This is a genomic window from Sagittula marina, from assembly GCF_014196795.1.
In the GTDB taxonomy this organism is placed as follows: domain Bacteria; phylum Pseudomonadota; class Alphaproteobacteria; order Rhodobacterales; family Rhodobacteraceae; genus Sagittula; species Sagittula marina.
This window is the reverse complement of the sequence record NZ_JACIEJ010000008.1, coordinates 1-113,981: the sequence shown is the minus strand read 5'-3', so window position 1 is coordinate 113,981 and position 113,981 is coordinate 1. Positions and strand designations below refer to the sequence as shown.

Here is a 113,981-nt window from a genome sequence, read left to right as displayed (position 1 = left end):
GAAGTGACGGAGAAAAGTTTCGTCGCCGCGCGCAAACGCATCTGGACCCGTGCGGCGCTGACCATGATCGTGATCTTCCTCGTCTTTACCGGCATTGTCGGCGTGCTTTGGATTGGGGCATGGGACGTGCGCGCGGGTGACATGACCGCCGGGGCGCTGATCCAGTTCGTGATCTACTCCGTGATGGTCGCCGGGGCCGTCGGCGCGCTGTCCGAGACATTCTCGGAACTGCAACGGGCCGCCGGCGCGACGGAGCGTCTGGTAGAGCTGTTGCAGGCCGAAGACATCGTTCAGGACCCGGCGCAGCCCAAGGTCCTGACCGCCCCGGTGCGCGGTGACATATCGTTCGACGACGTACACTTCTCCTATCCTTCGCGCCCCGGCGTGTCGGCCTTGGACGGCGTGACGCTGGACATTCGCGCCGGAGAGACCGTGGCGCTGGTCGGTCCCTCGGGGGCAGGCAAGACCACCATCATACAACTGCTGCAACGGTTCTACGATCCGCGGTCGGGACGCATCACGCTGGACGGCGTGGCGCTGACGGATATGGCGCGGGAAGGCTTCCGCCAGCACTTGGCATTGGTGTCGCAAGACCCGGTGATCTTTGCCGCCTCGGCCCGCGACAATATCCGTTTTGGCCGCCCCGATGCGACGGATGACGAGGTCGAAGCGGCGGCACATGCAGCGGCTGCGCATGAGTTTTTGACCACCCTGCCAGAGGGCTACGATACCTGGCTGGGCGAGCGCGGCGTGATGCTGTCCGGGGGCCAAAAGCAGCGTGTGGCGATAGCGCGTGCGATCCTTCGGGATGCGCCGGTGCTGCTGCTGGACGAAGCGACCAGCGCATTGGATGCCGAAAGCGAACGGCTTGTGCAGCACGCGGTGGACCGTCTGGCGGAGGGGCGCACAACCATTATCGTGGCGCATCGATTGGCAACGGTGAAGAAGGCCGACCGGATCGTGGTCATGGAAGGCGGGCGCATCGTGGCGCAGGGCACCCATGACGCGCTGGTGGCTGAGGGCGGCCTCTATGCGCGCTTGGCGCGGTTGCAGTTCACCGATGGCGCCAACGCCGCCTGACTGTCCAACCGGGCTGCCCCATACAAGACTTGAATCAACGCGCGGTGGGATGATCCCATCGCGCGTTGCAGTTTCTGGACCAGCTTTTTCTTGCATCCGCTGTTTGGCGGCGCTTTCTGTGCCCGGTTTACCCGTCGGTCACGCACGAACAGGCCAGCTTGCAGCGTGCTTCCGATCGGTAGTTCACGCGTCGCGGTGACAAAAGGTCACAAACGGTTTACGCGCGCGGTGGTCCGGACGTCAGAAGCGGCCTTTGCCCCGCCCCAGCGGCAGTATTGTTGAAGCGAAGAAGCCGCAAAATGCCGGGATCATTTGCTTTTTCCCCTTGGCAGGACTGAAAAGGCCCTCCCCCGGATGGGGAAGGGCCCGTAATCATGATCGCCTTATGCGGCGCGGCTTATTCGGTGCCCATGACCTTGATGCGGCCATCGGTGTAGGGCGTGTAGGGACCCACCTCTGCCAGAAATTCCGCCGTCACATCGGCGAGATCGGGGCCGAAGTCATAGGCGTTTTCGGCGTCACGGAACATCGCGTAGCCATCCCCGCCGTTGCGCACGTAGTTGTTGGATACAACGCCGTAGACTTTGCCTTCGTCCAGCGGGGCGTCACCGACCATGACCTCGGACACGCGGCTGCCCACCTCTGCCGAGGGATCGACGGTGAAGGACATGCCGGAGACCTGCGGGAAGCGACCGCCGCCGTCTTCCATCTGGCTGACACCGTTTTCGAGCGCTTCCTTGATGGTGGCGCCGGTCACCTGGAAGGTGGACAGCGTGTTCTGAAACGGCAGCACGGTGAGCACTTCGCCCATGGTGACCTCGCCCCCGTCGATGGAGGCGCGCAAACCACCGCCATTATTGATCGCAAGGTCGATGCCCTGATCCTTGACCCGTGCCAGCATGGCGTCGGTCACGAGATTGCCCATCTGGCATTCGCCGGCGCGGCAGACATCGCGAGAGCCGTCGATCGCCTCGGATGTTTCTGCGATGACCTTGTTGCGGATCTCATCGAGAGGCACGGCGGCCTCGGCGATGCGGGATTTGGTGGCCTCGTCCTCGGTCACGGCCGCGTCCATGATGATCGGCGCGCCGGAGGCCTCGGTGACGTTGCCCTCGTCGTCGAAGGTCACGTTCAGCTCACCCAAGAACTTGCCGTAGGCATAGGCCGACACGATGGCCGTGTCGCCAACCATGGTCGGGTATGCGCCTTCTGCCCCCTCCATGTCGCCCAGAAGCGTGTTCGTGTGGCCGCCCACGATGACGTCGACGCCGGTGGTGTTTTCAGCGACCTTCTGGTCCACGCCGTAGCCCGAGTGGGACAGGACGATGATCTTGTTGACGCCTTCCTCGGTCAGCTTGTCGACTTCGGCCTGAACGGCCTCTGACGGATCGGTGAAGATGATGTTGGCGCCGGGGCTGGACAGCTCATCCGTGTCCTGTGGCGTCAGGCCGATCAGGCCAAGCTTTTCACCGCCACGTTCGATCACGGTGGATTTCATCAGGGTGTCAGCCAAAAGCGGCTCTCCCGAGACATCCGCGTTGGACATCAGGATCGGGAAGTCGAGCGCATCGACGAATCCGCGCAGCACCTCTGGGCCATCGTCGAATTCGTGGTTGCCCACGGTCATCGCGTCGTAGCCCATCTGGTTCATCATTTCAGCGGCGAGCTTGCCCTTGTAATAGGTGTAAAACAGCGTCCCCTGAAACTGGTCGCCGCCATCCACAAGGATGTGGTTGTCGCTGCGCGCCTTGGCGTCGGTGATCGCGGTTTGCAGGCGGGCCGAGCCACCAAAGCATTCGCCGGCGGTGTTGTCCTCTGCCGAGCAACCGGAATCGTATTTCGAGATAGGCTCGAACCGGGCGTGGAAATCGTTGGTGTGCAGGATGGTCAGGGAATAGTCGGCGCTGGCTGACCCTGCGATCAGGGCAAGCGCTGCGGCGCTGGTCATTGTGCGGAACATGAAAAACCTCTCCGTCGATGTTCTTATGCGGGTAGGAGACCCCCGTTTTCTCAAAGAGTCAAAGGCCGATCAGGGGTATCGCTACGGCAAGTGACTGCCGCATGACGGGCTGCCCGAAATCACCGCGACGCCCAGTGGCCCCATGGACCCCGCGACGGCTCCTGCCTTGACCCACGCTGCGCTTCGCGGCATCCCCTCCCCTATGCAGATTTACAAGATTCTCCGGACCGACGAATGGGTCGCCCTGCGCGAGGCGGGCGAAACCCAAGGCGCCCCCATCGACGTGGCTGATGGCTACATCCATTTCTCCACCACCGAACAAGCGCGCGAAACCGCCGCCAAGCATTTCGCCGGTGAGGACGGTCTCTTCCTTGCCGCGCTGGAGGTGAAGCGGATGGAAGACGCCCTGAAGTGGGAGGAATCGCGTGGCGGCGCGCTGTTTCCGCATTACTACGGCCCGCTGAAGCTGGAGCACATCGAATGGTGCCAGCCCTTGCCGCTGGTAGACGGCGCGCATCGCTTCCCGGATGGCTTCGCGTGAACATCGACCCGACGCGCGCGCAGTTCGACCTGTTCAAAGGTCTGGATCGCGATGAGCCTTGCGAGATGCTGAACCTCGTGCGGCTGCGTGAGGTGGCCAGCTACCCGGACGGGCACGCGCTGTTCGGGCAGACCATGAGCGGGGCAGAGGCCTATGCGCGCTACGGCGCAGAGAGCGGCCCGGTTCTGGCGCGCGTCGGCGGGTCGATCCTGTGGCGGGGCACTTTTCGCGGCACGCTGATCGGGCCTTCGGACGAGGTCTGGGACCATATGTTCATCGCACGCTATCCGTCGGCGCATGCGTTCCTGGCGATGGTCAAGGACGCGGAGTATGCAAAGGCCGTGGTGCATCGGCAGGCGGCTGTGGCCGATTCGAGACTGATCCGCACCGCCCCCTCTGAGGCAGGAGAGATCTTCGGATGAAGGCGATCGAGAAACTGGGGCTGGCGGCCCTGCACCGGATGGACCCGGAAGCGGCGCATGGGATGGCGCTGAAGGCGCTGACCTCTGGCCTCGCGCCTTTGGCCGGGGAGGTCACATCGGACAGGCTGCGCTGCACTGTGGCAGGGATGGCGCTGGCGAACCCGGTGGGTCTGGCGGCGGGATTTGACAAGAACGCCGAAGCGCTCTCGCCCTTGGCGCGCGCCGGGTTTGGCTTTGTCGAGGTGGGCGCAATCACGCCGCGCCCGCAACCCGGCAACCCCAAGCCGCGGCTGTTTCGCCTGACGGAAGACCGCGCCGTGATCAACCGTTTTGGCTTTAACAACGAAGGGATGGAAGCCGCCGCCGCCCGTCTCGCCACGCGGCCGGCTGGCATGGTGCTGGGGTTGAACCTTGGCGCAAACAAGGACAGCGAGGACCGCGCCGCAGATTTCGCCAAGGTGCTCACACGCTGCGGTGCGCATCTGGATTTCGCCACGGTGAACGTGTCGTCGCCCAACACCGAAAAGCTGCGAGACCTGCAGGGCAAGGAGGCGCTGTCGGCGCTGCTCGCAGGCGTGATGGAGGCGCGGGATGGGCTGGCCAAACCGATCCCGGTGTTTCTGAAAATCGCGCCGGATCTGGATGCCGACGGCCTGCGGGACGTGGCCGAGGTGGCGCTGTCTTCTGGTGTGGCCGGGGTGATCGCGACGAATACGACGCTCGACCGCGCCGGGCTGCACTCCGCGCATAAGGGCGAAATGGGCGGCCTGTCGGGCGCGCCCTTGTTCGAGAAGTCGACGCGCACGCTGGCCCGCTTGTCAGAGTTGACCGGGGGCAAGCTGCCCTTGGTCGGCGTGGGCGGCGTCGGCTCTGCCGAACAAGCGTATGAGAAGATCCGCGCCGGGGCCTCTGCCGTGCAGCTTTACACGGCGCTGATCTACGGCGGGCTGTCACTGGGGGCGGAGATCGCGCGCGGATTGGACAGCTTGCTGGCGCGGGACGGGTTTGCCAACGTGGCCGACGCAGTCGGCACCGGACGGGAGAAATGGCTATGATCTTGTGGCACAATCCCCGCTGTTCCAAATCGCGCGAAGCCCTGGCGCTGCTCGAAGCGCGCGGAGCGCAGGTCGTGGTGCGCCGCTATCTGGAGGACGCCCCCGGTGCGGATGAACTGCGGGGCCTGCGCGCGCTGCTCGGTGTCCCGGTGATCGAAATGATGCGACCCAAGGAGGCCGCGTTCAAGGAGATGGGGCTGAGCAAAGACGCCGATGACGAGACCCTTCTCGCCGCCATGGCGCAGGAGCCAAAGCTGATAGAGCGCCCGGTTTTGATCGCAGGCCGGAAGGCCGTGATCGGGCGTCCACCGGAACGCGTGTTGGAGTTGCTCTAAGCCGTCGGTCAGAAGCGTGGCACGGGGTCCGCTTGTGCCGCGGTGATGAAGGCCGCGATTTTGGCGGGATCCTTGACCCCCGGTGCGCTTTCGACGGCAGAGGCCAGATCCACCTGCACAGCGCCGGTCATGGCGATGGCCTCGGCCACGTTGTCGGCGGTCAGACCACCGGCCAGCAGCCACGGCTTGGGCCAACGTCGGCCCGCAATCAACCGCCAGTCAAAGGGCAGCCCGTTGCCGCCGGGCAACTTGGCCCCTTTGGGCGCTTTGGCGTCGATCAGAAGCTGATCGGCCACCGCCATAAAGGCGTCGATCTTGGGCAGGTCATCCTCGGACGACAGGCCAACGGCCTTTATGACGGGCAGACCATAGCGGGCGCGCACTTCGGCCACGCGCTCCGGCGTTTCCTGACCGTGCAACTGGATGAAATCAAGCGGCACAATGGCGGTGATCTCATCGAGCAGAGCGTCGTCGGGGTTTACCACGAGCGCGACCTTGGCCAGTCCCGGCGGGCAATCCAGCGCCAGTTCGCGCGCCTGTACAGGCGTCACATACCGTGGGCTTTTGGGAAAGAAATTGAACCCGGCATAGGCCGCACCGGCCTGCACCAAGGCGTCGACGTCCTGCGGCCGGGTCAGACCGCAGATCTTTACACGAATGTCAGCCAAGGGTGGCTCCTTCAAAAGGGAAAAGGGCGTCTCAAAGAGCCGCCCTTGCCGTGTCGGTCTGCTGCCTGTCAGGCGCGGGATTGGTCAAGGATCGCGAGGACCTCGTCCTTGTCCTTGTCACGCTCGCCCTGGGTTTTCTTCAGCTCACGCTCCAGCTTGCGAACTTCGCCCTTCTTGCTGCGGGCCTCGACGCGATACTTGTGCTCACGCAGGAATTCGAACAGCTCACCCAGCACAAAGCCCGCCAGCATCGCGCCCAGAACCACAATGAACAAAGGCAGTTGGACTGATACCGCCAGCCACCCCATACCGGGCACCGCTGCCAGACCGTCCGGCAAAGTGCTGAGTTCCACCGGGCTGAGATTGGCCAGAGAAATCACGATCAGCACGATGGCGACCACCGCGTAGACAGCAAAGCGAATGTAGCGCATGAGTTAATTCCCGTTCAGGCGGTCCCGCAAGAGCTTCCCGGTCTTGAAGAACGGCACATGTTTCTCTTCGACCTCAACCGATTCACCCGTGCGAGGGTTCCGGCCGGTGCGTGCATCCCGTTTCTTGACCGAAAACGCTCCGAAGCCCCGCAGCTCGACCCGGTCGCCCCGGGCCATGGCAGTGGTGATTTCTTCGAAGATCGTATTCACGATCCGCTCTACGTCACGCTGATACAGATGCGGGTTCTCGTCCGCAATCTTCTGGATCAGTTCCGATCTGATCATTCTTCATATCCCCCTGTCGCGTCTTCGCAATATGAGCCGCGTTAATTCCAAAACTATACGCATCCTGCCCCGATACGGGAACAGGATAAAACAGGGGAAATGACTGATTTTGAAAGATATTGCATAGGTTTGCCACTAAAGTGTGTAGAACGCGCAACGTTTGGCACCTGATGACGCGCCTGCGCGGGGGCTGCTCCGGCAGATAGGCGCGACGATTCGCGTAACCCACGGGTTTTGGCGCAGCCGCATGAGGCGCGCCGGGCTATTGGCACACGGCGGCGAATTCCTTGCGCCCCTTGGTGTCGGGGGCGTCGGGTTTGAAATAGACCAGGCGCATTCCGGCTTCGGCGCAGGTGACGGCGGCGCGTTGTTTGACTTCGCCATCTGTCCAGGCGGCACCGTATCGTCCGCGCAGCTGGTTCTGGTCCTTCACGGTGACAGGTTTCATGACAAATTCCGTCCCGCCAGCGAGCGGCGGCTGCCCCCCCTGCCCCGGCGCATCCATGCCGTCGTCGGGCAGAACGATCTGGTCCTGCGCCCAAACGGCCCCCGACACGCCGAGCGTGACCGCCAAAACCGCCATCAACAATCGCATCGAAAACCTCCCACCGCGTCTCGATTCGCCCGAAGATAGGAAATCGCAGCGGCAGTGGCGAGAGGATTTTCGCCGGCAGAAGAGACCCACGCCGCTCTTGTCGCGGCCCTCAGATCCCGGGGTTACTTGTCTTGCAGGTTCGACAGGCCTTCGACCACAGCGTTGGGCTGCAGGATGCGCACCTCGCCCTTGGACACATCAATGATACCTTCCGTCCGCAGTCGACCCAGCGCCTTGTTCACGCTCTGACGCGAACAGCCGAGAATCTCGGCCAGATGAGCCTGGTTTGCGCGCACGCGGTCTCTGCCGTCGCACAGGGTCCGCAACCGCAAAAACAGCCGTTGATCCAACGTGCCATGCAGATCCAACGCCTTGACCGCGTTGTCTTGTTGCATGCGACTGCGAAACACCGCAGCGACGTTGCGAATGAAGATCGGCATGCGCAGATATTCGAACAACACATCGGTCGGCAAAAACAACATTGTGGTCATGGGCTGCGAACGGCACGAGGCGATACAGGTCCCGCCAGAGATGCATTCGATCTCACCCACGGTCTCGCAGGGGCCGAGGTGGGCCAACAGGGTCTGCTCGCCCCCCGGACTGGTCAGCAAGACATCCATACGCCCGTGCGCCACGATAAACAGGCCCGGAGAGTGCTCTCCCTGATGCAGGAAGATCTCCGGGGTTTGATACATCCGGGCGGTGCACCGGTTCAAGAAGTCTGCTTTGTCGTCAGGCGACAGGTCAGTAAGGAGCTTGGCTTTCAGCAAATGCGGAAAGGCCACTGAATTCTTCATGGACTGGATTGATCCTCCACGTATGAACGAATCTCGCGCACGTTGCACCATGCCTGCGACGGGTCCGCACAGCAAGAATGAACCTGCGCCACGAAGTCACCATACCGCACGGCCCATTCCTGCTCCGTCATACCGATATTCGGCGGCATGGCGTGGCTGAGCGGGTAGCTGCGCGCCAGTTCATCCGCGCCGGGAAAGGGCGCGCCCGTCATCCATGACGCGAGTTGTCCGCAGGTGCCGGGCTTTTCGTGGTTCTGATCGTCCGTGGGCGCACCGTCGCCAGTCCACTGTCCGGTGCCAATGCGGTGGCAGCTCAGGCAGGTGTTGTCGCGCGGCGCCATCTCCCACCGGGGCCAGGCATCAAAGCCGAGGTCCTGACCCACATGGGTATAGGGCCCAAACGGATTGGTCGGCACGTGGTCCCAGACCTGGCTTACAAAGGGAGAGTACATGAACGGGTCATTGTCGTGACAGCTGCCGCAATCATCTGCGACGACCGCCTCCGGAGACACCCAAAAGCTTGTGTCCGTGGCCGAGGTCGGCGCAGGCACCGCCACGCCACTGACCGTGCCCCCATCGTCGGCCTTTGCCTGAAACCAGCATGTGGCGCCGGTGTCCGGATTGTGGGCAATCACGTCGATCTCGTCGTACTCCGTGGCGTCATGGCTGCGAAACTTCTTTTGCCGACACATGACAGAGACCTGAGCCGCCTCCGTCGACAGGTTCAGAATGCGCGAGAACGGGACACATTGCCCATCCGATCCATGGCCGTTGTCCAAGAGGCCGGGACGATCGCAGGTCGCCGGGGCACGGTCGGTGACCTCCACCCCGTCAATCGTGATGGGAACTGTCACGCCATCAGCGCACTCAAAGCTGGGGATCGCTTCGATCTCGGCGGCGCAGGCCTGGCTGTAGATGGCGGAGGAAGACTGCGCCGGCACACGATCCGGCAAAGCGGTCAGGACTGCGCAGACAGCCAACAAGGCGATAAAAGGACGCGTCATAGCTCGATGGCCTCCCCCGCGTTGATGGACGTGGCGAGACTGCGCAGCGCATCGAAGTAGCGCACGTAGCCGGTGCAGCGGCAAATATGCGTGCCCATCGCGTCCATCATCGCGCTTTCCAACTGGTCCTCCGGCACGGGCTGCGCTCTCAGCCCCATCAGGAACATGCGCGCCGCCATGACAAACCCCGGCGCGCAGTAGCCACATTGAAAGGCAAACGCATCGAGGAACGCCTGCTGCACCGGATCGGGCTGGCCGTCGCGCGCCACGGATTCGATGGTCGACACCTCGGTTCCGTTCAATGTCGCCAGCGCGGTAGAGCAACTGATGGTTGGCGTCGGCACAGGATTGAGCGGCTCGGACACTTGCACGGTGCAGGCGCGGCACACCCCGATGCCGCAGCAGAACTTTGTCCCCGTCAGGTTCAGATCGTCATGCAGAAAATCCAGCAGGGTGTCAGTGCCGCGGCTGTCGGGGATCTCATGCGCGGTGCCATTGACGGTCAAACGAATGGTCATGTCTTGAGCCCTTCCAGAACTTTCTCCGGCGTGATCGGCAGTGAGCCAAAGCGCACCCCGGTTGCATCGCGCAAGGCGTTGGAAATGGCCGGCGGGACGGAGCACATGACCGCCTCCGCGATACCCCGCCCCACGCGCCCGGTGCCCGGCGGCGGGTCGAGCGTGATCAATTCCTGCGCCCGCGCGCCGGGGGCGTAGACACCCCCCAGCGGCACATCCGTCGCGCGCGCCACATGATACCGGTTGAGGTTCCATGTCCCATCGGCAGGGCCGGCCATACCGGGTGGCATATCCTCCAGCAGGGCATAGCTGATGGCCATGGCGACGCCGCCCTGGCTTTGCCCCGACACCATCTGTGGCACATGGATATATCCGGCGTTCAACACGCTCAGCACGTTTTCCACTCGCACATCGCCGGTGGTCGTGTCGACGCTGGCCCCCACCACGTTGATGCAGGGCGCCCAGACATAGCGCGAATAGCGCGCGGTGCCTGGCGCCGGGTAGCTGCCGTTTTGCCGCGCGATAGGCGTCGGCGTGTCACCGTCCTCTGTGTAATACGCCAACCCGTCCAGTTGCAGCCGCAGCGCACCGCCGCGCGTGTCAAACTCCGCTTCGACCCATGTGTTCTGGAAATAGGCGTGGCCCAGCGCGCCGGTGGGAAGGCCCAAGTCGTAGACCATCTCTGCCAGCAGCCTCAGCGGCAGCGGCTCCCCTCCCCCGAGCGGGACAAGCATCCCATCCACCCAGACCGCATCCTCGGGTTCGAGACCGTCCAGCCCCCATACCTCGGCTGCGGCCACCAGCAGGGACCCACGCAGCAGCGCCATCGCCGTTTGCTGCACCGTGTGGACCTGATGCAGCCCCGTCAGACAGGCCGAGGACGACCCGGTGCCCTTCTTCGTCCACATCGGATCAACCGTCCAGAGATCAACGTCACTGCGCACATCGCTCATCTGTGTCTGCGGAAACAGCGTGTAGCCGCCCATATCCACCGTCGTCGCATTGGCCCCAAGGATCGGACCGATGGTCACACCCAGCGTCGTGGCCGACCCGTTGCCCATATCCACCGCATCGGACTGCACCGTCAGCGTGCCGTCCCGGGCCAGCTTCACCGCCGCAACCATGCCGTCGCCAGAGGTGCCGTAGGCCTGCAAGGACATGGCGATCCCGGTGCCGTAGCGGCGGTTTTCATGCCCCGCCGCGTTCTCGTAGGCCGCCTTGATCCCCGCCCGATCCGCCCAAAGCGGATGCCCTTCGGCAATGTCCATCATGTCGGAAAGGCGCAAGGATTGCTCGATCGGGCCGCCGACCACCGTCTGCCCGCCCTCTTCGATCAGGTTCGCCCGCCGAAAGGCCACCGGGTCCCAGCCCTGCGCGACGGCGAGGTCGTCCATGGCGGTCTCGATGGCGAAATACGCCTGCGGGCCGCCGAACCCACGCTGCGATCCGCCGGAGATATTCTCCGTATGCTCGGCCTCCGCACGGATGTTCGCCATGGGAAAGCTGTAGCTGCCACCTGCACAAAGCGCCCCAAGCGAGGCCACGTAAGGCGACAGGTTGCGTCGCCCGCCACCATCAAAGACCATCGACAGATCAATCGCCTCCAGCGTCATGTCCGGGTTGGCGTAAAGCGTCCCCTCGGCCTTGGTGGCGTGTCGTTTCAACCCGACGCGGAACTGCTCGAACCGATCATAGGCCAGACGGACGGGATTGCCGTCGGCAAAGGCCCCCGCCAGCGCAAGCATCAACGAGAACGGCGAGCTGTCACGCCCGCCAAAGCCGCCGCCCGGGTAGCAACTGGTCAGTGTCACCCCCTGTAGATCCCGGATCGGGGAGCCGTCGCTTTTGAACATACTGGCAATGTTCTGCACGTCGCCGTCGGGCGACTGCGTGCCCAGAACTACGTTCATCTCCTTGGCTTGCATGTCGACCCAGACGAGGCCGGCCTCCGGCTCCATGAACATCGGGTCCATGGCGCGCATATCGATGGAGATCGGCTGTTGCAGAAGACCGGGCTCCGCCAGCGCCGCGGCAATCTCGGCCTCGGCGTCTGCCAGCCCAGCGTCGTAGACCTCCGACGTCTTTGCGGCGGCATAGCTGAAGTCGCCGCTTTTTACATAATGGGTCGGGTAATTGAACGGCGTGTTCGGCGCAGGTGTGCCCTCGGGCCCCTTGCCCGCGCCGTAGCGCTGCACCCGGCCATCGTCGAACGCCAGAAAGCGATGCGCGGCGCGATACGCGGACAGGCTGTCAAACAACAGAAGCGCCACGGCTTGTCCGAGGTAATTCGCGGTATACCCAGGCATCACAAGCAGATCGAATTGCAGACCGTCCGGCTGGTTGAAGCTGGATTTGTCCGCCCCCGTCTCGGCCGCTTCGCGTTCAATCAGACGCGCATCCACATGCAGGTCACGGTTGAACGCCAACGGCACATCGAACAGCCGCGGGTCCAGGTCATCGGCCAGGATCTGCTTGGTGGGCTGCGCCTCTGGCGGCATGACTGTCAGGTCGATGCCGAGAAAAGCCTCCTGCGTGGTGCGGGCGCGCAAATACATGGCATGCCATTGTTTGTCCGGCCAGCCCTCCATGTCGCGGGCATTGTGATCGCGGGCAAAGATCTTTTGCCCCGTGACCTTCGCCAGCCCTTCCACGCGCTGCGCCGCAACCCCCGGAACAGGCCCCAGCGGAGAGGACCCCGCCCCGGCAGCCATCGCACGCTGCCCACCGCCGCCCGGCAGACCGAGAATGGTGACTGCAACGGTGCCTGCGGCGGTCTTTAGAAAACTTCGGCGCGACAGGCGTTGGTGTTCAAAATCAGACCGGACAGGCATGTCCTCCCCTTTCTGCGACCCCGCAATCTACTGAAGGCTGCATATGAACTGTACTGAAATACTCGGTCGCAAGCTTGACGCGCAGAATGGGCATGGTCAAGCTTGACGCTTGAAATTACCGCCCAAGCGGTCGTATCGACTGAGGAATTGGGGGGGTTAGGTGGATCTGGATGTCAACGGGTGGCCAACATCCAGATCCGGTGGGCCACGACGGCCCGTCACACAACAGCACTAACCACAAAACCGCTTTTGGAGAAAAGCGATACGAAACGAAGCAATGCCTCGGGACAGGCATTGATACTTGATACACGAAACGCCCACAGGGCACCCCGCTTCACCACTAGGACAATAGTTTCCGAAGGCCCGACAAGGTGCGGGCGTGTTTCGATCTGCAACGCGGCTACAGACCTCGGCACGCCCCGAAATACACTTTACAAGAACAACAAAAGTTTGCTCGGGCCTTCAGAGGAACGACTGTGTAACGACAGCTTTACACGCCGGAAATAGCTTTTGAACTTATTATTCAGATGGCAAGTCGCCTCTTTGACACATGCGATTCTCCATATGTTAACGATTGTCAAGAGGTAAAATGCAACTTCTGCGTGCGAACGCTGCGTCAAGTTCGCCACGTCGACGCAGCACGCCCTAACGCCGCGTGGCGGTGAAAACCAAACCATCACCCTACGGACGGCGCGCCTCCAAGTCCTGCCGCCTATTATTGATTGATCCGTCAGTCAACAATTGCTAAGCTTCCCGCAAAACGGAGGCACGCCATGGCAACAGAAGCGCAGCGCAGAAGTCAGCTGATCGAAGCGACGGTTCACGAGATCGGTGAAGCGGGCACATTGAATGTCACGGTCAGCCGCATCGCGAAACGTGCGGGCGTCTCCTCGGGCCTGGCCTTCCACTACTTCGGCGACAAGGAGCACCTCTTCCTCGCCGCCATGCGCCACATCCTGACGATTTATGGCGCCGAGGTGCGGGGCGCGCTCCTCACCGCCCAAACCCCACGTCACCGGGTCGAGGCGATGATCCGCGCCAGTTTCTCCACCACCAACTTTCGGCAGGAGGTGATCTCGGCCTGGCTGAACTTCTACGTGCTGGCGCAATCCTCCGACGCGGCCAAGCGGCTGCTGGCGGTCTACCACCGCCGCCTGCACTCCAACCTCGTGCATGACCTGCGCCCTCTGGTGGGCGACCAGGCCGAAGGCGTGGCCGAACGCATCGCCGGCCTGATCGACGGCCTCTACCTGCGCAGCGCCATCATCCCCCAAGCGCTCCACGGACATGACGCGGCAGAACATGTGCTCGCCGCGCTGAACAAGGAAATCGGACAGCCCCAATGAGCAAGCCCAACATCCTCATCCTGATGGTCGACCAGCTGAACGGCACATTGTTTCCCGATGGTCCCGCGGACTGGCTGCACGCGCCGAACCTGAAACGGCTGGCGTCCAGATCTGTCCGGTTCGAAAACTGCTACACGGCCTCGCCGCTGTGCGCGCCGGGGCGGGCCTCGTTCATGTCGGGGCAACTGCCGTCGATCTCCGGTGTCTATGACAATGCCGCCGAATTTCCAGCCGACCTGCCAACCTACGCCCACCATCTGCGCCGCGCGGGCTACCACACCTGCCTGTCGGGCAAGATGCACTTCGTCGGCCCCGATCAGCTCCACGGCTTCGAGGAACGCCTGACCACGGACATCTACCCCGCCGACTTCGGCTGGACCCCCGACTATCGCAAACCGGGCGAGCGCATTGACTGGTGGTATCACAACATGGGCAGCGTCACCGGCTCCGGCGTGGCCGAGATTTCCAACCAGATGGAATACGATGACGAAGTCGCGTTTGAGGCCACGCAAAAGATCTACGACCTGTCGCGCGGCCACGATGACCGCCCCTGGTGCCTGACCGTCAGCTTCACCCATCCGCATGACCCCTACGTCGCGCGCAAGAAATACTGGGATCTCTACGAGGAGTGCGAGCATCTGCTGCCGCGCGTTCCGGCGATGGACTATGCGGACCACGACCCGCATTCCAAGCGTATTTTCGACGCCAACAACTGGCGCGACTTCGACATCACCGATGACGACATCAAACGCTCGCGCCGGGCCTACTTCGCCAACATCTCCTATCTCGATGACAAGGTGGGCGAGATCCTCGACACGCTGGAACGCACCCGCCAAGAGGCCGTGATCCTCTTCGTCTCCGACCACGGCGACATGCTGGGCGAGCGGGGCCTGTGGTTCAAGATGAGCTTCCTCGAAGGGTCGGCCCGCGTGCCGATGATGCTCTGCGCGCCGGGGCTGGAGCCGCACCACGAGGCGACCCCGGTCTCCAACATCGACGTCTGCCCGACGATTTGTGACATCGCCGGTATTTCCATGGATGAGGTCGCGCCGTGGACCCAAGGGGAATCGCTCCTGCCGCTCGCAAGCGGGACGGAGCGTACCACGCCCGTCGCCATGGAATATGCCGCCGAGGCCTCTTACGCGCCGCTGATTTCGCTGCGCCAGGGCAAGTACAAGTTCAACCGCTGCGCGCTGGACCCCGATCAGCTCTTCGATCTGGAAAACGACCCGCATGAGCTGACCAACCTCACCGACGACCCTGCCCACGCCGAGGTGCTCGCCGACTTCCGCGCGCAAGCCGAGGCCCGCTGGGATCTGGATCGCTTCGACGAGGAAGTCCGCCGCTCCCAGGCCCGCCGCTGGATCGTCTACGAGGCGCTGCGCAATGGCAAATACTACCCCTGGGACCACCAGCCGCTGAAGAAGGCCTCGGAACGGTTCATGCGCAATCACATGGACCTCAACGTCGTCGAAGAAAACGCCCGCTTCCCACGTGGAGAATAACATGACTGTCCAACCCAAAGGGTCTCACTTCATCAACGGCGCCTATGTCGAGGACACGGCAGGCGACGCGATTCCCGTCGTCTTTGCCGCCACGGGCGAGACGCTGGCCACACTCCATGCCGGGACGCCCGCCATCATCGACCAGGCGCTCACCGCCGCCGCCGCGGCGCAAAGGGAATGGGCCACGTGGTCCCCGCGGGAGCGGGGTCGCGTGCTGACCCGCGCCGCCCAGATCATGCGCGAGCGCAACGAGGATCTCAGCCAGCTCGAAACCCTCGACACCGGCAAGCCGATCCAGGAAACCCGCGTCGCTGATGCCACCTCCGGCGCCGATGCGCTGGAATACTTCGGCGGCCTGGCAGGCTCGCTCACCGGCGAGCACATCCCGCTGGGCGAAGACTGGGTCTATACCGTGCGCGAACCCTTGGGCGTCTGCGTCGGCATCGGCGCCTGGAACTACCCGACCCAGATCGCCTGCTGGAAGGCCGCGCCCGCGCTGGCCTGCGGCAACGCAATGGTGTTCAAGCCGTCGGAAACCACGCCGCTCTGCGCGCTGAAGGTCGCCGAAATCCTGATCGAGGCCGGCCTGCCCAAGGGCGTCTTCAACGTCGTGCAAGGCATGGGTCAGACCGGCGCGCAGCTGGTCACCGACCCGCGCGTTGACAAGGTCTCGCTCACCGGCTCCCCCGCCACCGGCAAGAAGGTCTACGCGGCGGCCGCAGCCGAGATGAAGCACGTCACCATGGAACTTGGCGGCAAATCCCCCATGATAGTCTTTGACGACGCCGACATCGAAAATGCAGTGGGCGGCGCGATCCTTGGCAACTTCTACTCCAGCGGTCAGATCTGCTCCAACGGCACCCGCGTCTTCGTGCACAAATCCATCAAGGAAAAGTTCCTCGCCCGTCTGGCCGAACGCACATCGCAAGCGGTGATCGGCGACCCGCGCGAGGATGAGACCTCCATCGGTCCGATGGTCTCCGAGGCGCAGATGAACATCGTTCTCGGCTACCTCGACAAAGGCAAGGCAGAGGGCGCGCGCCTGATCTGCGGTGGCACCCGCCTCGACCGCGACGGCTTCTACATTGCGCCCACGGTCTTCGCCGACGTCACCGACGACATGACCATCGCAAGGGAAGAAATCTTTGGCCCGGTCATGGCCGTGCTCGACTTCGACGACGAGGCCGAAGTGATCGCCCGCGCCAACGACACACCCTACGGTCTGGCGGCCGGTGTCTTCACCAAAGACATCTCCCGCGCGCATCGGGTCATCGGGCAGCTTCAGGCGGGCAGCTGCTTCATCAACAGCTACAACGACGCCCCGGTCGAAGCACCCTTTGGCGGCGTCAAAGCCTCCGGCGTGGGCCGAGAGAACAGCAAGCAAGCCATCGAGCACTACAGCCAGATGAAATCCGTCTACGTGCGCATGGGCGACGTCGAAGCCCCCTTCTGATCCCGAACGCAGGGGCCGGACAACCGCGCCCCTGTGTCCTTGCTTCAAAAATACCTCCCGCCGGAGGCATCTCCCCCCTCCCCCGGCGACACGACCCGAAAGGACGCGGAATGCCCGCCACCACCGCAGGCCAGCTTACGGCAGATTACGTTATCGTCGGCGCAGGCTCGGCCGGCTGTGCCATGGCCTACCGCCTGTCGGAGGCGGGCAAATCCGTGCTGGTGATCGAACACGGCGGCACCGATGCCGGGCCCTTCATCCAGATGCCCGGCGCGCTGTCCTACCCGATGAACATGAAGATGTACGACTGGGGCTATCAGACCGAACCGGAACCGCATCTGGGCGGTCGCCGTCTCGCCTGTCCGCGCGGCAAGGTGATCGGCGGCTCGTCGTCGATCAACGGCATGATCTACGTGCGCGGCCACGCCCGCGACTTCGATCACTGGCGCGATCAGGGCGCGGCAGGTTGGGGCTATGCCGACGTGCTGCCCTACTACAAACGGCTGGAGAACTGGCATTCGGGCGGTCACGGCGGCGACCCGGCATGGCGTGGCACCGATGGTCCGCTGCACATCACACGCGGCAAGCGGGAGAACCCTCTGACACGGGCCTTTGTGGAGGCAGGCGGACAGGCAGGCTATCCGATCACCGGCGATTACAACGGCCACCAACAAGAGGGCTTTGGCCCCTTTGACATGACCGTCTGGAAAGGTCAGCGCTGGTCCGCCGCCAATGCCTATCTCAAACCGGCGCTCAAGCGTGATAACTGCGACTTGATCCGCGCCCTCGCCCGCAAGGTGGTGATCGAGGACGGCCGCGCCATCGGCGTGGAGATCGAGCGCGGCGGAAAGATCGAGGTGGTCAAGGCCCGTGCCGAAGTCATCCTCGCCGCCTCCTCCCTGAACTCGCCCAAGCTGCTGATGCTGTCGGGCATCGGCCCGGCACACCATCTGGCGGAGCATGGCATCGAGGTGATCGCAGATCGCCAGGGCGTCGGTCAAAACCTGCAAGACCACCTTGAGCTGTACATCCAGGCCGCCGCCAGCCAGCCGGTCAGCCTGTTCAAGTACTGGAACCTGCCGGGCAAGGCCTATGTCGGTGCGCGCTGGCTGTTGAACAAATCCGGCCCCGGTGCGTCGAACCAATTTGAAAGCGCGGGGTTCATCCGCTCTCAGCCGGGTGTGGATTATCCCGATATCCAGTACCACTTCCTGCCCATCGCCATCCGCTACGACGGCAAGGCCAGCGCGGAAGGCCACGGCTTTCAGGCGCACACCGGCCCGATGCGCTCCCCGTCACGCGGAGAGGTGACACTGCGCAGTGCCGATCCAAAGGACGCGCCGCGCATCCTGTTCAACTACATGGCACACGCGCAGGACTGGGAAGACTTCCGGCGCTGCATCCGCCTGACGCGCGAGATCTTTGCGCAAGACGCCTTCAAGCCGTATTACAAGCACGAGATCCAACCCGGCGCGGATTGCCAGACCGATGACGAGCTGGACGACTTCATCCGTCAGCATGTGGAAAGCGCCTACCACCCCTGCGGCACGGCCCGCATCGGGGCCAAGGACGATCCCATGGCGGTGGTCGATCCCGAATGCCGCGTGATCGGGGTGGACGGCCTGCGGCTGGCGGACAGTTCGATCTTTCCGCGCATCACAAACGGCAATCTCAACGCGCCCTCCATCATGACCGGCGAAAAGGCAGCCGACCACATCCTTGGCCGACCACAATTGTCAGCTGACAATTCCGAGCCGTGGATCGCCCCAGACTGGGAAACACAACAGCGCAGCGGAAAAACCGCTTGCTCCACCAAGGCGGGCGTTTGATGTCATCTCATCGCCCATCGCGACAGAACACTATCCGTTTTAGCGACATTTCATGTCGTTTTTGCACGTTCCGGCCTTTCATTCCCGGTGGACCCTCCCGTAGGATTGCACCAGGCATGATTGACTGGTCGCTCAATCCCCTTTTGGGGCAAAAAAGCGCGGACAATCGCGTACTGTATCGTAGACAAACAGGGATAATAAAAATGCGCAATATTCTGCTTTCTACCGCTCTCATCGGGGCCTTTGCTGCCCCGGCTTTCGCTCAAAGCGACTGCGGCGAAGTTTCCATCACCGAAATGAACTGGGCGTCCTCCGCCGTCGTCACCGCCGTGGGCGAGTTCCTGATGGAACAGGGCTACGGCTGTGACGTGCAGAGCGTGCCGTCCTCCACCAACCCGGCGCTCACCTCCGTGGCGGAAACCAACGAGCCGGACATCCTGACCGAACTCTGGGTCAACGCCGCGCCGGTCTATGACCGCCTGGCTGCCGAAGGCAAAGTGAAGCCGCTGACCGACGTGCTGTCCGATGGGGGCGTCGAAGGCTTCTGGATTCCGAACTACCTGGCCGAAGAGCACCCCGAGCTGACAACCATGCAGGGCATCCTCGACAACCCCGAGCTGGTCGGCAACCGTTTCCACCAGTGCCCGGATGGCTGGGCCTGCAAGACCGTGTCCGGCAACCTGCTGCGCGCTGCTGGCGTCGAAGATGCCGGCATCGAAATCTTCCAGCACGGCTCCGGTGAGACCATGGCGACCTCCATCGCCGCGGCCTATCAGGACAAAGCGCCGTGGTTCGGCTACTACTGGGCGCCGACTTCCGTTCTGGGCCAGTATCCGATGACGATGGTCGACATCGGCCCCTATGACGCCGAAGCCCATGCCTGCAACGGCAAGGAAGACTGCGCCGACCCTCAGATGTCGGCCTTCCCGCGCGCCAAGGTTCTGACCGTGGTCACCGACAGCTTCTCGCAGGAGCACCCGGACGTGACCGATATGCTGTCCAAGATGCAGTTCACCAACGAGCAGATGAACGGCGTGCTGGCATGGCAGGAAGAGAACAACGCCTCCGCAGACGAAGCGGCGGTCTACTTCCTGACCACCTACAAGGACATCTGGGGCGAGTGGCTGAACGACGACGCCAAGGAAAAGCTCGCAGCGCTGCTGCAGTAAACACATCGGGAGAAGGCGGGCAGCACACAGCGCCCGCCTTTTTCACCTATGGGGCCCGTGACACGGGCGACCTGCGCCCGCAGCACACCGGGTGCAACAGAACAGGGACATTCCAGAATGGCACATTACGACGGCGTGTTTAATGCGCTGGGATTGCGTGAGTGGTGCGACGCGGGCAAAGAAGACGGCCCCATGACCATGGCGCAGCTTCTGGCGCAAGCACAGGGCGCGGACGCAAACGAAACCACGGGGCCGCTGCCCTTCCCCTCATTGGACAGCCTCCACGAAGCCTGTGGCAAGATCCCCCAGACGCGCGAGATGACCGCCGGGCTGGAGCGCTTCTTCCTGGATGCCAAGGACAGCCTGAAGGTGGTTCTGGACCCGCTGACGCAACCGCTGTCCTGGATGCTGGACGGGGCGCTTTGGCTGTTCACCTCGACGCCGTGGTGGATCCTGATCCCGCTGCTGATCGCCCTGACGTGGTGGGTGTCGCGGTCCAAGCCGGTCACCATCTTCGTGGCGCTGTCCTTTGCCTTTCTCGGCGCGATCGACCACCTCGAAGTTGCGGTGGCGACGCTGTCCATCATCTTTGTCTGTACCGGGCTATGTGTCCTGATTGGCGTGCCCATCGGCATCGCCATGTCGAAATACGACGGTTTGCAGAAGACCGGCATACCCGTTCTGGATCTGCTTCAGACCTTGCCGACCTTTGTTTACCTGATCCCACTCATCTTCCTGTTTTCGGTCACGGAATCAAAGCTGTATGGCATCGCCATCATCCTGTACGCCGTTGTGCCGGTGATCCGTCTGACCGATCTGGGCATCCGACTGGTGGACAAGGACGTGATCGAGGCCGCAGATGCCTTTGGCATGACCTCCAAACAAAAGCTGTTCAAGGTGGAGATCCCGCTGGCCCTGCCCAACATCATGGCCGGTGTGAACCAGACCATCATGATGAGCCTTGCCATGGTTGTGATCGCCTCGCTGGTGTCCGCACCGGGTCTGGGTGTGCTGGTGCTGCGTGGTATCCGCAACCTCGAAATCGGCGTTGGCCTGATTGCCGGTCTGGGCATCGTGCTGCTGGCCGTCATGCTTGACCGCACCTCCAAGGCCGCGCTGGCGCGTGTCGATGTATCCCGGAGCACCCGATGACCGAGTTGGCAACTGACACAACGACCGAACCGCAGATCCGCATTCGCGGGTTGTACAAGATCTTTGGCAGCACCCCGCAAAAGGTTCTTCCAGAGGTTGAGAAAGGCATGTCCAAGCCGGACGTGCTGGCCGAGTACCAGCATGTCGTCGGCCTGCGCGAGATCGACATCGACATCCATGCGGGCAAGACCACGGTCATCATGGGTCTGTCCGGGTCGGGCAAATCCACGCTGATCCGTCACCTCAACCGGCTGATCGAACCGACCACGGGGGAAATCCTCGTGGACGGGCAGGACGTGATGAAGATGAACGCGGCGGAGCTGCGCGAATTGCGCCAGACCCGCATGTCCATGGTGTTTCAGAAGTTCGCCCTGCTGCCGCACCGCACGGTGCTGGACAACGCGGCCATGCCCTTGGAAGTGCGTGCCGTGGCCGAGGACAAGCGCCATGCGGAGGCGCAGAAATGGCTCGCCCGTGTGGGGCTGGACGGCTACGGCCCCTCCTATCCGCACCAGCTGTCGGGTGGGATGCAGCAGCGTGTGGGCATTGCGCGCGCGCTGACGTCGAACTCGGACATCATGTTGATGGACGAAGCGTTCTCGGCCCTGGACCCGCTGATCCGTACGGACATGCAAAACCTTCTGTTGGAGCTTCAGGGAGAACTGCACAAGACCATCGTGTTCATCACCCACGACCTGGACGAAGCGCTGAAACTGGCGGATCACCTGGTGATCCTGAAGGATGGCGAGATCGTGCAGCAGGGCGAGCCGCAAAGGATCCTGATGCATCCCGAAGATCCCTACATCGTGGACTTCATCGCTGACATCAACCGCGCCCGCGTTCTGCGCGCCCGCACCGTGATGCAGGAGGGCATTGCCCCTGATGAGCATACCGATGGCGAGGTGGATGCCGAGGACACGCTGGAAAGCGTCATCGCGCGCGCCGAAGGGCGCACCGACCTGACGTTCAAGGTGATGCGCAAGGGCATGGCCGTTGGCAAGCTGACCATGAAAGAGGTTGTGCTGGCGCTGGTGCCGACCGTGTCCTCCCATGAACGGATGACCGGCACAGACTGATCCGTTCCGAGGTTTTGACAAAGGCGCAGGCGGCCCAAATGCCTGCGCCTTTTGCATGCCTGGCGCCTGTCCTCGCGGACCAATTCGCAAGCTGGCCGTGCCTTGGCGCCCGCAGCAATGCCCAAGATTTCAGAAATCGCCAACGCTGCATCTAGGCTTTGTGGCCTGGCGCTGACGAACGCGCACCGGCCGGGCCGTCGTCACCGCCTGATGCCGCCCCCGTGGTGACTTTGGAGGAGACAAAACCCGGCGGTGGTGGCCCCCACCCGCCCACCGAAGCGGCTTTCCGCACAGCATCGGCGCGCATTGAGCCGGCGGTCAGGTTTCTCCGCCTGTCGGGTTGCCACGCGCGGTCCTATGACCGATGTTAACCGAAAATGACACAACAGCGGAGACTTCCCATGATGTTCAAGCAGACCCTTTGCGCCGTTGCCGCGCTGAGCGTGACCGCCACCGGCGCGCTGGCGCAATGCGATACCGTGACCCTGTCTGACGTGGGTTGGACCGACATCACCGCCACCACCGCCGCGACTTCTGTCGTGCTGGAGGCCCTGGGCTACGAGACCGACGTCAAGGTCCTGTCCGTGCCGGTCACCTACACCTCGCTTGCATCGGGCGATGTGGATGTGTTTCTCGGCAACTGGATGCCGACAATGGAGGCGGACATTGCCAAGTACCGCGACGAAGGCAGCGTCGACAGCGTTCGCGTCAACCTCGAAGGGGCGAAGTACACGCTGGCCGTGAACAAGGCCGCAGCCGATCTGGGCATTGCCAGCTTTTCCGATATCGCGACGAACGCCGATGCGCTCGAAAGCAAGATCTACGCCATCGAGCCGGGCAACGATGGCAACCGCCTGATCCAGTCGATGATCGACGAGAACGCCTTTGACCTCCAAGGGTTCGAAATGGTGGAATCCTCCGAACAGGGGATGCTGAGCCAGGTGGCCCGCGCCGATCGCCGGGACGAGCCGGTGGTCTTCCTCGGTTGGGAACCACACCCGATGAACGCCAACTTCGACATGTCCTACCTGACCGGCGGCGACGATTACTTTGGCCCGAACTTGGGTGGTGCGACGGTGCACACCAACACCTCTGCCGGGTATGTGGAAGAATGCCCGAACGTCGGCGCGCTGCTGAACAACCTTGAATTCACGCTGGCCATGGAAAACGAGATCATGGCCAAGATCCTCGACGATGGCGAAGATCCGCAGGACGCGGCGACCGAATGGCTGTCCTCCAACACCGACGTTCTGGACGGCTGGCTGGACGGCGTGACCACGAAAGACGGTGGTGACGCGGTTGAGGCGGTGAAGGCCGCGTTGGACTGATCGTGATGCGAGAGAGATGAAACGCGCCCCGGCCCCTCGCGGTCGGGGCGTTTTCGTTTGTGCATCCGGGCGAGAGAAGGATAGCGTCACGATCAGCGCAGGCAGGTGCCGCAGTCGACGGCATCCGCCGGACACTCGCGGGGGATTTCCGACGCTTTGACAGATATTTGCGACAAGTCCGGTTCACATGGCGGCGCCAACTCGCTATTGACTGGCCAGTCAATGAACACATCCGCCCCAAACGGAGACACGTATGGAATGGCTCGAAGATAACAAGCTGCCGATCGGCAAAGGGGTGCAGACCTTCGTTGATTGGCTGACGGACAACGCCGCATGGTTCTTTGACGGGCTGGCGCGGGCGCTGGAAGCTGTCATCGACGCAATGCTGTGGTGTCTGCAAACGCCGCCCGCGCTGTTGATCGTTGCGCTGATTGCCGTGTTGAGCTGGTTTGCGCGAAAATCCGTTGGATTCACAGTTTTCACGGCCTGCGGTCTGCTGCTCATCATCAACCAGGGATATTGGGAAGAAACCACAGAGACGCTCGCACTGGTCATCGCGTCCGCCGTGGTCTGCATGGGGGTGGGCGTGCCCGTGGGCATCGCCGCCGCGCGTCGCCCTTGGGTGATGAACGCCCTGTCGCCGGTGCTGGACCTGATGCAGACGATCCCGACCTTTGTGTATCTGATCCCGGCGCTGATCCTGTTTGGTCTTGGCATGGTGCCCGGCCTGATCGCCACTGTGATCTTTGCCATTCCCGCGCCGATCCGGTTGACGCACCTTGGGATCACCTCCACGCCCACGGCGCTGATCGAGGCCGGGACCGCCTTTGGCGCAACACCACGCCAGCTGCTGTGGAAGGTGGAGCTGCCCTACGCCATGCCGCAGATCATGGCCGGGCTGACACAGACCATCATGCTGTCGCTGTCGATGGTCGTGATTGCGGCGCTGGTCGGTGCTTCGGGGCTTGGCGTGCCGACGCTGCGCGCGCTGAACACGGTGAACATTGCCAAAGGGTTCGAAGTGGGCATCGCCATCGTGCTTGTCGCCATCATCTTTGACCGCATGTTCAAGCGGAGCAAATAACATGACCCAAAAAGATCCCATGGTGCGCTTCGACGCGGTCAACATCGTCTTTGGCGACAATCCGGAGGCCGCCCTGCCCCTGATGGATGCCGGCAAGGACCGCCCCGAAATCCAGAAAGAGACCGGGCAGGTCCTGGGCGTCCATAACTGCTCTCTCGATGTGCATGACGGGGAAATCCTTGTGCTGATGGGGCTGTCCGGCTCTGGCAAGTCGACGCTTCTGCGCGCGGTGAACGGGCTGAACCCCGTGGCCCGCGGCCGTGTCGAAGTGCGCACCGAGGACGGGTTGGTCGATGTGGCCAGCGCCTCGGACAAGGTGCTGCGCGATATCCGTATTCAACGCGTCGCCATGGTGTTCCAGCAGTTCGGGCTGCTGCCATGGCGGACGGTGATCGACAACGTGGCCCTCGGACTGGAGATCGCAGGCGTGCCGGAGCAGGAACGCCATGACCGGGCGCGCGCGCAACTGGAGCTGGTGAACCTTACCGATTGGGCGGACCGGCAGGTCAGCGAACTGTCCGGCGGCATGCAACAGCGTGTGGGGCTGGCCCGCGCCATGGTGACCGAAGCGCCGATCCTGTTGATGGATGAGCCGTTCTCGGCCCTCGACCCGCTGATCCGCAACCGGTTGCAGGACGAGTTGCTGGAGCTGCAAAGCAAGCTGGGGCGCACGATCATTTTCGTCTCTCACGATCTGGATGAGGCGCTGAAGATCGGCAACCGCATCGCCATCATGGAAGGCGGGCGCATCGTGCAATGCGGAGCGCCGCAGGAGATCGTGCTGACCCCCGCCACCGACTACGTGGCGGACTTTGTGGCGCATATGAACCCGCTCAACGTGCTGCGTGCGCTGGAGATCATGGGCCCGGTGCCGGATCAGGGCGCCGATGACCTGCGGTCCATTTCACCGGAGACGACAATCCGCGAGATCCTCCCCATGATCGCCGCGGGCGACTTGCCGGTGCTGGTGGCCGACGGACAGTCCACGCTGGGCTACATCGACGTGCCCGCCGTGATGACCGCGCTGCTGAACCAGCGCGCGTAGGACCTGCCTCGGGCGGGCGCGTTACCGTCCCTCCGTTTTCAGCGAAAGAAACCTGCCCATGCCCCTCACCCGTGCGCAGATACTCGGCACCGCAAGCGCCCTCCTGCTGGCCGCAATGGCGCTGTATTACGCCGTCGATCTGACGCGCATTATCCTGGCTCGCAGCGCCGAGGGTCTGACCCATGGTGTGGTTTTGGTGATGGTGCTCTATTTCGTGGTGTGTCCGGCGATGCTGGCGGCGGCGCTGCTGAACGCCTGGCATTTTCTGCAAGTGCTGCGCGGCGCGCGCCCGACCCCTCGCCTGTTGCGCCCCGGTCTTTGGCTGATTGCGGTGATCTGGGGGATGGCCTGGGCCGGCAGTCTGTGGCGTGGCAGCCATGGCGATGCGCCCGAAAGCCTGCTGATCTTTACCCTGCTGTATGCCGGGCCAGCAGTCCTGGCGCTGATCTGCCTTTGGAGCTTGCCGAAACGCATCAGGCCGGCCTGACCCGAGGCCCACGGCGCCCCTTGAGGGAGAGCCGACCGGGACCTTCGCAAGGGATGCCGACGTCTTCTCCGCGATGACGGCCCCTGCCCCACGCGATGCGCCGAAAATCTTGGCACCGTTGATCCCAAATGGCGAAAACCGCAGGGGGCAGGTCGTCCATGAGATTGCCAAGCCGCGCGATCTGGAGAACGGTCACAGGAGCAACTCAATCCTACCAAAAGCGGAGCGACGCCATGATCAAAGTCTTGTCGGGGGTCTGGGCGCTCTTGCTTGGAATTGTACTGATCATGCTGGGCAACGGCATGCATTTCACGCTGATCGGCTTGCGTGGCGGGCTGGAGGGGTTTTCCTCCACCGCTTTGGCGATTGTGACCTCCGGCTACTTCATAGGCTTTCTGTCCGGCGCACAGGTCACGCCGCAGCTGATCCGGCGGGTGGGGCATGTCCGGGTCTTTGCCGCCCTGGGCAGTTTCATGTCAGCGGGATTGATTGCGTTCCCGCTGGTGACAGAACCCTGGGCCTGGACGCTGCTGCGCTTGATCATCGGGTTTTGCATGTCTGGCGTATATGTCACCGCGGAGAGCTGGCTCAACGACGCCGCCACGAACGAAACCCGAGGCAAGGTGCTATCGGCCTACATGATCGCGCAAACGGTGGGGATCATCGGCGCGCAGGGCCTGCTGACGCTGGGGGATGCCGGGACATCGGCCCTGTTCATCGGGGCGTCGATCCTGGTGTCGATCTCCTTTGCGCCGATCTTGCTGTCCATCACACCCGTGCCGGTCGTCGAAGTGGCCCGCCCCATGCCGTTGCGCCAGTTGTTCAGCAGCGCCCCTCTCGCGACGATCGGCATTTTCCTGTTGGGAAGCGTCTATGCCACGCAAACCGGTATGGGGCCGGTGTTCGGATCAAAGGTCGGGATGACCGCGACACAGATCTCCCTGTTTGTCGCCATGCTGTTTGCCGGGGCGTTGGTGCTGCAATATCCAATCGGCTGGCTGTCCGATCAAATGGACCGGCGCAAGTTGATCTTTGGATCTGCGAGTGTCGGGGCCTTGGCCTGCGCCATGGGCTGGTTTACCGGAGGCAGCTTTGGCGCGCTGTTGGGCGCGGCGTTTGTGGCGGGTGGCGTGACAACACCGCTGTATGCGCTGTTTCTTGCGTTCACCAACGACACGCTGGCGGTCGAGGACATGCCTGCCGCCTCCGGCGGGCTTGTCTTTACCTTTGGTCTGGGTGCGATTGTCGGCCCGCTTGCCACCGGCTGGGCCATGCAGGCGGTGGGGCCTCAGGCCTTCTGGCTGACCTTGGGGACCGGGTTCCTGGCCATCGTCGTGTACGCGCTGTACCGCATGTCGCAACGCGCGGCCCCCTCTGTCGACGAGTCCGACAGCTACCTGAACGTCTTGCCCACCAGTACCACCATCGCCGTCGAAGCCGCAGGCAGCTGGGCGGTGGAGAATGCAGAGGCGCAGCGTGAGGACGACGACCAGACCTGACAGATCAGGGTTTTGGGCCGTAGGTCAACGCGATCAGCCGCTGTGCGCGACAGGCTCCTCCCATGGCTTTGTTGCAGCTTAGCGAATGGGCGGGCTTATGCGTCCTGCGTTATGGGCTGATCTTGCTCGTCATCCGAATTCTGGCGCAAGGCGCGGGCAAGGCGACGAATGCGAATGGCGCGGTTGAGCTCTCCGCCGAAGATAAGAACCAGCGCAGCAAGGTAGAGAAAATAAAGCGCCGCGACGATACCCGCCAGCCCCGCGTAATAGGTCGCATAGCTGGCAAAATTGGCGAGGTAGAAAGAAAACACCGCCGTCAGCGAGGTCCACATGGCAATGGTAAAGAGAACGCCGGGGTATATTGAGGAGAAACGTGTTCGTCGCGCGGGCAGCACGACATGTGCCAGGAAAAGCGAGAACGCCAAGATAATCGCGGCGGCCGGATAGCGCACGAGCTTGATGGTCACCGAGGCCGGATCGAAGCCCGGAAAAAGAATATGCAGCCAAGAGCCCGCGCGGGGCGCAAGCACGAGAAGATACCCGACCAGCACAAGCACAAGACTGGCAATGACAACCATCAGGACCATCACCGGATAAAGGACGTACCACGAACGGGTTTCGCGCAGGCCATAGGCCCGGTTGAGACCGATCCGCACGCCGTCCACACCCCCGAGGGCAAACCAGATCGTCAGGAGGATACCTGTGGACAGCACCCCACCCCGCTGAACCGTCATCACCTGCTGAACCTCCGCTATGATGGGCTCGATCAGCGTTTTGGGAACGATGGCGATCAGGAAAGAGACAAGATCTTCGGCCATGCTCTGACTGCCGACAAAGGCGGTCATCGAAGAGGTGAAGATGAGAAACGGAAAGACCGCGAGAAGGACGCGGAACGCGACGTTGCCGGCCAATCCGAAAGCGTCATCGCTCCACAGGCGCAAGCCTGCCTCGCGCACGACGCCCCACACAGCTTGCCAGCCTTCTCCGCGCAACAACCCCACAGGATTGTCGGTGACGATCCCGTGGGTGATGACGGCATCGCGCCCCGGTTCGGTCGGCTGACGGTTCTCCATTCGGCATCTCGCTTCGTTGTGTGACGTTTTCATAACGCCGCGTGGGTGGAAATAGTAGCACGCGATCTTGTCAGGCAAACACCGGGCCAGACTTTCGGCATCGCCTGTCATGGAGGACGCAACGGCTGACGTCAGGTGCGAGAGTGTTGAAATGGGGCTGTTCGGGGCTGGTCACGCCATCCGCTGACCAAAACGGCAGCGCGGGAAAACCGTTCACCTAAGGGGGGCGAAAGCGTGTTGGATCCAAGATAGGCTTGGCCAGGTCGGCCGTCGCGCGCGCCCGTTTGTCATAGTCGCTGGTCCGGTGGCGGAAAAAACGCGCACGATCAGCCCCTTCGCAAGCTCCACACCACCCCTTGATTGGCGCCAGAAGGGCCTGCTGCCCGGTCGGAATTTTCGGGTTGTGCGCGTCACGAGAGGGCGGGAAAGGGCTTTGCCGCAGGGCGGCGGCGCACCTTATCGCCTTAATAATTCAGCGAGCGCAAAGGGTTGTCTGAACGTCCAACTCAATCGCCGGCGAAACGGAACACGGGCGACAGTTGCCTGCCGCCCGTGTCCTAAATCCGGATTGGATCCGCGCAGTGCGAAGCCGTTCCGTTATCTCGACGCATGTGCGTCGTGCGAACGATTACTCGTCGCCGCCCTTCAGAGCCGCGCCAAGGATGTCGCCCAGCGATGCACCGGAGTCGGAGGAGCCGAACTGTTCCACGGCCTCTTTCTCTTCGGCGATCTCGCGTGCCTTGATCGACAGGCCCAGACGACGGGTCTTGGCGTCGATGTTGGTGACGCGCACGTCGATCTTGTCGCTGACGGAGAAACGCTCGGGGCGCTGCTCTGCACGATCACGGGACAGGTCGGAGCGGCGGATGAAGGACTTCATGCCCTCATATTCCACTTCGATGCCACCGTCTTCGATTGCGGTCACTTCGACAGTGATGATCGCACCGCGCTTCACGCCGCCAACGGCTTCGGCAAACTTGTCACCGCCCAGTGCCTTGATGGAGAGCGAGATGCGCTCCTTCTCGACGTCCACTTCGGAGACAACCGCCTGAACGACGTCGCCTTTGCGGTAGTTCTGGATGGCGTCTTCGCCGCGCTCATCCCAGGACAGGTCGGAGAGGTGAACCATGCCGTCGATCTCGCCGTCGAGGCCGATGAACAGACCGAATTCGGTGATGTTCTTGACTTCGCCTTCGACCTGCGTGCCTTCCGGGTGGGTCTCGGAGAAGACTTCCCATGGGTTGCGCATGGTCTGCTTGAGACCAAGGGAAACACGACGCTTGGCCGGATCGATTTCCAGCACCATCACGTCCACTTCCTGCGAGGTGGAGACGATCTTGCCGGGGTGCACGTTCTTCTTGGTCCAGGACATCTCGGAGACGTGGACCAGACCTTCGACGCCAGCTTCGAGCTCAACGAATGCACCGTAATCGGTGATGTTGGTCACGCGGCCTTTGTGCACGGAGCCCAGCGGGTACTTGACGCCCACCAGATCCCACGGATCTTCCTGCAGCTGCTTCATGCCGAGGGAGATACGGTGCGTTTCCTTGTTGATCTTGATGACCTGCACTTTGACAGTTTCACCGATCGACAGGATCTCGGAGGGGTGGTTCACACGGCGCCATGCCATGTCGGTGACGTGCAGCAGGCCGTCAACGCCGCCAAGGTCGACGAATGCGCCGTACTCGGTGATGTTCTTGACCACGCCGTCGATGGAGTCACCTTCCTGCAGCTTGCCGATGACTTCGGCACGCTGTTCGGCGCGGGACTCTTCGAGGATCGCACGACGGGAGACAACGATGTTGCCACGGCGACGGTCCATCTTGAGGATCTGGAACGGCTGCTTGAGACCCATGAGCGGGCCTGCGTCGCGCACGGGGCGGACGTCGACTTGCGAACCGGGCAGGAAGGCCACGGCACCGCCGAGGTCGACCGTGAAGCCACCCTTGACGCGGCCGAAGATCGCGCCTTCGACGCGTTCGTCGTCGGCGTAGGCTTTTTCGAGACGGTCCCATGCTTCTTCGCGGCGCGCCATCTCGCGGGAGATAACAGCTTCGCCACGGGCGTTTTCGGCGGAGCGGAGGTAAACCTCTACTTCGTCACCGACGGAGACGTCGGGCTGCTCGCCCGGTTCCGCGAATTCCTTGAGCTCAACGCGGCCTTCCATCTTGTAGCCGACGTCGATGATGGCCTGGCCCGCTTCGATAGCGATAACCCGGCCTTTGACAACTGTGCCCTCGTCGGGCGTGTCCATTTCGAGGCTCTCATTGAGGAGTGCTTCGAATTCTTCCATGGATGTGTTAGACATGTATGTCCGTTTTCCTTTTCATCGGTTTTCACTGGCCAAACGGTTGGCTCCGCCGGTCTTGGTTGGTCTCTGAGCTTGCCGCAAAACAAAGAGGGCCGGTGGTTCCGGCCCTGCTCGCTCTGTGTCGCGGCGTTTAATGCCTTGTCGACGGACGCGCGTATAGCTTGTGTAGGGCGCGGGGTCAAGTGTGGCGAGGCATATCACCCTAAGGTCAATCCTGCGAAACCTCGGACGCGCCGCTTGCGAAGTGCACTTTACTGGTGAAGTTGAGCAGCGCCTCGTGACTGGGCACATACTCTTTCGCAAATATGTGCATCAGCGTGCTGTCCGCAGAAGGCAACTCGTGCACTTTTTTTCATTTCGAGGACAACCGGCACGTCCCGCAAAGGATGGAAATTACCGCTGAACTCTTCGTCCAGCATTTCAGATTTATACATGTCGATATCACCATGGTCATCGTAAATGCCTGTTTCAAAGGCATGTATATACTTTTTGCTCTTCTCAGGAGTCAGACGTGACCGTGGCAAATATTGGCTCAGGTCCATTTTCGCCGCGCGTTGAAAAGCAAGGAAGACAAGCAGCGGAAAGTCTACCGGCACAAAACGCGCCATTCGCAAAGCCAACTCAACGCTTGAAAGCGCCGCTTCAATTTGACGAAAAGACAGCCCACTTGGCCTTGCCAGTGTTGCGGCCAGTGCGCAGGCGGCCGCTATACCAAACTGTGGATCATCGGAGAACGGCGGGCGCTTTTGAACCTTCTGCCTCTGCGCAGCTTTGCTTCTGGAGAGCATAGGGCGCAAAATCTCAAACTCCAACTTCAGGTGTGCCAAGCTATTGACGGCATTTTCCAGGTCCGCCTGATCAAAAGGTAGGCGCAATCTAAAATCCACGAATTTTTCGATATACCGCTCGCCCTTCTCAAATTCCCCGAACCGATGTGCGGCCAAAGTCTCCAGATAGTCGGCGTTCACCATCAGGACGAAGACGAATCCTTTCTGGGCAAAAACCAGCTTCATCGCCTCGAGCAAGCGTATCGTGTATTCCGGGTGGCAGCGGTCCAGCTCGTCGATCAGGATCACCACGCGGCCATCATCGCGCCCGGTCAGCCCTTTGCGCAGCGCCTGCATCTGGCCGGGCATCTCCTGCGTTCGGACCCGCTCGGCCGACAGCTGGGCGATGACCTGCTCGCTGAGCGCCCTTGAGACGCCCTTGCCAAATGCGCCGATGACGTCCTCCAGGTCGGTGTTGCGGTCTTCGTACCAGAGGTCTTCTGCGGCCTCCGCCAGTTCCTCGCCGGCCTTCCGGCCCACAACGGACACGCCGATCTTGACACCGCCCCACGCCAGTTTCTTGCCCGTGGCCCAGGCGGTCAGCCATGCAGACCGCTCTTTTGGCGGCAAAGCCTCCATCAACGCGCCGAGGAACGTCACAACCGGATCTCCCGAATGGTCTGACTTCTGCGCGTCGATTTCGATGACGGTTTCTCCGGCGGCCTTGAGTTGCCTGGCCCAGCGCTCGCGGAAGAATGTCTTGCCCCGACCAAAGCCCGCCTCGATGGAGATGACCTTTGCGTCGTCGATGGACTGGATCAGGTTGGTGAAGGCACGGCCGATCTCATCATATCCAAGGAGGTCGTCGGCCCAAGGGGCCGCATCAGTTTCGTCGCCTTGCATCTTCACCTCACTCAAACCACTCACGTTTAACGCTACAGACGTGGACCATCGTCCTCAATCACCGTAGGGGAACCTTCTTCGACCCGCGGCATTGGCTCACCATGACAGTATTTGTGATCGTTCTCATCGTTTCTTTTGCCCTGCTCGCCGGGGCAATCTGGGGGGCCTACGGCGCCATGAAACCGCAAACCGAAGGGTTTCTGGTGGCCATGGCCGGGGGCGCTTTGATCGTATCCGTGATGGACGAGCTGATCCGTCCCGCCACGCAGACCGCGCCGTTGTGGATCGTCGTGAGCGCCGTCGCGCTGGGGGCGATCGCGTTCACCTGGTCCGACTACAAGGTGAAGGCACGTATCACCAACGCCGGGGGCCTGGGCCTGCTGCTGGCCGTCACTTTGGACGGGGTGCCGGAAAACCTTGCCTTGGGGACGGCGTTGATCGGGTCGAAACCGCTGGAGATGGCGGCGCTGGCCGGGTCGATCTTTTTGTCCAACCTGCCAGAGGCGGCCGGCGGCGCAAAGCAGATGACCTCTGACGGAATGGCGCGCGGCAAGGCCGTTGCGATCTGGGCCGGGACGGCTGCGCTGCTGTCGGCGGCGGCGCTTGGCGGCTATTTCGGGCTCGATCAGGCGTCGAACGAGACGGTGGCCGCGATCAAGTGCTTTGCCGCCGGGGCGGTGGCGGCGTCGTTGGCGACCGAGGTCTTTCCGCCCGCGTTCCGCGATGACAGCTATTGGACCGGCATTGCAGTGACCTGCGGTTTGCTGATGGCGCTGCTGTTGGGGCAACTTGGCGGTTGAAATGGAACGGGTGTCACTCGCGCGATACAAAGGGCTGCTAGGCAGGTAGAAACACCTGTGACCGTGAGCGGTGCCATGCCTGCATACCTTCCTGATCTGTGTCTGACCGGCGCGCAGGTTCTGCGCGATGGGGTGATGACCTGCGACACCGTCGGCGTGTCCGCCGGGCGATTGGCGGAGGGCCGCTTCACGCAGGTCGATCTGCGAGGCCATCTGATCCTGCCGGGCATGGTCGATTTACACGGGTGCCGTCTGGAAGCGCCGCTCGCACGAGGTCTGCCCGCCGAGACTGCCATTTTACGCGCCGACACCGCCGCCGCCGCCGCTGGCGTGACAACTGGCTGTGTGACATTGCGCTGGGGCTGGACTGGCGAAACGGAATTCGCGGACATCTGCCGCACGGCTCTCCGCGCGCTCGACGGCCTGGCGCCATTGCTGCGATGCGATCTGCGCGGCCAATTGGTGGTGGAAACCCATAGTGTCGACCAACAGTCCTCCCTTCTTGCGCTGCTGGACGAGAGACCCGTGGCCAGCCTGCTGTTTCGCGATGGGTTGGAGGCGGCGCAGCGCAACCGGGCCGCAATGCCGGGGCCGGTGCGTATCGCGATGGACCGCGCCCTTGCCCAACGCGGAGAGGTGCCGAGGCATTTGTGTGTGCTGGCGGACGCATTGGACCGGAAAGGCATCCCCTACGGCAGTCTTGGCGATGCGGATGGCGAGACGCGCGATTACTACACCCAGATCGGCGCGAAGCTTTGCGCCCTGCCCGCCCGGCGGGCCGCTGCGGCACTGGCGCGGGCTGTGGGTGATCCAATTTTGCTGTCTGCGCCGGAGGTGCTGGGCAAAGGCGCGCGTCCCTGTCCAATGGCTGCGCGCGATATGCTGGCGGGGGGGCTGGGCGATGCGCTGGTGTCGGACGGACGGTATCCCGCGTTGATCGAGGCTGCTTTGACCCTTGCCGAAGAAGGACGGCTTGGGCTGCCTGCCGCGTGGTGGCTGGTGTCATCGCGTCCCGCGGAGATCCTCGGGCTGCGCGACCGTGGACGGATCGCCAATGGCTTGCGCGCTGATCTGGTGATCCTGAACAGTGACCGCAAAACGGTAGAGGCGACGATCTGTGACGGCCGGCTGGTGCACGCATCTCCGGCAATCGCCGCCCGATTTTACGACGTCGCACCAGACCTGCCCCTGGCTGCCGAGTGAATGTCGCAAACTGCGATAATATATCGTGAAGAATCCGTTAACGCCGGGGCGGGCTGTCGCTTTTGAACGATGTGTCATGTAGGTGTTACCACAGATCGTTAGATCACCCTCAGTGAGTGAAGAGAGTGGCGTGAGGGGTATAACCCTTGCGTTAATTTTATAAAGCCTTTGGCTCCGAGACATTTGAGCATTCCCCCCGGGCGGTCTATTCAGGCCGCCCTTTTTCTTTGCCCGCGCCGGAGGGTCGTGCCACGCCGGATACTCCAGCCATGCAAACGGCGACCTTCCGCTATGCTGCAACTGCACTGGAAAAATGCCGCATCGCGGCATAGGTTTGTGTCACCGAGGGGAGCTTTTGTTCCAACCAAAGAGATATAGATATCATGGCACACATCACGCACGACGCCGCACGCAGCGGCAACTTTTTCGCAGACTTCTTCAACGGCCTGCTGGACGGCATGGCACGGATCGCCGAATCCGGCCACCGCATGAAGGAAATCGAACGCCTTCAAGCAATGTCCGACGCAGACCTGGCCAAGCGTGGCCTGACTCGCGACCGCATCGCGCACCACGTTTTCCGCGACGTCCTCTACGTCTGAGGCGCCTCAAACGGGGTAATCGCTAGACCGCCGTGCCCGATGGGCGCGGCGGTTTTGCTTTGTCTGGCGTGCGGATGTGGGGCGCGGCGCGGCGCGATGGATAGACACTCGTGCTGCTACGCAGGCCATTGCCAAAACGACAAAAGGCCGCCCGAAGGCAGCCTTTGTAACCTCACGCCGCGAGGCAGGTCGGAGCAGAACGCCCCGACCTCCGCTCGATAAGCGATTAGTTTTGTGCGTAAAATTCGATAACCAGGTTCGGTTCCATCTGCACCGCGAAGGGCACATCGGACAGACCGGGCGTACGCACGAATGTTGCAGACATCTTGGAGTGGTCGGCGTCGATGTAATCGGGCACGTCACGCTCGGGCAGCTGGGTTGCTTCGATCAGCGCGGCCATCTGCTTGGACTTCTCGCGCACTTCGATCACGTCGCCTTCCTTCACACGGTAGGAGGGGATGTTCACGCGCTTGCCGTTCACCAGAACGTGGCCGTGGTTCACGAACTGACGCGCAGCGAACACGGTCGGGACGAACTTGGCACGGTACACAACGGCGTCGAGGCGGCGCTCGAGCAGACCGATCAGCAGCTCACCGGTGTCGCCCTTCAGGCGCTCGGCGTCGGCGAAGACACGGCGGAATTGCTTCTCGGTCATGTCGCCGTAGTGGCCTTTGAGCTTCTGCTTGGCACGCAGCTGAAGACCGAAGTCGGACAGCTTCTGCTTGCGGCGCTGGCCGTGCTGGCCGGGGCCGTATTCACGACGGTTCACCGGGGACTTCGGACGGCCCCAGATGTTTTCGCCCATACGGCGGTCAATTTTGTACTTGGCAGTCGTGCGTTTTGTCACGGCTGATCTCCTTCATTAAAGTTCGAAGGGCGTTGTCCTCTTCCCGGACCTTCGGGCCTGCGGCCTTTGGCTCCCCGGTCTGACAGGCATCCCCTTGCGGAGGCCACCAACACCAATGAAGTCGCCCTCATATACGGAGTGCATTGGGTGTCAACCCTTGCGAGGCCAGTCACGGGCGTGAATCCGGACAATTATCAACGAACACCGTCTTTAAACCTTGTTTAAGGTTTGCTCAGCCAAATGACGGAACGGATGGGGACCGCAGAACGTTTCGGAGCTGCTTTTATGGGGAAGACAACGACAGGCACGCTTAACCCGCTCGAGTATGCGGTTCATGCGCGCGACGCTGGCACGATGGATATGGTGCGACGCGCGATCAAACATCGCCAAGTGGTTCTGGCCTATCAACCGGTTGTGCAGGCGCTGCAACAGGACAGACCTGCTTTCCACGAAGGGCTGATCCGCGTTCTTGACGAAACCGGGCGTGTGATCCCAGCCAGTGCATTCATTCACGCGGTCGAAGAAACGGAATATGGCCGCATTCTTGACTGTATCGCGCTGGAAATGGGGCTGGAGGAACTGGCGCGCGTGCCGGGACTGCGACTGTCGATCAATATGTCGGCTCGCTCTATCGGGTACAAGAAATGGCTTCAGACCCTGGCCCAGGGCCTCTCTCAGGATCCGACCGTGGCGGAGCGGCTGATTCTCGAAATCACCGAACATTCCGCCATGATGGTGCCAGAGCTGGTCGTCAGCTTCATGCAGGACCTACAGGCCCAGGGGATCACCTTTGCCATCGACGACTTCGGCCAAGGGTACACGGCTCTGCGCCACTTCAAGGACTTCAGCTTCGACATCCTGAAGATCGATGGGGGATTTTGCAAGGGCATCGCCTCCGACCCCGACAATCAGGTTCTGGTGGGCGCCATGGTGCGAATCGCGGACCAATTCGATATGTTCACCGTAGCGGAAAGCGTTGAAACCGAAGCGGACGCAGACTGCCTGACTGCGCTCGGTATCGATTGTCTGCAAGGGTATTTCTTTGCCGCGCCGACCATTACGCCCGCATGGCGAGAGCCCCAAGAACGCAAGCACGCCTGAATGCGCCCTTACGCCGCGTTCCAAAGTCGCACAGAACCTCTTTTGGGAAAGCGAAAAATCGGTTAATCCCATGACCTGACGAGCGAGACAGAAGCACCCCGCGAAACGCGGGTCGCCTTTCGGGGCGTGGTGCATGAAACGCTTGGCCAGGAGGACATCATATGACCAATGTCGTTATCGCAAGCGCTGCCCGGACCGGCGTCGGCAGCTTTTGCGGATCTTTCGCAAACACCCCCGCGCACGATCTGGGCGCTGCCGTACTGGAGGCGCTTGTCGCCCGTGCCGGCATCGAAAAGGGCGAAGTCTCTGAAACAATCCTCGGTCAGGTTCTGACCGCAGCCCAAGGTCAGAACCCTGCCCGTCAGGCCCATATCAATGCAGGCTTGCCGCAGGAATCCTCTGCTTGGTCGATCAATCAGGTCTGCGGTTCCGGTCTGCGCGCCGTCGCATTGGCCGCGCAACACATTCAGCTTGGCGATGCATCAATCGTTTGCGCGGGCGGTCAGGAAAACATGTCCATGAGCCCCCATGCGCAAAACCTGCGCAACGGCTACAAAATGGGCGACGTCAGCTTCATCGACACGATGATTCGTGACGGTCTGTGGGACGCCTTCAACGGCTATCACATGGGTCAGACTGCCGAGAACGTCGCTGAAAAGTGGGGCATTTCCCGCGAGCAGCAGGACGAATTCGCGCTTGGCTCGCAAAACAAGGCCGAGGCGGCTCAGAAAGCCGGCAAGTTCGACGACGAAGTGATCCCATTCACCATCAAGACCCGCAAGGGCGACATCGTGATGGACAAGGATGAGTACATCCGCCACGGCGCGACCATCGACAACATGACCAAACTGCGCCCGGCCTTTACCAAGGACGGTTCTGTCACCGCGGGCAACGCGTCGGGTCTGAACGACGGCGCTGCCGGCGCCCTGCTGATGAGCGCGGACGACGCTGCAAAGCGCGGCATTACCCCGCTGGCGCGCATCGCGTCCTATGCAACAGCCGGGCTGGATCCGTCGATCATGGGCGTCGGCCCGATCCACGCGTCGCGCAAGGCCCTGGAGAAGGCCGGCTGGAAGGCCGAAGATCTGGACCTGGTCGAAGCCAACGAAGCGTTCGCCGCACAGGCCTGCGCCGTGAACAAGGACATGGGCTGGAACCCCGAGGTCGTGAACGTGAACGGCGGCGCCATCGCCATCGGACACCCGATCGGTGCTTCGGGCGCGCGCATCCTGAACACGCTGCTGTTCGAAATGCAGCGCCGCGACGCCAAGAAAGGCCTCGCCACCTTGTGCATCGGCGGTGGCATGGGCGTGGCAATGTGCCTCGAACGCCCATAAGACAGGGTTGACAAAGCGGGCTCCTCGGGGCCCGCTCTTCCAATGAACAAGATACCTAAAGACCCGAAACAGATCGTCTTTTCAGGCGGCGGCCTCCGCTGCTTCTGGCAGGGCGGATTCATGAAACGGCTCGAGCAAGATCGGCGATTCGCGCCGGAACGGGTGACGGGCGTTTCTGGCGGGGCCTTGGCCGGAGCCGCTTGGCTGGCCGGGATAGAAGACCGGCTGTTGGATGAAATGTGCGCGGCATTTGAATCGCGTGACAGCAACCTGGACCTGTTCAACGCGGACGAAGATGGCATCACCCCGCATCAACGCATGTATTGCGGCGTCGTGGATCGTGTGTTGGGCAGAGAGGCGACGAACACGATCGCCGAAGGCCCGACATTTCAGATTCAGATTGCGCATCCGCCGGACACAGGCTTGCCCACATTGACGGGAACAGCGCTTGCAGCCGCCTACGAGGCGGAGTTGCACGTGGTGAATTCGCCGCATTTTAATTGGGCGCAGAAGATGGGCCTGACCTCACGGTTGGTGGACGCGAATGCCGCCGCACGCGACGGCGCTTTGGTGGACCTCGTCAATGCGGCTGCGGTGATTCCACCTGTGTTCGAGCCCCCCTTGTGGGAGGATCGGCGCGTCGTAGATGGCGGCATGGCGGATCAGGCGCCGATGCCCGACCCGGACAGGGGCGTCACACTGGTGTTGCTGACCCGACCCTACAAGAATCTGCCCGAAGTCGAAGGGCGCACCTATGTTTGGCCTAGCAAAGAAACTCCGGCGGATAAAATTGACTTTACGGACCCGGATAAGTTGCGCGACACTTGGGCGCTGGGGGAGAAAGATGCAGAACGATATCTGGCCGGAAACGGACCGGACACTGCATAAAACACCCATCACGGAAATTAACTCGCGCAACAATGTTGCTAATAACAAAAGGTGCAGGTAACAAAGTTGCCAAAGCATTGAACAACAAGTGGAGGATAGTATGGGAAGAGTTGCACTCGTTACGGGCGGCACGCGCGGCATCGGTGAGGCGATCTCAAAGGCGCTGAAGGCGCAAGGCTACGAGGTCGCGGCCACTTACGCTGGCAACGATGAGAAGGCAGCGGCCTTCACCGAGGCCACCGGGATCAAAACCTACAAATGGAATGTGGCGGATTACGACTCGTCCAAAGCAGGCCTGGCACAGGTCGAAGCCGACCTCGGCCCCATTGACGTGGTCGTCGCCAACGCGGGCATCACCCGCGACGCGCCCTTTCACAAGATGACCCCGGACCAGTGGAAAGAGGTCATCGACACCAACCTGACCGGCGTGTTCAACACCGTTCACCCGATCTGGCCCGGCATGCGCGAGCGTAAGTTTGGCCGCATCATCGTGATCTCTTCGATCAACGGTCAGAAGGGTCAGTTCGCTCAGGTGAACTACGCCGCCACCAAGGCAGGCGATCTGGGCATCGTGAAGTCGCTGGCACAGGAAGGCGCACGCGCCGGCATCACTGCCAACGCCATCTGTCCCGGCTACATCGCGACCGAAATGGTCATGGCTGTGCCGGAGAAGGTGCGCGAGTCGATTATTGGCCAGATCCCCACGGGACGCCTGGGTGAGCCGGAAGAAATCGCGCGCTGCGTGACCTTCCTCGCCTCTGACGATGCGGGCTTCATCAACGGGTCGACGATCTCCGCCAACGGCGCGCAGTTCTTCGTGTAAATCCGTTTCGTTTCGCCAGTGGGTGGCTTCGGTCTGCCTGCTTCAAGTGCTTCCAAAGCCCCGGTCCTGCGCCGGGGCTTTGCCTTTGTGCGGATGCGCACCAAATCCCTTGAGAATACGGCAATTCTCAATGTCGACGCACGCTCTATATCCTTCACCAAACACGGAGGATTTTTAGATGATTAAGCAGATCAATGGCCTACACCATGTTACGTCGCTGGCGTCCAGCGCGCCGGAAAACAACGCATTTTTCACCAAGGCGCTTGGCCTGCGGCGCGTGAAGAAGACGGTAAACTTCGACGCCCCCGACGTGTACCATCTGTATTACGGAGACGAGACCGGCAGCCCCGGCACCGTCATGACCTATTTTCCCTTCCCCAATGCCGCCCGAGGGCGCGCGGGCACGGGCGAAGTCGGCACGACCGCCTTTGCCGTGCCGAAGGGCGCCCTGCCCTTTTGGGAGGAACGCCTGGCCGCGTATAACGCAGAGGATATGCGCCGTGAGAACCGCTTGGGCGATGAGCGCCTGCTGTTCAAAGGGCCGGATGGTGACGGTTTTGCACTTGTGGCGCAGGACGACCCTCGCACGCCCTGGACCGCCGACGTGTCGGAAGACGTGGCGATTCGCGGCTTTCATTCCGCCGATATGCGGTTGAGCCCACGCGGCGCGGCAGCAAGCGCGGAACTGCTGACCTTCATGGGCTATGAGAAAGAGGCGACAGACGGGGACGTGACCCGCTATCGCATGGCCGGCGGCAATGATGCGCAGGTCATCGACATCACGCAGGTCAATGGGCCGGCGGCAGATCAGGGCGCAGGTTCGGTCCACCACATCGCGTTTTCGGTCGATGATCGCGCTGCGCAGCTTGACGTGCGCAAGGCGCTTTTGGACACCGGCTATCAGGTGACACCCGTGATCGACCGAGATTATTTTTGGGCGATCTACTTTCGGTCGCCGGGCGGCGTATTGTTCGAAGTGGCCACCAACGAACCGGGTTTTGATCGTGATGAAGACGCCGCTCATCTGGGCGAGGCGCTGAAACTGCCAACCCAGCACGAACACATGCGCGATCGGCTGGAGCAGATGCTCACGCCAATCGAAGATTAAGGCTCCGTTAAAAAACGAACGCTCGGAAGCACAAAGGTTCGGGGCATTTGAGATGTAAGCGGGACTGCGCGGTCAGGTGAGCGCTGGTTACGACGAGAAGCGGTCCGTGCCGAATGCTTGATGCCTTATCAGATTGCGCATTCTTTGAACAAAGCGCACACGCACACTACCTTAGGCAGAGTGGAGCAAAGCTGTTTGGATTGGAAATGCTCGGAGTCCGCCAAACGTCTTGAGGTTGAAACGCTCTGCGCCGCACGAGGTCTGCGCGGTTGTCGATGCTTTTCGGCAGGTCGTTGGCTGTAATCTGGTCCATAAAAGACCTGTCCTGGCATACGTCAGGACAGGTCACCGACTGATGGCGGTCAGGCGGTCGTCGAAAGGCGTGTAATTTGCTCCTTGATCCGCAATTTCTGCTTTTTCATATCCGCGATGCGCAGGTCATCCTTGCCGGGTGATCGCTGGGCGCGCTCCACGGCATCCGAAAGAGACTGGTGCTTCCTCTTCAATTCCTGCAGATGCGAAGTTAAGCTCATGGGGATCCTCCTTTCGTTGGTTCAGGATTCCAGTCCAGCACAAGCTTGGCCACCTGTCACGCCGCGCGTGCATTCTTCCTTCACAAAACCATAAGAATCGGCGGAAATCAGCTTCGATTTGCTTCAAATTCTAACGGTCGGCCGCCCAGCATGACCCCGCGGAAGATCTCCGTATAGTTGTCAGGCGTATCTCCCCGAATCGTATCCGGGTGGATGACTTGCGGCACGTGAAAGGTAAACGGCCCGCGCCCGTCCTTGCGCCCACGGAGCAGGAAAAGCCGTGGCGGCCGTCCAGCACGCGGTAGAAGCGGCAGAAGCTCCAGCGATCCAAGCTGCTGATCCCGCATCGCCGACATAAGTTCCGGCATCCTTTCGATCCGGAGGATGAAAGTGGCGTAGCCGCGCGGCTTCAACCGTTTTGCCGCCGCCTGCACCCAGGCGTGCAAGGGCACCTCGCCCGCGCGCCCGGTGCCACGACCTCCATCACGGGCAATCAAGCCTTTCCCTGCCTCGAAATAGGGCGGATTGGCCATGACATGATCGAAACTCTCGGCCTTCATCTCCTTGGGCGGATCAATAAGGTCGCCCTGCCAGATGTCTCCCGTCAGGCAATTGTCTGACAGATTGCGTCGCGCGAGCGCTGCGTAGCCCGGTTGGATCTCCAACCCCGCCAAACGCATGCCGGGAACCCGTCTGCCCAGGCAGCACAGCGCCGCGCCGCCGCCGCAGCCCAACTCCAGCACCGACTGGCCCGCCACCCCTTGGATCGAGGCGGCCAGCAACACCGGGTCCGTGCCTGCGCGATACCCGATGCGCGGCTGCCAGATCTGCACCAGCCCGCCCAGCATGGCGTCGCGCGTCAGGTCCGCGTCGGCAAAAGGATCAGCGCGCAAGGTCAACTCCGGCGAGTTCAAGCACACGCCGCGCCCGATCCAGGTCGGCTGTGCGCACCATCAGACGGCGCGGCAAAATGCCAATGCTACCTTCGAGGATGCTCATGTTTACGTCTAGTTCAAAGCTGGGTATATCCTCGCCATCCAGAAGGGTTTTGGCCAAAGGGATCAATGTGATGTCGGTGGTACGCAGAAGCTCTTCCATGGGTGCGATGTAAGGACAGGACCGGGGTCTTGTCGAGCCTTCCGAGGGAGAGCGATGTTGGATAGCCAAGTGAAACCGCAAGAGCGCCTCGCTGAATTGCTGGCCCCCGAGATGGACGCCGTGAACGGGCTTATCCGTGAGCGCATGGCCTCCAAGCACGCGCCGCGCATTCCTGAGGTCACCGCCTACCTTGTCGAAGCTGGCGGAAAGCGCCTGCGTCCGATGCTGACCATCGCCGCGGCGAAGCTGTGCGGGTATGACGGCCCCTATCACCTGCATCTGGCCGCGACCGTGGAATTCATCCACACCGCGACCTTGCTGCACGACGATGTCGTCGACGAAAGCGCCATGCGGCGTGGTCGCAAGACGGCGAACTTGCTTTGGGACAACAAAAGTTCTGTTCTGGTCGGTGACTACCTCTTTGCCCGGTCGTTCCAGTTGATGACAGAAACGGGCAATCTGCGGGTTCTGGGCATCCTGTCGAATGCCTCTGCCACCATCGCCGAGGGCGAAGTGCTGCAACTGACCGCCGCTCAGGATCTGAAGACCACCGAAGAGGTCTATTTGCAGGTGGTGCGCGGCAAGACGGCAGCGCTTTTCTCGGCGGCAACGCAGGTGGGTGGCGTGATTGCCGACCGCCCCGAGGCGGAGGTACAGGCGCTATTCGATTACGGTGATGCGCTGGGAATCGCCTTTCAGATCGTGGATGACCTGCTGGACTACTGGGGGTCTGACGCGACTGGAAAAAACGTCGGTGACGATTTCCGCGAGCGTAAACTGACCTTGCCTGTAATCAAAACCGTCGCCGCAGGTGACGAAACGGAACGCGCGTTCTGGAAGCGTGTCATCGAAAAAGGTGATCAGAAGGACGGCGATCTGGAGCACGCCCTGTCGTTGATGAACAAACACGGCGCGCTGGAGGAGACCCGGCAAGAGGCCCTGCGCTGGTCGGCCCGGGCCAAAGCGGCCATGATGGAGCTGCCGCAAAGCGAGATGCGCGACCTTTTGGTCGACCTCAATGATTTCGTGGTGGCACGCCTCAGCTGAACGTGGGGAGACCCAGCGAAAACTGATTGCCCAAGGGGCCAGATGCGACCCACCAATCCGGGTGGGCGCGCCGGATGGTCTGGGCGGTTTTGGCCAGCTCTTCGTCGCTGATATCTGCGAACAAGCCAAAGCAGCTAGCACCGGAGCCCGACATGCGCGCCAGACCGCAGCCTGGCGTTCTTTCAAGCGTGGTCAGCACGTCGCCGATAGACGGCTCGATCGCCTTGGCCGCCACCTGCATGTCGTTGCGCATATCTTTCAGAAAAGCGATGAGCGCGGCGGCATCCGGCAGGGTCGGGATCTCTGGCATGGGCGGATTGTCCCGCGTTGTCATGGCGCGAAAAACCTCCGGCGTCGACACGGCCCGACGTGGATTTACGAGCAACGCATTGATTGGTGGGATGCCGCCGAGCGGGGTCATCTGTTCGCCAATCCCACGGACGTGCATCGGCATATTGAGCATGCACATGGGCACATCCGCGCCGAGCGCGTGCAGCTCAAGCGCCTGTATCTTTTGCAAAAGCTGGGCGACGATGTCGTCCAAGGTGGCCTCGGGCGGCAAAGTTCGCAGCAAAAGAGCACGCAACACCGCCGCCGCATCCGCTGATCCACCGCCCATGCCTGACGCCGGGGGCAGGTTTTTTGTCAGATGGGCCGCAAGGTGCTCCCCCAGGATATCGGCGGCGCGCAACACAAGGTTTGCCATGTCAGTCGGCACGCCATCTGCCTCTGGCCCCTCCACCGTCATGGAGAGGTCAGAGGTATCGAAATTCATGTCGAGCGTGTCATGAACCGGGGCAAAAACCACAAGAGAATCCAGCAGATGATAGCCATCGTCGCGTTGGCCAGTCACATGCAGGGTCAGATTGATTTTCGCCGGTGCGTGGACCTTAGCCCTCTTCATCGGTGAGCGGCTGTGCTGCGGCTTGTTCCAACGAGGGCGCGCCTTCTTCTGCCAGGACCTGATCGAGCCCAACGTCGAGTTTACGCTTGATGCGTTCAGGATCTGCCTCTTCTACGGCGTCTTCCCAATCGACGAAGGACAGCGCGCGCTTCCACATGAATTCGGCCTCACGCTCGCGTCCGACGGCCCAATAGACGTCGCCAAGGTGATCGTTCACCACTGGGTCGATGGGCATCAGTTCTGCGGCACGTTCCATATGCGGCACGGCTTCCTCGTAGCGGCCAAGGCGGTAAAGCACCCACCCAAGGCTATCGACGATGTAGCCGGAGTTCGGGCGCGCGGCGACGGCACGCTCGATCATGTTCAGCGCCTCATCCAGTTTGCGCTCCTGTTCCACCAGCGAATAGCCGAGGTAGTTCAAGACCTGAGGCTGCTCCGGGTTCAGCTCCAGCGCATGACGGAAATCGGCTTCTGCCTCCTCCCACTTATCCTGACGCTCAAAGGCGATGGCGCGGGCGTAATACAGGAACCACTGACGGGAGGTTTCCTCCGGCATGAGCTCAATCGCACGGCTGTAGGCAGCGGTCGCCTCCTCGTAGCGCTGTTCCTGCCGGTAAAGATCCCCCAGCGTGGTTTGCGCGACGGCGAGATCGGGCTGCGCTTCGGCCAGGTCTTCGAGCGTGGAGATGGCACCGGCCATGTCGCCCTGATCGCGCAGCGCCTCAGCCTCCCCCATGACGGCAGCGTGGTAGGAGGGATCCTCGGGGCCGACACGTTCAAAGGTATCTTCCGCCATATCATAGCGACCCAGACCTGACAGCAGCTCGCCGGAAAGCAGGATCGCATCGGTATGGTCGGCCCTCAGATGCTCCGCCATACGCGAATAGAGCAAGGTCAGCTCATCACTACCCTCGTTCGAAAGCGCGCCGGCAAGGGTGTAGAAGACTTCCGCGATGCCGTCCTTCGGGGTTCTGACGTGGGTGAAGGGAAGCCGATCGCCAGCTTCCAGCGCGCTGCGCATCTCTTTCAGCTCCGGGTCCAGATCGGTGCCAAAGCTGGTATCAAGCAGCTCGAGTGCCTCCTCGCTGCGGCCCAACTGAGACAGGATTTCCGAGCGCGCCATGACGCCACGCCGGGTGGCCGCCATACCGCCAGCCTGATCCTCTTCAAAGATCGCACCGCTGCTTACGAAATCTCCGACAGAGGCCAGCGCCAAGGCTTTGTGGTAAGCGGCGAAGGGGGCGAGGCCCTGCATGTCAGCCACTTCGTCGAACGCCAAAAGAGCCGCGCTCATGTCGCCGGTGCCCAGCAAGGCCCATGCTTTGACGAGGCCATCGGCAAGCGGACCGATGGCGCGTTCTTCGTCAATGGCCTTGATGATGGTGGTGTAGTTCTCTTTGCCCGCTTCAGTGGCGATGGTTGCCATCCGCGCAACTTGACTGTCGAAGCCGCCCTTTTCCATTCGATCCGCCAGGGCCGACGCACGGTCGAAATCACCCAATGACATCTCTGCCAGGATTGCGCGTTCGAGAAGTTCCGGACGGTCCGGGGCAAAGGCCAGCGCGCGCCCGTAGTAATGCGCCGCAGCCTTGAAATCACCGAGGAAGCTGGCCTGGCGCGCCGCGAGGTAGTCACCCGCGATGCCATTGGCCTGCGCCGGAGCCACAGTGGCGAATGCGGCGGCCACCGCGAAGGTGCTGGCCCGTAGTGTAGCGCGAATGCCTGATGCCCAGTGCGTCAATTTCCCGGCCTCCCGTGTTGCTTGTTTGCGCAAAGCCTAGAGCGGCCCGCCCAGCATGGCAATGCACCGGACGACGCGCAAAGGCTCCACAGCGGTCACATCTGCCGGAGGTCGCGGTATTGTCGCAGGTTTTCAAGCTGAGCGGCCGTGAGCGGCTTATCGAATTGCAGCGCGGCGCCCCTGCGGGAAACGCGCACCACATGTGCCCGGACCGGTTCCCGCATGGCGGTCAGGCGCACCCGCACCCCAACCTCAAAGGGCAGAACCCCCTCGGCAAATGCCCCTGTTTTGGACACATTGACGATGGTGGCGGCAAAGTCGCCCTCCTCTGTCTGCAATTCAAAGCCCCAACAACTGGGCCAGCGGTCAGCTCGTTCTTCCATCATCGTTGAGCACCTCGCAACGCATTCGACCTTATATTGGCGCGGCCAGGTGAAAGAGAGGTTAACCCAAACGCAAAACGCGCCCCAAGGGGCGCGCTTCACTGTCAGTATAGACCAATTACATGTTGGGGTAGTTGGGCCCATCGCCGCCCTGCGGAACAGTCCAGTTGATGTTTTGCGAGGGGTCTTTGATGTCACAAGTCTTGCAATGCACACAGTTCTGGAAGTTGATGACGAACTGTTGCGCGCCGTCCTTTTCGACGAATTCATACACGCCCGCCGGACAGTATCGCGCCGAGGGGCCGGCGTATTGCGGCAGGTTCACATTCACCGGGACGCTGGGGTCCTTCAGCTTGAGGTGGGCGGGCTGGCTTTCCTCGTGGTTGGTGAAGGAAAAGGCCACGTTGGTCAGGCGGTCAAAGGACAGCTTTCCATCCGGCTTGGGATAGTTGATCTCTTTGAAATCAGAGGCTTTGCCCGTGGCCTCAGCGTCGCATTTACCATGGCTCATCGTGCCGAACAGCGACCCGCCGAACAGCGAATTGGTCCACATGTCAAAGCCACCCAACGTCAGGGAGGCCGCGAGGCCCCACTTGGACCACATGGGTTTCAGATTGCGGACGAGTTTGAGATCCTTGCCGATGGCGCCTTCGCGCACCTCGGTTTCATAGTCGGTCAATTCGTCGGACGCGCGCCCGGCCTTGATCGCGGCAAATGCCGCCTCGGCCGCGGCCTTGCCCGACAACATGGCGTTGTGGTTGCCCTTGATGCGCGGCACGTTGACCATGCCGACGGAACAGCCCAGCAGCGCAACGCCCGGCGCGACCATCTTGGGCATCGACTGATACCCGCCCTCTGAAATCGCGCGCGCACCATACGCCACGCGCTTACCACCTTCGAGCAGCTCGGCCACCATCGGGTGATGCTTGAAACGCTGGAATTCCATATATGGGTACAGGTGCGGGTTCTGGTAGTTCAGGTGCACCACGAAACCGACGTAGACCTGATTGTTTTCAAGATGATAGATGAACGATCCGCCGCCCGTCTTGGAAGAATTCAAAGGCCAGCCCATCGTGTGGGTGACGGAGCCTTCCTTGTGCTTGGCGGGGTCGATTTCCCAGATCTCTTTCATGCCGAGGCCGAATTTCTGCGGCTCCTTGCCGGCGGAAAGGTCATATTTCGCGATGACTTCCTTGGCCAGTGAGCCGCGCACGCCCTCGGACAGAAACACGTATTTGCCCAGCAGCTCCATGCCCGGCTCGGTGTTCGGACCATAAGAGCCATCTTCTTCGAGCCCGAAGACACCGGCGACGACGCCGCGCACTTCGCCGTTGTCGCCGTAGATCAGTTCAGAACAGGCCATGCCGGGGAAAATCTCGACGCCCAGCTCCTCTGCCTGCTCCGCCATCCAGCGGCAGACATTGCCCATCGAGACGATGTAATTTCCGTGGTTGTTCATCAGCTTGGGCATCGGCCAGTTGGGCACGCGAATTTCGCCGGTCTCGCCCAGCAGGTAAAAGTTGTCGTCTTTCACCGGCACGTTCAGCGGAGCGCCTTTCGCCTTCCAGTCCGGGATCAACGCATCAAGGCCGCAAGGGTCGAGCACCGCGCCAGACAGGATATGTGCGCCGATCTCGGAGCCCTTTTCCAACAGCACCACGTCCAGATCCGGGTCCATCTGTTTCAGGCGTATCGCGGCAGACAGGCCAGCGGGGCCACCACCAACGATGACAACATCATATTCCATCGACTCGCGTTCGATCTCGCTCATGTCCACTCCCTCCAGAGACGCCCCAAAAGGCATCGCCTCCGGGTAAAAAATTTCAAAAGTCCTATCTCGCCAGTGCGGCATTCGTCAATGCGCGCGCAGCGTCACAAGACCACAGGCCCGCAGCAGCAGCTAGGCAAAGCGACAGCACGCTTGCCGAAGAAAAGCGACATTGGAAGGTGTGAAAGCGCGTTTTCACACCGGGGGCCGCAGGCGAACCCACGGCCCCCGGTGTCGGTCAAAAGACCAGATCGTCCAGCCCCAGCGCGGAGGCCGCGATATCCACGAACAGCGCCACGTCGTAGCCTTCGATGTTGACCAGCGCGCCCTCGGCCGTATCGACGATGGAGATTGCGCTGCCCCACAGGTCGGTCAGGTTGATCTTGTCGATGCCGTCCTGGAAATCCTCCACGATGTCAAAGCCGCTTTCCTGAGCAAAGACAAAGACATCCGCGCCATCTCCGCCGACAAGCAGGTCATCCCCCTTGCCACCGAAAAGCGTGTCGTCACCGCCCTCGCCCTTGAGCCAATCAGCTCCGGCACCGCCCTCGATCAGGTCATTCCCGGACTCGCCGTCCATCGTGTCGTTGCCGTCTTCGCCTTTCAGCCAGTCGTCGCCTTCGCCGCCCAGCATCAGGTCATCGCCGGATTCGCCATCCATGGTGTCGTTGTCCAGACCACCTTCGAGCGTGTCATTGCCTTCGCCGCCCAGAAGCAGATCCGCGCCCTGCTCACCCTTCAGCCAGTCGTTGCCAAGCCCGCCTTCGACAGTGTCGTTCCCGGACTCGCCGTCCATCGTGTCGTGGCCGTCTTCGCCGACCATCCAGTCGTCGCCTTCGCCGCCCAGCATCAGGTCATTGCCGGATTCGCCGTCCATGGTGTCGTTGTCCAGACCACCTTCGAGCGTGTCATTGCCTTCGCCACCCAGAAGCAGATCCGCGCCCTGTTCGCCTTTCAGCCAGTCTTTGCCAAGCCCGCCTTCGACAGTGTCGTTCCCGGACTCACCGTCCATCGTGTCGTTGCCGTCTTCGCCGACCATCCAGTCGTCGCCTTCGCCGCCCAGCATCAGGTCATTGCCGGATTCGCCATCCATGGTGTCGTTGTCCAGACCACCTTCGAGCGTGTCATTGCCTTCGCCACCCAGAAGCAGATCCGCGCCCTGCTCACCCTTCAGCCAGTCGTCGTCAAGCCCGCCCCACAGTGTGTCATTGCCCGCTTCGCCGTCGATGGTGTCATTGCCCTCCGACCCGAAAACGAGGTCATCACCTTCCAGAAGCGTGATCACATCGCCAAGAATGGTGCCAAATACAGTGTCGTTGCCAGATGTCGGCATCGGCATCCTCCTTACAATTTCATGAAGTGAAAACGAGTCACGTCCTAATCCTAAAGCAGAGTATCGCTGACAAAACAAACGCACAGGACTATTTTTGGGCTATCATTAATACAAAGGCGATTTGCACAAAATAACCTCATTTTGCACGGTCCAGAGCTGCACCGCCCTGCCCCATGATCGGCGAGAAACCCCCGGCAGTCTGGCTGTCGTTGCGAAAAACCCGTTGGCAAGCCCCCCACTCACGCTTTACATCACAGCCCACACGCGACACTTTCGATACCCAGACGCGTCTCTCAGCATAAAGAAGATCCGAAATGGACAAGATCCTCCTCACACGCACAGGTCACACTGTGCTCGAAAAAGAATTGAAGCAGCTCAAGTCCGTTGAGCGGCCCGCCATCATCAAGGCCATCGCAGAAGCGCGGGAACTGGGCGACCTCAAGGAAAACGCCGAGTACCATTCTGCGCGGGAAAAGCAGGGCTTTATCGAAGGCCGCATCAAGGAAATCGAATCCGTCCTGGGTCTGGCCGAAGTGATCGACCCAACGAAGCTGTCCGGTCCGATCAAGTTCGGCGCCACCGTGACGGTCGTCGATGAGGACACGGATGAGGAAAAGACCTGGCAAATCGTGGGCGAACACGAAGCCTCCATCGAAAAAGGTCTGCTCAACGTCAAATCTCCCATTGCGCGCGCGATGATTGGCAAAGAAGAAGGCGACAGCGTCGAGGTGAAGACCCCCGGCGGCGAGAAGGCCTACGAAATCCTCTCAATCACCTATAAATAAGCAAGGCAGCCCATGGCCGAGACCAAGGACCCCCGTCCCACGCCCCCCGGCCTGTACAGTCGAGGCGATGCGGCTGGAGTGACTCCGGTGGAAATCACTGCGCTGGCGTTGTCCGTGCTGTGGTTGATTGCGGCCTCGTGGTATTTCCTCGCAGGCGGTGCCGAGAGCGCCAGTGGCGGGTTTGCCATCACACTGATGGTCATTGTGCTGCCGGTGGCGATGATCTGGGTCGCCGCCATGGCCATGCGGGCCTCCAAGACCATGCGAGAAGAAAGCGTCCGGTTGCAGGCGTCCATCGACGCCCTGCGGCAGGCTTATGTGGCGCAGTCTCAAGCAGGGAAAGGCCAGCCGCCGCACCCTCAGGTGGTCAAACGGCTTGACGATCTGAGCGGCGGCATCCGCAATCTGGAATCGACCTTGGCGATGCTGGGCGGCATCCGCCAAGCGGACCCTCAGGCCGGCGCCGCATCACAGTCCGCTGCGGACGACCAGCCGACGCTGTCGCTGGGCACCCCGGCCGAGGCCCTGCAACCGCCGCTGGCCACCGATGATCTGATCCGCGCCCTGCACTTTCCGGAAACCGCCGAGGATTCCGAGGGGTTTGCCGCGCTGCGCCGCGCGCTGAAAGATCGCAATGCCGCCAAGGTCATTCAGGCCGCGCAGGACATTCTGACACTGATGAGCCAGGACGGCATCTATATGGATGACCTGCGCCCGGACATGGCCCGCACCGAGGTCTGGCGCGCCTTCGCCAAAGGCGAACGCGGTCGCGCCATTGCACCGCTGGGGGGCGTGCACGACCGCTCCTCGCTGGCGCTGGCCGCGGGCCGGATGCGCGAAGACCCGATCTTTCGCGACGCCGCGCACCACTTCCTGCGGCGTTATGACCAGCTGTTTGCCAGTGTGGAATCGCAGCTGACGGACGAGGACATCCAGGCCTTTGCCGGAACCCGCACCTCACGCGCTTTCATGCTGCTGGGGCGTGTTGCGGGCACCTTCGACTGACGGTCCGAGGCGAGGCTGCGGCCTCCCCTCGGGATGCGTTCTTGCCCAAAGGACCAATGGTCGCCTTACAGCCCAAAACTGCCAAAGGGAATGTAACGGACAACAGTGCCGGGGGTAATGTCCTGCGCACCGTCGGGAAGTTCAACCAACCCTTCGGCCCAGCTCAACCCAGAGATCCGGCCCGACCCTTCGGATTTGAACACCTCTGCGTGCCCGTCGCGGATGCGTGCGCGGAGGTATTCGCGACGGCCCGGTTTTTTCCGTTTTGAGAAGGCGGCAGGCACGTTGAACCCCTGCGGCTCTTGCCAGCCAGCTCCGGACATCAACCCCATGGCAGGGCGGGCAAAGACCAGCGTACACACAAAAGCCGCCACCGGATTTCCCGGCAGGCCAAAGATCGGCATCCCCTGCCACATCCCCAGCGCCAGCGGGCGGCCCGGCTTCAGCGCGATGCGCCATTCCGCCAGCGCGCCGGTTTCGCGCAACAGGCCGGAGACGTGATCCTCATCCCCGGCAGAGGCACCGCCGGAGGTCAGGACCACATCGACCTGTTGCGTGGCCACGTCGAGCCGCGCGCGCAAGGCATCGCGGTCGTCGCCCACATGCCCAAGGTCCACGGCAACGTGTCCCAGCCGTTCAGCGATGGAAAGCAGCATCGGGCGGTTGGCATCATATATCTGGCCCTGTGCGGCTGTGCTGCCTGCCGGGACGACCTCGTCGCCGGTGGAGAGCACGCCAACCCGCAAGCGCGCCCGCACGGGCAGGTCCGACAGGCCCACAGCCGCCGCCAACGCCAGATCCGCCGGGGTCAGCCTGCGGCCTGCCGACAGGGCCGTTTGCCCCTCCTGCACGTCTTCGCCCGCGCGGCGAGTGTTGGACCCCGTCTTGACCGGCCCGCGAAAGGCGACCTCGCCGCCACTGGTGGCGCAGTCCTCGTCCAGCACCACCGTATCGACGCCATCGGGCAGCGCTGCTCCGGTGAGGACACGGCAGGCCTGTCCCGGCGGCACCGTGCCAGCATAAGGCACACCTGCGGCGGCGCGGCCATCAACCAGCGGCAAGACGATGTCACCCTCCCCCACCAACGCCCCGGCAAAGCCATAGCCGTCCACTGCGGTGTTGGGTTCCGGCGGGTTGGAGCGGCGCGCGGTCACGTCGTCTGCCAGCACGCGGCCAGCGGCATGGCCCAGCGCAACAGTCTCGGTCGCGCAGACGCAGGTAAGCCGCGACTGCAGCATGGCCAGCGCCTCGTCCACCGGGGTCCAGTCCACCCCCGGCGGCAGGGCAAAGCAGTCATTTTTCAGCGGCGGCGGGGTGAGTGACATGGCGGCAAGCAGCTCCTTTTCGTGGCCCAGACCGAGGATCCAACCTTCCTCCTGCGCGTCCGGGGCGTCGACGCTTAACATAGCGTTCAGACGCGCGGGCGAAAGCCGATTGAGCCCCTCTGCCAACACGCGCACCTGCACCGCGTCGCGGATGCCCGCATGGCGTGCGACCGCCGGCTCGATCAGCCCGGGCCATATTTCGGTGAACACCACGGCGGCATCGTCCCATGGCTCCAACGGCCACGCGGCCACCGGAAACTGTCGCCTGAGCCGCGCCAGAACAGGCAGCCCCATAAGCGCCTGACTGCCGACCGATCCGGCTCCGGCCAATTGCCAGACAGAGAAGGTGCCCTTGGTCCGGGTCTCACTCAAACGCTTGTCGGCAAATGGATTTTCGTAGCCTGCCTTGGTACGTGGCAACCCGTCAATGTCGCGCTTCAGGCCATTGCCCCAGAACGGCCCCTGCCCCGGAAAGCGTCGGTTGATCTCACCTGCTAGGTCGAAACGATTGTTGGCTTTTGAACTGTCCTCAATCCGGCTTTCCAACCAATCCCAAAGCGCCAGCGTGTCGCCATCACACAACGCCTGAGCCACACCCAAAGGATAGCCGAAGGGAAAGTCAAAGCCGACCATCAGCCGTTCGCCCGCGTCCAATGCGTCGCTGATGCGGGCCGTCAGATGCGCCTCGGCCACAGCGCGATTGCGGCAGTAGACCGGCGCGCGACCGGCCTCGCCAATCCAGATGGCGTCACGTTTTGGGCGCGGCCCCCGGTCGTTTCCCCCGGACCAGTCCACCATGATGAAGCGGTCGAAGCCCAAGCCTGCAGCGTCGATCAGGACAGCCCCACATGCGCCATGATGAAATCGGCAATCGCCTTGGTGTCATCTAGATCCAGCACCGGCACGGCAACGTCCACCGGACAATCGGAGGCCACGGCGAGGATCGTGTCGTCCTGCTTGGCAATCAGATCATGTCCGGCCTCGGCGCGGAAACATTCGATTTTGGGATGGCGCTGGCGCTTGTAGCCCTCGACCAGCACCAGATCGCAAGGGCCAAGGCGGGTCAGCAGCTCGTCGAGTTCCGGCTCGGCCTCGCCCCGCAGTTCCGTCATCACCGCGACCCGTTTGCGCGAGGCCAGAACCACTTCGCGGGCACCTGCTTCACGATGGCGATAGGAATCGCGGCCCGGATGGTCCACGTCAAAAGCGTGATGCGCGTGTTTGACCGTGCTGACCACCACACCGCGCGCGCTGATCTCGGACACGAGACGTTCCATCAATCCGGTCTTGCCGGAGTTCTTCCAACCCGTGATGCCGAAAACTTTCATAACATCGCCTCAGCCTGTGCCAGATCGTCCGGCGTGTTCACGTTGAAAAAGGCCGCATCGTCGGGAAAGACGCATTCGCGGCCATCGTGGCGTTCGGTCCAAAGGACGACCTTTTTCAAGCCCTCCTCCAGCGCGGCACGCAGATCATCCCGCAACGCCACCGGCCAGAGGCCAAAGGTCGGATGCCGGATCACGCGCCCCTTGGAAGACCGCGTTTCCGTGTCGCCCAGAGTAGCAGCCAGCACCAAAGGAAGCGCCTGCCCCTCGGCGGCCAGTTGCAAGCGCGGCACCAGATCACAGGGCAGAAACGGCGTGTCGGCGGCGACGCTGACCAGCGTCTCGGCCCCCTGCGCGGCCGCCCAGTCCATGCCCGCCAGCACCCCGGCGAGCGGCCCGGGAAACCCGGCCAAGCTGTCGGCGACCACGGGCAACCCCACGTCGAAACGTCCCGCGTCTCCGTTGGCATTCAGGCACAAATCGCTGACCTGCGGCGAAATACGTTCCATCACGCGGTCCAGCAGGCTCTGCCCGCCAAGCGTCAGCAACCCCTTGTCACCGCCGCCCATGCGCGTCGCCTGCCCCCCTGCAAGGATCACACCCACTGGGGCTTTCATGCGACGTCTCCCGTGGCGGCGACCTGCCAGGCCTGCACCTGCTGCCGGATCACTCCCGCGTCACCGGCCTGTTCAAGAACGCGGCTCGGCAGAATGAAGCCCGAAGCGCCGATGCTGGCGACCAACATATCCTTGGTTTCGACAACCGCCACGACGTCGGTCCATGCAATCCCGCCATCCGAGCGCCCGTTGCTTGTGGTGATGCCGCGCGCGGACAGCTCCAGTTGCTGACCGTCCATCATCGGGCTATCGACATAGGCCGCGGCGATCCGCTGGCGTGTGCCACGCGCCACTGCGACGTAGACGACCCACAGCGCCAGCGCAAAGACCCCGAACCACCCCGTGGAGAGGCCAAGGCTTTTCTCCAGGAGCACTGCAATGATCATGCCCAATGTCGCCACACCAGCCCCCATGAGAAGAGCAATGGCAATCTGCAGCGCCCGCCATCTGCCCGAGTAGATCGGCTTGCAGGCCAGGGCCATCCCGCGTGCGGCCTCTTTGCGGGTAAGCTCGTAGGGCATCGTCCACACGGGCTCCATCATACACCTCCTTTGCGACCGGAGCGTTTCGATTCCTCGGGGACAGAGCCCGGGTCCGCGTCCCACTCCAGCCGGTCGGCGCCGGACAGGCAGGTAAAGCGCCGTCCACGCATTCGGCCGATACAAGTCAGCCCGACCTGCTGCGCGATCTCCACCCCCCAGGCGGTGAAACCCGAGCGCGAAACCAGAACAGGCACCCCCATCAATGCGCATTTGATCACCATCTCAGAGGTCAGCCGCCCGGTGGTGTACATGATCTTGTCCGCGCCGGAAACGCCTTCGGACACCATCCAGCCGGCGATCTTGTCCACGGCATTATGGCGGCCCACGTCCTCCATATAAACCAGCGGTCGGTCGCCATGGCACAGCACCGAGCCATGAATGGCGCCAGCCTCCAGATACAGCGACGGCGTGGTGTTGATGCGGTGCGCCAGAGCATACAGCCACGAAGTCTTGACCGACGTCGCCGGCAAGGTCAGCCCCTCCAGCCCCTCCATCATATCGCCAAAGACCGTGCCCACGGCACAGCCGCTCGTGCGGGTCTTCTTCTTCAGCTTTTCCTCGTAGGTGGTCTGGCCGTCGGTGCGCACAACCACGACCTCCAGATCGTCATCGTAATCGACGCCTTTGATCGTCTCGCCGTCGCGCAACATGCCTTGGTTCTTCAGAAACCCAAGGGCCAGGTATTCCGGGTAATCCCCGATCGTCATGGCGGTGACGATCTCCTGTCCATTGAGATAGATGGTCAGCGGGCGTTCCTCGACCACGTTGATCTGAACCACCTGCCCTGCCTGGTCGATGCCATTGACGGCCCGCGTCAGCCGCGCGGCACCGGGGTCCGGCGCAATGATATAATCCGTGCTGTCGTCATGCGATTGCATCCGCTGCGCTCCCCCGCTAGGCATTATCCGGCAATTCCAGAGGTCCAGACCATGCCCCAGCCCAACGTGATGTCAAGCTTCTGGCGCGGAGTTCGCGACGGCCTGCCGTTTCTTTTGGTGGTCGGACCTTTTGCCCTTCTGTTTGGCGTGATCGCCACCGAAGCGGGGCTGAACGTGTTTGAAACGCTGAGCTTTTCTGTCGTGGTGATCGCAGGCGCGGCGCAGTTCACCGCGCTGCAACTGCTGTCGGAAAACACGCCGGTGGTGGTCGTTCTGGCCTCTGCGCTGGCGGTGAACCTGCGTATGGCCATGTACTCTGCCTCCATCACCCCACATCTGGGCGCGCTGCCGCTGTGGAAACGTATGATCACGGCGTATTTCCTTGTGGATCAGACTTACGCCGCCGCCGCGCTGAATTACGAGAAACACCCAAACCAGACGCTGGCGCAGAAGTTCGCGTATTTCATGGGGGTCGTGCTGCCGATCTGCCCGCCGTGGTATGTCTTTACCCTTGTGGGCGCGTGGCTGGGCAATGCGGTGCCAGAGGGGCTCGGGATCGACTTTGTTCTGCCGCTGGCTTTCATCGCGATGCTCGGCCCAAGCCTGCGCACCGGGGCACATCGCGTGGCGGCCACGGTCGGCGGTGTGGCGGCGCTGGTGTTCGCCTTCCTGCCCTATAACCTTGGCCTGATCGCCGGGGCGCTTCTGGGCATGATGGCCGGGGCGGAATTCGAGCGACGCATGTTGCCGCAGGAGGGCAAGTCATGATCGACAAAACCGCGCTTTGGACAGTGATCGTTCTGCTGGGACTGGGGTCGTTCGGCCTGCGGTTCGTGTTTCTTGGAGTGATCGGGGACCGCGAGTTGCCCGAATGGCTGCTGCGGCATCTGCGCTACACTGCCGTCGCGGTGATCCCGGCGCTGGTTGCGCCCCTGGTGATCTGGCCCGCCGCGACCGGCGGAGAGACAGACCCGCTGCGCGTGACGGCGGCGGGTCTTGCCCTGGCTGTTGGTGCCGTGACCCGGAACCTCTATGCCGCGCTTGGCGTTGGCGCGCTGGTCATGTTCGGCGGCGGCTGGCTGCTCGGGGCCTGACAGCTTACCTGTCGGGCACGCCGTTGGCGGCCCAGCCCGCTTCGATTCGCTGAATGGCCAGGTCTTTGTCATCACCATCCTCTTCGCGCAGCTCACGGGTCTCGACACCCGGCAACTCCGCAAAGGCCTCCATCAGCTTGTTTGGGAACAAGGCGTTGGGAATGCTCTCGAAACCGGGAAGCTTCTGCAACAACCTTGCGGTCTGGGACGTGCAGGCCGCAGGCCCGACCGGGCCGTTCTCCTGCACCAGTTGCAAGGCCCGCTCTGCCACCGCCGGCGGCACCTGAACGCGCTGGATCTTGACCCGATAGGCAGACCGCGCATGCGCGCTCTCATAGGCCTGCTCCACTTCGGGCGTGATGCCATACAGCACATCGTCAATCTCCGGCACGCTCTGGAACCGGGCGGAGCCAGCAGGATCGAAAATCACTTGCTGTGTCGGAGCATTCACCTTGATCGACGTATGCGCACCGTTGTTTGTCCGGTTGTTGATCATGGTGTACAGCGTGATTGAGGGCGGCTCTGACGAGCGATAGGCGACCCGCGCGGCCTCTTCGGGCGTGGCGTTGGGACCGGACATTTGTGTCCCGGCGCAGGCGGCCATGCTCAGCAGTGCGCCCAGCGCGAAAATAGCCCGAAGGCCCTGTATCAGTGTCATAAGGTTCCCACCTGTCATCTGTCTGCGCGTCTTGTCAGACAAAAGCACGAGGCCCGAATCACATTCAAGTGACCACGGGCCTTGCAAAATTTCCTGTACCTTCGGCGCTGCAAAATGCGGCGCCCCCGCGTCATATCAGGCGGCGAAGATCGCCATGAACACGACGATGACGAAAATCACCGTGCAGGCCTTGATGACGAAGTTGATGAAGCCGTCGAAGGTCTTCTCTTGAACTGTGACGTCCATGGTGCCGTGCTTGTGATCTGCGGCCATAATCGCGTCCCTCCGTTGGGTATAAGCGTTTCGACGAAGACAGATAACGCAAAAGTTTTGCCCTGTCACCGCGAGAAAAGCGCGCAAATGTCGCGGCGCGTCACGCATCGGCCAACTGAGGCACCTCGGCCACGCCTATGCACCGTGGTAGGGCTTGCTCCGTTTGACTACCGCGACCGCGCAGCAACGCATACCGGCAGCGTGAATATACCAACGGGCGCTTTGGCCGGCAGGGGTCTGCTTGTCATGAGCCCCACCAACACAAGATCAATGTGGAGGATGCCCAAACCCAATCCACCACATGCCGGGACCGAACGCGCAATCCGGCCATTGCAAAGATTTCAAGATCCGGATCACTGACCGTGCCCCTGTTCGAAAAGACGCATTCTTTCATGCCCGTACAACCCGCAGGCCGTACTTTTTGTGGCAACCTCCGCCCACGATGCTACAGTCGCATTCAAAGACATGCATGAAAGGGAGGTCTCTTGTGTCCATCATCCGCCCCACCCGTCGCGAAGTTCTTGCGATGGCAGCCGCTGCGCCAGCGCTGACCCTGCCGACACTGACCCGTGCCCAAACGCTCGGCGCACCCTCCGGCGGCAATCCGCAGCACTTCGCCTTCACGATCGGGGAGGCACGGCTGACCGTTGTCTCGGATGGCCGTCTCGAACTGTCTGCCACCGATCTTGGCGTGAATGCCGACGCCGACCAGGTCAAAGCCTTCCTCGAAAGCTATTTCCTGTCGCCCGTCACCAACTATTCCCACGCCAACCACCTCGTGATCGAGACCGGTGACCACAAGGTGCTGGTCGATGTCGGCTCGGGAAATCGGTTCCTCCCCACTGCGGGTGAGCTGATAGGCAATCTGGAAACAGCCGGCATTGATCCCGGCTCCATCACGCATGTCGTCATAACGCACGCACACCCGGATCACATCTGGGGCATCCGCGACGATTTCGACGAGGCGATCCTGCCACAGGCGCAGTACTTCGTCTCCACCGCCGAGCATGAGTTCTGGCTTCAGGACGGTCTCGCCGCCAGCATGCCAGCGGATATGCAGCAATTCGCCGTGGGGGCCGCAAACTCGCTGCGGGTCGATGGCGCCGACTGGACACTGCTGAACGATGAAGACGAGGTTGTCCCCGGCGTGCGCGTCATCAACACGCCCGGCCATACACCCGGCCATGTCTCTGTCGTGGTCGAAAGCGGCGGCCAGCAGCTGATCGCCCTCGGCGACAGCATGACCCACGCCTACATGAACTTTGCCCATCCTGAGTGGTACAACAATTTCGACATGGACGGCGACACAACGGTCAGCACGCGGAAACGTCTGCTCGACATGGCTGCAACGGACCGCATGGCGGTGCTGGGCTACCACTTCCCCTTCCCCGGTGTGGGACACGTCCGAAAAGAGGGCAGCACCTACCAATTCGTGCCCGCGCTCTGGCAATGGGGCTAACCCCCTGAAACAAAAGCGGCGCGTGTCATTTGTCACGCGCGGCCCTGCTGCTTTGCTTTCCAAATACCGCTCGCCGGAGGCAGCCCGAGCCGACCAAAGGCGCTTCGGTCAATAGGTGGGGTGGAACCGTCCCGCAGGCGACAGGGTAAAGATCTCCGCCCCATCTGCCGTCACGCCAATCGAATGCTCGAACTGCGCCGACAGCGATTTGTCGCGTGTCACAGCCGTCCAATCGTCGGCCAGGACCTTCGTTTCAGGGCGGCCCAGGTTCACCATCGGCTCGATGGTAAAGAACATGCCCTCTTCCAGCTCAGGCCCCATCCCCGGGCGCCCGTAGTGCAACACATTCGGCGGCGCGTGAAACACCGTGCCCAGCCCGTGGCCACAGAAATCGCGGACCACCGACATGCGATGGCCTTCCACATAGCTCTGGATCGCGTGTCCGATGTCGCCAAATGTGGCGCCGGGCTTTACCGCGTCGATCCCCTTCATCAGCGAATCGTGCGTCACCTGGATCAACCGCTCCGCCTTTCGCGACAGCTTGCCCGCAACATACATGCGCGAGCTGTCCCCGAACCAGCCATCAAGGATCACCGTCACGTCGATGTTCAGAATGTCACCGTCCTTGAGCTTTTTCTTGTCGTCCGGGATGCCGTGACAGACCACGTGGTTCACGCTGATGCAGGAGGCGTGCTGATACCCTTTGTACCCGATCGTCGCCGATACGGTGCCCAGCTCCGTCACCCGCCGCGTGATAAAGTCGTCCAACTCGGCGGTCGACACGCCCACATCAACCTTGTCCGCCACCTCGTCGAGGATCTGCGCCGCCACCTGTCCCGCCGCGTGCATTCCGGCAAAGTCCGCATCGTCGTGAATGCGAATGCCATCTCGGGTGATGCGGCCTGCGTGTTCCTGATTCAAGGCGGGTCTCCTGGTCTGTGCGGCGTCGGTCTTTGGGGCGTCGATGCTATGGTTTTTTCGTGATTTAGGCGCTTTCGGCCAAAGATGCCAGACCGCGCGCTTGGCAACGCGACGTTTACACCTACGAGGCCAAAATCCGGGTCAATCCGCCGCGGCAAGGCGGGAATGCTGCTTTCCCTCAGGCCGCGCCCGACGTAAGCCTGCGCCGCACACTCTGGAAAGGCCCGCGCCCATGTCTCATGTCACCCTTGTTCGCCACGGGCAGGCCAACACGGCCGCCCGCGATGAAGTGAGCTATGACAAGCTCTCTGACCTTGGCTGGCAGCAGGCGCACTGGCTGGGCGACTGGTTCCGCGACACGGGCGAACGCTTTGCCCGCGTTTACACAGGTACGCTGGTTCGACATGTGGAAACCGCTCAAGGGATCGGCAAGGTCTGCGACACGGCTCCGGTGCGGGACGCACGGTTGAACGAGATGGCATATTTCGACCTTGCTCAGGCGGTCGAGGCCCAGCACGGGCTGATGATGCCCACTGACCGGGAGGGGTTCGTCGCCCATCTGCCAAAGGTGTTTGACCTTTGGCAGCAGGATAAGGTGGACGACGCCCCCGAGCCCTTTGCCGATTTCGAGGCCCGCGTGCGCGCCGCCGTGACAGAGATCGCCGCCGGCGAGGGACGCGCGCTGATCGTCACGTCAGGTGGCTTGATCGGCATGACCATGCGCGTCGTGATGCGGCTGGACATTTCAGCGCTCGCCGCCGCCTGCCTCGCAATCGAGAACACCTCTCTGCATCGGATCCAGCCTCTCGGGGACGACCTGCTGCTGACTCAGTTCAATGCGCTGCCGCACCTGGACAACCCGGACCGTCAATTCGCCCGCAGCCACCTGTAAGGCCACAGTTGCCCCGTCCGACCGGGAATAGGGGTTGAACCTGCCCGACGGGACAGGTTGTTTGGCCGGGAAACTTGATCAAACGCACAGATGGAGCAGTGGGTGACACATCTATGGGTCCGCGCGGAAAGCCGCGCCAACGAGGAACGGGTGGGCATCACCCCTGACGGCGTGCGTAAATTGATCGCCAAGGGGGTTCAGGTCACGGTCGAGGACAGCGCCACCCGCGTTCTGCCCACCGACGATTTCGCAAACGCCGGTGCCGCAATCGCGCCGGACGGCAGCTGGCCCGAGGCGCCACGTGATGCGCTGATCTTTGGGCTCAAGGAATTGCCCGAGGGCGACGGCCCCCTGCCCCACCGCCACATCATGTTCGGCCACGCCTACAAAAATCAGACCGGCGCGCAGGACTTCCTGGACCGCTTCACGCGGGGCGGCGGGGCGCTGTATGACCTCGAGTACCTCGTCGATCCTCAGGGGCGGCGCGTGGCGGCCTTTGGCTACTGGGCGGGATACGCCGGTGCGGCGGTGTCGCTTCTGGCACTGGCTGCACAGGCCCGTAGCGACACCTGCCCGCCTGTGACAACGTGGAAGGACGCCCCCGCCATGCGCGCCGAGGTTGCCTCCGCCATCGACAGCCAGACCCTGCGCGCCATCGTCATCGGGGCAAAGGGCCGCGTCGGCTCTGGCGCGAAGACACTGTGCGAAGAGGTCGGCGTCACCGTCACCCCCTGGGACATGGCGGAAACCGCACACGGCGGCCCGTTTCCTGAGGTGTTGGCGCATGACGTCTTTTTCAACTGCATTCTGGCCACGCCCGGCGTGCCGCAATTTGTCCCCGCAGACGCAGGTCAGCGCGACCGCGCGCTGCGGGTGATCGGCGACATCGCCTGTGACCCCACCAGCCCGTTCAACCCGGTGCCGGTCTACGACGCGGCGACCACCTGGGATCGTCCCGCCACCCGCGTGCACGATACTCCGCCGCTGGATGTGATGGCCATCGACAACCTGCCTTCGCTGCTGCCGCTGGAATCCTCTCTGGATTTTGCCGAGCAGCTCCTGCCCCATCTTGCCACGCTGGATCAGATCGACTCAGGTGTCTGGGGGCGGGCATATGATATGTTCAAAAAGCACTCAAAAGGAGCCTGAGGCATGACAGTACATTGGTGCGGCACGGGCCTGTCCACAGTTCCCGGCCTGCGGCGCCTGCTGGGCCGCAACATTCCCATGACGGTCTGGAACCGGACCACCGCCAAGGCCGAGGCCGCGGTGGGCGACCTGACCGACGACATCCGGGCGTTCGACCTTCCTGCGTTGAGCGCGGCGGTGGAAAAGGGTGACGTCATCGTCTCCATGCTGCCCGGAGATTGGCACGTCCCGCTGGCCGAACTGGCGCTGGCGAAGGGGGCGGATTTCGTGTCCTCCTCCTATATCGCGCCCGAAATGCGCGCGTTGGACGCCGCCGCGAAAGAGGCCGACCTGCGCTTTGTAAACGAGGTCGGTCTGGACCCGGGCCTCGATCACCTGATGGCGCATTGGCTGGTGGCCGACTATCGCGCGTCCTCGGAATTCGACACGGACAACGCGCTGTCCTTCACCTCGTACTGCGGCGGTGTTCCCAAGGTTCCGAACGCCTTTCGCTACAAATTCAGCTGGGCCCCGGTGGGCGTGCTGAAGGCGCTGCGCTCCCCCTCGCGGTCGATCCGCCACTTCACCGAGCTGGAGGTCGCCCACCCATGGGAGGCGCTGACCCGCTACGACGCCCCGCTGCCGCGCGCCGAGAGCTTTGAGGTCTATCCCAACCGGGACAGCCTGCCGTTTATGACGGATTACGGCTTTGCCCCGGATTGGAAGGTGAAGGATTTCGTGCGCGGCACCCTGCGCCTGAACGGCTGGGCCGATGCGTGGGACGATATTTTCAAGGTTGCCCCCAAAGCCTCGGACGCGGAATTGCAAGCCATCGCCGACAAGCTTCTGCAAGAGAACGCCTACGACGACGGCGAAGCGGATCGCGTCGTGCTGTGCGTCTCATTGCGGGCGGAAAAGGACGGCGAAGCGGTCTATCACAAGACCTACGTGATGGATGCCTGGGGCGACGCGCGTGGCTCTGCCATGGCACGACTGGTGTCCACACCGGTCAGCTGGGCTGTGGAAAGCGTTCTGGCCCGAGAGATCCCGGCGGGCGTCAGTGCCGCGCCGTCCGATCTACGGCTTGTGAACCGCTGGCTGGACAGCGTGCACGGACTGGCGCAACATCTGATGGTGGTGGATCACCTGACCTGAACATGCCGGGCGGGGTGACACCCCGCCCCTACGCCTTATTCGCCCAGCTTTGGCGCGGGCGCGTCCAGCACCAGGTCCGCATCCGAGAACCGGAAGGGCGCACGCACCCCCGGCACGCCACCCGGCGCGATCTGCATCCCGCGTGCAACGACCTGCGGATCGGCAAAAACCTCGGCCATGTCATTGATCGGCCCGGCGGGGATGCCGTCGGCCTCGCAGGCAGCCAGCAACGCGTCCTTTGTGAACGTGCGCGTGCCGGCGGTCAGACGCTCCGTCATCTCGTCACGATGCGCAATCCGGTCCGAGTTGGTCAGGAACCTGGCATCCTCCGCCATGTCGCCCACCCCCAGAACCCGCGTCAGGCGCTGGTATTGCGAGTCATTGCCGGTGGCGATGATGATGTGGCCATCGGAACATTCAAACACCTGATAAGGCGTCAGATTCGGGTGATAGTTGCCCGTCCGTTCCGGCGGCGTGCCGGTGGACAGATAGTTCAGCGCCTGGTTCGCCATGGCGGAGACCGCACAATCCATCAGCGCCATGTCGATGTGTTGGCCCTTGCCCGTCTGGTGCCGCTGATGCAACGCCGCCAGAATGCCGGACACGCTATACAACCCGGTGAACAGATCGGTGATCGCCACGCCTGCGCGCTGCGGGACGCCCTCGGGATCGCCGGTGATCGACATGAAGCCGGACATGCCCTGAATGATGTAATCATAGCCGGCGCGATGCGCATACGGTCCATCCTGACCGAACCCGGTGATGGAACAGTAGATCAGCCGGGGATTGACCTCTGCCAGCGAGGCATAATCCAAGCCGTACTTCTTCAGCCCGCCGACCTTGAAATTCTCGATCAGAATATCGGCATCCCGCACCAGTTCGCACACCCGCGCCTGCCCCTCGGCACTGCGCAGGTCCACAACTTCGGACTGCTTGCCGCGATTGCAGGAATGGAAATAGGCGGCCGTGTGATCCTCGTCACGGTCGATGAACGGAGGCCCCCAGCGACGGGTGTCATCGCCTTCGGGGGCCTCGATCTTTGTCACCTCCGCGCCGAGATCAGCGAGGGTTTGCCCCGCGAACGGCCCGGCCAGAATCCGGGCCAGTTCAATGACCTTCACCCCTGCAAGGGGGCCGCGCGGCGCCGACGTCATTCGCCGAGTTTCTCGTCCAGGATCTCGGAGAAGTCCGCGTAGCTCATGTTGGAGTACTTCTCGCCGTCGATGATGAACGACGGCGTCGAGTTGATGTCATCCGCCGTGGCATTTTCCTGGAACCAGGTCAGCAGCGTGCGCAGTTGCGTGCTGTCTGTCAGGCAGGCTTCGAGCTGGTCGTTGTCGAGGCCGGCCATTCGTCCAATCTTGCGCAGCTCGTCGGCCACACCGGCCTCGTCACCTTCACGCGCAGGGGCGATGAAATCGTCCTGAGCCTTGTAGATCATGTCGGAGATGCCAAAGAACTTCTCGGGCCCACCGCAGCGCGCGATCAGCGACGCCCACATGCCGTACTTGTCGAAATACACTTCGCGGTAGGTGAATTTCACCTTGCCGGTGTCGACGTAGTTCTTTTTCAATTGCGGGATCAGCGTCTCGTTGGCACTGGCGCAATGCGGGCAGGTGTAGGAGGCGTATTCGATCACTTCGATCGGCGCATCCTCGGCCCCCATGGTCATTTCCACGACGGAGGAGGTGTCGATCTCGGTCTCACCACCCTCTTGTGTCTGGGCAACGGCTGCGCCCGGAACAGTGATTGTGCCGTTGGCGTTGGTCGTCGCACCTTGCGTCATGTAGAACGCGCCGCCCGCGATCAGGGCAAGCGCAACCGCGCCAGAGGTCAGTAGCTTGTTCATAAATCTTGCCTTTTCCTACTTCGCAGAGCGGGGCTCGCGCCGCCCTGTCTTCGATATGACATTTGCGCCCAGACGTTCAAGCGCTGCGCGCAGACCATCGTCCCCCACCCCTTCGGACAGGCTTTTGGCCTCCGCCACAGCTTCGGGCTTGGGCGCGCGTTCGTGGACCTTGGGTTTGCCGTGGTCAAAGCTCGCCTGCCCTTCGGCAAAACCCACCGGCGCGGTCTGGGTCACGATCACGTGACGGATCGCTTCGAACCCGTAGACCGCGTTGATGCGCTGGACGATCTCCGCCTTGCGCATTTCCAGGATGGGGGCAAAGGCCCCCTTGGTCAGCACCACCAGCTTTGCGCCGTATTCGTTGTGAACCTTGCCCTCCAGCCGCACGCGGCCATATTTGACCTCGACAGGGCGGCTCATGCGGGCCAGTTCCTCTCCGACGATCTCTTCCCAATGGGTCAGGACGCGGCTTTCGGCAAAGCCCCGCGATTCCGATGCCTTGCGGATCTGCCCCGTCAGAAGCTTTTCGGTACGGGCGAACCCGTAGGTGGTTGTCTTGCGCTTGGCCATGGTGGACCCCGTTGACTCCCGTTCACTGGCCCTATTCTAAGGGGCCGTTCCCCTCGGGCGCCAGCCCCCTTCTGTCACAGGACCCTCACCCTTGCGTGACCCCGCCGAAGCCTCCGACCTGCTCGACTGGTACGATCGCCATGCCCGCGACCTGCCGTGGCGCATTCGCCCACAGGCCCGCGCCGCCGGTGTGACCGCAGACCCCTACCGCATCTGGCTGTCAGAAATCATGCTGCAACAGACCACGGTGGCAGCCGTCCGCGAGTATTTTCGCGTCTTTACAGAGCGCTGGCCCACGGTCGAGGATCTCGCCGCTGCCGAGGATGCGGACGTCATGGCCGCCTGGGCCGGGCTGGGCTACTACGCCCGCGCCCGCAACCTGCTGAAATGCGCGCGGTCTGTTGTGGCGGACCATGGCGGGCAGTTCCCGGCGGATCACGCGGAATTGCTGAAATTGCCCGGAGTCGGCCCCTACACCGCAGCGGCGGTCAGCGCGATTGCCTTTGACGACGCGCAGGTGGTGGTCGATGGCAACGTCGAACGCGTCATGGCGCGGCTGCACGACGAACACACGCCTCTTCCAGAGGCAAAGCCGATCCTGACGGCCTATGCTGCCGCTCTGACACCCGCCCAGCGCCCCGGCGATTACGCCCAGGCGGTGATGGACCTGGGTGCCACGATCTGCACGCCGAAACGTCCCGCGTGCGGGTTGTGCCCCTGGCGCACGTCCTGCGCGGCCTGGGCCGAAGGCACCGCCGCCGAACTGCCCAAGAAAACTCCGAAGAAGAAAAAGCCCATCCGTCGCGGCACCGCCTACCTCGCCCGCCGCGTCGATGGTGCCTGGCTGCTGGAAACCCGGCCCGACAAGGGGCTGCTGGGCGGGATGCTGGGCTGGCCCGGCACCGATTGGCTGGATGTGACGCTGGATGCCCCCGTCGAGGATCCGCCAATCCGCGCCGAATGGAAGACCGTCCGCGGCGAAGCCCGCCACACCTTCACCCATTTCCACCTGATTCTGACGGTGAAAACCGCTCTGGTGCCGATGGAACGCAACGCTTCTCGCGGAGAATTCATCGAATTGTCTAATTTTAGCCCCAGCGATCTGCCAACCGTCATGCGCAAGGCGTTTGACCTTGCGCAAGGCGGATGAACATCGCTTGGGACAATCTGCCGGAGCGTCTATATAGACAAAAACCGGAGTAGGCCCATGAGCATTGCAGAACGGCCCGACGCACAGACCCGCATCCCGGCGGCCCGCGTGGCGCGCTTTACCGCTGCCGCGCCATTCTTCCTGTCTTTCGTGCTGATCCCGCTGGTCTGGATCGGTGCGATACAAGGCGGTCTCTGGGTGCTGCTCGTGCCGCTGGCCACATGGTATCTGTTCTCTGCCATCGACACCCTCGCCGGATTGAACACCGCCAACGCCGATCTGGACACCACCGAAGATCAGCTTTTCTGGTATCGCCTGCTCACGCAGATCTGGGTGCCGCTGCAATTCGTGACGCTGTTTGGCCTGCTGTACTACGTGACCCGCGCCGACCACCTGAACGGCTGGGAAATCTACGGCGTCATGTTCGGCACCGGCGTCATGACCGGGACCGTCGGCATCGTCTACGCCCACGAACTGCTGCACCAGCGCAACGCCAGAGAACGCTGGCTGGCCGATATTCTGCTGGCCATGGTGCTGTATTCGCATTTTCGCAGCGAACACCTGCTGGTGCATCACCGCTACGTCGGCACACCGCGCGATCCGGTGACCGCGCGTTACAACGAAGGGTTCCACCGCTTTTACCCGCGTGTCCTGCGGCAATCCCTGCACTCGTCGTTCCGGGCCGAAAAGGCGATGCTGGCCCGCAAGTCCCTGCCCTGGACCCACCGCAGCAATCCCTTCTGGCGCTATTGGGCGCTACAGGCGGCGATGTTGGTGCTGGCCTATGTGGTCGGTGGCTGGCTTGGCGTGTTGCTGTTTGCCGTGCAGGCGGGCGTGGCGATCTGGCAGCTCGAATTGGTCAACTATGTTGAACACTACGGGCTGACCCGCCGGCATCTGGGCGAGGGAAAATACGAACACGTCCAGCCGCGCCATTCCTGGAATGCATCACACACGGCCACGAACTGGCTGATGATCAACCTTCAGCGCCATTCGGATCACCACTACAAGCCCGACCGCCGCTTCCCGCTGTTGCAGACCTATACCGCTGACGAAGCGCCGCAACTGCCCTACGGCTACCCGCTGATGGCAATGGCCGCGTTGATCCCGCCGGTCTGGAAGCGCGTCATGAACCCCAAGGTCCGCGCGTGGCGCGCCCGATACTACCCCGACATCACCGATTGGACGCCATACGTGCAAGCCAGCACACCACCGCCACGCTGATACCCCGTCGGTGCGGTGCCCTGCTCCCATGGTCGCACATGGCGCGTCCCGGGGTGACAATACGCAAGCACAGCATTATAGCGCGGCAAAATGCATTTGAACCGCGAGGACACCCATGACAACGCTTGTTTTTGGCCACAAATCCCCTGACACCGATTCTACCGGCTCCCCGATCTTCTGGTCGTGGTACCTGAAGTCCAAGGGCGTCGACGCCAAGCCGGTTCTGCTGGGCGAACCCAACACCGAAGCGGCTTTCATGTTGCAACACTGGGGCCTCGACAAGCCCGAGATCATCTCGGACGTGGCCGAAGGTCAGGACGTCGTGATCGTGGACACCAACAACCCCGCCGAACTGCCCGCCTCGATCAACGCGGCCAACATCACCGCGATCATCGACCACCACAAGCTGGTCGGCGGGCTGGAAACCAAAGGCCCCATCGACATCACCGTGCGCCCGCTGGCCTGCACCGCCACGATCATGGTCGACCTGATCGGCGAAGCGGACATGGCCAAGGCTCCGAAAGAGATCAAGGGCGCGGCGCTGACCTGCATCCTGTCGGACACGCTGGAATTCCGCTCCCCCACGACGACCGACCATGACCGCGCAGTGGCCGAAAGCCTCGCCAAGGATCTGGGCGTCGATCTGGGCGACTTTGCCGCGCAGATGTTCGCCGCGAAATCCGATGTCTCGGCGTTCTCTGACGCTGAACTGATCCGCATGGATTCCAAGGAATACGAAGTGGACGGCGTGAAATTCCGTGTCTCCGTACTGGAAACCACCGCACCGGAGATCCCGCTCGACCGCAAAGAAAGCCTGATGAACACCTACAACACCGTTCAGTCCGAAGACGGCGTCGACGAAGTGCTCTTGTTCGTCGTGGACATTCTGAAGGAAGAAGCCACCCTGCTGGTCCCCAACGAACGGGTAAAAGCCGTGGCGGAAAAGTCCTTTGGCGCGACGGTTGACGGCGACACCGTGGTTCTGCCGGGCATCATGTCCCGCAAGAAGCAGATCATCCCGAACCTGAAGGTCTGAGCCTGAACACCGGTGCGGGGCGCTGCCCCGGACCCCGGACCACTGTCGGGACGCATAGAAACAAGGGCCGTGCCGCATTTTGTGGCGCGGCCTTTTCTATTTCGGCGGCTGAAAGGGCAGCGGCTGCCCGAGTGTTATGCCGGAGGGGGTGATCTGGCAGCTCAGGGAAAGCACCTCGACACCCGCGGCCGTCGCCTCCGCAAAGGCTGCGGCGTAAACCGGGTCGATGTCAGCGGCGAGCGTGACGCGTTCGGCGTCGGTGCGTTGAACCAGATAGAGCATCACCGCCCGGTGCCCTTGGGCGACCATGGCCGCCAGCTCACCCAGATGTTTCGTGCCACGCGCCGTCTTGCTGTCCGGGAACTCCGCCAGCCCCGTCTGCCGCGAGAGCGTGACAGATTTGACTTCGACGTAGCAATCCGGTCGGCCACCGCTGAGGAGGAAGTCGACGCGGCTGCTTTCTCCGTACATGACTTCGGGGCGAACAATGTCGTAGCCGTCCAGCCCGGCGATCTGACCCGCCATCAGTGCGGGCTTGACCAGCCGGTTCGCCGCGCCCGTATCGACACCGATAAAATGCCCTCCGGGCTGCTCCACCAGCCGCCAAGCCCATTTGAGCTTTTTCCTTGGGTCGTCGTTCGGTTCCAGCCAGATCCGCATGCCCTCGTCGGCCAGCCCCAGCATGGAGCCGGGGTTCGCCACATGGGCCGTCACCTCGCGACCGTCCTCCAGCAGGCAATCCGCCAGGAACCGCTTGTAACGGCGTATCAATGTCGCAGGCACCAGTTGTGTTTGAAAGCGCATGATCTGAGCCCTATACCTTACGCAACGCCCGGCGCAAGCTGCCCGACCGCTGCGAAAGGAAGTCCAGAATGTCCAACCCCACCGCCGCCATGCTGGTGATCGGCGACGAGATCCTCTCAGGCCGCACCCGCGACAGCAACATGCATTTCCTTGCCAATGAATTCACCCGCCACGGCATCGACCTGCGTGAGGTTCGCGTGGTGTCTGACGATCACGCCGCCATCGTCGCCGCTGTGCAGGCGTTGAGTGCAGCCTATGACCACGTGGTGACCTCTGGCGGCATAGGCCCAACGCATGACGACATCACCGCCCCTTGCGTGGCGGAGGCGTTCGGTGTGCCGATCACCGTGCGTGACGATGCCCGTGCGCTGCTACAGGCGCATTACGACCGCACCGGATCGGAGCTGAACGAAGCGCGCCTGCGCATGGCCCGCATTCCCGATGGCGCCACGCTGATCGAAAACCCGGTCTCCATCGCGCCGGGATTTTCCCTGCAGAACGTCCACGTCATGGCCGGCGTTCCGAGCGTCTTTCAAGCCATGGTCGCCAGCCTGCTTCCCTCCCTGACCGGTGGCGCGCCCATCCTGTCGCAAACCCTGCGTGTCATGCGCGGCGAAGGCGACGTTGCCCAGCCGCTGGGCGCATTGGCCGAGGAGTTCAACGATCTCCAATTCGGCTCCTACCCATTCCAGAAGGACGGCATCTACGGCACCAACCTCGTGGTGCGGGGATCGGACGGCGCCCGTCTGGATGCCGCCATGACCCGCCTGAACGCGTTGTTCACGGACGCGGCCGCATGAGCCAGACCAGGCCCGATCTTCCCCGGTTGTTCGACGTGCTGGACGCCACATGGCCCGCTGCGGCCAAGGTGGACACCGGGCCCTGGACCCTGCGGGAGGGGCGTGGCGGCGGCAAACGTGTGTCAGCCGCAACGGCGCGTGACGCCTGGCGGCTCGACGATGTGACAGCGGCGGACAGCGCCATGCGGATGATGGGGCAAGACCCGCTTTTCATGATCCGTCCCGACCTGACCCCCTCGGACACCACGCTGGATGTGACGCTGGCGGCCCAGGGCTATGCGCGAGCCGACCCGACACAGATCTGGCTTGCCCCGATTGACCATCTGACCGACCGATCCCTGCCCCGGGTTTCGGCCTTTGCCATCTGGGAGCCCCTCGCCATCATGCGCGAGCTCTGGGAGGACGGCGATATCGGTGCCGCTCGGCAGCGCGTCATGAACCGCGCCGCCCCGCCCAAGACGGGCCTGTTCGGACGTGTCTCGGACAAGGCTGCCGGCGTGGGCTTTTGCGCCATCCACGACGACATAGCCATGGTTCACGCACTCCATATCCTCGAACAGCACCGCGGAAAGGCGCTGGGGGGCTGGATGATGCGCTGCGCCGCGCTTTGGGCCGCGTCGAAAGGCGCCCGCTGGATCGCCTGCGCCGCGACCGAACAAAACACTGCGGCCTCCGCGCTGTATCGGTCGTTGCAGATGGAGGTCGCGGGGCGTTACCATTACCGCATCCTTGATAGCGAAAGCGATACACAGTGACCGACAAACCCACCGCATTGAACCTGCTGCCGGTCGACCCGCTGCCAGAGCAAACGCAGAAGTACTTCGACATCTGCGAAGAAAAGCTCGGCATGGTTCCGAACGTCCTGCGCGCCTATGCGTTTAACATCGACAAGCTGAACGCCTTCACCACCCTCTACAACGATCTGATGCTGGCAGACAGCGGCCTGACCAAGCTGGAGCGCGAGATGATCGCCGTGGTTGTTTCCTCGGTGAACAAGTGCTTTTACTGCCTCACCGCCCACGGTGCTGCCGTGCGTGACCTGTCCGGCGACCCCAAGCTGGGCGAGATGCTGGTGATGAACTGGCGCGTGGCCGACCTGAAACACCGTCATCGCGCCATGCTCGCTTTTGCTGAAAAGATGACGATCGAAAGCGCCAAGATCGGTGAATACGACCGCGAGGGATTGCGCGATGCGGGGTTCTCCGAGCGGGACATCTGGGACATCGTCAATGTGGCGGGCTTTTTCAACATGACCAACCGGGTGGCCTCGGCCACGGATATGCGGCCGAATGACGACTACCACGCGCAAGCACGGTAAACGGCTGGGGTTGCTGTTGGCGTTCTGCGCAGGTCCACTGGCCGCGCAGAACCTGTCGCTGCCGCAGACCGCCACCCGCACCTACTCCACGGTCCAGGAGCCGGGCACCTACGCCCTGCCCACCGGACCGGTCCGCAGCGGCACCCTGCCCACCACACGGATCGAAGGCCGGATCGAGATTGAAAGCTGGCGTATCCCGCAGAGCGGCGCATCGTCGTTCCAGCTGATCGAGCCGCTGCGCGACGCGCTGATCGCCGACGGCTACGACATCACGCTGGATTGTGCGACGCAGCGCTGTGGCGGCTTCGACTTCCGCTTTGCCACGTTGGTGCTGCCCGCGCCGGAGATGTTCGTCTCTCTCGATGACTTCCATTTTGTCGCAGCGCAAAAGCCGGGCGCCGGTGCCATCTCCCTGCTGGCCAGCAAAGGACCGCGTGACGGCTACGTCCAGATCATCCGCGCGGGCGACGCCGTGCAAGCAGAGACCATCACCGATGCCGCGCCGATCCGATCCGTTGCCACCGGCGACCTTGCGCAGAGGCTGGAGGCCGACGGCCATGTGATCCTGCCGGATGTGATTTTCGACACCGGCTCTACGACGCTTGGCGCAGGCGCCATCGCCTCGCTTGATGCGCTCGCGGACTACCTCGCGACCAACCCCTCGCGCCGGTTGCTGATCGTTGGCCATACCGACGCCACAGGTTCGCTCGACGCGAATCGTGCCATCTCCTTGCGGCGGGCCGGGTCCGCGGTGAGTTACCTGCGCGAGCGCCACGGCACCCCCACCGCGCAACTCTCTGCCGAGGGGGCGGGGTATCTTTCCCCTGTCGCCTCCAACCTCACCGAGGAGGGGCGCGAGGCCAACCGCCGTATCGAAGCCGTCTTGCTCTCGACCGAATGACCCGGCCCTTGATCTAGTCGACCCACCGAGATCCTGGCACCACAAAAAAGAAGCCCCCGACCGACCTTTCTGTCGACGGGGGCAGTTGGTGCCTAGCATCAGGCAGAGGAAAAGCAGTTCCAGAGGGCGACAGGCGCCCACCGGTGTCACCAGACGTTCGGACCCTTGTCGGCAAAGGAGTGAACGAGGAAGTCGATGAAGGCGCGGACCTTGGGCTGCGTGAAGCGGCCGGGCGGATAGACGGCGTAGACACCCTGGGTTTCCACCGGCAGATCGGGGATCGCATCCTCGACCAGCCCGGCCTCCATGGCATCATGGTACAGATATGACGGCAGATACGCGATCCCGAGCCCGCCGACGCAGGCGTTCAGCAGCGATTGGCCGTCGTTCACGGTCAGCCAGCCAGCCGTGCGCACCTGCCGCTTCTCGCCCGACGGAGCGGTCAGCTTCCACATGCTGCCGGAAGATTGGTTCGAATAGTGCAGCAGCTTGTGTTCGTTCAGATCGTCGATCCGCTGAGGCCGCCCGTATTTCTCGAAATAGGCCGGAGCTGCGATCATACGTTTGCAGGTCTCGGTCAACTTTCGCGCTTTCAATGTGCTGTCTTCCAGCTCACCGATGCGGATCGCCATGTCGAACCCTTCAGAGATCAGTTCAACATAGCGATTGTTCAGCACCATGTTGACGGTGATATCGGGAAACTCCGCGAGGAATTCGCCCAGCACCGGCGACAGGTGGTTCACCCCGAAATCCGTTGCCACCGAAATCCGCAGCAGGCCGGACGGCGCGCTTTGCATCGAGGTCACGAGCGCATCCGCTTCGCCTGCGTCGTTCAAGACACGCCGGGCTCGGTCGTAATACGCCAGCCCGATCTCCGTCGGCGAAACCCGCCGTGTCGTCCTGTTCAACAGGCGTGCACCAAGCCGGGCTTCCAGGCTGGATACATGCTTGGAAACGGCCGATTTGGAAATCCCCATCTTCTTGGCGGCATCAGTGAAGCCGCCCTGGTCTACCACGGTGGCAAAAGCCTCCATTTCGGTAAGACGATCCATTTCCGTCTCCTCGTCGTTCCTGCGTTGGATACAAGGAATGCCGGTGAATCGCGGCTGAACTTAGGCAGGGGAGAGACAATATCGCGGTTATTGCCCTCACCGTGCCGCGTCCGGAAACGGGAAAATGCAAAGCAAACCCCCGCCACAGCGGGGCTGGGCGGGGGCAAGGCAATGATCCGAATGATCAAAGGGCTGGTTTAGGCAGCCTTTTGATTGTGACGGCCTTCTTCCACTTCCTCAACGATCTTGGACACAAAGGCTTTCAGATCGTCAGGATTACGCGAGGTGACGATGCCGCTGTCTGCAACGACGGGCTCATCCATCACACGGGCACCTGCGTTTTTCAGGTCGGTTCGGATCGACGGATAGCCGGTGACTTCGCGGCCCGCGACGATGTCCGCTTCGATCAGCAACCACGGCGCGTGGCATACCGCTGCGACAACCTTGCCTTGGCGCGCAAAGCTGCGGACCAGTTCCACCGACGCCGCATCTACGCGCAGCAGGTCGGGGTTGATCTGACCGCCCGGCAAAACGATTGCATCGTACTTGGTGGCGTCGACGTCAGCGATCTTCAGGTCCGCCTCGGCCTCGCGGCCCCAGTCAGAGCCTTCCCAGCCCTTGATTGCCTTCCCGTCAAGGGTTGCAACATGCACTTCTGCACCTTTGGCCCGCAACTGGTCGCGCGGGAATTCGAGTTCGGATTGCTCAAAACCGTGGGTGGCGATGATCAGAATTTTCGCGTCTGTAATCTTGGTCATGTGTCTCTCCTATCTCGTCGTTCGGAACACAAAACCCTGTGTTCCTCTTTCATACCCACAACAGGAGAGACGCGGATTTGGTTCCATGATCGGCGGCAGCCTTACGCAAGGCAAACGATCAAAAAGATGATGCAGCCCCCGTTCCTACAGCGTCGCCGCCAACCGCACGCCCTGGTCAATCGCGCGCTTGGCATCCAGCTCTGCGGCCACATCCGCGCCCCCGATCACGTGACACGACACGCCCGCAGCCTCCAGATCATCCGCCAGAGACCGCTCACTCACCTGCCCTGCGCACAGCACCACCGTATCGCAGGCGATGACCTCGGGCCGTTCGCGCGCCTCTCCGTAAGAGATATGCAATCCGTCGTCGTCGATGTGCTCGTAATTCACGCCCGCTTTCATCTGCACGCCCTTCATCTGCAGCCCGGCACGGTGAATCCAGCCGGTTGTCTTGCCCAAGCGCTTGCCGGGCTTCTCCGCCTTGCGCTGCAACAGCGTCACATGCCGCAAAGGTGCGGCAGGCTGCGGCCCCTCCGGCGACAGTCCAGACCGTTGATCCGCCGGGTCTGTCACGCCCCATTCACGCATCCACTCCGGCAGGCTCTCTGTCGGGCTGTCCCCGGTAACGAGATATTCGGACACGTCAAACCCGATGCCCCCTGCCCCGATCACAGCCACTCGACCGCCGGCCTCGACCTTGCCGCGCAGCACGTCGATGTAGCCGGTAACCTTTGGGTGGTCCTGCCCAGCGATCTCCGGATCCCGCGGCGACACCCCTGTGGCGACGATCACCGTGTCGAACGCACTCAGCGCGTCGGCGTCAACGTGCTGGCCCAATCGCAGTTCGACGCCCGCTTCGTTCAGGGCCGCGCCAAACCACTCCACCAGCCCGTGAAATTCCTCCTTGCCCGGAACCTGCTTTGCCATGTTCAATTGACCGCCGATCTCATCGTGCGCGTCGAACAACACCACCCGATGCCCACGCTCCGCCGACGTTATGGCCGAGGCCATGCCCGCCGGACCCGCTCCCACAACCGCCACGGACTTCGCCACCTCTGCTGGTGTGACCACCAGCTCTGTCTCGAACCCTGCCTTTGGGTTCACCAGACAGGACGACACCTTGCCGGAAAACGTGTGATCCAGACAGGCCTGGTTGCAGGCGATGCAGGGCGCGATCAGGTCGGCGCGGCCTTGGGCGGCCTTGTTCACGAAATCCGGATCCGCAAGGAAAGGCCGCGCCATTGACACCATATCGGCGCAACCGTCCGCCAGTATCCCCTCCGCCACGTCCGGCGTATTGATCCGATTTGACGTGATCAGCGGCACCGACACCTTGCCCATCAGCTTTTGCGTCACCCAGGCAAAGGCCGCGCGCGGCACAGATGTGGCGATGGTGGGGACCCGCGCTTCGTGCCAGCCGATGCCGGTGTTGATGATCGTCGCCCCGGCGGCCTCCACCGCTTGGGCCAGCATCACCACCTCCTCATGGGTGGACCCGTTCGGGATCAGGTCGATCATCGACAGCCGGAAAATCACGATGAAGTCCTCGCCCACCGCAGCGCGCACACGCTTGACCACCTCCACCGGCAGGCGCATCCGGTTCTCATACGACCCGCCCCAGCGGTCCGTGCGCTTGTTGGTGTGGGACACAAGAAACTGGTTCAGGAAATATCCTTCGGAGCCCATGATCTCCACGCCGTCGTATCCCGCTTCGCGCGCGCGGGCGGCAGAGGTGGCCATGTCGGCGATCTGCTTCTCGATCCCGTCTTCGTCCAGCGCCTTCGGCGGAAATGGTGAAATCGGTGATTTGATCGCACTGGGCGCGACGCACTCAGGTCCGTAGGCATACCGACCGGCGTGCAGGATTTGCATGGCAATCTTGCCGCCTGCTGCGTGCACGCGGTCCGTCACGATCCGGTGGTTGGAGATATCCTGTTGGGAAAACAAGCCGGCAGCGCCGGGAAACACCCCACCTTCGACATTGGGAGCCATGCCGCCTGTCACCATAAGACCGACACCGCCCCGCGCCCGCGTGGCATAGAATTCCGCCACCCGGTTCCAATCGCCGCGTTCTTCAAGGTTGGTGTGCATCGACCCCATCAACACGCGATTTTTCAGCGTGGTGAACCCAAGGTCGAGCGGACGCAGCAGATGCGGATACGTGGTCATGGTGAAACCTCCCTGTCTCAGGGCACAGCACACACCATCACTTTGACCTTGTCACCCTTCTACGTCACGTCAGATCGGCACAGGTCATCCGCAAGCCCCTTCGGGACGGTGGGCGGGGCGCCTTTGCGCCTGCGCAAATAGCGTCCGACCCCGTCCTGAACCTCGGATCACCGACCGGACGGGTGCCCTCGTTGGCCGCCTCGACGCCCAACGCCGCATGCCCGCAGGGATCGTAGCGCCCCACGAGGCGCCCGTATCAACACCGTCATTCAGCGGCGGACCGCCTCGGCAACACCCACCCGGGCCTCGGATAATGGCAGGTATACCCGGTCGGAAGCCTTTGCAGGTAATCCTGGTGCTCCGGCTCAGCCGCCCAGAAATCACCCACCGGCTCCACCTCGGTCACCACCTTGCCGGGCCACAGGCCAGACGCGTCCACATCGGCAATGGTGTCCAACGCAACGTCCCTTTGCGCCTCATTCACATAATAGATGGCGGAGCGATAGCTCATGCCCACGTCATTTCCCTGCCGGTTGGGCGTTGACGGATCGTGGATCTGAAAGAAGAACTCCAGCAACTGCCGATAACTTGTCTTCTCCGGATCAAAGATGATTTCGATCCCTTCAGCATGGGTTCCATGGTTGCGATAGGTCGCGTTGGGCACATCACCGCCGGTGTACCCGACGACGGTCTTTTCGACGCCGGGCAGCTTGCGGATCAGATCCTGCATGCCCCAGAAACAACCGCCCGCCAGAACAGCACGTTCGCTCATCACACGTCCTCCACTTGATCGATATATGAGCCGTAGCCTTCGGCTTCCATGTCTTCCTTCGCGATGAACCGCAACGCCGCCGAGTTGATGCAATACCGCAATCCGCCGCGCTCCTGTGGTCCGTCCGGGAACACGTGGCCCAGATGGCTGTCTCCGTGCCGCGAGCGCACTTCGGTGCGCACCATGCCCATAGCGGTGTCGCGCAGCTCGACGATGTTGTCCGGCTCGATGGGTTTCACAAAGCTCGGCCAGCCACAGCCGGATTCGTACTTTGCAGCGCTGGCGAAAAGCGGCTCGCCGGAGACGATGTCGACGTAAATCCCGGTGGCCTTGTTTCCAAGGTATTCCCCGGTACCCGGACGCTCCGTGCCGCTTTGCTGGGTGACGCGGTACTGCTCCGGGGTCAACTGTTCGATAACCTCCGGCCGTCGTTCATAATTTGCCATTGTGTACCTCCATTCGGCTGTCTTGCGTTAAATGGGGTCTGTTGCCGTAAAGCAAAGGGGCGGCGAAACATTGCACACAGCTTCGTGGGGGAGGGTTGCGAGAAAGGTCACGGCCTGCCATGTAACAGGCGGGTGACGACAGCTTTCTCCCAAGACCGCAAGAGTCGCCTCGGGCGCGGAGATGGCAGCTCTGCGCCCGTCACACCCACCCCATGACACCGCAGTTTGCATGCACCATCAAGGGGCAACCGAAAACGGTTACCTATTACCTTAGCCATAGAGTGATTTTTGTGTTGGCAGCACGTCCCCCACTCGGCCTGACGACTTCAACATGCTTTTTTATCGCATGCAAGAGTCGGATTGACTTGGCGTCCATCGAACCGACAGTCTTCTTGAGAATGTGGCCTCTGCGCCGCGCTCAATCCACAGGTTGTGTCACGGCCCACCGCGCTGCGTCGCGCACCGTCGCGTCATCATCCTCGCACAACGGCCGCGCAGCCTCCCGCAGACGCGCCTCACCTGCATTGCCGATTGCGTAAAGCACGTTGCGCACCATGCGATCCCGGCCAATCCGCTTGATCGGAGAGCCGGAAAACCGCGCCCGGAATGCGGCGTCGTCCAGCCTCACCAAGTCCGTCAAAACAGGCGCCCCCACCTTGTGTTCATACTTCACCTCAGAGGCCGCCTGCGCAAACTTGTTCCATGGACAGACCGCCAGACAGTCGTCGCACCCGTAAATCCGGTTGCCCAGTCCGGGGCGCAGGGCTTCGTCCACCGGACCGCTGTGTTCGATCGTCAGGTAGGAAATGCACCGCCGGGCGTCCAATTGATAGGGCGCCGGAAACGCCCCCGTCGGGCAGACATCCAGACACTTGCGACACGATCCGCAGTGGTCCACCTCGGCGCCGTCCACCTCCAGATCCAAGGTGGTAAAGATGCAGCCGAGAAAGAACCAGGACCCCAAACGGCGGCTGACAAGGTTGGTGTGCTTGCCCTGCCACCCCAACCCGGCCGCCTGCCCCAGCGGCTTTTCCATCACCGGGGCCGTATCGACGAACACCTTGATTTCAGGCGAGGTTCCAGCCGCATCAATCAACCAGCGCCCCAGCCGCTTGAGCCGCTTCTTGACCACGTCGTGATAATCGCGCCCTTGGGCATAAACGCTGACCGCGCCACGGTCCCGTTCTGACAAGACGGCCAGAGGATCGCTCTCCGGGCCATAATTTTCTGCCAGCATGATCACGGACCGCGCCTCCGGCCAAAGCGCCGCGGGATCGCCACGCCAGTTCATGCGCTCCGCCATCCACCCCATCTGCCCATGCCGACCCTCGGCGACAAAGGCCTGCAAGCGCGCCATGACCTCTGGCACATCCGTCGGACGGCAGATGCGGCAGTCAGAGAACCCGACCGCGCCCGCTTCCGTTTTCAGCGCTGTGGTCAGATCGGTCACGCGGTCACCCTGCTTCTTGGCTTTTCAAATACTCCGGGGATGTCCCAATGGGACGGGGCAGCGCCCCCCCCTGCCCCGAAAGGCGGGTTCAAAAATCCAAGTCGGCGTAATGCGCGGGCGGTGGGAAACCCGGCACCTGATCCGCAAGGATCGACCGGAAAGCCGGGCGCGATTTGATCTTCGCATACCAATCCTTGACCGCCTCGCTGCGGTTCCAGTCCACATCAGAGATATAGTCCAGAGACGACAGATGCGCGGCAGCGGCAAAATCCGCCAACGTCATGGAATCACCCGCCAACCAACGGCGATGCTCCAGCAACCAAGCGAGGTAATCGAGATGATATTTGATCGCCTTCGCGCCGGACTTCACATTCCCCGAATCCGGAAAACCGGCCTTCATCACCTTCTTGTTCACCCGTTCATACAGCAGCTTGGACGTGACTTCGTTGTGAAACTTGTCGTCAAACCATCCCACCAGGCGCCGCACCTCATAGCGGGCATCCGGTGACCGCGGCATCAGCGAGGGGTCCGAGTATTTTTCCTCGATCCACTCACAAATGGCAGATGATTCGGCCATCGTCTTGCCGTCCATGCGCAGGATCGGCACCTTGGCTGCCGGATTGCGCCGCAGGAAATCGGGGTCCTTCTCCCAGTAGCGCTCCTCCACCAATTCGCATTCGATCTTTTTCTCGGCGAGGCTCAGCCGCACCTTGCGGCAGAACGGAGAAAGGGGAACGTGATACAGCTTGGCCATGATAATCCTGCGTTTCGGGAATGCCTTCTAATAGAGTCCATCGCCACCCGGTTTCAAGCGCCCGCCGCAGGTTGCGCCCCTCTGCGGACCACAAGCAGGCTGCCTCCCGCCGATTTCAGCCGGCCTGACCGCCCTCAAAGCATGCCGCCCGGCCATCCGCCGCGATGGTCGCCGCCCCATCCATGATCGCCTGAGCCCGCCGGCTCACGGCCTTCGAAGGACGGCCAGCATCCCGCGTTCTGGGGCTGGGCAAGACAGCCGCCAGCAAAGCCGCCTGTCGCGCGGTCAAAGCCTCCGGCCCGACGCCGAAATAATGCCAGGAGGCCGCTTCCACCCCGAACACGCCCTCGCCGAACTCCGCCACGTTGAGATAGACCTCGAGAATACGTCGCTTGGACCAGATGCCTTCGACCAAGGGTGTCAGCCCGGCCTCCAACCCCTTGCGCAGCCAGGACCGCTCTTGCCAGAGATAGACGTTCTTCACCACCTGCTGGCTCAGGGTGGAGCCGCCACGCTGCGCCCCTTCCGCAATGGCGGCGCGGATCGCCGTCATGTCGAATCCCCAGTGTTCGCAGAAATTGGCATCCTCGGCCGCCACGACGGAACGGCCCATCACCGGGGCGACATCCTCGAATCGGACCCAGGACCGGTCCACAGAGCCAAGGCGCTGCTTCTCGCTCCAGATCGTATGCGTGGTGGGCGGGTTCAGCACGGTAAACGCCGCCACCGCCAGAACGACAAAGGCTGCCATCCCCAAAGCTCCTATATACACAAGGCGTTTCAGCCGCCGCCGCAAAGGCAACTTCGTCTTGTCCTGCTTGCGCGCCTTGCTCTTGGGCGTCGATTTTGTCCGTTTGGTAGCCATGTCCCCTGTCTACACACCCGTGCCAAAGGGGCTAGCAGAAAAACGAGACGGCACCGCAGCGGTCGCCGCCTGACGTGACCCGGACATCAACGGCCTTCGCCGGCCGCCCCAAATCTGTACCACGCTAAACCCGAATAATATCCTTACGGACAAGGAACTGAACATCAGCCCGCGACATGTGCGGTGGACCAGAAAATATTGTCCCCGCCCAACATCAGGCAAACCACCACAAAGCCTACCCTCAGAAACCAAGAACGCCCCGAGGTTTCCCCCGGGGCGTGTGATTTCAAAGCGAGGCCAGCTTACTCCGCCGGCACCGCCACGGCGTCTTCGATGCCCAGCGGATGCGGGATCTTGTTCAGCATCTCTTTCGGGCAGACCTGAACGAAGTTGCCCTTCTCCAGATCCCAATGCTGCAGGATCTCTGCGGCCTTTTGAGAGCGCGTTTCCTCCGCATGGCGTTGGATCAGGCCCAACAGCTGATCTTCCCACGCAGACACGGTCACCTTGCAGGTCACGAGGCTTTCCATGTTCATCAACGCGTCGGCCTTGCCTTCGGGATCGTACAGATACGCCATGCCGCCGGTCATCCCCGCGCCAAAGTTCGCACCGATCTCCCCCAGGATCACCGCCACGCCCCCGGTCATGTATTCACACCCGTTGGAGCCGCAGCCCTCGACCACAACCTTCGCGCCGGAGTTGCGGACCGCGAAGCGTTCACCCGCCTTGCCTGCCGCGAACAGATAGCCGTCGGTCGCACCGTACAGGACAGTGTTGCCGATGATCGTGTTCTCCGACGCCTTGAGCGGCGACACCAGCGGCGGGCGCACAACGATCGTGCCCCCCGACAGGCCCTTGCCCACGTAGTCGTTGGCGTCGCCCGACACTTCGAGCTTCAGCCCCGGCGCGGCAAAGGCGCCCAGCGACTGCCCGGCAGAGCCGGTCAGCTTGATGTGCAGGTGATCGGGCTGCAACGCGTTGCGCATCCCGAACTTCGACTCGATGTGGCTCGACACCCGCGTGCCCACTGTCCGGTGCGTGTTCATCACGGCATAGGACAGCTGCATCTTTTCGCCATCCTGCAAGAAGCGTGCGGCGTCGCGCACGATTTCCGCATCCAGCGTATCAGGCACCGGGTTGCGCGGCTTGTCGCGGTTGTAGACGTTCTTGTCGGACCCATCGACGCGGATCAGCAGCGGGTTCAGGTCCAGATCGTCAAGATGCTCTGCACCGCGCGACACCTGCGTCAGCAGGTCCGCACGACCGATCACCTCATCCAGCGACCGCGCACCGATCTCGGCCAGGATTTCGCGCACTTCGGTCGCATAGAAGGAGATCAGGTTGACCACCTTGTCCGCGTTGCCGGTGAACTTGTCCCGCAGGGCTTCGTCCTGAGTACACACGCCCACCGGGCAGGTGTTGGACTGGCACTGGCGCACCATGATGCAGCCCATGGCGATCAGCGCCGCGGTGCCGATGCCGAACTCTTCGGCCCCCATCATGGCCGCCATGACGATGTCCCGCCCGGTGCGCAAACCACCGTCCGTGCGCAGCGTCACGCGCGAGCGCAGGTTGTTCATCGACAGCACCTGATGCGCCTCCGACAGCCCCATCTCCCACGGCAGACCGCAATGCTTGATCGAGGTCGCAGGCGATGCGCCCGTGCCGCCGTTGTGGCCCGAGATCAGGATGACGTCGGCCTTCGCCTTTGCCACGCCTGCCGCGATTGTGCCCACTCCAGACGACGCCACCAGCTTCACCGTCACCTTGCAGCGCGGGTTGATCTGCTTGAGGTCGTAGATCAGCTGCGCGAGGTCCTCGATCGAGTAGATGTCGTGGTGCGGCGGTGGCGAGATCAGGGTCACGCCCTTGGTCGAATGCCGAAGACGCGCAATCAGGTCGGTGACCTTCATGCCCGGAAGCTGACCGCCCTCGCCGGGCTTGGCCCCCTGCGCGACCTTGATTTCCAGCTCTTCGCAGTGGTTCAGGTATTCGGCGGTCACACCGAAACGGCCCGACGCCACCTGCTTGATCTTGGCGGACGGGTTGTCGCCGTTGGGCTCCGGCACGAAGTGCGCCGGATCTTCGCCGCCTTCACCGGAATCCGACTTTGCGCCGATCCGGTTCATCGCGATGTTCAACGTCTTGTGCGCCTCCGGCGACAGCGCGCCCAGCGACATCCCCGGCGTCACGAACCGCTTGCGGATCGAGGTGATCGATTCGACTTCTTCAAGCGGGACGGACGCGCCCAGCGGCTTCACCGCCAGCAGGTCACGCAAATGGATCGGCGGGTTCGCCTGCATCGCGTTGGAATACTGCTTCCACAGCTCGTAGGACGCGCGGTCACAGGCGGACTGCATCAGGTGCATGGTCTGCGCACCCCACGCATGGGTCTCGCCCGATTTGCGCGCCTTGTAGAAGCCACCAATGGGCAGCACGTCGCGCCCGTTCTTGAAGCCCAGCGCATGGACCTGCTCGGCCTTGTGCTGGATACCGTTCACACCGATCCCCGAGATACGGGAAATCATGCCGGGGAAGTATTCGGCACACATGGCGCGGGACAGGCCCACCGCCTCGAAGTTCAGACCGCCGCGATAGGACGACACGACCGAGATACCCATCTTGGACATGATCTTCAGCAGACCCTGGTCGATGGCCTCGCGGTATTTCGCCACGGCTTGGTTCAGCGTCATATCGAGCAGACCGCGCTTGATACGGTCGGCAAGGCTGTCTTCGGCCAGATAGGGGTTCACGATGGTCGCACCGGCGCCGATCAGCACCGCAAAGTAATGCGGGTCGATGCATTCCGCCGACCGCACGGTGATCGAGCAGAAGGTCCGCAACCCCTTGCGCGTCAGGTGGCTGTGCACCGCGCTGGTGGCCAGGATCATCGGCATCGCAACGCGATCCTCCGAGGTGCCTTCATCCGTCAGGATCAAATGCCCCGCGCCGGAAGACACAGCCTCTTCGGCCTCTGCCCGAATGCGGGCGAGGTTGTCACGCAGCTCGTTTTTGCCAGCCCCGAACGTGCAGTCGATGGTCGTGGAGGTCGCGTTGAAGTTCTCCTTCAGCGCGTCGAACTGCGCATTGGCCACGAAAGGCGTGTCCAGCACGAGGATCTCTGTCTGCGACGAGGATTCGTCCAGCACGTTCTTGAGGTTGCCGAACCGTGTCTTCAGCGACATCACGCGGAATTCGCGCAGGCTGTCGATCGGCGGGTTGGTCACCTGGGAGAAGTTCTGGCGGAAGAAATGCGACAGCGGGCGGTACTTCTTGGACAGCACGGCAGAGGGCGTATCGTCGCCCATAGAGGCCAGCTGCTCCTTGCCGTCCTCGGCCATCGGCGCAAGGATCTGTTCCAGCTCCTCGATGGTGTAGCCGGCAGCGATCTGACGCCGACGCAGCTCTGCGCCCTCGAACAGCGGCTTTTCGGTGACCTCGGCCAGCGGCCCGTCCAGCTCGTTGATCTTGCCAACCCAGTCACCGAACGGCTGCGATGCGGCCAGAACGTCCTTGATCTCGGTGTCGTGGAACAGCTTGCCCTCGGCCATGTCGACCGCGATCATCTGCCCCGGGCCAAGCGCGCCTTTTTCACGCACGGTCGCCTCGTCCACCGGCACCATGCCCGCCTCGGACCCGGCGATCAGCATACCGTCGCCGGTCACGACATACCGCATCGGGCGCAGGCCGTTGCGGTCCAGACCGCCACAGACCCAGCGACCATCGGTCATCGCCAGCGCGGCAGGACCGTCCCACGGCTCCATCACCGAGTTGCAGTAGGAATACATGTCGCGCCACGCCTCGGGCAGCTCGACCGCCTGCTTGGACCAGCTTTCGGGGATCAGCATGGTCTTGGCCATCGGGGCGTTGCGGCCCGCGCGCACCAGAACCTCGAACACGCCATCCAGCGCCGCCGAATCAGACGCGCCATTTGCGATGATCGGCTTGATGTCTTCGGCCAGATCGCCAAACGCCGACGACGCCATGCGGATCTCGTGCGACTTCATCCAGTTGACGTTGCCCTTCAGCGTGTTGATCTCGCCGTTGTGCGCCAGCATGCGGAACGGCTGCGCCAGCCACCACTGCGGGAAGGTGTTGGTGGAATAGCGCTGGTGATAGATCGCAAAGGCGCTCTCGAACCGCTCATCCTGAAGGTCGGGGTAGAATTCCGCCACCTGTTCCGCCAGCATCATGCCCTTGTAGATGATGGACCGGCAGGACAGCGAGGCGATGTACAACCCGCCGTTGCCCGCAACGCCAGCCGCCGCAGCCGCCTTTTCGATGCGACGACGGATGACATAGAGCTCACGCTCGAACTGTTCCTCATCCACGCCGCGCGCGTTGGAAATCAGGATCTGCTCGATCTCGGGGCGCGTGGCGTTCGCCTTCTCGCCAAGGCAGCCGACATTCACCGGGACGTGGCGCCAGCCGTAGATGGAATGGCCCATGCGCAGCACTTCGGTCTCGACGATGGTCCGGCAGGCTTCCTGCGCGCCGAAGTCCGTGCGCGGCAAAAACACCTGACCCACGGCCATGCGCTGGTCCATGCGCGGCGTGTGGCCGGTGCGCTCCACCTGATCGTAAAAGAAGGGGGCCGGGATCTGAACGTGGATGCCTGCGCCGTCGCCGGTCATGCCATCCGCATCCACCGCGCCGCGGTGCCAGATTGCCTTCAGTGCGGAAATGCCCGCCTCCACAACCTTGCGCGACGGTTTGCCGTCAAGGCTCACCGCAAGGCCCACACCGCACGACGAATGCTCCTCGCTCTCGTGGTACATGCCGTTTTCCGACATCCACTTGCGCTTGGCTTCCTCGTTGCGCACCCATTCAGCGTCAAACTTGGTCATGGCTCACGCCCTCCATATAGGCCACGCCGGGTGGCCGTCTCATCCGTTCGGTCCCCCGCAGGCGACCAGATTACATCCCAAGATCCGGCCGCAACCTCGCCTTGGTTCAAATTCACTCAGGACGCGGGGGGAGCCCGCCGTCCCCAATCCTCTAGCGCAGGGCGCTCATCATCATTCCACAGTCGTAGACAGGCGTGACCGAAGCAAAGCCCGGCTCGCCGGGATAGATGAACTCCTGTGGCGTGCGGTCGAACGACGACGACACGCCATCGAACACACTGGTGCCCCGCCCGGCAAAGAACCGTTGGTGCGTATCAGACACATATTCCGAACCGGAATACGTCCCGATCTCGCTGCCATCGGCGCGCTGATAGGTCACCTCGAACACCGTGCGGTGCAGCAGCTCGCCGTCCAGCAGCACGTTGCGCTCGACGATACGATCCTCGCCGAACACACGCTCCACCGATCCATCCGCGCGACGCTGCTGGAAATCGAACGCGTCCTGCCCGGTTTCGATCAGGGCTGTCACGTCTGACGGATCCTTCACCGGCATCACCGTTACCGTTTCACGGCCCGATGCGATGTCGATGCTGGACAGCCACTGCGCCTGAGCGTCGATGCGGCTGATAAAGATCGGCCCCTGCTCCACGTAGACAGCGCGCCACTGGTCAGAGCCGCTGGCCGCACAGCTATAATGATGCTCGACGCGGCATTCCTTCATCTGCACCGTCAGAAAGGTCTCGCAGCCTGCGGGCGCCTGGAACACGTCTGCCGCCTGCGCGCACAAGGGCATCAGGGCCAACAGCCCCGCGATGCTCAAGTGACGCATTGCTTCAGACATATTTCACCTCTCCCACAGTTCAGGTCAGCCTTGCAGACCTTTAACCTTTACGCGTTCCCACGTGAGCGGTCTTAACAACCGACCGGTTTGCCCCGCGTTTCCGGTCGGATTGCACACCCTGAAGGCGATACATCCGAGCGGAAAACACGCTTGAGTTACTCCGCAGCAACCGATGCTTTGGCGTTGAAGTCTTCCAGAATGGCTTCGACACAGTCGCGGCCATCGCGGATTGCCCAGACGACAAGGCTCGCGCCACGCACGATATCACCGATGGCATAGACGCCATCCAGCGCGGTGCGCCCGGTGGTGAACTCGGCCTTCACGGTGCCCCAGCGGGTCACGTCCAGCCCGTCCACACCCCAGAGGGTCGGCAGCTCTTCCGGCTCAAACCCAAGCGCCTTCACAACCAGATCTGCAGGCTCGTCATAGTCGGACCCTTCGATCAGCTCGGGACGTTGACGGCCCGTGGCATCCGGCGCGCCAAGGCGCATTTTCTGCACCGTCACCGCACTGACAACGTCACCGCCCTTGAAGCCCGCAGGCGCGGTCAGCCACTCGAACACGACGCCTTCTTCTTCGGCGTTCTGCACTTCGCGCTGCGAACCGGGCATGTTGGTACGGTCACGACGGTACAGGCATTTCACCGACGAAGCGCCCTGCCGGATCGCCGTCCGCACGCAGTCCATGGCCGTGTCGCCGCCACCGATGACGACCACATTCTTGCCCTTGGCGTTCAGCGTGCCGTCCTCGAAGTCCGCAACCGTGTCGCCAAAGTTCGCGGATTTGTTCGATGCGGTCAGGTAGTCCAGCGCCTTCACGATGCCCTTGGCGCCCGCACCGGGACCGCCGAGGTCACGCGACTTGTAGACGCCCGTGGCGATGATCACCGCATCATGTTGTGCGCGGATCTCGTCAAAGGACATGGTGTCGCCGACGTTGCAGTTCTGGACAAAGCGCACGCCGCCCTGCTCCAGCTGCTCGACCCGGCGCATGACCACTTCCTTTTCCAACTTGAAGCCGGGGATGCCGTAGGTCAGCAAACCGCCCGCGCGGTCGTAGCGGTCGTAGACCGTGACCTGCACGCCAGCGCGGCGCAGCATGTCCGCCGCCGCCAATCCGCCGGGGCCCGCGCCAATGATGCCGACGCTTTCGGACCGCTCGTGAGAGGGAGACGCCGGCTTGACCCAGCCCTTTTCCCAGGCGGTGTCTGTGATGTACTTCTCGACAGAGCCGATGGTCACGGTGCCATGGCCGGACTGCTCGATCACGCAGTTGCCTTCGCACAGACGGTCCTGCGGGCAAATGCGGCCGCAGATCTCCGGAAACGTGTTGGTGGCCTGGCTGACCTCATAGGCTTCCTGCAAACGGCCGGTTGCCGTCAGGTTCAGCCAATCAGGGATATTGTTGTGCAGGGGGCAGTGGCTCTGGCAATAGGGCACGCCACACTGCGAACAGCGAGACGCTTGCTCGTGGGCCTTCGCCTCTGCATACTCCGCGTAAATCTCGTCGAAATCCTTGTTGCGGACAGTAGCCTCCCGCTTTTCGGGCATTTCCCGCGCGGTGGTAACGAATTTCAACATCGGCTGCTTTGCCATGTGTCGCTGAACCTCTTCAAGGAGTAGACTTCAGGGGTGTGCGGCTTCTTTACCCGACGCCCCCAGCAAATAAAAGTCACAAGTGCTGACCTATTTGCGCTTTTCCACCTACTTAAGGCGGATATTTCAGGTGACCCCAAGAATATTTAGGTCCGAACCGGACGTTTATTCCCGCTTTTCTTTCGGAAACAGCGTCTTATACCCAAGGCATACTATATTCAGGATAACGCCAATGCCTTTGTTCTACCTAATGATTCTTGCGCTGGTCCAAGGCGTTACGGAATTTCTTCCGATCTCGTCCTCTGGTCACCTTATTCTGCTCCCGAATCTCACGGGCATGGCAGATCAGGGACAAGCGATTGATGTCGCAGTGCATGTCGGCACTCTGGGGGCTGTGATCCTCTACTTCTGGCATGACGTCCGCGAGGCAGCGCTTGGAACGCCCCGCATGTTGACGGGTCGCACCGACACCCCCGGATCGCGGCTCGCCTTCCTCCTGCTGGTCGCCACCATCCCCGTGATCATCGCCGGACTGATCCTCAAGATCACGGGCCTGAACGACCTGCTGCGGTCAACCGCGGTGATCGGCTGGACGATGTTGGTTTTCGGCATCCTACTCTATTGGGCGGACAAGACAGGCCCGGAAATCAAGGAAGATCACGATTGGAACCTGCCTGACGCCATAAAAATGGGCCTATGGCAGGCCGTTGCCCTGATTCCGGGCACCTCGCGTTCGGGCATCACGATCACCGCCGCGCGCATGCTGGGCTACAAACGCCAGGACGGCGCAAAGCTCGCGATGCTCATGTCGATCCCGACGATCCTGGCTTCCGGCACGCTGCTTGGCCTCGAAGTGGCCTCCGAAGCCAATGCCGCGCTCATGCGCGACGCAGCCATCGGCGCAGCCTTTGCCTTTGTCGCCGCCTTCGGTGCGCTTGCGCTCATGATGCGCCTGCTGAAATCTGTCAGCTTTACACCTTACGTCATTTACCGGGTGATCCTTGGCCTTATCCTGCTTGGCATTGCCTACACCGGCTGACGCAAGAGTTTGATGTCTGCCGGCTGATACTATCCCGGGAGCGACGCTCTCGGGGTGGCGCACAAATCAGCCTCGTCAGACCCGGTGATACGGTGCGCCGCCAAGGATCGACGCCGCACGATACAACTGCTCGGACAGCATCACGCGGACCAGCATGTGCGGCCAGACCATCGCACCAAAGCTCAGCGCGAAATCGGCCTCTGCCCGAAGGCCCGGATCTATTCCGTCCGCGCCGCCGATAACGATCGCCAGGTCGGAACAGCCAGTGTCCCGCCATTTTGCCAGTTGCCCGGCAAAATCAGGCGAGCTCATGACCCGCCCACGTTCATCCATGATGCAGATTTTTGCGCCGGACGGCAGCGCCTTGCGCAGCAAAGCGGCCTCTGCCGCCATGCCGCCGCCTTTGCGATCCTCGACCTCGTGCACAGTCACGGGGCCAAGCCCCATACCGCGCCCGGTCTTTTCAAAACGGTCGAGATAATCGGATATGAGTTCGCGCTCCGGACCGGCCCGCAGCCGGCCCACAACGCACAGATGCACCCTCACGTGAGTGTCAGGCCGACGCCGCCGTGGGCGCCCACATCTTTTCAAGCTGGTAGAACTCGCGCACTTCCGGGCGGAACAGGTGCACGACCACGTCGCCTGCGTCCAACAGAACCCAGTCGCCGGTTTCCTTGCCTTCCATCTTGGTCAGCAAGCCGTAATCGGCTTTCAGCTTGTCCGAAAGGATCTCAGACATCGCAGCAACCTGACGCGACGAGCGACCGGACGCGATCACCATGAAGTCGCAGACAGACGTCTTGCCGCGCAGGTCGACCTGCACGACGTCTTCGGCCTTGTTGTCATCAAGGATGGACAAAACCACGTCGCGCAATTGCTCGCTCGACGGGGTGGAATGGGTCGTGGCCGTCATGGGTTGACCCGGTGCTGCGGTATGACCCGCAAATTGCATGGCAGACAGGACATAGTCCTCCTTTGCATCGAACGCCGCACATCCCCGGCGCTGGGATAGACCTAAGATAACACCGGGTGTGTTAAATCTCAATGTCAGCCGTGTCGGCGGCTGCATTCCGCCACGGCACAGGGCCGAAGCGTTGCAAGTCGGTCAATGTTCAACCCCAGCCCGAGGCAGGTTTCAGGCGCCGTAGGGCACCCAAACGGTCTTCACCTCGGTCGCCGCGTCAAGGAAAACACGCCCCTCGCCCTGCGCCGTCAGCCAATCCCGCGCCAGCCCGTCAACCCATGTCCGCTTGACCACGCCCGCCGCGCCGCGCTCGATCTCTGCCGCCAGATCGGTGGAGGAGAAAGACCAGACGCATTCCAGATCCATATGCGTTGCCAATGGCTTGGCGAGTTCCGCATGGCTGCCCGTCAGGATATTCACCACGCCGCCCGGCACGTCCGAGGTTTCCAGCACCTGAATGAACTCCAAGGCCGCCATCGGGAACGGCTCGGACGCCACCAGAACAGCGCGGTTACCCATGGCAATGATCGGCGCCATCACGGAGACCAACCCCAGCAAGGGCGCCTCGTCCGGGCAAAGCGCGCCGATCACGCCGCAGGGTTCATTCAACGCCATGGCCACCACGCGCCCCGGCACCGGCTTCACCGCGCCTTCGAACTTGTCGCACCAGGCCGCATAGGTGAACAGGCGATCCACAGCCGCCTCGACCTCTGCCCTGCCGCCGGTCTCCCCGGTCATCCGGTCAATCAGCGCCGCAAACCCATCTGCACGCGCGGACAGGTTCTCGCCCAGATAATACAACACTTGCGCGCGATTGTGCGCCGTCGCACCGGCCCAGCCTGCGGCCCCGCGTGCCGCCTCCACCGCGTTGCGGATATCCTTGCGGTTGGCGATGGGCGCTTGCCCGATCAGTGAGCCATCCGCGCCATAGACGGCCTTGGCGTAGCCGCCGTCAGGCCGGGCCTGCTTGCCGCCGATGTACATCTTGGCGGTGCGGTCAACGGCCACAGGCTCGACCTTTTCGCCAGCGAATCCCTCGACGGGCGTGAGCGCGGGCAAATCGTCAACCAGGCGCGTGTAGCTGCGCGCGCCTTCCCAACCGCCTTCGCGGCCCCATCCGCTTTCGCGCACGCCGCCAAAGCCCGCCGCCGCGTCCATCATGTTCGACCCGTTGATCCAGACGATGCCCGACACCAGCTTCGGCGCCACATCCAGCGCGGTGTTGATGTTTTCCGACCAGACGCTTGCGGCCAGCCCGTAGCGCGTGTTGTTGGCCAGTTGCACCGCCTCCGCCGGGGTGCGGAAGGTGGTGGACACCAGCACCGGACCAAAGACCTCCTCCTGCATCAGCGGATCTGCCGGCGACAGGCCGGAGATCAGCGTCGGCGGATAAAAGCACCCCTCAGGCGCATCACCGGCGCGGAACACCTCGCCGCCGGACGCATCCACCAGCGCGGCGATGCGCGCCTTTTGCGCCGGGTCCACGATGGCCCCCACGTCGATGCATTTGTCCAATGGGTCGCCCACGCGCAGCGTCGCCATGCGCGCCTTCAGCCGGGTATGGAAATCCTCGGCGATTCCCTCCTGTACCAACAGGCGGCTTCCGGCACAGCAGACCTGGCCGCCGTTGAACCAGATGGCATCCACGACGCCTTCAATCGCCGAATCAATGTCCGCGTCCTCGAACACGATGAACGGAGACTTCCCGCCAAGCTCCAGCGACAGGGCGATCCCGCGCCCCGCCGTGGCCTCGCGGATCTTGCGCCCCACCTCGGTCGAGCCGGTAAAGGCGACCTTGTCGACTTCGGCGTTCACGACCATTTCACCCACCGCACCGTCGCCCGTGACGATGTTCAACACACCTTTCGGCAGCCCCGCCTGCTGGCAGATGTCCGCAAAGCACAAAGCCGTCAGAGACGTCCATTCGGCGGGCTTGAGCACCACGGTATTGCCCATGGCCAGTGCTGGCGCGACCTTCCACGCCAGCATCAGCAGTGGAAAGTTCCACGGGATCACCTGACCGCATACGCCCAGCGCCGCGCGTCCCGGCAGTTCCTGCTCCATCAGCTGCGCCAGACCGGCGTGATAGTAGAAATGTCGCTGCGCCAGGGGCACGTCGATGTCGCGCGCCTCACGGATCGGCTTGCCGTTGTCGAGCGTTTCCAGCACCGCGAACAGGCGCGCGTGCTTTTGCAACAGCCGCGCCAGCGCATAGAGGTAGCGCGCACGCCCCTTGCCGCCCAGCGCTTCCCACTCGGGCTGCGCCAGCCGCGCCGCATCCACCGCCGCCGCAACGTCACTGCTGGTGGCTTGGGTCAGCGTCGCCAGCACCTCTCCGGTGGCCGGGTTCCTGGACTCGAACCCCTCGCCCGGCTCGGTAAACGCCCCGTCGATGAAGTGTCCGAACCGCGCGCCGCGGTCCACGATCCACGCCAGCGCGTCGCCTGCCTGCTCCGGGGCCGGTCCATAGCTCATGGTCTCGAATATCTCTTTAACGCTCATGCCAATCTCCAGCTCCTAGACAGCTTCTCCAACTTGCCTGCTTTCTTGAGGTGCTGTGCCTGCCATCGCATGTCGTATTGCCAAGTATAGAACAGATCCCCGGACGCCCGGAGTTCTGCTTCGTGTTTTTCCCAAATGTGCTTCGCAATCGTTGTGAGATGAGCCTCCCCACCAGAGTCACGGAGCGCTTCGAGAACCCATTCCTGAAGATCCGCTTTAGCCGCCATCTCATATCCCCCCGAGTATCAGCCAGGCCACATAGGCCAGCCACAGAAGCGCCAGCACCCAGACGCCTTTTACGATCCAGCCCACACGCCGATGCACGGCGGCATAGTCCGCCAGCTCCGGCGTCAAAGCGTCGCCCGTGGGCGGTGCGTAGGTCGGTGCCTCGCCCAACTGCCGTTGCGCGGCGGTGGACAAGTTGCGCACCGCGCGCCGGATCTTTGCCCGCTGCCACCCGCTTGCCAGCGTGACGGCAAAGACGAACACCATGGCCAGCGACCATTCCGCGCTCATATTCATCGGCCCGACGCCCCTGTATCTGTTTGGTTCAAATGTTCATCGCCCAAGGCGACGCCCTCCCCGCAGGTCAGGCCGCGCCCCGAACCGGCCTCACGCCGATGCATGCCGCCAGCTCGCCGAATAGGCCCCGGTGACGTGATGTTCCAGCTGCCGCTCGATATCGCCCAGCAGCGACGACGCGCCAAAGCGGAACAGGTCAGGTCGCAGCCAGCGGTCGCCCAGCTCTTCTTTCACAAGCGACAGATACAGCACCGCGTCCTTCGCCTTGGAGATCCCGCCAGCAGGTTTGTAGCCCACGCGAACCCCGGTGCGCAGATGGTACTCGCGGATCGCCCGCATCATCACAAGGCTGACAGGCAGTGTCGCGTTCACCGATTCCTTGCCGGTGGAGGTCTTGATGAAATCCGCGCCCGCCATCATGCACACCAGCGACGCCCGCGCCACGTTCTGCAAGGTGCCCAGCTCGCCGGTGGCCAGAATCGCCTTCACATGCGCCTCGCCACAGGCCGCGCGAAAGGCCTTCATTTCATCGTACAGCCCCTGCCAGTCGCCGGTCAGCACCTTGCGGCGCGAAATCACGATGTCGATCTCCTCCGCCCCCGCCTTCACGCTTTCTTCGATCTCCGCGATCCGCAGGTGCATCGGTGACAGTCCCGCCGGAAATCCTGTGGACACAGCGGCCACCGGAATGCCCGAACCGTCCAACGCCTTCACTGCGGGCGCGATCATGTCGTGGTACACGCACACCGCACCGACGGTCAGATCCGGCAGGCCCAGCACCTCCAGCAGGTCGGCGCGCACGGGCTGGCGCGCCTTGGCACACAAGCGCGCCACGCGACCTGCGGTGTCATCCCCCGCCAGCGTCGTCAGGTCGATGCAAGAAATCGCCCGCGCCATCCAGGCCGCCTGATGATCCTTCTTGACCGAACGCCGCCCCGGCAACGTCGCCGCGCGTCGCTCAATCGCGGACCGGTTCGCCCGTGCCGAAAGCACCCAGTCCATATCCAGCGCCATGCCCGGATTGCGCGCGCCATGCACCTGCGGCAATTGCGCCGCCCCGAGGGCAGTCTGCTGATCTGTGATGGTCATCGCGGGTCTCCTTCTGGCGGCGCGGCAACCCTGCCTGCGGGTCGAGCGGACTGCAAGACTTCCGTTCCGGCAAATGGTGACGCGGTGCCTCTGACCGGCAAGGCCCCCACCTATAGCTTTTGTTGCGACTAACTCGCAAAAGCGTTGACTTCTTGCGAATGATTCGCATATTCATCACTCAAAGGAGCGATAAATGAACCTCACTCGCCGCCACATGCTGACTGCAACCGTTGCTGCCCTGACCCTCCCGCAGATGGCCCGCGCCGCGTCCGCGCTGACCGTGACCGCCACCACCGGGATGATCGCCGACACAGCGCGTAACATTGCCGGGGATCTGGCAGAGGTCACCGCCCTCATGGGACCGGGGGTGGATCCGCACGGCTATCGTCAGACCCGCTCCGATATCGTGGCGCTCAGCCGCTCCGACCTGATCCTGCGCAACGGCCTGAACCTCGAAGCACAGCTGAACGATCTGCTGGACAAACTTGCCGCCCGCACCCCCGTCACCGCCGTGGCAGAGGCGCTGCCGCAAGATCAGACGCTCTACAACACAATCTACGAGGGCCGCCCCGATCCGCATATCTGGATGGTGCCCGCGTTGTGGGAGTACGCCATCACCGCCACGCGCGATGCGCTGACCGACCTGCGCCCCGACGCCGCCGATCTGCTGGCCGCCAACACCGACCGCTATCTCTCCGAGGTCCGCGCCACCGACACCTATGCCCGCGAGGCGCTTGCCTCCGTGCCGCCGAACGCCCGCGTTCTGGTGACGGCGCATGACGCCTTTGCGTATTTCGGCCGCGCCTACGACTTCGAGGTTCTGGGCATTCAAGGCATCTCAACGGAATCCGAGGCTGGTCTGGCGCGCATTTCCGCCCTCGTGGACACGCTCGTTACCCGCCAGATCGGTGCCGTCTTCGTCGAAAGCTCCGTCTCCGATCGCAACGTCCGCGCTCTGGTCGAAGGCGCGGCAGCGCGCGGCCACACGGTGCGCATTGGCGGAGAGCTGTTTTCCGACGCCATGGGCATTCCCGGCACCTATGAAGGCACGTGGCTCGGCATGATCGACCACAACGCGACGACCATCACCCGCGCCCTGGGCGGCACCGCGCCCGCCTCGGGGCGCCTTGGCAAGCTCTCGGCAGGCCTATGAAGGACACCGCGCTGCTTTCCGCCCCGCTTCAGGTGCAGGACCTGACCGTTTCCTACGGCGGCGATCCCGTGCTGACCGGGGCTGACCTGACAGTGCCCGAGGGCGAGATGACCGCCATCATCGGCCCCAACGGCGCGGGCAAATCCACGCTGCTCAAATCCGCGCTCGGTCTGGTCAAACCGCTGTCCGGGACGATCACGGCCTGGGATCAGCCACTGGCCGCACAGCGGGACCGCATCGCCTATGTGCCACAGCGCGCCTCCGTCGACTGGGACTTTCCGACCACGGTTCTGGAAGTCGCGCTGATGGGTCTTTACCGCCAGCTCGGCCTGCTGCGCCGCACCCGCCCCCACCACCGCGACAAGGCGCTGGCCTGCCTTGATCGCGTCGGCATGTCCGACCTCGCGGATCGTCAGATCGGCCAGCTGTCAGGCGGCCAGCAGCAGCGTGTCTTCCTCGCCCGCGCGCTGGCCCAGGAGGCCGAGTTGTATCTGCTCGACGAACCGTTTGCCGGTGTGGATGCCGCCACCGAAGCCGCCATCATCACCGTCCTTCATGGGCTGCGCGACGCTGGGAAAACCGTGCTGTGCGTCCACCACGACCTGTCGACCGTGCCGCGATACTTCGATCATGTCTGCCTGTTGAACCGGCATACTGTGGCCCAGGGGCCGACCGCCACAACCTTCACCGACGCCAACCTGATGCGCACCTACGACGGGCGTCTGCCCACTGCGGCCTGACCAGATGCTCCTTGATGCTCTTACATTGAACCTCGGGTACAACGCGACGCTGGTCGCCCTCGGAGCAACGGCTTTGGGGCTGGCCGCAGGCACTGTGGGCACCTTCCTCTACCTGCGGCAACGGTCTCTGGTATCGGACGCCATCAGCCACGCGACCCTACCGGGCGTCGCGATTGCGTTCCTTGTCATGGTCGCGCTTGGCGGCACCGGGCGCAACCTCGCCGGGCTGATGCTGGGCAGCGCAATCACCGCCGCGCTCGGGCTGGCCACTGTGACATGGCTGACCCGCGCGACCCGCCTGCCCCAGGATGCCGCCATCGGTGCGGTGCTCTCGGTCTTCTTCGGCACCGGGATCACGCTGCTGACCGTGATCCAGACCCTCGACGCCGGGCAACAAGCCGGACTGGAAAGCGTTCTGCTCGGGGCCACCGCCGGAATGCTGCGCGCCGATGCGCTGCTGATCGCGGCAGGGGGCGCGTTGACCTTGCTGGCGACGATGGCGCTGAGGCGCCCCTTGCTCATGATCGCCTTTGACGAAGGTTATGCCGCCCAGCGCGGTCTGAACGTGGCGCACTACGACCTTGCGTTGCTTGGCCTGGTGCTGGCCGTGACCGTCACCGGGCTGAAAATCACCGGCCTGATCCTGATTGTTGCGCTGCTGGTGATCCCGCCGGTGGCCGCGCGCTTCTGGACGGACCGCGCGCCGCGCATGGCCCTGATCGCCGCGGTCATTGGCGCAGGTGCAGGCTACGTTGGTGCTGCGCTCTCCGCCTCCGCGCCGGATCTGCCAACCGGCCCGCTGATCGTGCTCACCGCCTTCTCGGCCTTTGCCGTCAGCCTGTTCTGCGCGCCCCGCCGTGGCCTTCTCGCCTCCGCCCTTCGCCACACCCGCCAACGCGCCACGGCCCGCTCATGAGCGAGTTCATCGCCCTTTCCCTGCCCCCGATGCTGATCGGCACGCTGGCCGCCATGGCCTGCGCCCTGCCCGGCAACTTTCTGCTTCTGCGCCGTCAAAGCCTGATCGGTGACGCCATTTCCCACACGGTCCTTCCCGGTATCGTGGTGGCCTTCCTGCTCACCGGTTCGCTCGCCGCGCTGCCGATGATGCTGGGCGCTGCCGCAGCCGCCCTGCTGGCCGTTGTGCTCATCGAACTTATCCGTCGCTTCGGCCGGGTGGAGCCGGGCGCGGCCATGGGTGTCGTCTTCACCACCATGTTCGCGGCGGGCGTGCTGCTGCTGGAACAGACCGACACGGCATCGGTCCACCTCGACGTCGAACACGCCCTTTACGGCAACCTCGAAAGCCTGATCTGGCTCGACGGCTTTGTCCCCGGCGCCCTGACCGACCCGCAGGCGCTGGCGACCCTCCCGCCAGAGCTGACGCGCATGGCCCTGACACTCGCGGTCATCGCGCTGGCGCTGTGGATCTTCTGGCGACCGCTGGCGCTGGCCACCTTTGACAACGGTTTCGCGCAAAGCCTCGGCCTGCCGGTCACGACCCTCTCCCTCGGGCTGGTGGTCTGTGCCGCCATGGCCGCCGTCGCGGCATTCGACGCCGTTGGCTCGATCATCGTGATCGCCATGTTCATCTGCCCGCCCGCCAGCGCGCGGCTGATGACCAACGACCTGAAACACCAGATCGCATGGTCCCTCGCCTTCGCCGCACTGTCGGCCACGCTTGGCTATGTGCTCGCAGGCTACGGACCACTCTGGCTGGGCGCAGAGGCCTCCGTCTCCGCCGCCGGGATGATCGCCACGGTCTCCGGCCTTATCCTTGGCGGGACCGCCCTCGCAGGCCCACACCGCAAAGCGTAACCTCCTCGCGTCTGTTTTCATGTCGCCCCCCATAGTCCAGTGAAAGCACATCTTTCGGCTTGCCCCCTGACAGCGTGCCAACGCCGCAATCCGATAATAGGACTCCAAAAAGAACAAATCATGAACTACCATGTGATTCATGTTCGCCGAGCTCTGCATCACCTCCAATTTCACCTTTCTCACCGGGGCCTCCCACCCGGAGGAGTACATGGAGCGTGCCGCCCTGCTTGGCCTCGACGCCATCGCCATTGCCGATGACAACTCCGTCGCGGGCATCGTGCGCGCCCACACGCAGGCAAAGGACATCGCCCACCAGATCCGCACCCGTGACGAGATCGAGGCACGCGATGGCCCTATCGGCCCGCCCGCCCCGGCGCACCTGCCAAAGCCGCCCTCCCTGCCCGCCCGCAATATCCCGAGGTTGATCCCCGCAGCGCGGCTGACCCTCACCGATGGCATCAGCTTCACCGCTCTGGCCACCACCCGCGCAGGCTGGGCCACGCTCTGCCGCCTGATCACGCTGGGCCGCCGCCGGGCACAGAAAGGCACCTGCCTGCTCACCATGGCCGACCTGCCCGCGGACATGAGCGGCCTCGTCGCCATCCTCCATCCGCCACAGGCGCTCACCTCACAGGGCGGCGCGGGCGCATGGTCGACACTGGCGCAGCAGCTGACGCGCCGCGTCGAAACGCATCTTGCTCTCGCGCCCTGCTATGACGGACAGGACCGTCCCCGCTTCGACGCGCTCGGCGCGCTGGCGCAGCGGTTGAACATCCCCACCATCGCCAGCGCCGCCCCGCTGATGCACCATGGCCGCCGCCGCCGCATGGCCGACGTGCTGACCGCCATTCGCCGGGGCTGCCGGATCGAGGAACTCGGCCGCGCCGCCTGCGCCAATGCCGAACAGCGCCTGCGCTCCGGCCCAGAGATGCGCCGCCTGCTCGGCCCCCATGCCGAGGCTGTCACCCGTGCCGCAAACCTTGCCCGCCGTTGCACCTTTGACATCGCATCCCTGCGCTACGAATACCCTTCCGAAGTCACCGAGAACGAGACCGCGCGCCAGCGCCTCTCCCGCCTCGCCCACGAAGGCCTGGACTGGCGCTACCCCCAAGGCGCCCCGGACCACGCGCGCGCGCAGCTCGCCCATGAACTCGACCTCATTGGCAAGCTGAAATACGAACCCTATTTCCTGACCGTGCGCGACATCGTGGCCTTCGCCCGGGAGCGCGGAATCCTGTGTCAGGGGCGCGGTTCGGCCGCCAATTCCATCACCTGCTACTGCCTCGGCGTCACCTCCGTCTCCCCCGAGATCGGCACCATGGTGTTTGAGCGCTTCGTCTCCGAGGCCCGCGACGAGCCGCCCGACATCGACGTGGATTTCGAACACGAACGCCGCGAAGAAGTCATCCAGCACATCTACGAACGCTACGGCCGCCACCGCGCGGGGCTCTGCGCCACCGTGATCCACTACCGCGGCAAACGCGCCATCCGCGAAGTGGGCCGCGCCATGGGCCTGTCAGAGGACACGCTCGGCGCGCTTTCCTCCCAGCTTTGGGGATTTTTCTCCACCAACGGACTGGAGGAAGAGCGGATGCGTGAGATCGGCCTCGACCCCACAGACCGCCGGCTGAAACTGACGATGGAGCTGATCTACGAGATCATCGGCTTTCCGCGCCACCTGTCCCAGCACGTGGGCGGCTTCATCGTCACCGAAGGACGGCTGGACGAACTTGTCCCGATCGAAAACGCCTCGATGGAGGGGCGCACCGTGATCTGCTGGGACAAGGACGACATCGACGCGCTGGGGATCCTGAAGATCGACGTGCTCAGCCTCGGGATGTTGACCTGCATCCGCAAGGCGTTCGACCTGCTCAAACGCCACCACGGCACCACGCACACCCTCGCCACCCTGCCCCCCGAAGACCCAAAGACCTACCAGATGCTGTGCAAGGCCGACAGTCTGGGCGTCTTCCAGGTGGAAAGCCGCGCGCAGATGAATTTTCTGCCCCGCATGAGGCCACGCTGCTTCTACGACCTGGTGATCGAAGTGGCGATCATCCGCCCCGGCCCGATCCAGGGCGACATGGTCCACCCCTACATCCGCCGCCGCAATGGCGAGGAACAGGTCACCTTCCCCTCCGATGCGCTGGGGCGCGTGCTGGGCAAGACGCTGGGCGTGCCGCTGTTTCAGGAACAGGCCATGCAGATCGCCATCACCGGCGCGAACTTCACCCCGACCGAGGCCGACCGCCTGCGCCGCGCCCTTGCCACCTTCAAGAAACACGGCAACGTCAGCGAATTCCGCACCCGCTTCCTGAAGGGGATGATGACCAACGGCTATGATGCCGATTTTGCCGAACGCTGCTTTTCCCAAATCGAGGGCTTTGGCTCCTACGGTTTTCCCGAAAGCCACGCCGCCAGCTTTGCCCTGCTGGTCTATGCCTCTGCCTGGCTGAAATGCCACCATCCGGGCATCTTTGCCTGCGCCCTTCTCAATGCCCAACCGATGGGGTTCTACGCCCCCGCCCAGATCGTGCGCGACGCCCGCGAACATGGCGTGCAGGTGCGTCCCATCGACATCAATGCCAGTTACTGGGACAATGTGATGGAGCCAGACGAGCGCGGCGGCCTCGCCCTCCGGTTGGGGTTTCGCCAGATCAAGGGGCTGGCGGAGGACGACGCCCAATGGATCGCAGGCGCGCGCGGCAACGGCTACCAATCGGTGCGTGACGTCTGGCGCCGCGCGGGGCTGGCCCCGGCCACTTTGGCCCGACTGGCCGAGGCCGACGCCTTCCGCCCGATGGGTCTCAGCCGTCGCGAGGCGCTGTGGCAGGCCAAGGCGCTGGTGAAAGGCCCGGAGCTGCCGCTCTTTTCCGGCGATCTGGACGGCGAGGCGATTCTGGAACCCACCGCCCACCTTCCGGAAATGACGCTGGGCGAAGAGGTCGTCGAAGATTACGTCGCCATGCGTCTGAGCCTGCGCGCGCATCCCGTGGCCCTGTTGCGCCACATCCTGACGCCGCCGCCGGCCAACCGCACGAGGGGTACTGCCCCCAATCCTGCGGACCTCCCCCAGAGGTATTTGAACAGCAAGGAAATCGCGCGCGCGCCAGACAGCAGAGCGCATGTTTCGCGACAAGCGGGCGGCCTCCGCACCACATGATACGGCCCACATCCGCGTCGATACAGCCCGGACAAACGTTGCCGGTGCAGGTGCGCCATTGCCCCCTTGGACGAGGCAGGAAAACAGCGCGGCGAACAAGGGCGACCCGCCCCGCCATTATCTTGAGGTTTTGACCGCCGAAGTGGACCAGCACGCCTCCATCGCCATCGTCACCCACATGCCCACTTATGGAAGGGGATGACAGCTTCAGGTTACAGTCGCTCACCACTCCGGACAGACGCATGTCACTGTCGTATTGAAAGGATAAGCGTGCGGTTGATCGCTGACATGCCCTGATCCCCAGATGCTGCGCGACCACGGCACAGCAGACCGCGAACCGGCCAAGACGAAAGCCAAGCTGTCGAGGACGTCACAGAGCACCGCTTGAAATATATTTCGGTGGGCTGTGATCCGCGCGACGAAGTGCGCCAGAGGCGCGCGAGGAGAGACAAGCAAAAGGGGACGCGGGCCAATGCCCGCGTCCCCTTTTTCATTTTGACAAAGGTAAAGCCTCAGACGCCCGCGGCGACCATGGCTTCGGCCAGCACCGGCACCGAATCCTTGTTCAGACCGGCCATGTTGATGCGCGAATCGCCCACCATGTAAACGCCGTGGCTCACACGCATGGCTTCCACCTGCTCCGGCGTTGCGCCAAGCCGCGAGAACATGCCCCGGTGCTCGGCCACAAAGGCAAAGCGGTCCGAGTTGGTCAAACGTGCCAGTTCACCCGCCAGCTGCTGACGCAAGGCCAGCACGCCTTCACGGATCTCACGAACTTCTTCTTCCCAATCCATGCGCAACGCGTCGTCCTGCAGCACCATGGTCACCAGACGGGCGCCGTGGTCCGGCGGGAAAGAGTAGTTCTGACGGTTCAGATAGTTCAGCATGCCCTGGTTTGCCTGACGGCGCACCTTGTCCTGGGCGACAGCCAACAGCAGCCCTGTCCGCTCCCGATACACACCGAAGTTCTTGGAGCATGACGCCGCAATCAGCACTTCCGGCATCTGCGCCACGACCATGCGCAGGCCCGCCGCATCTTCGGCCAGACCGTCGCCAAAGCCCTGGTAGGCAATGTCGATCATCGGGGTTGCGCCGGTCTTCAACAGCGTGTCGATGACCTGCTGCCATTGCTCCAGCGTCAGGTTCGCGCCGGTCGGGTTGTGGCAGCACCCGTGGAGCAACACCACATCGCCGACGCGCGCATCGGCGATGTCTTCGATCATACCGGCAAAGTTCACCGACCGCGTCTCGGAATCGAAATACCGATAGGGCTGAATGTGCATTTCCATGTGCTTGAGGATCGACAGGTGGTTCGGCCACGTTGGATCGGACACGAAAACACGCGCCTCCCGGTTGGCCATGCGGATCATGTCAAAGCCCTGGCGCACCGCGCCCGTGCCACCCGGTGTCGCCGCCGCCGCCACGCAATCGCGCGGGCAGGCATCACCGATCAGCAGATCGAACATCGCATCCGCAAAGCCCACGTCGCCGGCCAGCCCGGTGTAGCTCTTGGTCTCTTCCACTTCCCAAAGCTGCTTTTCCGCAGCCTTGACGGCACGCATGATCGGCGTCTTGCCTTCGGCGTTCTTGTAAACGCCAACGCCCAGATCGATCTTGGCCTCGCGCGGATCTTCGCGGTAGGCCTGCATCAGCATCAGGATCTTGTCTTCGGGTTGTTCTTTGAGAAGTTCGAACATCAGTTTTCTCCGGTGGCGACAGGCAACGTCGGAAAGGCACCCCATTCCGCCCATGACCCGTCATAAAGCGCGTGGTCAGTCTTTCCGATGACCTCCAGCGCAAGGTTGATAATGGCAGCTGTAACGCCGGATCCACAGCTCGTGATCACGGGCTTGGACAGATCCACGCCTGCGGCCTCGAATTCCGCACGCAAGGCGTCGGGCGACTTCAGGCAGCCGTCTTCGGTCAGCAGGCGCGCATAATGCACACTCTTTGAGCCGGGAATATGACCCGAGCGCAGACCCTCTCGGGGTTCTTCGGCTTCGCCACTGAACCGCTTCAGACTGCGCGCATCGAGGATCTCGTGATCCTTCAGCTTGGCCGCCGCGCTGACCTGCGTCACGTCACGCACCATATGCGCCTGACGGCGAACGGTCATGTGACGGTCACGGATCATCGGCGGCAGATCCTCCACCCGGCGTTCCTCTGCGACCCACTTGGGCAGGCCGCCGTCCAGAACGGCAATGTCGGTCTTGCCCATCAACTTGAACAGCCACCAGACGCGCGCGGCAGAAAACACGCCCATGCCGTCATAGACGACGACTTGATGGCCGTCGCCCACACCCATGGCACGCATCCGCGACATGAACTTCTCCGGCTCAGGCGCCATATGCGGCAGGTCCGAGCGCGCGTCCGAGATTTCGTCAATGTCAAAGAACCGCGCACCGGGAATATGGCCCGCCTTGTATTCCGCCTTAGGATCGCGCCCGGCGTCCGGCAGATACCAGCTTGCGTCCAGAATCCGCAGATCCGGATCGTTCAGATGTTTCGAAAGCCAATCGGTCGAAACCAGCACCTTGGGATCGTCTGTGGCCATGTCGCCCCTCGCCCTTGTCATGGGCCACACGCTTAGGCAAGCGCGCACCATTCTGCAAGGCGAACCACCGGCTTTGCGCCCAAGGTCGCGCTGTCAGCGCAAAACCGCAACAGCGGTAGCGCCAACACAGCGGGCCGATCAGCCGTTGCTCTTGAGCAGTCGCTGTTTTTGACGATTCCAGTCCCGCTTGGCGGCGGTTTCGCGCTTGTCGTGGTTCTTCTTGCCTTTCGCGATGCCGACCTTCAGCTTCACGATGCCCTTGTGGTTGAAGTACATCACCAGCGGCACGATGGTCATGCCCTTGCGCTGGGTCTCGTTCCACAACCGTGACAGCTCCTTGCGCGACACCAGCAACTTGCGGCGCTTGCGCGGCTCGTGGCTGAACATCGCGCGCTCGTAGGGCGCAATGTAGGAGTTCACCAGCCAAAGCTCCCCCTCTTCCACCGCCGCATAACTTTCGGCGATGTTGGAGGTGTTCTCGCGCAGAGATTTCACCTCCGACCCGGTCAGGATCATGCCGCACTCGATGTCATCCTCGATGGCATAATCAAAACGTGCGCGCCGGTTCTCGGCTATCACTTTGTAGTTCGGGTCGGATTTGGGTTTCTGTGCCATGGCTGGTCTAGATAGGGGCGCTTGATCGGGTTGTCCATAGGAGGCGCTTTCACAGCCATCACGGACATCACATGCGCAGGCACCTCACGTTCGAGGATATGACATCTGCGTCAACATATCCGACCCTGAATATGCGCTTGAACCGATACCGGCTGGCGCTGGATCGGCTCCACCATAGCATCCGCGACCAGAGCCGGCCGAACCTTATACCGCTACAGCCCGCAGCCCTGTCCGGCCCGGCGCGCAAATCGAATAGGTGAAACCTGATATCGCTTGTCACGAACCGCCCCGAGGGCGGTTGTGACCCAAGATCGCAGCGTGAAAAATCGTCGCGTTAACCACATTTCTGACAGGCTTGCGTACAAAGCTTAACAACCGACCGGTTTTCGCCGCGAACCGGTCGGTTCGTCGGTTAAAATCCGTAAAGGCGGCTTAAGATATCCTTCCGCCTTGTGGTGCATCCGCATGCGCAACACATCATGTGGCCTGCGCGCGCTGCGTTCATTCCGGCGCGCGCTCTGTTTCCGGCCCCTTAAGTTAACCTTGGATCAGCTGCCGCGATAGGTCGACATGCCGTAGGGAGAGATCAGCAGCGGCACATGGTAATGGTCGTCCTCGGACATGCCGAAACGGATCGGCACCACGTCCAGAAACAGCGGCTCCGGCCCCGCCGTTCCGGTGGCCCGCAGGTAATCGCCCGCCTCAAAGACAAGCTCGTAGCAGCCCTTGGCAAAATCGGCCTGCCCAAGAATTGGGCGATCCGTCCGTCCATCCGCGTTGGTCGTCAGGTCGCATATCTTGTGGCGCACATCGCTTTCGATGCGATATAATGATATTCTAACGCCCTCCGCCGGACATCCTCGCGCCGTATCCAGCACGTGTGTGGTCAGGTAACCTTCGCTCATTTCGGTTGCATCCCCTTGCAAATTGCGCCGTGGTGGCGCTTTTCAGATGGTTGAAAGCAATCCAGTGGGAGGTCAAGATGAACCGCTATCCTCGTGACATGATCGGCTATGGCCCTGATCGCCCTGATCCGCAGTGGCCCGGCGGCGCAAAAATCTGTGTTCAATTCGTATTGAACTACGAAGAGGGCAGCGAAAACAATCTTTTACATGGTGACGGCGGGTCTGAAGGCTTCTTGTCTGACATCCCCGGATCGCAGCCCTGGCCCGGCCTGCGCCACTGGAATATGGAGTCGATCTACGAATATGGCGCACGCGCCGGGTTCTGGCGGCTGCATCGCCTGTTTACGGGGCGAAATCTGCCGCTGACCATCTACGGTGTGGCCAGTGCTCTTGCCCGGTCCCCAGAGCAGGTCGAAGCGATGAAGGACGCCGGGTGGGAGATCGCCTCTCACGGGCTGAAATGGATCGAACACCGCGACATGCCGGAAGAGGAAGAGCGCGCGCAGATCGCGGAGGCCATCCGCTTGCACACAGAGGTCGTCGGCACGCCGCCGCGTGGCTGGTACACCGGCCGCTGCTCGATGAATACGGTGCGATTGACGGCCGAGACCGGAAAGCTTGATTACATTTCAGACACATACGATGATGATTTGCCCTATTGGTTGCAGGTGGGCGACCGCGACCAATTGGTGATCCCCTACACGCTTGAAGCCAACGACATGCGTTTCGCCGGAGCCCCTGGGTGGGTCACGGGCCACGATTTTGAAGAATACCTCATCGACGCCTTCGACACGCTCCGCGCCGAAGGGCACGCTGGCGCGCCTGCCATGATGAGCGTCGGTCTGCACTGCCGCCTGGTGGGCCGACCGGGAAAAATCGCAGGGCTGACGCGCTTTCTCGACCACATTCAGCAGTTCGATGATGTCTGGGTGCCACGTCGGGAGGACATTGCCGACCACTGGGCCAAGGTCCATCCACCAACGCGCGCACCGCGCCCCAGCGTCATGGATCGAGACACCTTTGTCGCCACGTTCGGCGGAATTTACGAACATTCACAATGGGTCGCTGAACGGGCCTTTGATCTGGAACTCGGACCAGCGCATGATCGCCCCGCAGGTCTCGCGAACGCGCTGGCCCGCGCATTTCGCAGCGCGACGGCAGAGGAGCGCATGGCCGTGCTGCGCGCGCACCCTGACCTCGCTGGAAAATTGTCGCAAGCCAAGCGGTTGACCGATGAGAGCACGTCGGAACAAGCGGCGGCCGGGCTCGACGCGCTCACAGATTCGGAACGCGCGCAATTCACAACGCTCAATACAGCGTATACAGAAAAGCAAGGATTTCCCTTTATTATAGCCGTGCGCGACCACGATAAAGCGCAGATCCTTGCCGCGTTTGAACGTCGTCTGGCCAACGACCCCGACACCGAATTTGCCGAAGCCTGTCGGCAGGTCGAACGTATTGCGCGCCTGCGTCTGGAGTCACTGGTTCGCAAATGAACACCGTGAACAAAATTGTATCGATCATTACCACCAAGAGCAATTTCACACCGATCTGACGCACGCCTTTGCCAAAACGCATGTGATGGAACACGTGCTTAACGTCTGGTCCGGTATGGCGGGCAATTCTCTGAATCGAAGCTGGGTCGATGTCGATCCTCCCGATTGCATGGAGTTGCTCGCCTTTTTCCCGGTAGTTTTTATGGCCTCCGTCAAGGAATCCTTCAGACACTTTCTGTAGAAAGACGTGAAAGCCCTCGTAAAGTTGCCGCCATGACCTTGGACCACATCCAGATAAAGCCACTGACCGCCGTGGACTTCTCCGCCTTCGGCGATGTTCTGGAGGCCGCGGGCATTCCCGACAGATTGATCAACCACGGGATGGGCGGTCGCTTTCACGACCGGGCGCTTTTGGATTTCGGGCCCGATGGACGCGCAGGTATATCCATTTTCGATGCGGAGCCACGCGACCTTCCCTATCATCTCAATATCTTGGAACGGCATCCTGAGGGCAGTCAGGCCTTCATCCCGATGCACTCCAATGAATGGCTTGTCATTGTGGCGGAGGCCGGAGACACCCCCGGCCCTGTCCATGCATTTCGTGTGCCCCCGGGGGTAGGCGTCAACTTTCACAAAGGTACATGGCATGGTGTCCTGACACCGTTGCATGTGCCGGGGCTGTTTGCCGTGATCGACCGGATAGGCCAGACCTCCAACTTGCAGGAATGTCGCCTGCCCGTGCCTTTGGTCATCACAGAATAGAGGGTCCTTAGATCCGGTCCCATCCAGATGGCTTTCCCCGCCCCACCCGTGGACAGGACCGAAGTTCTCGAAAGCAGCAAGATGGGGGCCAGCCCCCACCCGACCGGCCTTATCCCTACCGACGCGCAATCGAAAAACCGCGGTTTCGAAGGCAGCTGTAATCATAACCGCTGCGACGCTGGCCGTTTGCGCGGAAGTTCGTATGGCAGGCCTGCGGCAAATGGCGGACCGCTCGATAGTTCCGGTTCAAGCAGCCCGATCCAAGGACAAGCCCATGCCGACGCGTTTCGCGCAGGCAGTGACGTGGGAGAGCAGGCTTGGACGCGGCCTTGCGGTTGCCATTGTGCCGACGCCACTGCTCTGCACCACGCTGATGTCCGCTGTAGGAACGGCTACGCTCGTCTTTGCGTTCAGCCTTTTGAAAGGCACCATTCTTGTTCAACTCATGCAATAGCCAGACAGTGGCAACCGTGCCGATCAGCGCCTTGGTCTTGTCTCGGTCTGCGGCCTGCGCAGGAGCCGCCGCAGCCAGCGCAGCGATAAGGGCACCGATGGTGAGGATCGAAGTAATGTACTTGAGATGCTTTAAAGCCATTGGGATGGTCCTTTCATGGATCAGTCTGAAAAGCCTCCACAGCGGGAGGAAATTCATGATCCCAAGCTGGCCGCAGCGTCCTGTTCATCACAATATCAGCTCCCGGTTATCGGATATCGCGGCCCACTGGCGCCTTTGGTTATTGAATTTCCCAGCAGCGCCGCGCAGGTTCAGCAGCATGAAACAGATCCTTGCCATGACCATCATAATGCTTTCGCTCGGCCTACCGTCGACGGCAGCCGCCGACTGCTATGTCGCCTACAAAGCGAAAAAACAGCCCCCGCTGGAGCTGCACTTTGGTATACTGTCGTTGCCCGGGACCTGCCCGGACAAAGGCACGGCTGCAACCCAAACAGCAAATCGCATCGCCTCTGGCGGATGGACACTGCTGAATGTTGTCAGCTTTAAAGACGGCCCACCCTCAGCCGGGGAGCAAGCCAATGCCGGCACATACTACCTCCGTTACTGATAGCCTGCGCCAGAGTACGCGGCTCGTGACCGGCGGTGTCGCGGCCATCATCGTCATCCTCAGCGCTGCGGCCGGATTCTTGTTTCTGACACTGCCGGATGGGCAGGCGTTCAACGATCAGGTCGCGCAACTCTTTGCCAACAACGACGCGCTCCAAAGCCAAGGCGAGGTGGAGCTTCTGATGATCCTCGCCCAGTCAGGCACGGCGTTTGCCGACGTGCTTGCGAGTTATCGGATGATCATTCTTGTCTTGATGATCTTTGCCGCCGCGCTGCTGGCGGCCGCGCTTGTATTTGTTGTTATGCTGATGACACTTAACCGACGCATGGCGCAGGTGGAACGCTCCGGGATCGAGGTGTCGAGCCTGATTATTTCACGTGAGGAACGCACCGTCTATCTCAACACGATGGGCTTCAAATTGACCGATGCGATGATCGAAACCATGTCCGTGTTGGCCGAAGCGCGGCTGGATGACGAACTTCTCACAGGTGCGCAGATCGAAGCGATGATTTCGGGCAGAGACGCGTCGGACTGCGAAGAAGCCGCCGGCGCCACGCGGATCAAGCGACTACGCGACGGCTTAGGCAATCAGATGGTGTCGGAGCTTTTGGTGAAGAACATCGCGCGCAAGGGCTATGTTCTGGCGATAGACAAGGGTGTGATCGAAATGGTTTAGACGTTAGATCCCACGGCAATATGGTGCAATCACGCCGTGGGAATGGTCTTGGATCTTCGACGCTTATATGCGGCCGCGCTTCGCAAACGCCTTTTCGAAAGCTCCTTCGAGCGCAGATTGCGAGAACGGCTTTTGTACAATCACCACGCCATCCGGGTAGGCCTCCACCAATTCCTCCGCCGCGCCATATCCGGTCGCCAGAACGAACGGCACACCGGAGGCCGCCAAGCGCTCAGCAACCGGCAAGGACTGCTCATCGCCCAGATTCACATCCAGCAGCGCAAAAGACACCTGCGTCGTGTTGAGATATGACATGGCCGCGTCGACGGATGAGACGATTTTGACATCGGACGCCCCCAAATCACTGAGGATATCTGCCGCATCCATGGCAATGATCAGCGTGTCTTCCAGCACCATACCCTTGCCGGAGATCTTATAGGCGCTATCAGACTGCGACGGCAGATCGTTCGACGAAACGGTCTCGCCTTCCTTCCTGACTGCAGCGATGACACTTGGCGGCAGCCGGAAGTGCGCCTCAACTCCGGTCATCTTATAAGAGATTTCCGCATCGCCACGCAGTTCGTGCGGCACGGAATTTTCGATGATGGTCGATCCAAATCCACGCCGTTTGGGCGGTGCGACTGGCGGGCCCCCGACTTCTTTCCAGTGGATCAGGAACCCCCCGCTGGCGTCGACCTTCGTCGTCACCAGAACCCTGCCGGAGCTGTCGCAAAGCGCGCCGTATTTAATCGAGTTAGTCGTCATCTCGTGAATCACCAGCGCCATTGTCGTGAACGCTTGCGGCGAAATCATCGCGTCAGGCCCTGTCACTTCCATACGGTCGGATTTACGATCAGCAAAAGCCTCGAGCTCGGTACGGATCAACGTCTTCAGCGAAGTCGGTTCCCATTGCTCGGAGGTCAACTGATCATGAGCCCGCGCCAATGCCTGAATGCGACCGTCCAGGTTGGCAGTCAGTTCTTCCATGGATTTTGCGCCCGATGCAGATTGAGACAACAATCCCCGCATCAGGTTCAAGATGTTCCGAACCCGGTGGTTCAGCTCCGAGATCAGCAATGACTGCTGTTCCTGCGCACGTTTGCGCTCCAGATTGGTGGCATCGGTGATCTTCAGGAAAACTTCCAGCAACACCGTCCGCAGCAACTCTGCTGCGTGCACCTCCTGTGGCGTCCAAGGGGCAGAGCGCCCCCGTACATCCTCTTTCCAAACATCAAAGCTCTTGCGCGGCGTCAGGCGTGTGCCATTCGGGCCGAACGACACCGGCTTTGTCGGGTCACCTGCCCAATCGATCGTCTCGGACACGGGGCGGCGCACCAGCACCAGATAGTCACGCGGCCGTTTCGAAATCGGTATCGCCATGATCCCGGCAAAGCGATCCTGATAGTCCTGAGCGCTCTCGAGGAATTTCGACAAGCGGTCAGTGGAGAACACACCCGTAGACGCGCCACGGTCCAGCATCCGGCAAATTTCACGGAACTGCTCTTCGCTCGGCACATCCCCAGCGGTCCGCAGTTCTTCGTTTTCATAGAGCATCAGCCCATCATGCGGGATGATATTGCGGATTTCCTCAGATACGGACAGCAGGCTTTTGTCGAGCGAGGAGCCGTTGGCCAGATGCGCCATCAGTTGGGTCTGCAGGCGGCGCGTGGCCTCCTCCGTTACCTTGCGGGCACGCTCCTCGAAGTTGATCAGCTCGTAGCTGAACATATGCGCGAACATCTCGATCGCCGTGCGGCGCTCATAATCGATGTAGCGCGGAATATCATGGTGGCAGGCGAACAAGCCCCAGAGCTTGCCGTCCTTCATGATCGACACAGACATGGACGCCTGAACACCCATGTTTTTCAGATATTCGATATGGATGGGAGAGACAGCACGGGTCACCGCCAGAGACAAATCCAACGGTTCGCCCATCATGGACACACCCGGCACCACAGGCTCTCCGGGATCGTTCACGTCCGATATCAAGCGCAACAGCGACCGCGTGTAAAGCGCGCGCGCCTGTACCGGAATGTCAGAGGCCGGGAACATCATACCATCATAGCGTTTCCGCCCGTCGGCGCGGTATTCAGCGACCACCTTGCCCGAATTGTCAGGCTGAAACTGGTAAACCATCACACTGTCGAAGCCGGAAAGGGCATGTAGAGCACGCGCGGCATCACGGGTCAGGTGTCGCAGATCGTCATTCTTCCGCAGCGTGGCAATATGCGGATACACTTCGGTCAACGGGTCACGCGGACTGGCGTCAACCTTTGGCTCGAACTCCACGATCAGCATCTCGCCCGACTGGTGGACGCAGATATCATAGCTGCGACCGGTGGCCTTGAGCGCGACACCGAACAGGCGCGTCACCGTGTCCAGGGCATTTACCAGACGCAGACTGGACCGGATGCGATCAAACCCATCGGAGACGATCAATTCGTGCAATGGACGCCCAAGCGCCTCATCCACCGCCACGCCCAGGATATCCGGAAGGTTTTCAGATGCGTGCTGCACCAGCCAATCCGAAGACACAGCCAGCAAAGCACCATAGGATTGGATGCGACCGAGTTGATGAATCGGCTCACGATCACAGTTTGTCAGATCAACGGGCTGTGTTGACGACAAGGGAGGGGGCGACGTCGTCAAGCGCGCAGTCCTTCGAATTCAGTGTCTACTCTGGATGAGCGCTGCGCCTTACCAGCTCTGTCAAACAATTCAAAGCCGTAGATTACATCATCCTTAATGCGGGCGGCCTCCCGCCCATTGGGGTCTACAGCGTCCAATAACCTGCAGTGCCGTTGCCATAGAGCACCGGCCGCCGGCGCAAGGAAATAGGTTGGCATTTCCGAGTGCGTCAACTGAGGTGCCAATCCGCGTCGCAGAACCTCTGTCCCCAAACGAGACCCAAGCACCAAATAATCAACCGCTGTCACATTGAGAGGATGATCAGAAACTACAGCATCGGCACGAACGCCGCGTTTTTCCAAATCGAAATCAAGCCGCCCGATGAGGTCATCCAGCACCAAACAGCACACCCCCTGTGAGGCATCTGAACGCGCGAGGCTCAAGGCAGCCAACCCAGAACGCTGCGCAGCAAGAAACCAATTCATCTCTCTCGCGGGGTCGGCTTGAAAACGTGAAAACTGCGCTTCGGCGCTGTCATGGGCATCGCGGCTCGCCAGCCGAAGTGCGTGACGAAAGCCACCCTCCTCCTTCTGCGCGAAGTTTATAGATTTCATGAGGTTATCGCCATCCCATACCGCAAGCGCAATTGTTTTGAATCTCAAACGCGCAGCGCACTGTTCAGGTTCCCATTCTTTCGAACAATAATTACAAACTGTTCGGACCGGACCGGGTGGTCCGTCAGCAATCGTGTTTGTCAGTTCGTTGTGGGTATCTCCGAAAAGGAAGATTTCAGAAACCAGTAAGGTGAAAAGTCATCCCAACTGGTTCATGGCTGTGCCAAAGTAGACATGTCACGGTTTGATGCCGCTCCTTTGTTATCATTTACTGCAACAAAGGAGATGAACTATGGGACTGAAACGGACGGACGAGTTTCGCAAGGATGCGGTGCGGATAGCACTGACCAGCGGGCTAAC

Annotated in this window: 107 protein-coding genes and 1 pseudogene (1 of these 108 running past the window's edge); 52 read left to right on the top strand and 56 right to left on the bottom strand. The window is 62.4% G+C overall.

Annotated features, from left to right (window positions below; translation table 11 throughout):
• Positions 1–1,080: the 3' portion of an ABC transporter transmembrane domain-containing protein gene (locus GGQ68_RS15935; protein ID WP_183967731.1), read on the top strand. The gene continues 717 nt to the left of window position 1, outside the view; the window shows 1,080 of its 1,797 coding nt (coding positions 718–1,797); its start codon lies off the left edge, out of view; it ends in the stop codon at positions 1,078–1,080.
• Between the two features lie 397 nt (positions 1,081–1,477).
• On the opposite strand, the gene GGQ68_RS15930 is transcribed toward GGQ68_RS15935, so the two are convergent.
• A complete protein-coding gene (locus GGQ68_RS15930; RefSeq protein ID WP_183967730.1) occupies positions 1,478–3,040 on the bottom strand; it encodes a bifunctional metallophosphatase/5'-nucleotidase in 1,563 nt (520 codons plus the stop codon).
• Positions 3,041–3,242: 202 nt separating this feature from the next.
• Between GGQ68_RS15930 and GGQ68_RS15925 the strand changes: the two genes are divergently transcribed.
• From GGQ68_RS15925 to arsC, 4 genes are read left to right on the top strand one after another with little or no spacing between them, the layout of a single operon-like run.
• Positions 3,243–3,581 (top strand): DUF952 domain-containing protein, encoded by a 339-nt coding sequence (locus GGQ68_RS15925; protein WP_183967729.1) that lies wholly within the window; start codon positions 3,243–3,245, stop codon positions 3,579–3,581.
• Positions 3,578–4,003 (top strand): DUF1330 domain-containing protein, encoded by a 426-nt coding sequence (locus GGQ68_RS15920; RefSeq protein WP_425502985.1) that lies wholly within the window; start codon positions 3,578–3,580, stop codon positions 4,001–4,003. Before GGQ68_RS15925 ends, GGQ68_RS15920 begins: the two co-directional genes overlap by 4 nt.
• The gene (locus GGQ68_RS15915; protein WP_183967727.1) at positions 4,000–5,058 is read left to right on the top strand and encodes a quinone-dependent dihydroorotate dehydrogenase; all 1,059 of its coding nucleotides are present in this window, start codon (positions 4,000–4,002) and stop codon (positions 5,056–5,058) included. Before GGQ68_RS15920 ends, GGQ68_RS15915 begins: the two co-directional genes overlap by 4 nt.
• Positions 5,055–5,393, top strand: a complete 339-nt coding sequence (arsC, locus tag GGQ68_RS15910) for an arsenate reductase (glutaredoxin) (RefSeq protein ID WP_183967943.1) — start codon at positions 5,055–5,057, stop codon at positions 5,391–5,393. Before GGQ68_RS15915 ends, arsC begins: the two co-directional genes overlap by 4 nt.
• 8 nt (positions 5,394–5,401) lie before the next feature.
• Here arsC and GGQ68_RS15905 read toward each other — a convergent pair whose 3' ends face one another.
• The 8 genes from GGQ68_RS15905 to GGQ68_RS15870 form a co-directional block, all read right to left on the bottom strand.
• Positions 5,402–6,061, bottom strand: coding sequence for a phosphoribosylanthranilate isomerase (locus GGQ68_RS15905; RefSeq protein ID WP_183967726.1), 660 nt, complete (start codon positions 6,059–6,061; stop codon positions 5,402–5,404).
• 68 nt (positions 6,062–6,129) lie between these two features.
• The gene (locus GGQ68_RS15900) at positions 6,130–6,492 is read right to left on the bottom strand and encodes a LapA family protein (RefSeq protein ID WP_183967725.1); all 363 of its coding nucleotides are present in this window, start codon (positions 6,490–6,492) and stop codon (positions 6,130–6,132) included.
• A gap of 3 nt (positions 6,493–6,495) precedes the next feature.
• The gene (gene ihfB, locus GGQ68_RS15895) at positions 6,496–6,777 is read right to left on the bottom strand and encodes an integration host factor subunit beta (RefSeq protein WP_183967724.1); all 282 of its coding nucleotides are present in this window, start codon (positions 6,775–6,777) and stop codon (positions 6,496–6,498) included.
• A gap of 262 nt (positions 6,778–7,039) precedes the next feature.
• Entirely contained in the window at positions 7,040–7,372 is a 333-nt protein-coding gene (locus GGQ68_RS15890; RefSeq protein WP_183967722.1) for a hypothetical protein, read from the bottom strand.
• 122 nt (positions 7,373–7,494) lie between these two features.
• A complete protein-coding gene (locus GGQ68_RS15885; RefSeq protein WP_183967720.1) occupies positions 7,495–8,169 on the bottom strand; it encodes a Crp/Fnr family transcriptional regulator in 675 nt (224 codons plus the stop codon).
• On the bottom strand, positions 8,166–9,173 hold the full coding sequence (locus tag GGQ68_RS15880; RefSeq protein ID WP_183967718.1) for a hypothetical protein: 1,008 nt from the start codon (positions 9,171–9,173) through the stop codon (positions 8,166–8,168). The genes GGQ68_RS15885 and GGQ68_RS15880 overlap by 4 nt, the downstream gene beginning before the upstream one ends.
• A complete protein-coding gene (locus GGQ68_RS15875) occupies positions 9,170–9,691 on the bottom strand; it encodes a (2Fe-2S)-binding protein (protein ID WP_183967716.1) in 522 nt (173 codons plus the stop codon). Before GGQ68_RS15875 ends, GGQ68_RS15880 begins: the two co-directional genes overlap by 4 nt.
• Complete coding sequence (locus GGQ68_RS15870; protein WP_183967714.1) at positions 9,688–12,522, bottom strand: xanthine dehydrogenase family protein molybdopterin-binding subunit; 2,835 nt, start codon at positions 12,520–12,522, stop codon at positions 9,688–9,690. Before GGQ68_RS15870 ends, GGQ68_RS15875 begins: the two co-directional genes overlap by 4 nt.
• 773 nt (positions 12,523–13,295) lie before the next feature.
• On the opposite strand from GGQ68_RS15870, the gene betI reads away from it, so the two are divergent.
• The 12 genes from betI (at position 13,296) to GGQ68_RS15810 (ending at position 27,495) form a co-directional block, all read left to right on the top strand.
• Complete coding sequence (betI, locus tag GGQ68_RS15865) at positions 13,296–13,868, top strand: choline-binding transcriptional repressor BetI (protein ID WP_183967712.1); 573 nt, start codon at positions 13,296–13,298, stop codon at positions 13,866–13,868.
• Positions 13,865–15,373 (top strand): choline-sulfatase, encoded by a 1,509-nt coding sequence (gene betC / locus GGQ68_RS15860; protein ID WP_183967711.1) that lies wholly within the window; start codon positions 13,865–13,867, stop codon positions 15,371–15,373. The genes betI and betC overlap by 4 nt, the downstream gene beginning before the upstream one ends.
• Position 15,374: 1 nt before the next feature.
• Positions 15,375–16,826, top strand: a complete 1,452-nt coding sequence (gene betB, locus GGQ68_RS15855; protein ID WP_183967710.1) for a betaine-aldehyde dehydrogenase — start codon at positions 15,375–15,377, stop codon at positions 16,824–16,826.
• A gap of 110 nt (positions 16,827–16,936) precedes the next feature.
• Positions 16,937–18,655 (top strand): choline dehydrogenase, encoded by a 1,719-nt coding sequence (gene betA, locus GGQ68_RS15850; RefSeq protein WP_183967709.1) that lies wholly within the window; start codon positions 16,937–16,939, stop codon positions 18,653–18,655.
• Between the two features lie 203 nt (positions 18,656–18,858).
• Positions 18,859–19,824, top strand: a complete 966-nt coding sequence (locus tag GGQ68_RS15845) for an ABC transporter substrate-binding protein (RefSeq protein WP_183967708.1) — start codon at positions 18,859–18,861, stop codon at positions 19,822–19,824.
• A gap of 117 nt (positions 19,825–19,941) precedes the next feature.
• A complete protein-coding gene (locus GGQ68_RS15840) occupies positions 19,942–20,976 on the top strand; it encodes an ABC transporter permease (RefSeq protein WP_183967707.1) in 1,035 nt (344 codons plus the stop codon).
• Positions 20,973–22,052 carry a quaternary amine ABC transporter ATP-binding protein gene (locus tag GGQ68_RS15835; RefSeq protein WP_183967705.1) on the top strand — a complete coding sequence of 360 codons (1,080 nt, stop codon included), beginning with the start codon at positions 20,973–20,975 and terminating at the stop codon, positions 22,050–22,052. The genes GGQ68_RS15840 and GGQ68_RS15835 overlap by 4 nt, the downstream gene beginning before the upstream one ends.
• A 401-nt stretch (positions 22,053–22,453) precedes the next feature.
• Positions 22,454–23,380 (top strand): choline ABC transporter substrate-binding protein, encoded by a 927-nt coding sequence (locus GGQ68_RS15830; RefSeq protein WP_183967703.1) that lies wholly within the window; start codon positions 22,454–22,456, stop codon positions 23,378–23,380.
• A gap of 253 nt (positions 23,381–23,633) precedes the next feature.
• A complete protein-coding gene (choW, locus tag GGQ68_RS15825; protein WP_183967702.1) occupies positions 23,634–24,464 on the top strand; it encodes a choline ABC transporter permease subunit in 831 nt (276 codons plus the stop codon).
• A 1-nt stretch (position 24,465) separates the two neighbouring features.
• A complete protein-coding gene (gene choV / locus GGQ68_RS15820; RefSeq protein WP_183967700.1) occupies positions 24,466–25,509 on the top strand; it encodes a choline ABC transporter ATP-binding protein in 1,044 nt (347 codons plus the stop codon).
• Positions 25,510–25,567: 58 nt separating this feature from the next.
• A complete protein-coding gene (locus GGQ68_RS15815; protein WP_183967698.1) occupies positions 25,568–25,996 on the top strand; it encodes a hypothetical protein in 429 nt (142 codons plus the stop codon).
• A 233-nt stretch (positions 25,997–26,229) separates the two neighbouring features.
• Positions 26,230–27,495: an MFS transporter gene (locus GGQ68_RS15810; protein WP_183967696.1), complete on the top strand. Its 1,266-nt coding sequence runs from the start codon at positions 26,230–26,232 to the stop codon at positions 27,493–27,495.
• A 95-nt stretch (positions 27,496–27,590) separates the two neighbouring features.
• On the opposite strand, the gene GGQ68_RS15805 is transcribed toward GGQ68_RS15810, so the two are convergent.
• From GGQ68_RS15805 to GGQ68_RS15795, 3 genes are all read right to left on the bottom strand, one after another.
• Positions 27,591–28,568 (bottom strand): YihY/virulence factor BrkB family protein, encoded by a 978-nt coding sequence (locus tag GGQ68_RS15805; protein WP_183967693.1) that lies wholly within the window; start codon positions 28,566–28,568, stop codon positions 27,591–27,593.
• A 628-nt stretch (positions 28,569–29,196) separates the two neighbouring features.
• Complete coding sequence (gene rpsA, locus GGQ68_RS15800; RefSeq protein ID WP_183967691.1) at positions 29,197–30,876, bottom strand: 30S ribosomal protein S1; 1,680 nt, start codon at positions 30,874–30,876, stop codon at positions 29,197–29,199.
• A gap of 254 nt (positions 30,877–31,130) precedes the next feature.
• Positions 31,131–32,549, bottom strand: a complete 1,419-nt coding sequence (locus GGQ68_RS15795) for a KAP family P-loop NTPase fold protein (RefSeq protein WP_183967689.1) — start codon at positions 32,547–32,549, stop codon at positions 31,131–31,133.
• Positions 32,550–32,650: 101 nt separating this feature from the next.
• Here GGQ68_RS15795 and GGQ68_RS15790 point away from each other — a divergent pair, with 101 nt between their 5' ends.
• From GGQ68_RS15790 to GGQ68_RS15780, 3 genes are all read left to right on the top strand, one after another.
• Complete coding sequence (locus tag GGQ68_RS15790; protein WP_183967687.1) at positions 32,651–33,349, top strand: ZIP family metal transporter; 699 nt, start codon at positions 32,651–32,653, stop codon at positions 33,347–33,349.
• Between the two features lie 75 nt (positions 33,350–33,424).
• Positions 33,425–34,552, top strand: a complete 1,128-nt coding sequence (locus GGQ68_RS15785; protein ID WP_183967684.1) for an amidohydrolase family protein — start codon at positions 33,425–33,427, stop codon at positions 34,550–34,552.
• A 383-nt stretch (positions 34,553–34,935) separates the two neighbouring features.
• Entirely contained in the window at positions 34,936–35,151 is a 216-nt protein-coding gene (locus tag GGQ68_RS15780; protein ID WP_183967682.1) for a DUF1127 domain-containing protein, read from the top strand.
• Between the two features lie 226 nt (positions 35,152–35,377).
• Here the strand turns inward: GGQ68_RS15780 and rpsD are convergent, their stop codons facing one another.
• Entirely contained in the window at positions 35,378–35,998 is a 621-nt protein-coding gene (gene rpsD, locus GGQ68_RS15775) for a 30S ribosomal protein S4 (RefSeq protein ID WP_183967680.1), read from the bottom strand.
• 285 nt (positions 35,999–36,283) lie between these two features.
• On the opposite strand from rpsD, the gene GGQ68_RS15770 reads away from it, so the two are divergent.
• The 5 genes from GGQ68_RS15770 to GGQ68_RS15750 all read left to right on the top strand — a co-directional run bounded on the left by GGQ68_RS15770 (position 36,284) and on the right by GGQ68_RS15750 (position 41,255).
• Positions 36,284–37,099, top strand: coding sequence for an EAL domain-containing protein (locus GGQ68_RS15770; protein WP_183967678.1), 816 nt, complete (start codon positions 36,284–36,286; stop codon positions 37,097–37,099).
• A gap of 161 nt (positions 37,100–37,260) precedes the next feature.
• Complete coding sequence (locus GGQ68_RS15765; RefSeq protein ID WP_183967676.1) at positions 37,261–38,436, top strand: acetyl-CoA C-acetyltransferase; 1,176 nt, start codon at positions 37,261–37,263, stop codon at positions 38,434–38,436.
• 42 nt (positions 38,437–38,478) lie between these two features.
• Positions 38,479–39,324, top strand: coding sequence for a patatin-like phospholipase family protein (locus GGQ68_RS15760; protein ID WP_183967674.1), 846 nt, complete (start codon positions 38,479–38,481; stop codon positions 39,322–39,324).
• 100 nt (positions 39,325–39,424) lie between these two features.
• Entirely contained in the window at positions 39,425–40,147 is a 723-nt protein-coding gene (gene phbB / locus GGQ68_RS15755; RefSeq protein ID WP_183967672.1) for an acetoacetyl-CoA reductase, read from the top strand.
• 178 nt (positions 40,148–40,325) lie between these two features.
• Positions 40,326–41,255 (top strand): VOC family protein, encoded by a 930-nt coding sequence (locus GGQ68_RS15750; RefSeq protein ID WP_183967670.1) that lies wholly within the window; start codon positions 40,326–40,328, stop codon positions 41,253–41,255.
• A 362-nt stretch (positions 41,256–41,617) separates the two neighbouring features.
• On the opposite strand, the gene GGQ68_RS15745 is transcribed toward GGQ68_RS15750, so the two are convergent.
• From GGQ68_RS15745 to GGQ68_RS15735, 3 genes are all read right to left on the bottom strand, one after another.
• On the bottom strand, positions 41,618–41,788 hold the full coding sequence (locus tag GGQ68_RS15745; RefSeq protein WP_183967668.1) for a YdcH family protein: 171 nt from the start codon (positions 41,786–41,788) through the stop codon (positions 41,618–41,620).
• A 107-nt stretch (positions 41,789–41,895) separates the two neighbouring features.
• Positions 41,896–42,681 (bottom strand): tRNA1(Val) (adenine(37)-N6)-methyltransferase, encoded by a 786-nt coding sequence (locus GGQ68_RS15740; protein WP_246429392.1) that lies wholly within the window; start codon positions 42,679–42,681, stop codon positions 41,896–41,898.
• Positions 42,671–42,886: a putative signal transducing protein gene (locus GGQ68_RS15735; RefSeq protein ID WP_183967666.1), complete on the bottom strand. Its 216-nt coding sequence runs from the start codon at positions 42,884–42,886 to the stop codon at positions 42,671–42,673. The genes GGQ68_RS15740 and GGQ68_RS15735 overlap by 11 nt, the downstream gene beginning before the upstream one ends.
• A 54-nt stretch (positions 42,887–42,940) precedes the next feature.
• Here GGQ68_RS15735 and GGQ68_RS15730 point away from each other — a divergent pair, with 54 nt between their 5' ends.
• Positions 42,941–43,933: a polyprenyl synthetase family protein gene (locus GGQ68_RS15730; RefSeq protein ID WP_183967664.1), complete on the top strand. Its 993-nt coding sequence runs from the start codon at positions 42,941–42,943 to the stop codon at positions 43,931–43,933.
• Here GGQ68_RS15730 and GGQ68_RS15725 read toward each other — a convergent pair.
• From GGQ68_RS15725 to GGQ68_RS15705, 5 genes are all read right to left on the bottom strand, one after another.
• Entirely contained in the window at positions 43,926–44,837 is a 912-nt protein-coding gene (locus GGQ68_RS15725; RefSeq protein WP_183967662.1) for a 4-(cytidine 5'-diphospho)-2-C-methyl-D-erythritol kinase, read from the bottom strand. The genes GGQ68_RS15730 and GGQ68_RS15725 overlap by 8 nt on opposite strands.
• Complete coding sequence (locus GGQ68_RS15720; RefSeq protein WP_221235615.1) at positions 44,824–46,578, bottom strand: tetratricopeptide repeat protein; 1,755 nt, start codon at positions 46,576–46,578, stop codon at positions 44,824–44,826. The genes GGQ68_RS15725 and GGQ68_RS15720 overlap by 14 nt, the downstream gene beginning before the upstream one ends.
• 95 nt (positions 46,579–46,673) lie before the next feature.
• Positions 46,674–46,964, bottom strand: a complete 291-nt coding sequence (locus GGQ68_RS15715; RefSeq protein WP_183967660.1) for a PilZ domain-containing protein — start codon at positions 46,962–46,964, stop codon at positions 46,674–46,676.
• Between the two features lie 115 nt (positions 46,965–47,079).
• Positions 47,080–48,732, bottom strand: a complete 1,653-nt coding sequence (locus GGQ68_RS15710; RefSeq protein WP_183967658.1) for an electron transfer flavoprotein-ubiquinone oxidoreductase — start codon at positions 48,730–48,732, stop codon at positions 47,080–47,082.
• Between the two features lie 235 nt (positions 48,733–48,967).
• A complete protein-coding gene (locus GGQ68_RS15705; RefSeq protein WP_183967656.1) occupies positions 48,968–50,062 on the bottom strand; it encodes a calcium-binding protein in 1,095 nt (364 codons plus the stop codon).
• Between the two features lie 314 nt (positions 50,063–50,376).
• Between GGQ68_RS15705 and greA the strand changes: the two genes are divergently transcribed.
• On the top strand, positions 50,377–50,847 hold the full coding sequence (greA, locus tag GGQ68_RS15700) for a transcription elongation factor GreA (RefSeq protein ID WP_183967654.1): 471 nt from the start codon (positions 50,377–50,379) through the stop codon (positions 50,845–50,847).
• A gap of 12 nt (positions 50,848–50,859) precedes the next feature.
• Positions 50,860–51,852, top strand: a complete 993-nt coding sequence (locus GGQ68_RS15695) for a hypothetical protein (protein WP_183967652.1) — start codon at positions 50,860–50,862, stop codon at positions 51,850–51,852.
• 65 nt (positions 51,853–51,917) lie between these two features.
• On the opposite strand, the gene GGQ68_RS15690 is transcribed toward GGQ68_RS15695, so the two are convergent.
• The 5 genes from GGQ68_RS15690 to fdhD are packed head-to-tail and all read right to left on the bottom strand — an operon-like array spanning position 51,918 to position 56,539.
• A complete protein-coding gene (locus GGQ68_RS15690) occupies positions 51,918–53,975 on the bottom strand; it encodes a molybdenum cofactor synthesis domain-containing protein (RefSeq protein WP_183967936.1) in 2,058 nt (685 codons plus the stop codon).
• A 35-nt stretch (positions 53,976–54,010) separates the two neighbouring features.
• A complete protein-coding gene (mobB, locus tag GGQ68_RS15685) occupies positions 54,011–54,505 on the bottom strand; it encodes a molybdopterin-guanine dinucleotide biosynthesis protein B (RefSeq protein WP_183967650.1) in 495 nt (164 codons plus the stop codon).
• Positions 54,502–55,119 carry a molybdenum cofactor guanylyltransferase MobA gene (gene mobA, locus GGQ68_RS15680; RefSeq protein WP_183967648.1) on the bottom strand — a complete coding sequence of 206 codons (618 nt, stop codon included), beginning with the start codon at positions 55,117–55,119 and terminating at the stop codon, positions 54,502–54,504. The genes mobB and mobA overlap by 4 nt, the downstream gene beginning before the upstream one ends.
• On the bottom strand, positions 55,116–55,661 hold the full coding sequence (locus tag GGQ68_RS15675) for a YcxB family protein (RefSeq protein WP_183967647.1): 546 nt from the start codon (positions 55,659–55,661) through the stop codon (positions 55,116–55,118). Before GGQ68_RS15675 ends, mobA begins: the two co-directional genes overlap by 4 nt.
• Entirely contained in the window at positions 55,658–56,539 is an 882-nt protein-coding gene (gene fdhD, locus GGQ68_RS15670) for a formate dehydrogenase accessory sulfurtransferase FdhD (protein ID WP_183967646.1), read from the bottom strand. Before fdhD ends, GGQ68_RS15675 begins: the two co-directional genes overlap by 4 nt.
• A 51-nt stretch (positions 56,540–56,590) precedes the next feature.
• Here fdhD and GGQ68_RS15665 point away from each other — a divergent pair, with 51 nt between their 5' ends.
• Both GGQ68_RS15665 and GGQ68_RS15660 read left to right on the top strand, forming a co-directional pair.
• Positions 56,591–57,307: an AzlC family ABC transporter permease gene (locus GGQ68_RS15665; RefSeq protein WP_183967645.1), complete on the top strand. Its 717-nt coding sequence runs from the start codon at positions 56,591–56,593 to the stop codon at positions 57,305–57,307.
• Positions 57,304–57,633 carry an AzlD domain-containing protein gene (locus GGQ68_RS15660; RefSeq protein ID WP_183967644.1) on the top strand — a complete coding sequence of 110 codons (330 nt, stop codon included), beginning with the start codon at positions 57,304–57,306 and terminating at the stop codon, positions 57,631–57,633. Before GGQ68_RS15665 ends, GGQ68_RS15660 begins: the two co-directional genes overlap by 4 nt.
• Positions 57,634–57,637: 4 nt before the next feature.
• Here the strand turns inward: GGQ68_RS15660 and GGQ68_RS15655 are convergent, their stop codons facing one another.
• Positions 57,638–58,291 (bottom strand): hypothetical protein, encoded by a 654-nt coding sequence (locus GGQ68_RS15655; RefSeq protein WP_183967643.1) that lies wholly within the window; start codon positions 58,289–58,291, stop codon positions 57,638–57,640.
• 135 nt (positions 58,292–58,426) lie between these two features.
• Positions 58,427–58,564, bottom strand: coding sequence for an aa3-type cytochrome c oxidase subunit IV (locus tag GGQ68_RS15650; RefSeq protein WP_183967641.1), 138 nt, complete (start codon positions 58,562–58,564; stop codon positions 58,427–58,429).
• 487 nt (positions 58,565–59,051) lie between these two features.
• Between GGQ68_RS15650 and GGQ68_RS15645 the strand changes: the two genes are divergently transcribed.
• Positions 59,052–60,023, top strand: coding sequence for an MBL fold metallo-hydrolase (locus tag GGQ68_RS15645; RefSeq protein ID WP_183967639.1), 972 nt, complete (start codon positions 59,052–59,054; stop codon positions 60,021–60,023).
• 108 nt (positions 60,024–60,131) lie between these two features.
• Here GGQ68_RS15645 and map read toward each other — a convergent pair whose 3' ends face one another.
• Positions 60,132–60,944: a type I methionyl aminopeptidase gene (gene map / locus GGQ68_RS15640; RefSeq protein WP_183967637.1), complete on the bottom strand. Its 813-nt coding sequence runs from the start codon at positions 60,942–60,944 to the stop codon at positions 60,132–60,134.
• Positions 60,945–61,176: 232 nt separating this feature from the next.
• On the opposite strand from map, the gene GGQ68_RS15635 reads away from it, so the two are divergent.
• The 3 genes from GGQ68_RS15635 to GGQ68_RS15625 all read left to right on the top strand — a co-directional run bounded on the left by GGQ68_RS15635 (position 61,177) and on the right by GGQ68_RS15625 (position 64,119).
• Entirely contained in the window at positions 61,177–61,836 is a 660-nt protein-coding gene (locus tag GGQ68_RS15635; protein WP_183967635.1) for a histidine phosphatase family protein, read from the top strand.
• Between the two features lie 102 nt (positions 61,837–61,938).
• Complete coding sequence (locus GGQ68_RS15630) at positions 61,939–62,985, top strand: Rossmann-fold NAD(P)-binding domain-containing protein (protein ID WP_183967633.1); 1,047 nt, start codon at positions 61,939–61,941, stop codon at positions 62,983–62,985.
• Positions 62,986–62,988: 3 nt separating this feature from the next.
• Positions 62,989–64,119 carry a saccharopine dehydrogenase family protein gene (locus tag GGQ68_RS15625; RefSeq protein ID WP_183967631.1) on the top strand — a complete coding sequence of 377 codons (1,131 nt, stop codon included), beginning with the start codon at positions 62,989–62,991 and terminating at the stop codon, positions 64,117–64,119.
• A 35-nt stretch (positions 64,120–64,154) separates the two neighbouring features.
• Here GGQ68_RS15625 and GGQ68_RS15620 read toward each other — a convergent pair whose 3' ends face one another.
• Genes GGQ68_RS15620 through GGQ68_RS15610 form a run of 3 tightly spaced genes read right to left on the bottom strand, consistent with a single transcriptional unit; the run spans position 64,155 to position 66,538 of the window.
• Positions 64,155–65,273 (bottom strand): CaiB/BaiF CoA transferase family protein, encoded by a 1,119-nt coding sequence (locus tag GGQ68_RS15620; RefSeq protein WP_183967628.1) that lies wholly within the window; start codon positions 65,271–65,273, stop codon positions 64,155–64,157.
• On the bottom strand, positions 65,270–65,968 hold the full coding sequence (locus tag GGQ68_RS15615) for a DsbA family protein (RefSeq protein WP_183967626.1): 699 nt from the start codon (positions 65,966–65,968) through the stop codon (positions 65,270–65,272). The genes GGQ68_RS15620 and GGQ68_RS15615 overlap by 4 nt, the downstream gene beginning before the upstream one ends.
• Before the next feature lie 15 nt (positions 65,969–65,983).
• Positions 65,984–66,538: a DUF721 domain-containing protein gene (locus GGQ68_RS15610; RefSeq protein ID WP_183967624.1), complete on the bottom strand. Its 555-nt coding sequence runs from the start codon at positions 66,536–66,538 to the stop codon at positions 65,984–65,986.
• 91 nt (positions 66,539–66,629) lie between these two features.
• Here GGQ68_RS15610 and mutY point away from each other — a divergent pair, with 91 nt between their 5' ends.
• From mutY to GGQ68_RS15595, 3 genes are all read left to right on the top strand, one after another.
• The gene (gene mutY, locus GGQ68_RS15605; protein ID WP_183967622.1) at positions 66,630–67,688 is read left to right on the top strand and encodes an A/G-specific adenine glycosylase; all 1,059 of its coding nucleotides are present in this window, start codon (positions 66,630–66,632) and stop codon (positions 67,686–67,688) included.
• Between the two features lie 57 nt (positions 67,689–67,745).
• Complete coding sequence (locus tag GGQ68_RS15600; RefSeq protein ID WP_183967620.1) at positions 67,746–68,912, top strand: alkane 1-monooxygenase; 1,167 nt, start codon at positions 67,746–67,748, stop codon at positions 68,910–68,912.
• Positions 68,913–69,027: 115 nt separating this feature from the next.
• The gene (locus tag GGQ68_RS15595) at positions 69,028–69,948 is read left to right on the top strand and encodes a manganese-dependent inorganic pyrophosphatase (RefSeq protein ID WP_183967618.1); all 921 of its coding nucleotides are present in this window, start codon (positions 69,028–69,030) and stop codon (positions 69,946–69,948) included.
• 96 nt (positions 69,949–70,044) lie between these two features.
• Here GGQ68_RS15595 and sfsA read toward each other — a convergent pair whose 3' ends face one another.
• A complete protein-coding gene (sfsA, locus tag GGQ68_RS15590; RefSeq protein ID WP_183967616.1) occupies positions 70,045–70,752 on the bottom strand; it encodes a DNA/RNA nuclease SfsA in 708 nt (235 codons plus the stop codon).
• Positions 70,753–70,820: 68 nt separating this feature from the next.
• On the opposite strand from sfsA, the gene GGQ68_RS15585 reads away from it, so the two are divergent.
• From GGQ68_RS15585 to GGQ68_RS15570, 4 genes are read left to right on the top strand one after another with little or no spacing between them, the layout of a single operon-like run.
• A complete protein-coding gene (locus GGQ68_RS15585; protein ID WP_183967614.1) occupies positions 70,821–71,552 on the top strand; it encodes a competence/damage-inducible protein A in 732 nt (243 codons plus the stop codon).
• Positions 71,549–72,307: a GNAT family N-acetyltransferase gene (locus GGQ68_RS15580; protein ID WP_183967612.1), complete on the top strand. Its 759-nt coding sequence runs from the start codon at positions 71,549–71,551 to the stop codon at positions 72,305–72,307. The genes GGQ68_RS15585 and GGQ68_RS15580 overlap by 4 nt, the downstream gene beginning before the upstream one ends.
• The gene (locus GGQ68_RS15575) at positions 72,304–72,870 is read left to right on the top strand and encodes a peroxidase-related enzyme (protein ID WP_183967610.1); all 567 of its coding nucleotides are present in this window, start codon (positions 72,304–72,306) and stop codon (positions 72,868–72,870) included. The genes GGQ68_RS15580 and GGQ68_RS15575 overlap by 4 nt, the downstream gene beginning before the upstream one ends.
• Positions 72,842–73,771 (top strand): OmpA family protein, encoded by a 930-nt coding sequence (locus GGQ68_RS15570; protein WP_183967608.1) that lies wholly within the window; start codon positions 72,842–72,844, stop codon positions 73,769–73,771. Before GGQ68_RS15575 ends, GGQ68_RS15570 begins: the two co-directional genes overlap by 29 nt.
• Positions 73,772–73,917: 146 nt before the next feature.
• On the opposite strand, the gene GGQ68_RS15565 is transcribed toward GGQ68_RS15570, so the two are convergent.
• The 11 genes from GGQ68_RS15565 to GGQ68_RS15515 form a co-directional block, all read right to left on the bottom strand.
• Positions 73,918–74,823, bottom strand: coding sequence for a LysR family transcriptional regulator (locus GGQ68_RS15565; RefSeq protein WP_183967606.1), 906 nt, complete (start codon positions 74,821–74,823; stop codon positions 73,918–73,920).
• Positions 74,824–75,020: 197 nt separating this feature from the next.
• Positions 75,021–75,581 carry a type 1 glutamine amidotransferase domain-containing protein gene (locus GGQ68_RS15560; protein WP_183967604.1) on the bottom strand — a complete coding sequence of 187 codons (561 nt, stop codon included), beginning with the start codon at positions 75,579–75,581 and terminating at the stop codon, positions 75,021–75,023.
• A 144-nt stretch (positions 75,582–75,725) separates the two neighbouring features.
• Positions 75,726–77,750 (bottom strand): NADPH-dependent 2,4-dienoyl-CoA reductase, encoded by a 2,025-nt coding sequence (locus tag GGQ68_RS15555; RefSeq protein WP_183967602.1) that lies wholly within the window; start codon positions 77,748–77,750, stop codon positions 75,726–75,728.
• 265 nt (positions 77,751–78,015) lie between these two features.
• A complete protein-coding gene (gene msrA / locus GGQ68_RS15550) occupies positions 78,016–78,522 on the bottom strand; it encodes a peptide-methionine (S)-S-oxide reductase MsrA (protein WP_183967600.1) in 507 nt (168 codons plus the stop codon).
• The gene (msrB, locus tag GGQ68_RS15545) at positions 78,522–78,968 is read right to left on the bottom strand and encodes a peptide-methionine (R)-S-oxide reductase MsrB (RefSeq protein WP_183967599.1); all 447 of its coding nucleotides are present in this window, start codon (positions 78,966–78,968) and stop codon (positions 78,522–78,524) included. Before msrB ends, msrA begins: the two co-directional genes overlap by 1 nt.
• Before the next feature lie 418 nt (positions 78,969–79,386).
• The gene (gene queG, locus GGQ68_RS15540) at positions 79,387–80,409 is read right to left on the bottom strand and encodes a tRNA epoxyqueuosine(34) reductase QueG (protein ID WP_221235616.1); all 1,023 of its coding nucleotides are present in this window, start codon (positions 80,407–80,409) and stop codon (positions 79,387–79,389) included.
• 97 nt (positions 80,410–80,506) lie between these two features.
• Positions 80,507–81,172, bottom strand: a complete 666-nt coding sequence (gene fzlA, locus GGQ68_RS15535) for an FtsZ-binding protein FzlA (protein WP_183967597.1) — start codon at positions 81,170–81,172, stop codon at positions 80,507–80,509.
• Positions 81,173–81,287: 115 nt separating this feature from the next.
• The gene (gene mtgA / locus GGQ68_RS15530) at positions 81,288–82,037 is read right to left on the bottom strand and encodes a monofunctional biosynthetic peptidoglycan transglycosylase (RefSeq protein WP_183967596.1); all 750 of its coding nucleotides are present in this window, start codon (positions 82,035–82,037) and stop codon (positions 81,288–81,290) included.
• A 302-nt stretch (positions 82,038–82,339) separates the two neighbouring features.
• Positions 82,340–86,884 carry a glutamate synthase large subunit gene (gene gltB, locus GGQ68_RS15525; RefSeq protein ID WP_183967595.1) on the bottom strand — a complete coding sequence of 1,515 codons (4,545 nt, stop codon included), beginning with the start codon at positions 86,882–86,884 and terminating at the stop codon, positions 82,340–82,342.
• Positions 86,885–87,035: 151 nt separating this feature from the next.
• Positions 87,036–87,725 carry a hypothetical protein gene (locus GGQ68_RS15520; protein WP_183967593.1) on the bottom strand — a complete coding sequence of 230 codons (690 nt, stop codon included), beginning with the start codon at positions 87,723–87,725 and terminating at the stop codon, positions 87,036–87,038.
• A 155-nt stretch (positions 87,726–87,880) separates the two neighbouring features.
• Positions 87,881–89,320, bottom strand: coding sequence for an NAD(P)-dependent oxidoreductase (locus GGQ68_RS15515; protein ID WP_183967591.1), 1,440 nt, complete (start codon positions 89,318–89,320; stop codon positions 87,881–87,883).
• Between the two features lie 232 nt (positions 89,321–89,552).
• Between GGQ68_RS15515 and GGQ68_RS15510 the strand changes: the two genes are divergently transcribed.
• Positions 89,553–90,359, top strand: a complete 807-nt coding sequence (locus tag GGQ68_RS15510) for an undecaprenyl-diphosphate phosphatase (RefSeq protein WP_183967589.1) — start codon at positions 89,553–89,555, stop codon at positions 90,357–90,359.
• A 75-nt stretch (positions 90,360–90,434) separates the two neighbouring features.
• Here the strand turns inward: GGQ68_RS15510 and rlmH are convergent, their stop codons facing one another.
• The 5 genes from rlmH to deoC all read right to left on the bottom strand — a co-directional run bounded on the left by rlmH (position 90,435) and on the right by deoC (position 95,436).
• Positions 90,435–90,905, bottom strand: coding sequence for a 23S rRNA (pseudouridine(1915)-N(3))-methyltransferase RlmH (gene rlmH / locus GGQ68_RS15505; RefSeq protein ID WP_183967587.1), 471 nt, complete (start codon positions 90,903–90,905; stop codon positions 90,435–90,437).
• Between the two features lie 7 nt (positions 90,906–90,912).
• A complete protein-coding gene (gene rsfS / locus GGQ68_RS15500; protein WP_183967585.1) occupies positions 90,913–91,272 on the bottom strand; it encodes a ribosome silencing factor in 360 nt (119 codons plus the stop codon).
• A 222-nt stretch (positions 91,273–91,494) separates the two neighbouring features.
• The gene (locus GGQ68_RS15495) at positions 91,495–93,825 is read right to left on the bottom strand and encodes an aldehyde dehydrogenase family protein (protein ID WP_183967582.1); all 2,331 of its coding nucleotides are present in this window, start codon (positions 93,823–93,825) and stop codon (positions 91,495–91,497) included.
• A gap of 228 nt (positions 93,826–94,053) precedes the next feature.
• Positions 94,054–94,347 carry a hypothetical protein gene (locus GGQ68_RS15490; RefSeq protein WP_183967581.1) on the bottom strand — a complete coding sequence of 98 codons (294 nt, stop codon included), beginning with the start codon at positions 94,345–94,347 and terminating at the stop codon, positions 94,054–94,056.
• Positions 94,348–94,437: 90 nt separating this feature from the next.
• A complete protein-coding gene (gene deoC / locus GGQ68_RS15485; RefSeq protein WP_183967579.1) occupies positions 94,438–95,436 on the bottom strand; it encodes a deoxyribose-phosphate aldolase in 999 nt (332 codons plus the stop codon).
• A gap of 193 nt (positions 95,437–95,629) precedes the next feature.
• Here deoC and GGQ68_RS15480 point away from each other — a divergent pair, with 193 nt between their 5' ends.
• The 6 genes and pseudogenes from GGQ68_RS15480 (at position 95,630) to GGQ68_RS15455 (ending at position 102,509) form a co-directional block, all read left to right on the top strand.
• Positions 95,630–96,589 carry a metal ABC transporter solute-binding protein, Zn/Mn family gene (locus tag GGQ68_RS15480; protein ID WP_183967576.1) on the top strand — a complete coding sequence of 320 codons (960 nt, stop codon included), beginning with the start codon at positions 95,630–95,632 and terminating at the stop codon, positions 96,587–96,589.
• Positions 96,586–97,329, top strand: coding sequence for a metal ABC transporter ATP-binding protein (locus tag GGQ68_RS15475; protein WP_183967574.1), 744 nt, complete (start codon positions 96,586–96,588; stop codon positions 97,327–97,329). Before GGQ68_RS15480 ends, GGQ68_RS15475 begins: the two co-directional genes overlap by 4 nt.
• Positions 97,330–97,333: 4 nt before the next feature.
• Positions 97,334–98,221: pseudogene (locus GGQ68_RS15470) on the top strand (metal ABC transporter permease); the annotation flags it as partial.
• Between the two features lie 20 nt (positions 98,222–98,241).
• Entirely contained in the window at positions 98,242–99,144 is a 903-nt protein-coding gene (locus GGQ68_RS15465) for a metal ABC transporter permease (RefSeq protein ID WP_183967570.1), read from the top strand.
• Positions 99,145–99,283: 139 nt separating this feature from the next.
• Positions 99,284–102,307 (top strand): error-prone DNA polymerase, encoded by a 3,024-nt coding sequence (locus GGQ68_RS15460; RefSeq protein WP_183967568.1) that lies wholly within the window; start codon positions 99,284–99,286, stop codon positions 102,305–102,307.
• Positions 102,270–102,509: a hypothetical protein gene (locus GGQ68_RS15455; protein WP_183967566.1), complete on the top strand. Its 240-nt coding sequence runs from the start codon at positions 102,270–102,272 to the stop codon at positions 102,507–102,509. Before GGQ68_RS15460 ends, GGQ68_RS15455 begins: the two co-directional genes overlap by 38 nt.
• A 310-nt stretch (positions 102,510–102,819) precedes the next feature.
• Here the strand turns inward: GGQ68_RS15455 and GGQ68_RS15450 are convergent, their stop codons facing one another.
• From GGQ68_RS15450 to uraH, 4 genes are all read right to left on the bottom strand, one after another.
• Complete coding sequence (locus GGQ68_RS15450) at positions 102,820–104,004, bottom strand: amino acid aminotransferase (RefSeq protein WP_183967564.1); 1,185 nt, start codon at positions 104,002–104,004, stop codon at positions 102,820–102,822.
• Positions 104,004–104,861, bottom strand: coding sequence for a 3-mercaptopyruvate sulfurtransferase (gene sseA / locus GGQ68_RS15445; protein WP_183967562.1), 858 nt, complete (start codon positions 104,859–104,861; stop codon positions 104,004–104,006). Before sseA ends, GGQ68_RS15450 begins: the two co-directional genes overlap by 1 nt.
• A gap of 138 nt (positions 104,862–104,999) precedes the next feature.
• Positions 105,000–105,476: an SsrA-binding protein SmpB gene (gene smpB, locus GGQ68_RS15440; RefSeq protein ID WP_183967560.1), complete on the bottom strand. Its 477-nt coding sequence runs from the start codon at positions 105,474–105,476 to the stop codon at positions 105,000–105,002.
• A 548-nt stretch (positions 105,477–106,024) separates the two neighbouring features.
• Entirely contained in the window at positions 106,025–106,381 is a 357-nt protein-coding gene (uraH, locus tag GGQ68_RS15435; protein WP_183967558.1) for a hydroxyisourate hydrolase, read from the bottom strand.
• A gap of 77 nt (positions 106,382–106,458) precedes the next feature.
• On the opposite strand from uraH, the gene puuE reads away from it, so the two are divergent.
• Positions 106,459–107,877: an allantoinase PuuE gene (puuE, locus tag GGQ68_RS15430; protein ID WP_183967556.1), complete on the top strand. Its 1,419-nt coding sequence runs from the start codon at positions 106,459–106,461 to the stop codon at positions 107,875–107,877.
• Positions 107,878–108,150: 273 nt separating this feature from the next.
• Positions 108,151–108,639 (top strand): ureidoglycolate lyase, encoded by a 489-nt coding sequence (locus GGQ68_RS15425; RefSeq protein ID WP_183967554.1) that lies wholly within the window; start codon positions 108,151–108,153, stop codon positions 108,637–108,639.
• Between the two features lie 115 nt (positions 108,640–108,754).
• Here GGQ68_RS15425 and GGQ68_RS15420 read toward each other — a convergent pair whose 3' ends face one another.
• A complete protein-coding gene (locus tag GGQ68_RS15420) occupies positions 108,755–109,291 on the bottom strand; it encodes a hypothetical protein (RefSeq protein WP_183967551.1) in 537 nt (178 codons plus the stop codon).
• Between GGQ68_RS15420 and GGQ68_RS15415 the strand changes: the two genes are divergently transcribed.
• Positions 109,290–109,703: a hypothetical protein gene (locus GGQ68_RS15415; RefSeq protein ID WP_246429391.1), complete on the top strand. Its 414-nt coding sequence runs from the start codon at positions 109,290–109,292 to the stop codon at positions 109,701–109,703. The genes GGQ68_RS15420 and GGQ68_RS15415 overlap by 2 nt on opposite strands.
• Complete coding sequence (locus GGQ68_RS15410) at positions 109,675–110,379, top strand: hypothetical protein (RefSeq protein ID WP_183967549.1); 705 nt, start codon at positions 109,675–109,677, stop codon at positions 110,377–110,379. The genes GGQ68_RS15415 and GGQ68_RS15410 overlap by 29 nt, the downstream gene beginning before the upstream one ends.
• A gap of 63 nt (positions 110,380–110,442) precedes the next feature.
• Here GGQ68_RS15410 and GGQ68_RS15405 read toward each other — a convergent pair whose 3' ends face one another.
• Both GGQ68_RS15405 and GGQ68_RS15400 read right to left on the bottom strand, forming a co-directional pair.
• The gene (locus GGQ68_RS15405; protein ID WP_343055966.1) at positions 110,443–113,007 is read right to left on the bottom strand and encodes an HWE histidine kinase domain-containing protein; all 2,565 of its coding nucleotides are present in this window, start codon (positions 113,005–113,007) and stop codon (positions 110,443–110,445) included.
• Positions 113,008–113,024: 17 nt separating this feature from the next.
• Positions 113,025–113,621: a heme oxygenase-like domain-containing protein gene (locus GGQ68_RS15400; RefSeq protein WP_183967545.1), complete on the bottom strand. Its 597-nt coding sequence runs from the start codon at positions 113,619–113,621 to the stop codon at positions 113,025–113,027.
• Positions 113,622–113,981: the final 360 nt, after the last annotated feature.

Coding starts and splice junctions, on each gene's coding strand:
- GGQ68_RS15845 (WP_183967708.1), top strand. CDS start 18,859: ATGCGCAATATTCTGCTTTCTACCGCTCTCATCGGGGCCTTTGCTGCC.
- arsC (WP_183967943.1), top strand. CDS start 5,055: ATGATCTTGTGGCACAATCCCCGCTGTTCCAAATCGCGCGAAGCCCTG.
- GGQ68_RS15885 (WP_183967720.1), bottom strand. CDS start 8,169: ATGAAGAATTCAGTGGCCTTTCCGCATTTGCTGAAAGCCAAGCTCCTT.
- GGQ68_RS15725 (WP_183967662.1), bottom strand. CDS start 44,837: ATGAAGAGGGCTAAGGTCCACGCACCGGCGAAAATCAATCTGACCCTG.
- choW (WP_183967702.1), top strand. CDS start 23,634: ATGGAATGGCTCGAAGATAACAAGCTGCCGATCGGCAAAGGGGTGCAG.
- sseA (WP_183967562.1), bottom strand. CDS start 104,861: ATGGCCACAGACGATCCCAAGGTGCTGGTTTCGACCGATTGGCTTTCG.
- GGQ68_RS15515 (WP_183967591.1), bottom strand. CDS start 89,320: ATGGCAAAGCAGCCGATGTTGAAATTCGTTACCACCGCGCGGGAAATG.
- phbB (WP_183967672.1), top strand. CDS start 39,425: ATGGGAAGAGTTGCACTCGTTACGGGCGGCACGCGCGGCATCGGTGAG.
- ihfB (WP_183967724.1), bottom strand. CDS start 6,777: ATGATCAGATCGGAACTGATCCAGAAGATTGCGGACGAGAACCCGCAT.
- GGQ68_RS15715 (WP_183967660.1), bottom strand. CDS start 46,964: ATGATGGAAGAACGAGCTGACCGCTGGCCCAGTTGTTGGGGCTTTGAA.
- mobA (WP_183967648.1), bottom strand. CDS start 55,119: ATGAAAGCCCCAGTGGGTGTGATCCTTGCAGGGGGGCAGGCGACGCGC.
- GGQ68_RS15585 (WP_183967614.1), top strand. CDS start 70,821: ATGTCCAACCCCACCGCCGCCATGCTGGTGATCGGCGACGAGATCCTC.
- GGQ68_RS15455 (WP_183967566.1), top strand. CDS start 102,270: ATGTTTCGCGACAAGCGGGCGGCCTCCGCACCACATGATACGGCCCAC.
- GGQ68_RS15600 (WP_183967620.1), top strand. CDS start 67,746: ATGAGCATTGCAGAACGGCCCGACGCACAGACCCGCATCCCGGCGGCC.
- mobB (WP_183967650.1), bottom strand. CDS start 54,505: ATGAAAGTTTTCGGCATCACGGGTTGGAAGAACTCCGGCAAGACCGGA.
- GGQ68_RS15475 (WP_183967574.1), top strand. CDS start 96,586: ATGAAGGACACCGCGCTGCTTTCCGCCCCGCTTCAGGTGCAGGACCTG.
- msrA (WP_183967600.1), bottom strand. CDS start 78,522: ATGAGCGAACGTGCTGTTCTGGCGGGCGGTTGTTTCTGGGGCATGCAG.
- GGQ68_RS15510 (WP_183967589.1), top strand. CDS start 89,553: ATGCCTTTGTTCTACCTAATGATTCTTGCGCTGGTCCAAGGCGTTACG.
- GGQ68_RS15420 (WP_183967551.1), bottom strand. CDS start 109,291: ATGAATTTCCTCCCGCTGTGGAGGCTTTTCAGACTGATCCATGAAAGG.
- GGQ68_RS15520 (WP_183967593.1), bottom strand. CDS start 87,725: ATGTCTGAAGCAATGCGTCACTTGAGCATCGCGGGGCTGTTGGCCCTG.
- GGQ68_RS15580 (WP_183967612.1), top strand. CDS start 71,549: ATGAGCCAGACCAGGCCCGATCTTCCCCGGTTGTTCGACGTGCTGGAC.
- GGQ68_RS15790 (WP_183967687.1), top strand. CDS start 32,651: ATGACAGTATTTGTGATCGTTCTCATCGTTTCTTTTGCCCTGCTCGCC.
- GGQ68_RS15460 (WP_183967568.1), top strand. CDS start 99,284: ATGTTCGCCGAGCTCTGCATCACCTCCAATTTCACCTTTCTCACCGGG.
- GGQ68_RS15425 (WP_183967554.1), top strand. CDS start 108,151: ATGACCTTGGACCACATCCAGATAAAGCCACTGACCGCCGTGGACTTC.
- GGQ68_RS15610 (WP_183967624.1), bottom strand. CDS start 66,538: ATGGCCAAGCGCAAGACAACCACCTACGGGTTCGCCCGTACCGAAAAG.
- deoC (WP_183967579.1), bottom strand. CDS start 95,436: ATGACCATCACAGATCAGCAGACTGCCCTCGGGGCGGCGCAATTGCCG.
- betA (WP_183967709.1), top strand. CDS start 16,937: ATGCCCGCCACCACCGCAGGCCAGCTTACGGCAGATTACGTTATCGTC.
- rsfS (WP_183967585.1), bottom strand. CDS start 91,272: ATGACGGCCACGACCCATTCCACCCCGTCGAGCGAGCAATTGCGCGAC.
- GGQ68_RS15880 (WP_183967718.1), bottom strand. CDS start 9,173: ATGACGCGTCCTTTTATCGCCTTGTTGGCTGTCTGCGCAGTCCTGACC.
- GGQ68_RS15830 (WP_183967703.1), top strand. CDS start 22,454: ATGATGTTCAAGCAGACCCTTTGCGCCGTTGCCGCGCTGAGCGTGACC.
- msrB (WP_183967599.1), bottom strand. CDS start 78,968: ATGGCAAATTATGAACGACGGCCGGAGGTTATCGAACAGTTGACCCCG.
- GGQ68_RS15810 (WP_183967696.1), top strand. CDS start 26,230: ATGATCAAAGTCTTGTCGGGGGTCTGGGCGCTCTTGCTTGGAATTGTA.
- fdhD (WP_183967646.1), bottom strand. CDS start 56,539: ATGCAATCGCATGACGACAGCACGGATTATATCATTGCGCCGGACCCC.
- betB (WP_183967710.1), top strand. CDS start 15,375: ATGACTGTCCAACCCAAAGGGTCTCACTTCATCAACGGCGCCTATGTC.
- GGQ68_RS15815 (WP_183967698.1), top strand. CDS start 25,568: ATGCCCCTCACCCGTGCGCAGATACTCGGCACCGCAAGCGCCCTCCTG.
- GGQ68_RS15925 (WP_183967729.1), top strand. CDS start 3,243: ATGCAGATTTACAAGATTCTCCGGACCGACGAATGGGTCGCCCTGCGC.
- GGQ68_RS15785 (WP_183967684.1), top strand. CDS start 33,425: ATGCCTGCATACCTTCCTGATCTGTGTCTGACCGGCGCGCAGGTTCTG.
- GGQ68_RS15650 (WP_183967641.1), bottom strand. CDS start 58,564: ATGGCCGCAGATCACAAGCACGGCACCATGGACGTCACAGTTCAAGAG.
- GGQ68_RS15705 (WP_183967656.1), bottom strand. CDS start 50,062: ATGCCGACATCTGGCAACGACACTGTATTTGGCACCATTCTTGGCGAT.
- GGQ68_RS15660 (WP_183967644.1), top strand. CDS start 57,304: ATGATCGACAAAACCGCGCTTTGGACAGTGATCGTTCTGCTGGGACTG.
- GGQ68_RS15655 (WP_183967643.1), bottom strand. CDS start 58,291: ATGACACTGATACAGGGCCTTCGGGCTATTTTCGCGCTGGGCGCACTG.
- GGQ68_RS15735 (WP_183967666.1), bottom strand. CDS start 42,886: ATGGAAGAGCTTCTGCGTACCACCGACATCACATTGATCCCTTTGGCC.
- GGQ68_RS15555 (WP_183967602.1), bottom strand. CDS start 77,750: ATGACCACGTATCCGCATCTGCTGCGTCCGCTCGACCTTGGGTTCACC.
- GGQ68_RS15795 (WP_183967689.1), bottom strand. CDS start 32,549: ATGCAAGGCGACGAAACTGATGCGGCCCCTTGGGCCGACGACCTCCTT.
- GGQ68_RS15570 (WP_183967608.1), top strand. CDS start 72,842: ATGACGACTACCACGCGCAAGCACGGTAAACGGCTGGGGTTGCTGTTG.
- GGQ68_RS15750 (WP_183967670.1), top strand. CDS start 40,326: ATGATTAAGCAGATCAATGGCCTACACCATGTTACGTCGCTGGCGTCC.
- GGQ68_RS15465 (WP_183967570.1), top strand. CDS start 98,242: ATGAGCGAGTTCATCGCCCTTTCCCTGCCCCCGATGCTGATCGGCACG.
- GGQ68_RS15560 (WP_183967604.1), bottom strand. CDS start 75,581: ATGACCAAGATTACAGACGCGAAAATTCTGATCATCGCCACCCACGGT.
- GGQ68_RS15615 (WP_183967626.1), bottom strand. CDS start 65,968: ATGAACAAGCTACTGACCTCTGGCGCGGTTGCGCTTGCCCTGATCGCG.
- GGQ68_RS15400 (WP_183967545.1), bottom strand. CDS start 113,621: ATGAAATCTATAAACTTCGCGCAGAAGGAGGAGGGTGGCTTTCGTCAC.
- greA (WP_183967654.1), top strand. CDS start 50,377: ATGGACAAGATCCTCCTCACACGCACAGGTCACACTGTGCTCGAAAAA.
- GGQ68_RS15480 (WP_183967576.1), top strand. CDS start 95,630: ATGAACCTCACTCGCCGCCACATGCTGACTGCAACCGTTGCTGCCCTG.
- sfsA (WP_183967616.1), bottom strand. CDS start 70,752: ATGCGCTTTCAAACACAACTGGTGCCTGCGACATTGATACGCCGTTAC.
- GGQ68_RS15665 (WP_183967645.1), top strand. CDS start 56,591: ATGCCCCAGCCCAACGTGATGTCAAGCTTCTGGCGCGGAGTTCGCGAC.
- GGQ68_RS15870 (WP_183967714.1), bottom strand. CDS start 12,522: ATGCCTGTCCGGTCTGATTTTGAACACCAACGCCTGTCGCGCCGAAGT.
- GGQ68_RS15595 (WP_183967618.1), top strand. CDS start 69,028: ATGACAACGCTTGTTTTTGGCCACAAATCCCCTGACACCGATTCTACC.
- smpB (WP_183967560.1), bottom strand. CDS start 105,476: ATGGCACAGAAACCCAAATCCGACCCGAACTACAAAGTGATAGCCGAG.
- GGQ68_RS15625 (WP_183967631.1), top strand. CDS start 62,989: ATGACAGTACATTGGTGCGGCACGGGCCTGTCCACAGTTCCCGGCCTG.
- GGQ68_RS15690 (WP_183967936.1), bottom strand. CDS start 53,975: ATGGTGGACTGGTCCGGGGGAAACGACCGGGGGCCGCGCCCAAAACGT.
- rpsA (WP_183967691.1), bottom strand. CDS start 30,876: ATGTCTAACACATCCATGGAAGAATTCGAAGCACTCCTCAATGAGAGC.
- GGQ68_RS15875 (WP_183967716.1), bottom strand. CDS start 9,691: ATGACCATTCGTTTGACCGTCAATGGCACCGCGCATGAGATCCCCGAC.
- GGQ68_RS15710 (WP_183967658.1), bottom strand. CDS start 48,732: ATGAGCGAGATCGAACGCGAGTCGATGGAATATGATGTTGTCATCGTT.
- GGQ68_RS15835 (WP_183967705.1), top strand. CDS start 20,973: ATGACCGAGTTGGCAACTGACACAACGACCGAACCGCAGATCCGCATT.
- puuE (WP_183967556.1), top strand. CDS start 106,459: ATGAACCGCTATCCTCGTGACATGATCGGCTATGGCCCTGATCGCCCT.
- mtgA (WP_183967596.1), bottom strand. CDS start 82,037: ATGGCTACCAAACGGACAAAATCGACGCCCAAGAGCAAGGCGCGCAAG.
- choV (WP_183967700.1), top strand. CDS start 24,466: ATGACCCAAAAAGATCCCATGGTGCGCTTCGACGCGGTCAACATCGTC.
- betC (WP_183967711.1), top strand. CDS start 13,865: ATGAGCAAGCCCAACATCCTCATCCTGATGGTCGACCAGCTGAACGGC.
- GGQ68_RS15635 (WP_183967635.1), top strand. CDS start 61,177: ATGTCTCATGTCACCCTTGTTCGCCACGGGCAGGCCAACACGGCCGCC.
- GGQ68_RS15675 (WP_183967647.1), bottom strand. CDS start 55,661: ATGATGGAGCCCGTGTGGACGATGCCCTACGAGCTTACCCGCAAAGAG.
- GGQ68_RS15730 (WP_183967664.1), top strand. CDS start 42,941: ATGTTGGATAGCCAAGTGAAACCGCAAGAGCGCCTCGCTGAATTGCTG.
- GGQ68_RS15900 (WP_183967725.1), bottom strand. CDS start 6,492: ATGCGCTACATTCGCTTTGCTGTCTACGCGGTGGTCGCCATCGTGCTG.
- GGQ68_RS15765 (WP_183967676.1), top strand. CDS start 37,261: ATGACCAATGTCGTTATCGCAAGCGCTGCCCGGACCGGCGTCGGCAGC.
- GGQ68_RS15770 (WP_183967678.1), top strand. CDS start 36,284: ATGGGGAAGACAACGACAGGCACGCTTAACCCGCTCGAGTATGCGGTT.
- GGQ68_RS15915 (WP_183967727.1), top strand. CDS start 4,000: ATGAAGGCGATCGAGAAACTGGGGCTGGCGGCCCTGCACCGGATGGAC.
- GGQ68_RS15780 (WP_183967682.1), top strand. CDS start 34,936: ATGGCACACATCACGCACGACGCCGCACGCAGCGGCAACTTTTTCGCA.
- GGQ68_RS15410 (WP_183967549.1), top strand. CDS start 109,675: ATGCCGGCACATACTACCTCCGTTACTGATAGCCTGCGCCAGAGTACG.
- GGQ68_RS15620 (WP_183967628.1), bottom strand. CDS start 65,273: ATGACGTCGGCGCCGCGCGGCCCCCTTGCAGGGGTGAAGGTCATTGAA.
- GGQ68_RS15805 (WP_183967693.1), bottom strand. CDS start 28,568: ATGGAGAACCGTCAGCCGACCGAACCGGGGCGCGATGCCGTCATCACC.
- GGQ68_RS15695 (WP_183967652.1), top strand. CDS start 50,860: ATGGCCGAGACCAAGGACCCCCGTCCCACGCCCCCCGGCCTGTACAGT.
- gltB (WP_183967595.1), bottom strand. CDS start 86,884: ATGACCAAGTTTGACGCTGAATGGGTGCGCAACGAGGAAGCCAAGCGC.
- betI (WP_183967712.1), top strand. CDS start 13,296: ATGGCAACAGAAGCGCAGCGCAGAAGTCAGCTGATCGAAGCGACGGTT.
- GGQ68_RS15565 (WP_183967606.1), bottom strand. CDS start 74,823: ATGGATCGTCTTACCGAAATGGAGGCTTTTGCCACCGTGGTAGACCAG.
- GGQ68_RS15760 (WP_183967674.1), top strand. CDS start 38,479: ATGAACAAGATACCTAAAGACCCGAAACAGATCGTCTTTTCAGGCGGC.
- GGQ68_RS15415 (WP_246429391.1), top strand. CDS start 109,290: ATGATCCCAAGCTGGCCGCAGCGTCCTGTTCATCACAATATCAGCTCC.
- GGQ68_RS15890 (WP_183967722.1), bottom strand. CDS start 7,372: ATGCGATTGTTGATGGCGGTTTTGGCGGTCACGCTCGGCGTGTCGGGG.
- uraH (WP_183967558.1), bottom strand. CDS start 106,381: ATGAGCGAAGGTTACCTGACCACACACGTGCTGGATACGGCGCGAGGA.
- GGQ68_RS15495 (WP_183967582.1), bottom strand. CDS start 93,825: ATGAGCGTTAAAGAGATATTCGAGACCATGAGCTATGGACCGGCCCCG.
- GGQ68_RS15930 (WP_183967730.1), bottom strand. CDS start 3,040: ATGTTCCGCACAATGACCAGCGCCGCAGCGCTTGCCCTGATCGCAGGG.
- fzlA (WP_183967597.1), bottom strand. CDS start 81,172: ATGGCCAAGCTGTATCACGTTCCCCTTTCTCCGTTCTGCCGCAAGGTG.
- GGQ68_RS15745 (WP_183967668.1), bottom strand. CDS start 41,788: ATGAGCTTAACTTCGCATCTGCAGGAATTGAAGAGGAAGCACCAGTCT.
- GGQ68_RS15490 (WP_183967581.1), bottom strand. CDS start 94,347: ATGAATATGAGCGCGGAATGGTCGCTGGCCATGGTGTTCGTCTTTGCC.
- GGQ68_RS15450 (WP_183967564.1), bottom strand. CDS start 104,004: ATGTTCGAACTTCTCAAAGAACAACCCGAAGACAAGATCCTGATGCTG.
- GGQ68_RS15840 (WP_183967707.1), top strand. CDS start 19,942: ATGGCACATTACGACGGCGTGTTTAATGCGCTGGGATTGCGTGAGTGG.